Source organism: Alteribacillus sp. HJP-4, from assembly GCF_042139015.1.
GTDB lineage: Bacteria > Bacillota > Bacilli > Bacillales > Marinococcaceae > JBHIKY01.
Genome location: NZ_JBHIKY010000002.1, coordinates 57,672 through 173,014 on the forward strand (window position 1 = coordinate 57,672; position 115,343 = coordinate 173,014).

Annotated in this window: 119 protein-coding genes and 1 other annotated feature (1 of these 120 only partly in view); of the genes, 3 read left to right on the top strand and 116 right to left on the bottom strand. The window is 44.4% G+C overall.

Features of this window, described 5'->3' with window-relative positions; genetic code table 11:
* The 68 genes from ACE4RR_RS01720 to smc all read right to left on the bottom strand — a co-directional run.
* On the bottom strand, positions 1–95 hold the beginning of the coding sequence (locus ACE4RR_RS01720) for a PolC-type DNA polymerase III (protein ID WP_375533665.1). It extends 4,207 nt beyond the left edge of the window; 95 of the gene's 4,302 nt are visible here — the first part of the coding sequence; the start codon lies at positions 93–95; its stop codon lies off the left edge, out of view.
* Between the two features lie 78 nt (positions 96–173).
* Positions 174–1,886, bottom strand: a complete 1,713-nt coding sequence (locus tag ACE4RR_RS01725; RefSeq protein ID WP_375533666.1) for a proline--tRNA ligase — start codon at positions 1,884–1,886, stop codon at positions 174–176.
* Between the two features lie 64 nt (positions 1,887–1,950).
* A complete protein-coding gene (gene rseP, locus ACE4RR_RS01730) occupies positions 1,951–3,213 on the bottom strand; it encodes an RIP metalloprotease RseP (protein WP_375533667.1) in 1,263 nt (420 codons plus the stop codon).
* A gap of 12 nt (positions 3,214–3,225) precedes the next feature.
* Positions 3,226–4,374, bottom strand: coding sequence for a 1-deoxy-D-xylulose-5-phosphate reductoisomerase (locus tag ACE4RR_RS01735; protein WP_375533668.1), 1,149 nt, complete (start codon positions 4,372–4,374; stop codon positions 3,226–3,228).
* A 36-nt stretch (positions 4,375–4,410) separates the two neighbouring features.
* Positions 4,411–5,211: a phosphatidate cytidylyltransferase gene (locus ACE4RR_RS01740; RefSeq protein WP_375533669.1), complete on the bottom strand. Its 801-nt coding sequence runs from the start codon at positions 5,209–5,211 to the stop codon at positions 4,411–4,413.
* A gap of 13 nt (positions 5,212–5,224) precedes the next feature.
* Positions 5,225–5,989, bottom strand: coding sequence for an undecaprenyl pyrophosphate synthase (locus tag ACE4RR_RS01745; RefSeq protein WP_375533670.1), 765 nt, complete (start codon positions 5,987–5,989; stop codon positions 5,225–5,227).
* A gap of 155 nt (positions 5,990–6,144) precedes the next feature.
* On the bottom strand, positions 6,145–6,702 hold the full coding sequence (gene frr / locus ACE4RR_RS01750; RefSeq protein WP_375533671.1) for a ribosome recycling factor: 558 nt from the start codon (positions 6,700–6,702) through the stop codon (positions 6,145–6,147).
* The gene (pyrH, locus tag ACE4RR_RS01755; RefSeq protein WP_375533672.1) at positions 6,702–7,421 is read right to left on the bottom strand and encodes a UMP kinase; all 720 of its coding nucleotides are present in this window, start codon (positions 7,419–7,421) and stop codon (positions 6,702–6,704) included. The genes frr and pyrH overlap by 1 nt, the downstream gene beginning before the upstream one ends.
* A gap of 117 nt (positions 7,422–7,538) precedes the next feature.
* On the bottom strand, positions 7,539–8,420 hold the full coding sequence (gene tsf, locus ACE4RR_RS01760; protein ID WP_375533673.1) for a translation elongation factor Ts: 882 nt from the start codon (positions 8,418–8,420) through the stop codon (positions 7,539–7,541).
* Between the two features lie 142 nt (positions 8,421–8,562).
* Positions 8,563–9,312, bottom strand: coding sequence for a 30S ribosomal protein S2 (gene rpsB, locus ACE4RR_RS01765; protein ID WP_375533674.1), 750 nt, complete (start codon positions 9,310–9,312; stop codon positions 8,563–8,565).
* Positions 9,313–9,453: 141 nt separating this feature from the next.
* Positions 9,454–9,927 (bottom strand): DUF6115 domain-containing protein, encoded by a 474-nt coding sequence (locus tag ACE4RR_RS01770; protein WP_375533675.1) that lies wholly within the window; start codon positions 9,925–9,927, stop codon positions 9,454–9,456.
* Positions 9,928–9,936: 9 nt separating this feature from the next.
* Positions 9,937–10,245 carry a hypothetical protein gene (locus ACE4RR_RS01775; protein ID WP_375533676.1) on the bottom strand — a complete coding sequence of 103 codons (309 nt, stop codon included), beginning with the start codon at positions 10,243–10,245 and terminating at the stop codon, positions 9,937–9,939.
* Positions 10,246–10,284: 39 nt separating this feature from the next.
* Complete coding sequence (locus ACE4RR_RS01780) at positions 10,285–11,658, bottom strand: flagellar assembly protein A (protein ID WP_375533677.1); 1,374 nt, start codon at positions 11,656–11,658, stop codon at positions 10,285–10,287.
* Between the two features lie 58 nt (positions 11,659–11,716).
* On the bottom strand, positions 11,717–12,484 hold the full coding sequence (locus ACE4RR_RS01785) for a FliA/WhiG family RNA polymerase sigma factor (protein WP_375533678.1): 768 nt from the start codon (positions 12,482–12,484) through the stop codon (positions 11,717–11,719).
* Positions 12,485–12,530: 46 nt separating this feature from the next.
* Entirely contained in the window at positions 12,531–13,040 is a 510-nt protein-coding gene (locus tag ACE4RR_RS01790) for a chemotaxis protein CheD (RefSeq protein ID WP_375533679.1), read from the bottom strand.
* Positions 13,033–13,671, bottom strand: coding sequence for a chemotaxis protein CheC (locus ACE4RR_RS01795; protein ID WP_375533680.1), 639 nt, complete (start codon positions 13,669–13,671; stop codon positions 13,033–13,035). Before ACE4RR_RS01795 ends, ACE4RR_RS01790 begins: the two co-directional genes overlap by 8 nt.
* Positions 13,672–13,687: 16 nt before the next feature.
* Positions 13,688–14,731 (bottom strand): protein-glutamate methylesterase/protein-glutamine glutaminase, encoded by a 1,044-nt coding sequence (locus ACE4RR_RS01800; protein WP_375533681.1) that lies wholly within the window; start codon positions 14,729–14,731, stop codon positions 13,688–13,690.
* On the bottom strand, positions 14,728–15,600 hold the full coding sequence (locus ACE4RR_RS01805; RefSeq protein WP_375533682.1) for a MinD/ParA family protein: 873 nt from the start codon (positions 15,598–15,600) through the stop codon (positions 14,728–14,730). Before ACE4RR_RS01805 ends, ACE4RR_RS01800 begins: the two co-directional genes overlap by 4 nt.
* Positions 15,593–16,741 carry a flagellar biosynthesis GTPase FlhF gene (gene flhF, locus ACE4RR_RS01810; protein ID WP_375533683.1) on the bottom strand — a complete coding sequence of 383 codons (1,149 nt, stop codon included), beginning with the start codon at positions 16,739–16,741 and terminating at the stop codon, positions 15,593–15,595. Before flhF ends, ACE4RR_RS01805 begins: the two co-directional genes overlap by 8 nt.
* Positions 16,738–18,777, bottom strand: a complete 2,040-nt coding sequence (gene flhA, locus ACE4RR_RS01815; protein ID WP_375533684.1) for a flagellar biosynthesis protein FlhA — start codon at positions 18,775–18,777, stop codon at positions 16,738–16,740. The genes flhF and flhA overlap by 4 nt, the downstream gene beginning before the upstream one ends.
* Positions 18,778–18,809: 32 nt before the next feature.
* Positions 18,810–19,892 (bottom strand): flagellar biosynthesis protein FlhB, encoded by a 1,083-nt coding sequence (gene flhB, locus ACE4RR_RS01820; protein ID WP_375533685.1) that lies wholly within the window; start codon positions 19,890–19,892, stop codon positions 18,810–18,812.
* Positions 19,893–19,898: 6 nt separating this feature from the next.
* Positions 19,899–20,678, bottom strand: coding sequence for a flagellar biosynthetic protein FliR (gene fliR / locus ACE4RR_RS01825; protein WP_375533686.1), 780 nt, complete (start codon positions 20,676–20,678; stop codon positions 19,899–19,901).
* Positions 20,679–20,683: 5 nt separating this feature from the next.
* Positions 20,684–20,953 carry a flagellar biosynthesis protein FliQ gene (fliQ, locus tag ACE4RR_RS01830; protein ID WP_375533687.1) on the bottom strand — a complete coding sequence of 90 codons (270 nt, stop codon included), beginning with the start codon at positions 20,951–20,953 and terminating at the stop codon, positions 20,684–20,686.
* 11 nt (positions 20,954–20,964) lie between these two features.
* A complete protein-coding gene (gene fliP / locus ACE4RR_RS01835; protein WP_375533688.1) occupies positions 20,965–21,645 on the bottom strand; it encodes a flagellar type III secretion system pore protein FliP in 681 nt (226 codons plus the stop codon).
* Complete coding sequence (gene fliO / locus ACE4RR_RS01840) at positions 21,642–22,319, bottom strand: flagellar biosynthetic protein FliO (RefSeq protein ID WP_375533689.1); 678 nt, start codon at positions 22,317–22,319, stop codon at positions 21,642–21,644. Before fliO ends, fliP begins: the two co-directional genes overlap by 4 nt.
* Positions 22,320–22,335: 16 nt before the next feature.
* On the bottom strand, positions 22,336–22,698 hold the full coding sequence (locus ACE4RR_RS01845; RefSeq protein WP_375533690.1) for a response regulator: 363 nt from the start codon (positions 22,696–22,698) through the stop codon (positions 22,336–22,338).
* 18 nt (positions 22,699–22,716) lie between these two features.
* Entirely contained in the window at positions 22,717–23,931 is a 1,215-nt protein-coding gene (fliY, locus tag ACE4RR_RS01850; RefSeq protein ID WP_375533691.1) for a flagellar motor switch phosphatase FliY, read from the bottom strand.
* A complete protein-coding gene (gene fliM / locus ACE4RR_RS01855; protein WP_375533692.1) occupies positions 23,924–24,916 on the bottom strand; it encodes a flagellar motor switch protein FliM in 993 nt (330 codons plus the stop codon). The genes fliY and fliM overlap by 8 nt, the downstream gene beginning before the upstream one ends.
* A 31-nt stretch (positions 24,917–24,947) precedes the next feature.
* Complete coding sequence (gene fliL / locus ACE4RR_RS01860; protein WP_375533693.1) at positions 24,948–25,376, bottom strand: flagellar basal body-associated protein FliL; 429 nt, start codon at positions 25,374–25,376, stop codon at positions 24,948–24,950.
* 1 nt (position 25,377) lies between these two features.
* A complete protein-coding gene (locus ACE4RR_RS01865) occupies positions 25,378–25,623 on the bottom strand; it encodes a flagellar FlbD family protein (RefSeq protein WP_375533694.1) in 246 nt (81 codons plus the stop codon).
* A gap of 32 nt (positions 25,624–25,655) precedes the next feature.
* A complete protein-coding gene (flgG, locus tag ACE4RR_RS01870; protein WP_375533695.1) occupies positions 25,656–26,447 on the bottom strand; it encodes a flagellar basal body rod protein FlgG in 792 nt (263 codons plus the stop codon).
* 38 nt (positions 26,448–26,485) lie between these two features.
* On the bottom strand, positions 26,486–26,914 hold the full coding sequence (locus ACE4RR_RS01875; protein WP_375533696.1) for a TIGR02530 family flagellar biosynthesis protein: 429 nt from the start codon (positions 26,912–26,914) through the stop codon (positions 26,486–26,488).
* A 40-nt stretch (positions 26,915–26,954) separates the two neighbouring features.
* Complete coding sequence (flgD, locus tag ACE4RR_RS01880; RefSeq protein ID WP_375533697.1) at positions 26,955–27,449, bottom strand: flagellar hook assembly protein FlgD; 495 nt, start codon at positions 27,447–27,449, stop codon at positions 26,955–26,957.
* A 9-nt stretch (positions 27,450–27,458) separates the two neighbouring features.
* Positions 27,459–28,781, bottom strand: a complete 1,323-nt coding sequence (locus ACE4RR_RS01885) for a flagellar hook-length control protein FliK (protein WP_375533918.1) — start codon at positions 28,779–28,781, stop codon at positions 27,459–27,461.
* Positions 28,782–28,934: 153 nt separating this feature from the next.
* On the bottom strand, positions 28,935–29,510 hold the full coding sequence (locus ACE4RR_RS01890; RefSeq protein WP_375533698.1) for a MotE family protein: 576 nt from the start codon (positions 29,508–29,510) through the stop codon (positions 28,935–28,937).
* Between the two features lie 14 nt (positions 29,511–29,524).
* Positions 29,525–29,962 carry a flagellar export protein FliJ gene (fliJ, locus tag ACE4RR_RS01895; RefSeq protein WP_375533699.1) on the bottom strand — a complete coding sequence of 146 codons (438 nt, stop codon included), beginning with the start codon at positions 29,960–29,962 and terminating at the stop codon, positions 29,525–29,527.
* Positions 29,959–31,278: a flagellar protein export ATPase FliI gene (fliI, locus tag ACE4RR_RS01900; RefSeq protein WP_375533700.1), complete on the bottom strand. Its 1,320-nt coding sequence runs from the start codon at positions 31,276–31,278 to the stop codon at positions 29,959–29,961. Before fliI ends, fliJ begins: the two co-directional genes overlap by 4 nt.
* On the bottom strand, positions 31,278–32,060 hold the full coding sequence (gene fliH / locus ACE4RR_RS01905) for a flagellar assembly protein FliH (protein ID WP_375533701.1): 783 nt from the start codon (positions 32,058–32,060) through the stop codon (positions 31,278–31,280). Before fliH ends, fliI begins: the two co-directional genes overlap by 1 nt.
* Positions 32,053–33,066: a flagellar motor switch protein FliG gene (fliG, locus tag ACE4RR_RS01910; protein WP_375533702.1), complete on the bottom strand. Its 1,014-nt coding sequence runs from the start codon at positions 33,064–33,066 to the stop codon at positions 32,053–32,055. The genes fliH and fliG overlap by 8 nt, the downstream gene beginning before the upstream one ends.
* A 12-nt stretch (positions 33,067–33,078) precedes the next feature.
* Positions 33,079–34,665 (bottom strand): flagellar basal-body MS-ring/collar protein FliF, encoded by a 1,587-nt coding sequence (gene fliF, locus ACE4RR_RS01915; protein ID WP_375533703.1) that lies wholly within the window; start codon positions 34,663–34,665, stop codon positions 33,079–33,081.
* A gap of 35 nt (positions 34,666–34,700) precedes the next feature.
* The gene (gene fliE, locus ACE4RR_RS01920) at positions 34,701–34,994 is read right to left on the bottom strand and encodes a flagellar hook-basal body complex protein FliE (protein WP_375533919.1); all 294 of its coding nucleotides are present in this window, start codon (positions 34,992–34,994) and stop codon (positions 34,701–34,703) included.
* 47 nt (positions 34,995–35,041) lie between these two features.
* Positions 35,042–35,491: a flagellar basal body rod protein FlgC gene (gene flgC, locus ACE4RR_RS01925; RefSeq protein ID WP_375533920.1), complete on the bottom strand. Its 450-nt coding sequence runs from the start codon at positions 35,489–35,491 to the stop codon at positions 35,042–35,044.
* Between the two features lie 8 nt (positions 35,492–35,499).
* Positions 35,500–35,901, bottom strand: coding sequence for a flagellar basal body rod protein FlgB (gene flgB, locus ACE4RR_RS01930; RefSeq protein WP_375533704.1), 402 nt, complete (start codon positions 35,899–35,901; stop codon positions 35,500–35,502).
* Positions 35,902–37,147: 1,246 nt separating this feature from the next.
* Positions 37,148–37,354 carry a hypothetical protein gene (locus ACE4RR_RS01935; protein WP_375533705.1) on the bottom strand — a complete coding sequence of 69 codons (207 nt, stop codon included), beginning with the start codon at positions 37,352–37,354 and terminating at the stop codon, positions 37,148–37,150.
* A 21-nt stretch (positions 37,355–37,375) separates the two neighbouring features.
* Entirely contained in the window at positions 37,376–38,158 is a 783-nt protein-coding gene (gene codY, locus ACE4RR_RS01940) for a GTP-sensing pleiotropic transcriptional regulator CodY (protein ID WP_375533706.1), read from the bottom strand.
* 24 nt (positions 38,159–38,182) lie between these two features.
* Complete coding sequence (gene hslU / locus ACE4RR_RS01945) at positions 38,183–39,574, bottom strand: ATP-dependent protease ATPase subunit HslU (protein WP_375533707.1); 1,392 nt, start codon at positions 39,572–39,574, stop codon at positions 38,183–38,185.
* A gap of 31 nt (positions 39,575–39,605) precedes the next feature.
* Positions 39,606–40,157 carry an ATP-dependent protease subunit HslV gene (hslV, locus tag ACE4RR_RS01950; RefSeq protein WP_375533708.1) on the bottom strand — a complete coding sequence of 184 codons (552 nt, stop codon included), beginning with the start codon at positions 40,155–40,157 and terminating at the stop codon, positions 39,606–39,608.
* Positions 40,158–40,159: 2 nt separating this feature from the next.
* Positions 40,160–41,092, bottom strand: coding sequence for a tyrosine recombinase XerC (xerC, locus tag ACE4RR_RS01955; RefSeq protein ID WP_375533709.1), 933 nt, complete (start codon positions 41,090–41,092; stop codon positions 40,160–40,162).
* Positions 41,093–41,182: 90 nt separating this feature from the next.
* Positions 41,183–42,487 carry an FADH(2)-oxidizing methylenetetrahydrofolate--tRNA-(uracil(54)-C(5))-methyltransferase TrmFO gene (trmFO, locus tag ACE4RR_RS01960; RefSeq protein WP_375533710.1) on the bottom strand — a complete coding sequence of 435 codons (1,305 nt, stop codon included), beginning with the start codon at positions 42,485–42,487 and terminating at the stop codon, positions 41,183–41,185.
* 521 nt (positions 42,488–43,008) lie between these two features.
* Positions 43,009–45,081 (bottom strand): type I DNA topoisomerase, encoded by a 2,073-nt coding sequence (gene topA, locus ACE4RR_RS01965; protein ID WP_375533711.1) that lies wholly within the window; start codon positions 45,079–45,081, stop codon positions 43,009–43,011.
* 229 nt (positions 45,082–45,310) lie between these two features.
* Complete coding sequence (dprA, locus tag ACE4RR_RS01970; RefSeq protein WP_375533712.1) at positions 45,311–46,351, bottom strand: DNA-processing protein DprA; 1,041 nt, start codon at positions 46,349–46,351, stop codon at positions 45,311–45,313.
* On the bottom strand, positions 46,327–47,238 hold the full coding sequence (gene sucD, locus ACE4RR_RS01975) for a succinate--CoA ligase subunit alpha (protein ID WP_375533713.1): 912 nt from the start codon (positions 47,236–47,238) through the stop codon (positions 46,327–46,329). The genes dprA and sucD overlap by 25 nt, the downstream gene beginning before the upstream one ends.
* A gap of 20 nt (positions 47,239–47,258) precedes the next feature.
* Positions 47,259–48,419, bottom strand: coding sequence for an ADP-forming succinate--CoA ligase subunit beta (gene sucC / locus ACE4RR_RS01980; RefSeq protein ID WP_375533714.1), 1,161 nt, complete (start codon positions 48,417–48,419; stop codon positions 47,259–47,261).
* Positions 48,420–48,644: 225 nt separating this feature from the next.
* The gene (locus tag ACE4RR_RS01985) at positions 48,645–48,806 is read right to left on the bottom strand and encodes a hypothetical protein (protein ID WP_375533715.1); all 162 of its coding nucleotides are present in this window, start codon (positions 48,804–48,806) and stop codon (positions 48,645–48,647) included.
* Positions 48,807–48,850: 44 nt separating this feature from the next.
* Positions 48,851–49,129: an EscU/YscU/HrcU family type III secretion system export apparatus switch protein gene (locus tag ACE4RR_RS01990; protein WP_375533716.1), complete on the bottom strand. Its 279-nt coding sequence runs from the start codon at positions 49,127–49,129 to the stop codon at positions 48,851–48,853.
* Complete coding sequence (locus tag ACE4RR_RS01995) at positions 49,126–50,934, bottom strand: hypothetical protein (RefSeq protein ID WP_375533717.1); 1,809 nt, start codon at positions 50,932–50,934, stop codon at positions 49,126–49,128. Before ACE4RR_RS01995 ends, ACE4RR_RS01990 begins: the two co-directional genes overlap by 4 nt.
* A gap of 26 nt (positions 50,935–50,960) precedes the next feature.
* Positions 50,961–51,734, bottom strand: a complete 774-nt coding sequence (locus ACE4RR_RS02000; protein ID WP_375533718.1) for a ribonuclease HII — start codon at positions 51,732–51,734, stop codon at positions 50,961–50,963.
* Positions 51,735–51,846: 112 nt separating this feature from the next.
* Positions 51,847–52,704, bottom strand: a complete 858-nt coding sequence (gene ylqF / locus ACE4RR_RS02005; protein WP_375533719.1) for a ribosome biogenesis GTPase YlqF — start codon at positions 52,702–52,704, stop codon at positions 51,847–51,849.
* 151 nt (positions 52,705–52,855) lie between these two features.
* Positions 52,856–53,200, bottom strand: a complete 345-nt coding sequence (rplS, locus tag ACE4RR_RS02010) for a 50S ribosomal protein L19 (RefSeq protein WP_375533720.1) — start codon at positions 53,198–53,200, stop codon at positions 52,856–52,858.
* A 138-nt stretch (positions 53,201–53,338) separates the two neighbouring features.
* The gene (trmD, locus tag ACE4RR_RS02015) at positions 53,339–54,043 is read right to left on the bottom strand and encodes a tRNA (guanosine(37)-N1)-methyltransferase TrmD (protein WP_375533721.1); all 705 of its coding nucleotides are present in this window, start codon (positions 54,041–54,043) and stop codon (positions 53,339–53,341) included.
* Positions 54,040–54,561, bottom strand: coding sequence for a ribosome maturation factor RimM (rimM, locus tag ACE4RR_RS02020; protein WP_375533722.1), 522 nt, complete (start codon positions 54,559–54,561; stop codon positions 54,040–54,042). Before rimM ends, trmD begins: the two co-directional genes overlap by 4 nt.
* Positions 54,548–54,967 carry a YlqD family protein gene (locus ACE4RR_RS02025; protein WP_375533723.1) on the bottom strand — a complete coding sequence of 140 codons (420 nt, stop codon included), beginning with the start codon at positions 54,965–54,967 and terminating at the stop codon, positions 54,548–54,550. Before ACE4RR_RS02025 ends, rimM begins: the two co-directional genes overlap by 14 nt.
* A 106-nt stretch (positions 54,968–55,073) precedes the next feature.
* Positions 55,074–55,304 (bottom strand): KH domain-containing protein, encoded by a 231-nt coding sequence (locus ACE4RR_RS02030; protein ID WP_375533724.1) that lies wholly within the window; start codon positions 55,302–55,304, stop codon positions 55,074–55,076.
* A gap of 41 nt (positions 55,305–55,345) precedes the next feature.
* The gene (gene rpsP, locus ACE4RR_RS02035; RefSeq protein ID WP_375533725.1) at positions 55,346–55,618 is read right to left on the bottom strand and encodes a 30S ribosomal protein S16; all 273 of its coding nucleotides are present in this window, start codon (positions 55,616–55,618) and stop codon (positions 55,346–55,348) included.
* Between the two features lie 81 nt (positions 55,619–55,699).
* The gene (gene ffh, locus ACE4RR_RS02040) at positions 55,700–57,046 is read right to left on the bottom strand and encodes a signal recognition particle protein (protein ID WP_375533726.1); all 1,347 of its coding nucleotides are present in this window, start codon (positions 57,044–57,046) and stop codon (positions 55,700–55,702) included.
* Positions 57,028–57,396 (bottom strand): putative DNA-binding protein, encoded by a 369-nt coding sequence (locus ACE4RR_RS02045; protein ID WP_375533727.1) that lies wholly within the window; start codon positions 57,394–57,396, stop codon positions 57,028–57,030. Before ACE4RR_RS02045 ends, ffh begins: the two co-directional genes overlap by 19 nt.
* A 106-nt stretch (positions 57,397–57,502) precedes the next feature.
* Positions 57,503–58,534, bottom strand: a complete 1,032-nt coding sequence (ftsY, locus tag ACE4RR_RS02050) for a signal recognition particle-docking protein FtsY (protein ID WP_375533728.1) — start codon at positions 58,532–58,534, stop codon at positions 57,503–57,505.
* 29 nt (positions 58,535–58,563) lie between these two features.
* Complete coding sequence (gene smc, locus ACE4RR_RS02055; protein WP_375533729.1) at positions 58,564–62,127, bottom strand: chromosome segregation protein SMC; 3,564 nt, start codon at positions 62,125–62,127, stop codon at positions 58,564–58,566.
* Between the two features lie 181 nt (positions 62,128–62,308).
* On the opposite strand from smc, the gene ACE4RR_RS02060 reads away from it, so the two are divergent.
* Positions 62,309–62,530 (top strand): DUF1128 domain-containing protein, encoded by a 222-nt coding sequence (locus ACE4RR_RS02060; protein ID WP_375533730.1) that lies wholly within the window; start codon positions 62,309–62,311, stop codon positions 62,528–62,530.
* 123 nt (positions 62,531–62,653) lie between these two features.
* On the opposite strand, the gene rnc is transcribed toward ACE4RR_RS02060, so the two are convergent.
* The 10 genes from rnc to ACE4RR_RS02110 form a co-directional block, all read right to left on the bottom strand.
* Positions 62,654–63,460, bottom strand: a complete 807-nt coding sequence (rnc, locus tag ACE4RR_RS02065) for a ribonuclease III (RefSeq protein WP_375533731.1) — start codon at positions 63,458–63,460, stop codon at positions 62,654–62,656.
* Positions 63,461–63,552: 92 nt separating this feature from the next.
* Entirely contained in the window at positions 63,553–63,789 is a 237-nt protein-coding gene (acpP, locus tag ACE4RR_RS02070; RefSeq protein WP_375533732.1) for an acyl carrier protein, read from the bottom strand.
* A 125-nt stretch (positions 63,790–63,914) separates the two neighbouring features.
* A complete protein-coding gene (fabG, locus tag ACE4RR_RS02075; protein WP_375533733.1) occupies positions 63,915–64,658 on the bottom strand; it encodes a 3-oxoacyl-[acyl-carrier-protein] reductase in 744 nt (247 codons plus the stop codon).
* A complete protein-coding gene (gene fabD / locus ACE4RR_RS02080) occupies positions 64,659–65,600 on the bottom strand; it encodes an ACP S-malonyltransferase (RefSeq protein WP_375533734.1) in 942 nt (313 codons plus the stop codon).
* Complete coding sequence (gene plsX / locus ACE4RR_RS02085) at positions 65,593–66,594, bottom strand: phosphate acyltransferase PlsX (protein ID WP_375533735.1); 1,002 nt, start codon at positions 66,592–66,594, stop codon at positions 65,593–65,595. The genes fabD and plsX overlap by 8 nt, the downstream gene beginning before the upstream one ends.
* Positions 66,595–66,622: 28 nt before the next feature.
* Positions 66,623–67,192 (bottom strand): transcription factor FapR, encoded by a 570-nt coding sequence (gene fapR / locus ACE4RR_RS02090; RefSeq protein ID WP_375533736.1) that lies wholly within the window; start codon positions 67,190–67,192, stop codon positions 66,623–66,625.
* Positions 67,193–67,267: 75 nt separating this feature from the next.
* Positions 67,268–69,313: an ATP-dependent DNA helicase RecG gene (gene recG / locus ACE4RR_RS02095; protein WP_375533737.1), complete on the bottom strand. Its 2,046-nt coding sequence runs from the start codon at positions 69,311–69,313 to the stop codon at positions 67,268–67,270.
* 105 nt (positions 69,314–69,418) lie between these two features.
* Complete coding sequence (locus ACE4RR_RS02100) at positions 69,419–70,285, bottom strand: DegV family protein (protein WP_375533738.1); 867 nt, start codon at positions 70,283–70,285, stop codon at positions 69,419–69,421.
* Positions 70,286–70,311: 26 nt separating this feature from the next.
* The gene (locus ACE4RR_RS02105; RefSeq protein ID WP_375533739.1) at positions 70,312–71,991 is read right to left on the bottom strand and encodes a DAK2 domain-containing protein; all 1,680 of its coding nucleotides are present in this window, start codon (positions 71,989–71,991) and stop codon (positions 70,312–70,314) included.
* A gap of 24 nt (positions 71,992–72,015) precedes the next feature.
* Positions 72,016–72,378, bottom strand: a complete 363-nt coding sequence (locus ACE4RR_RS02110) for an Asp23/Gls24 family envelope stress response protein (protein ID WP_375533740.1) — start codon at positions 72,376–72,378, stop codon at positions 72,016–72,018.
* A 239-nt stretch (positions 72,379–72,617) separates the two neighbouring features.
* Here ACE4RR_RS02110 and rpmB point away from each other — a divergent pair, with 239 nt between their 5' ends.
* Positions 72,618–72,806 carry a 50S ribosomal protein L28 gene (gene rpmB, locus ACE4RR_RS02115; RefSeq protein ID WP_375533741.1) on the top strand — a complete coding sequence of 63 codons (189 nt, stop codon included), beginning with the start codon at positions 72,618–72,620 and terminating at the stop codon, positions 72,804–72,806.
* A gap of 83 nt (positions 72,807–72,889) precedes the next feature.
* On the opposite strand, the gene spoVM is transcribed toward rpmB, so the two are convergent.
* The 14 genes from spoVM to ACE4RR_RS02185 form a co-directional block, all read right to left on the bottom strand.
* Positions 72,890–72,970, bottom strand: coding sequence for a stage V sporulation protein SpoVM (gene spoVM, locus ACE4RR_RS02120; protein WP_091270301.1), 81 nt, complete (start codon positions 72,968–72,970; stop codon positions 72,890–72,892).
* A gap of 190 nt (positions 72,971–73,160) precedes the next feature.
* Positions 73,161–73,808 (bottom strand): ribulose-phosphate 3-epimerase, encoded by a 648-nt coding sequence (rpe, locus tag ACE4RR_RS02125; protein WP_375533742.1) that lies wholly within the window; start codon positions 73,806–73,808, stop codon positions 73,161–73,163.
* A gap of 2 nt (positions 73,809–73,810) precedes the next feature.
* A complete protein-coding gene (gene rsgA, locus ACE4RR_RS02130; protein WP_375533743.1) occupies positions 73,811–74,689 on the bottom strand; it encodes a ribosome small subunit-dependent GTPase A in 879 nt (292 codons plus the stop codon).
* 8 nt (positions 74,690–74,697) lie between these two features.
* Complete coding sequence (gene pknB, locus ACE4RR_RS02135) at positions 74,698–76,740, bottom strand: Stk1 family PASTA domain-containing Ser/Thr kinase (RefSeq protein WP_375533744.1); 2,043 nt, start codon at positions 76,738–76,740, stop codon at positions 74,698–74,700.
* Entirely contained in the window at positions 76,728–77,492 is a 765-nt protein-coding gene (locus tag ACE4RR_RS02140) for a Stp1/IreP family PP2C-type Ser/Thr phosphatase (RefSeq protein ID WP_375533745.1), read from the bottom strand. Before ACE4RR_RS02140 ends, pknB begins: the two co-directional genes overlap by 13 nt.
* Positions 77,493–77,608: 116 nt before the next feature.
* Positions 77,609–78,967: a 16S rRNA (cytosine(967)-C(5))-methyltransferase RsmB gene (gene rsmB / locus ACE4RR_RS02145; protein WP_375533746.1), complete on the bottom strand. Its 1,359-nt coding sequence runs from the start codon at positions 78,965–78,967 to the stop codon at positions 77,609–77,611.
* The gene (gene fmt / locus ACE4RR_RS02150; RefSeq protein WP_375533747.1) at positions 78,957–79,901 is read right to left on the bottom strand and encodes a methionyl-tRNA formyltransferase; all 945 of its coding nucleotides are present in this window, start codon (positions 79,899–79,901) and stop codon (positions 78,957–78,959) included. Before fmt ends, rsmB begins: the two co-directional genes overlap by 11 nt.
* An 85-nt stretch (positions 79,902–79,986) precedes the next feature.
* Entirely contained in the window at positions 79,987–82,398 is a 2,412-nt protein-coding gene (gene priA / locus ACE4RR_RS02155; RefSeq protein WP_375533748.1) for a primosomal protein N', read from the bottom strand.
* Position 82,399: 1 nt separating this feature from the next.
* The gene (gene coaBC / locus ACE4RR_RS02160; RefSeq protein WP_375533749.1) at positions 82,400–83,602 is read right to left on the bottom strand and encodes a bifunctional phosphopantothenoylcysteine decarboxylase/phosphopantothenate--cysteine ligase CoaBC; all 1,203 of its coding nucleotides are present in this window, start codon (positions 83,600–83,602) and stop codon (positions 82,400–82,402) included.
* A gap of 59 nt (positions 83,603–83,661) precedes the next feature.
* The gene (gene rpoZ / locus ACE4RR_RS02165) at positions 83,662–83,877 is read right to left on the bottom strand and encodes a DNA-directed RNA polymerase subunit omega (RefSeq protein ID WP_375533750.1); all 216 of its coding nucleotides are present in this window, start codon (positions 83,875–83,877) and stop codon (positions 83,662–83,664) included.
* Position 83,878: 1 nt separating this feature from the next.
* Positions 83,879–84,493 (bottom strand): guanylate kinase, encoded by a 615-nt coding sequence (gmk, locus tag ACE4RR_RS02170; protein ID WP_375533751.1) that lies wholly within the window; start codon positions 84,491–84,493, stop codon positions 83,879–83,881.
* A gap of 33 nt (positions 84,494–84,526) precedes the next feature.
* Positions 84,527–84,787: an extracellular matrix/biofilm regulator RemA gene (gene remA, locus ACE4RR_RS02175; protein ID WP_375533752.1), complete on the bottom strand. Its 261-nt coding sequence runs from the start codon at positions 84,785–84,787 to the stop codon at positions 84,527–84,529.
* Between the two features lie 86 nt (positions 84,788–84,873).
* Positions 84,874–85,755 (bottom strand): YicC/YloC family endoribonuclease, encoded by an 882-nt coding sequence (locus ACE4RR_RS02180; protein ID WP_375533753.1) that lies wholly within the window; start codon positions 85,753–85,755, stop codon positions 84,874–84,876.
* Positions 85,756–85,850: 95 nt separating this feature from the next.
* A complete protein-coding gene (locus tag ACE4RR_RS02185; protein ID WP_375533754.1) occupies positions 85,851–88,535 on the bottom strand; it encodes a calcium-translocating P-type ATPase, PMCA-type in 2,685 nt (894 codons plus the stop codon).
* Positions 88,536–88,568: 33 nt separating this feature from the next.
* Here ACE4RR_RS02185 and ACE4RR_RS02190 point away from each other — a divergent pair, with 33 nt between their 5' ends.
* Entirely contained in the window at positions 88,569–90,287 is a 1,719-nt protein-coding gene (locus ACE4RR_RS02190; protein WP_375533755.1) for an Rqc2 family fibronectin-binding protein, read from the top strand.
* A gap of 295 nt (positions 90,288–90,582) precedes the next feature.
* On the opposite strand, the gene ACE4RR_RS02195 is transcribed toward ACE4RR_RS02190, so the two are convergent.
* The 24 genes from ACE4RR_RS02195 to ACE4RR_RS02310 all read right to left on the bottom strand — a co-directional run bounded on the left by ACE4RR_RS02195 (position 90,583) and on the right by ACE4RR_RS02310 (position 115,234).
* Positions 90,583–91,239 (bottom strand): class I SAM-dependent methyltransferase, encoded by a 657-nt coding sequence (locus ACE4RR_RS02195; RefSeq protein ID WP_375533756.1) that lies wholly within the window; start codon positions 91,237–91,239, stop codon positions 90,583–90,585.
* A 24-nt stretch (positions 91,240–91,263) separates the two neighbouring features.
* Positions 91,264–91,908 carry an orotate phosphoribosyltransferase gene (gene pyrE, locus ACE4RR_RS02200; RefSeq protein ID WP_375533757.1) on the bottom strand — a complete coding sequence of 215 codons (645 nt, stop codon included), beginning with the start codon at positions 91,906–91,908 and terminating at the stop codon, positions 91,264–91,266.
* Entirely contained in the window at positions 91,905–92,612 is a 708-nt protein-coding gene (gene pyrF / locus ACE4RR_RS02205) for an orotidine-5'-phosphate decarboxylase (protein ID WP_375533758.1), read from the bottom strand. The genes pyrE and pyrF overlap by 4 nt, the downstream gene beginning before the upstream one ends.
* Positions 92,612–93,526, bottom strand: a complete 915-nt coding sequence (locus tag ACE4RR_RS02210; protein ID WP_375533759.1) for a dihydroorotate dehydrogenase — start codon at positions 93,524–93,526, stop codon at positions 92,612–92,614. The genes pyrF and ACE4RR_RS02210 overlap by 1 nt, the downstream gene beginning before the upstream one ends.
* Positions 93,523–94,284 carry a dihydroorotate dehydrogenase electron transfer subunit gene (locus tag ACE4RR_RS02215; protein WP_375533921.1) on the bottom strand — a complete coding sequence of 254 codons (762 nt, stop codon included), beginning with the start codon at positions 94,282–94,284 and terminating at the stop codon, positions 93,523–93,525. The genes ACE4RR_RS02210 and ACE4RR_RS02215 overlap by 4 nt, the downstream gene beginning before the upstream one ends.
* Before the next feature lie 11 nt (positions 94,285–94,295).
* The gene (gene carB / locus ACE4RR_RS02220; protein ID WP_375533760.1) at positions 94,296–97,523 is read right to left on the bottom strand and encodes a carbamoyl-phosphate synthase large subunit; all 3,228 of its coding nucleotides are present in this window, start codon (positions 97,521–97,523) and stop codon (positions 94,296–94,298) included.
* A 15-nt stretch (positions 97,524–97,538) separates the two neighbouring features.
* The gene (locus ACE4RR_RS02225) at positions 97,539–98,627 is read right to left on the bottom strand and encodes a carbamoyl phosphate synthase small subunit (RefSeq protein ID WP_375533761.1); all 1,089 of its coding nucleotides are present in this window, start codon (positions 98,625–98,627) and stop codon (positions 97,539–97,541) included.
* On the bottom strand, positions 98,624–99,907 hold the full coding sequence (locus tag ACE4RR_RS02230; protein WP_375533762.1) for a dihydroorotase: 1,284 nt from the start codon (positions 99,905–99,907) through the stop codon (positions 98,624–98,626). Before ACE4RR_RS02230 ends, ACE4RR_RS02225 begins: the two co-directional genes overlap by 4 nt.
* Positions 99,904–100,848 (bottom strand): aspartate carbamoyltransferase catalytic subunit, encoded by a 945-nt coding sequence (locus ACE4RR_RS02235; RefSeq protein WP_375533922.1) that lies wholly within the window; start codon positions 100,846–100,848, stop codon positions 99,904–99,906. Before ACE4RR_RS02235 ends, ACE4RR_RS02230 begins: the two co-directional genes overlap by 4 nt.
* Positions 100,849–100,962: 114 nt before the next feature.
* Complete coding sequence (locus tag ACE4RR_RS02240) at positions 100,963–102,294, bottom strand: uracil-xanthine permease family protein (protein WP_375533763.1); 1,332 nt, start codon at positions 102,292–102,294, stop codon at positions 100,963–100,965.
* Positions 102,295–102,440: 146 nt separating this feature from the next.
* Positions 102,441–102,992 (bottom strand): bifunctional pyr operon transcriptional regulator/uracil phosphoribosyltransferase PyrR, encoded by a 552-nt coding sequence (gene pyrR, locus ACE4RR_RS02245; RefSeq protein WP_375533764.1) that lies wholly within the window; start codon positions 102,990–102,992, stop codon positions 102,441–102,443.
* A 238-nt stretch (positions 102,993–103,230) separates the two neighbouring features.
* Entirely contained in the window at positions 103,231–104,145 is a 915-nt protein-coding gene (locus ACE4RR_RS02250; protein WP_375533765.1) for an RluA family pseudouridine synthase, read from the bottom strand.
* Positions 104,142–104,621, bottom strand: a complete 480-nt coding sequence (lspA, locus tag ACE4RR_RS02255) for a signal peptidase II (RefSeq protein ID WP_375533766.1) — start codon at positions 104,619–104,621, stop codon at positions 104,142–104,144. The genes ACE4RR_RS02250 and lspA overlap by 4 nt, the downstream gene beginning before the upstream one ends.
* 147 nt (positions 104,622–104,768) lie before the next feature.
* Positions 104,769–107,537: an isoleucine--tRNA ligase gene (gene ileS, locus ACE4RR_RS02260; protein WP_375533767.1), complete on the bottom strand. Its 2,769-nt coding sequence runs from the start codon at positions 107,535–107,537 to the stop codon at positions 104,769–104,771.
* Between the two features lie 134 nt (positions 107,538–107,671).
* Positions 107,672–107,889, bottom strand: a binding site (T-box leader).
* 42 nt (positions 107,890–107,931) lie between these two features.
* On the bottom strand, positions 107,932–108,456 hold the full coding sequence (locus ACE4RR_RS02265) for a DivIVA domain-containing protein (RefSeq protein WP_375533768.1): 525 nt from the start codon (positions 108,454–108,456) through the stop codon (positions 107,932–107,934).
* Between the two features lie 72 nt (positions 108,457–108,528).
* On the bottom strand, positions 108,529–109,305 hold the full coding sequence (locus tag ACE4RR_RS02270) for a YlmH family RNA-binding protein (RefSeq protein ID WP_375533769.1): 777 nt from the start codon (positions 109,303–109,305) through the stop codon (positions 108,529–108,531).
* Positions 109,306–109,308: 3 nt separating this feature from the next.
* Entirely contained in the window at positions 109,309–109,563 is a 255-nt protein-coding gene (locus ACE4RR_RS02275) for a YggT family protein (RefSeq protein WP_375533770.1), read from the bottom strand.
* 23 nt (positions 109,564–109,586) lie between these two features.
* Positions 109,587–110,003, bottom strand: coding sequence for a cell division protein SepF (locus tag ACE4RR_RS02280; RefSeq protein WP_375533771.1), 417 nt, complete (start codon positions 110,001–110,003; stop codon positions 109,587–109,589).
* Positions 110,004–110,039: 36 nt separating this feature from the next.
* Positions 110,040–110,732: a YggS family pyridoxal phosphate-dependent enzyme gene (locus ACE4RR_RS02285; protein ID WP_375533772.1), complete on the bottom strand. Its 693-nt coding sequence runs from the start codon at positions 110,730–110,732 to the stop codon at positions 110,040–110,042.
* A 25-nt stretch (positions 110,733–110,757) separates the two neighbouring features.
* Complete coding sequence (gene pgeF, locus ACE4RR_RS02290) at positions 110,758–111,582, bottom strand: peptidoglycan editing factor PgeF (protein ID WP_375533773.1); 825 nt, start codon at positions 111,580–111,582, stop codon at positions 110,758–110,760.
* 79 nt (positions 111,583–111,661) lie between these two features.
* Entirely contained in the window at positions 111,662–111,901 is a 240-nt protein-coding gene (locus tag ACE4RR_RS02295) for a YlmC/YmxH family sporulation protein (protein ID WP_375533774.1), read from the bottom strand.
* 482 nt (positions 111,902–112,383) lie between these two features.
* Positions 112,384–113,169, bottom strand: a complete 786-nt coding sequence (gene sigG / locus ACE4RR_RS02300; protein ID WP_375533775.1) for an RNA polymerase sporulation sigma factor SigG — start codon at positions 113,167–113,169, stop codon at positions 112,384–112,386.
* A 373-nt stretch (positions 113,170–113,542) separates the two neighbouring features.
* Positions 113,543–114,256: an RNA polymerase sporulation sigma factor SigE gene (gene sigE / locus ACE4RR_RS02305; protein ID WP_375533776.1), complete on the bottom strand. Its 714-nt coding sequence runs from the start codon at positions 114,254–114,256 to the stop codon at positions 113,543–113,545.
* A 27-nt stretch (positions 114,257–114,283) separates the two neighbouring features.
* The gene (locus ACE4RR_RS02310) at positions 114,284–115,234 is read right to left on the bottom strand and encodes a sigma-E processing peptidase SpoIIGA (RefSeq protein WP_375533777.1); all 951 of its coding nucleotides are present in this window, start codon (positions 115,232–115,234) and stop codon (positions 114,284–114,286) included.
* Between the last annotated feature and the right edge of the window lie 109 nt (positions 115,235–115,343).

Sequence of the window (115,343 nt, forward strand, 5' to 3'; positions counted from 1 at the left end):
CCCTTTAAGTATTGGTGAACTGTATCCTCTGGTATCATTAATTGTTCTAAAAGAAGTTGAAACCTTTCTTCTCTCGTTTGCTTCTCTGCATTCACAGCAGCCCCTCCTAACGTGCAAGGAAATAAGAATGAGGCTTATCAACATTCGCATGGAGACAGCCTCATTTATATTAACTATACTAATTTCTCAAACGTTTTCTGTAAATACTCGATCAGTGAGTCCACTTGGATTTCCTCTACTTCGCCGCCCCGCCGTATTTTCACTTCCACGACACCTTGAGCTGCCTTTTTTCCACAAGCAATGCGTACCGGAAGTCCGATTAAATCGGAATCCTTAAATTTTACTCCTGCGCGCTCTTTCCGGTCATCAAATAACACGTCATATCCTTTTGTGCGTAATAATTCATACAGCTCTTCGCCGAGCTTTACTTGTTCCTCTTGTTTTGTGTTTAAAATTAACAGGTGCAGGTCAAAAGGAGCAACAGATTTCGGCCATATTAAGCCGTTTTCATCATGATTCTGCTCAATGACTGCTGCGATGGTCCTGCTGACACCAATTCCATAGCAGCCCATAATAATCGGATTTGAACGCCCATTCTCATCAAGAAAGGAGGCGCCGAGCGCTTCGCTGTATTTCGTCCCAAGCTTAAAGACATGTCCTACTTCAATACCTTTTGCAAATCGGTAAGTGCCTTTCCCATCAGGGGCAGCATCACCCTCCTGTACTATGCGCAGGTCCATAAACCGGTTCACTTGAAAGTCGCGGCCTGGATGTACATTCTGAAAATGCTTGTCTGCTTCATTTGCACCGCAGACCGCCGCATTTAAACTCTTGACTGCAAAATCGGCAATAATCTCTACATGCTCCGGTGCATTTACCGGACCTATAAATCCAGGCTCAGTCCCCATTACCTGCTGGACCGTCTCTTGATCCGCAAGCTCAGCATGCATCTCTCCGAAGGCGTTCGCAACTTTAATTTCGTTAATCTCATGATCTCCCCGGCAAATAACAAGCACTGGTTGTTCATTTACGATAAAAAGAAGTGATTTAAGAAGTTTTGAAGGATCCTGCCCCAGATAATTACTAACTTCTTTTATTGTTTTCATTGCTGGCGTCTCTGTCGTGGAGAGCAGCTTTTCGGCAGGATCGGCTTTTTTGTAATTGTCAGGCACTGCAGCAATTTCAAGGTTGGCCGCATAATCAGATGCGTCAGAATAGGCAATCGTATCTTCGCCAATAGCGGACAGCACCATGAATTCATGCGTTCCTCCATTCCCGCCAATTGCACCGGCATCAGCTTCTACTGCACGATAATCAAGACCGCACCTGGTAAAGATGGCAGAGTACGCTTGATACATTGCCTGATAGTTTTTATCCAGACCTTCTTCATCTGCATCAAAAGAATAAGCATCTTTCATTATAAACTCGCGAGATCGAAGCACCCCGAACCGTGGTCGTCTCTCATCACGGTATTTTGTTTGGATCTGATATAAATTCATTGGCAGTTTTTTGTAGGAAGTAACTTCATCCCGCACCAGGCTCGTAATAACCTCCTCGTGGGTGGCGCCTAATACGAAATCACGCTCATGCCTGTCTTTTAATCTCATGAGTTCTGGTCCCATATCAGTATATCGCCCGGATTCCTGCCATAGTTCTGCCGGCTGGATTGCAGGCATAAGCATTTCCTGCCCGCCGGCTGCATCCATCTCATCTCTTACAATTTCTTCCACCTTACGCAGCACTCGTTTTCCGAGCGGGAGGTAGGAATAGACCCCGGAAGCTGTCTGCCGGATCAGGCCGGCGCGCAGCATAAGCTGGTGGCTGGCAATGTCCGCCCCCTGCGGAACATCCCGCATCGTCGGACTGAAAAACAATTGCTGTCTCATAAATATTTGAACCCTCTTTCTATAAGAAAAAGCGCAAACGCTCTGCGCTTTTTTGCTTCGTTGATTATAAGAAAAATTGGTTAATATCGTTCCAGGTAACTACGAGCATTAATAAAAACAGTAAAGCAAATCCGACAAAATGCACGAGTCCTTCTTTCTGAGGATCAATCGGCTTTCCGCGCACTGCCTCTAAACCGATAAAGATGAGTCTTCCCCCGTCAAGTGCCGGCAATGGAAGCAGATTTACAATTCCAAGGTTGACACTCAGCATCGCTGCCCATTGAAGCAGCAGTATCATTCCAAGAGACTGAACCTCCCCGGTCGCGCTGTATATTCCAACCGGACCCGATAAATAATCCAGCGAAAATTCACCAGTAATGATCATGCCAAGTACATCAAAAATGAGCACTGTCACCTCATAGACCTGCACAGCCCCAAATTCCACCGCTTCTAACGGTGAATGGGTTGTCGTAACATTGGCACCGATGAATCCGAATTCACGATCCGCGTTTTCATCATAATTTCTTTCCGGCGTGACTGGGATCGTCATTGATTCTCCGTCGCGCACTATTTGAAAATCGATTTCTTCCTCCGGATATTCCTGAATCGCCCGCGTCATTTCTTCCCAGTCAGAGACCTCCTGACCGGCAATTGAACGGACTTCATCGCCTTCTCTAAGTCCGGCCTCTTCAGCAGCTCCGCCGTCAGTCAGCTCCCCAAGTGATGCGTCAGGCTGCGGCACCCCGTTAATCATGCCAAAAGCAAATAATAATACAAATGCAAGCAGAAAATTCATCAGCGGTCCTGCAAAAATGGCAAGTGCCTTCTGCCCCGGCTTTTTAGATCCAAACTGCCGGTCGAGCGGCGCAATCTGCTCTGGTTTTTCATCCAGAACAAGCTCGCATTTCTCATGAACCTGGTAGGTTTTCAGCCCTGCTTCATCATCTGAATAGGCCTGTACATATAAATCTTTTTCCAGGTCGATTCTTTCCACAGAAACTACTTTCGCTTCTGGGTGTTTTGATTTATTGTTTACGATAATTCTACTGACCTGATCCATTTGATCAAACACAAGCCCGACTTCATAGCCGGGCTTGATCTGCACGGCTTCCGGTTCTTCTCCTGCCATTCTTACAAAACCGCCGAGCGGTAAAAGACGCAGGGTATATACTGTTTCATTTTTCTTAGTCGAAAATATTTTCGGTCCGAACCCTATCGCAAATTCTCGGCACAAAATACCTGCTTTTTTCGCAAAATATAAATGTCCCCATTCGTGGACAGCCACGAGTACTCCAAATATTATAATAATCGCTATAAATGTATCCAACGTTTTTCACCTTCACTTTATCCGGGAATGAACAAACGCTCTTGTTTCCCTGTCTACCTCTAAAATAGTTTCAAGGTCCGGGGTACTTAGGATGCTGTGGCGTTCAAGAGCTTCCTCAATATAATGTTCAATTTCCAAAAATGTGATACTTCCTTCCAGAAATTTCTGTACCGCCACTTCGTTTGCAGCATTTAATACCGTTGTCATCGTACCGGCAGTTTTCCCTGCCTCATAAGCATAGCTTAAACAACGGTACCGGTCAAAATCCGGCTCCTCAAAATGCAAAGTTCCTGTTTCCCATAAATTTAATCTTTCAGCCCCAGTCAGTTCAAGACGGCGTGGATACGACATAGCATATTGTATTGGGACCCGCATATCAGGCGTTCCAAGCTGAGCCATCACGCTCTTATCACGATATTCAACAAGAGAGTGAATAATACTTTCTTTATGAAGGAGAACTTCAATCTGCTCATATGGCATATCAAACAACCAATGTGCTTCAATAATTTCAAAGCCTTTATTCATCATCGTCGCAGAATCAATCGTAATCTTGGCTCCCATGGACCAATTCGGATGATTCAGCGCTTCCTTTACTGTCACTCCTTCCAGCTCGCTTCGGCTTTTTTCCCGGAAACTTCCTCCTGAAGCCGTCACAATTAAACGTTCCACTTCCTTAAGTTTATTTCCTTCCAGACACTGAAAGATAGCTGAGTGTTCACTATCAACGGGCAGCAGAGAAACGTTATATTTTTTTGCGTGCTCCGTCACAAGATGACCGGCAGTCACTAATGTTTCTTTGTTCGCTATTCCGATAGTCTTTCCAGCTTCAATCGCTTTCATGGTCGGTTTCAATCCAAGACTGCCCACCACAGCGTTCATTAAAAACTCAGCCTTCTCATAAATGGCAGCTTCTATAAGGCCTTCGTCTCCGAAAAGTACTTTTGTAGCTGGATCTACTTCCGTTCTAAGTTTTTCTGCGTCTTTTTTTTCCGCTACTACAGCTAGCTCCGGCTTGAATTCCTTTACTTGTTCAATTACCTTTTGAAGGTTTCTGCCTGCTGCTAAAGCTACGAGCCGAAACTGTTCTGGGTGACAGCGGATTACATCGAGCGTCTGCGTACCTATAGACCCTGTCGAGCCCAATAATGAAATATTTTTCATGATTTCTCCCCTGACTGTCTTAAATCTATCATATAATTAACCGAAAAAGTGTAAAAATTGGAGTAAAGGCATAACAAAAATTAAGCTGTCAAAACGGTCCAGTACTCCGCCATGCCCCGGAAGCATCGTCCCTGAATCTTTAACTGCATAATGCCTCTTCAGCGCGGATTCCACTAAATCGCCAAGCTGTCCGAAGACAGATGTAACAATAATGAAAAAACTGAGTGTCAGGAGGCTGTCGAACACCGGGAAATAGTAATGAAAGACGAGACCGATGACAATAGCAGCCGCTGTACCTCCGATAAATCCTTCAAGTGTTTTTTTGGGACTGATATCCGGCCATAGTTTATGTCTGCCAAATTTTCTTCCAATAAAATACGCTCCTGAATCCGTCGCCCAAATGATGAATAATATCAGAAAGACGAAAACAAGGCCGTTTTCTTCAAGGTTACGCGTCATTAGTAAATTGTGAAAACCATATCCTATGTAAACTGATGACAATATAACAAAGCCTGCTTCATCAAAGGTAAAGGAGTTTTTCGTTACTACAGTAAGTGCCAGAAGCAGTAAAATCATCACGAGAAATACTTCCACTTTAGTCACATGTTCCAGGAACGGGGCTTCCATCCATGGAATTGGCACAAGCAGAACCCACATAAAGACCATACTGATAAACCCCATCAAAGATGCAGGAGCAATGTGCTTCATCCGTAATAATTCATACATGGCAATGGAGGCAAGAGCCGTAATCACGACAGTAAACAACGGGCCGCCTATGATTACAACGCTAAGCAGGGCAATGGCTCCGATGACTCCAGTTATCATACGCTGCTTCATCTCTTATCCTCCATTATACTCCACCGTAGCGGCGTTTCCGTGTTTGGTAGATGTGAACGGCTTCCATTAAATCATCCTCGCCAAAATCCGGCCAAAGTACATCTGTAAACCAAAATTCGCTGTAAGCAAGCTGCCACAGCATAAAGTTGCTCAGTCGTATTTCTCCGCTGGTTCGGATGAGCAGATCCGGATCAGGCAGACCACTGCTTAGAAGTCTTTCAGATAAAACATTTTCATCGATATCAAGCGCTGAGCGTTTTCCTGCTTCTACTTCTTCGCAGAGTGTTCGTACTGCCTGCATAAGTTCATGCCGGCTTCCATAATTCAATGCAAAGTTAAGCACAATTCCGGTATTGTGCTTTGTTTCTTCGACAGCTTTATCGACTGCTCGGCTAGTATGGGACGGCAGCAGATTTTTATCCCCCATGACACGGACCTTGACATTATTTTTTTGAAGCTTGGGAAGTTCATTCCCGAGAAACCGTTCTGGAAGCTTCATTAAAAAATCAACTTCCGTTTTAGGACGCTTCCAATTTTCAGTTGAAAAAGCATAAAGTGTTAAGTATTTAACTCCAATTTCATCAGCTTTTTCAACGACACGGTTGATCACTTTCATTCCTTCTCTGTGACCCGCTACTCTCGGGAGACCTTTCTTCTTCGCCCAGCGTCCGTTCCCATCCATTATAATTGCTATATGAGAAGGGATGCGGCCGAGTTTAATCGTCTCAGCATCTTCCCCTTGTTTCGGCCGAGTCTGGCTAAAAAATCGATCTATCATGGTAAGGACACCAGCCTTCTGTAAATATATCACGTATTCTCATTACCTTATATATGTACGAAACGTTGAAGGTAAAAAGAAGGAATCCTACAAAAAAACCCTCTTTAAATAAGAAGAGGGTTTATAAGTCTGCCTTCATTGTAACGTGATTTGCATTAAACTTCCATAATTTCTTGTTCTTTATCCTCTGCCGCTTTGTCGATAGAAGCGACGTATTTATTTGTGGCTTTTTGGACGGCTTCCTGTTCACGACGTAAATCATCTTCTGTCATTTCTCCGTCTTTCTGCTGCTTTTTCAAGTCTTCGTTCGCGTCTCTGCGCACATTGCGGACAGCAACCCGGGCTTCTTCCGCATATTTTTTCACAAGACGGGTTAAATCTTTGCGCCGCTCTTCTGTAAGAGCTGGCACGGAAATACGGATTACATCTCCGTCATTGTTTGGTGATAGACCGATATCTGCTTTTTGAATGCCCTTTTCAATATCTCCAATAGAGGATTTATCGAACGGAGATATAATCATAAGACGTGCTTCCGGGACAGAAATGGTGGCCAGCTGATTTAGAGGAGTATCCGCCCCATAATAATTCACGAACACTTTATCAAGCATGGAAGGGTTCGCTCGTCCTGCCCGGAGTGTGGCCAGTTCCCTGTGAAGTGAATCAACCGATCTGCTCATTTTCGTTTCTGCTTCTTGAATTGTATCCTTTGCCATTATCCATTCCCCCTGACAACGGTTCCGATTTCCTGGCCGAGAACCGCTTTTTTAATGTTTCCTTCTTCCATGATAGAAAATACCAACAGCGGAATATTGTTGTCCATACATAAAGTTGAAGCGGTCGAATCCATAACGCCCAGGCCGCCATTTAATAAATCCAGATAAGTCAGCTCACGATATTTCTTTGCGTTGGTGTTAATTGAAGGATCTGCATCATACACACCATCCACTTTATTTTTTGCCATCAAAATAACTTCCGCTTCGATTTCCGCCGCTCTCAAAGCAGCTGTCGTATCTGTTGAAAAGTAAGGATTACCTGTACCTGCCGCAAAAATAACGACACGTTTTTTTTCAAGGTGGCGGATGGCTTTGCGGCGTATGTATGGTTCTGCAACTTGCCTCATTTCAATGGATGTTTGCACACGGGTCTGAACTCCATTGTCTTCGAGACTGTCCTGCAAAGCCAGTGAATTCATCACAGTTGCAAGCATCCCCATATAATCTGCCGTCGCCCGGTCCATCCCGCGGGAACTGCCGGCGAGTCCTCTCCAAATATTGCCGCCGCCAACTACAACAGCAACTTCTACATCCAATTCTACTATTTCTTTAATTTGAGATGCAATAGATTGTATTACTATTGGATCAATGCCATAGCCTTGCTGTCCTGCCAGTGCTTCTCCGCTTAATTTCAGAACCACACGATTATATTTTCCCATGTCCAGCCCCCAATTTCCGTATATCTCCTGCTGAAAGAAATTCCATTCGTAAATCTTTAAAAAGAAGGGGCTGCTGCAACGGCGCAATGCCCTGCAAAACGCAAGCCCCCTGTTTTATTATTTTTTCACTTGTGACATAACTTCTTCTGCAAAGTTATCTTCACGCTTCTCCATGCCTTCGCCAACTTCAAAGCGTACGAAGGATTTCACTGTTCCGCCTTTGGCAGAAACATATTTTCCAACCTTCTGCTCGCTGTCTTTTACGAATTCCTGATCATTCAGACAGATTTGTTCGAAATATTTATTGATCCGGCCGGCTACCATTTTTTCTACGATTTTTTCCGGTTTGCCTTCGTTCAATGCCTGCTGCTTCAGGATTTCTTTTTCGCGTTCTGTTTCTTCTGCAGGAACTTCATCGCGGGAAACGTAGCTGGGGTTGATAGCTGCGACGTGCATCGCTACATCTTTGGCGAGTTGTGCATCGTCCGTACCTTCGATTACGGTGAGAACCCCAATTCTTCCTCCCATGTGCAGATATTCGCCGAACACGCTATTTTCAGGCTTCTGTACAACGTTGAAACGACGGAGGGAAATTTTCTCGCCGATTTTTACGATTTGATCATTGATATAAGACTCAAGTGACGTTCCACTTGAATATTCAGCTTTCAGAGCAGCCTCTACATCTGCCGGTTCTTCTTTAAGCAGAAATTGAGAAATATCTTTGACAAGCTGCTGAAAATTTTCATTCTTAGCCACAAAATCTGTTTCTGAATTAATTTCAGCAATAACTGCTTTATTTCCTTCAGAAGTCACAAACGCAAGACCCTCTGCTGCTACACGGTCTGCTTTTTTGGCAGCTTTGGAGATTCCTTTTTCACGAAGATAATCAATTGCTTTATCCATGTCTCCGCCAGTTTCAGTTAATGCTTTTTTGCAGTCCATCATACCTGCGCCCGTTTTCTCGCGCAGTTCTTTTACCATACTTGCTGTAATTGCCATGTGTTTCTGCCTCCTTTAGTGAGTAAAACCATTATAAGGTAATAATCGTCCAGCGCTTCATAAAAAAGAGTGATAAAGGGCCATCCCCTTTTATCACCCTTATGGTTCAAGCTGCCGCTGCATAATATAGAGCGGACTCTTTTTAGTTATTCGTTACAGTTTCTTCTTCATCCTGTCCTTCAGCTTCTACCGGCTCTTCTTCCTGCTGTTCGCTTTGAATAGCTTCAATGACAGCATCTGCCATTTTAGAAGTAAGAAGACGCACCGCGCGGATAGCATCGTCATTACCAGGAATTACTTTGTCAATTTCATCAGGATCGCAGTTTGTATCCACGACAGAAATAATCGGGATATTTAACTTATGAGCTTCTGCTACCGTGATTCTCTCTTTACGAGGATCGATGATGAATATTGCGTCAGGTACTGCTTCCATATCTTTAATGCCGCCAAGAAACTTCTCGAGACGATCCATTTCTTTTTTCAGAAGCATAACTTCTTTTTTAGGAAGAACATCAAAGGTTCCGTCTTCCTGCATTTTTTCAAGGCTTTTCAGACGGTTAATCCGCTTGCGGATGGTTGCGAAGTTAGTAAGCGTTCCACCAAGCCACCGCTGATTAATATAATACATGCCGCAGCGAATTGCTTCTTCGCGGATTGAATCCTGAGCCTGCTTTTTTGTGCCGACAAATAGGATTTTCCCTCCGTCAGCAGCGATATCCCGCACATAGTTATATGCTTCTTCAACTTTCTTCACCGTTTTCTGCAAATCGATGATGTAGATACCGTTTCTCTCTGTAAAGATGTAACGGCCCATTTTCGGGTTCCAGCGGCGGGTCTGGTGTCCGAAGTGTACTCCTGCTTCTAGCAGTTGTTTCATAGAAATAACAGCCATACTAAATTTCCTCCTTTGGTTTTTCCTCCGCAGCCATCGTTTTCACTCAAGACCTTACGGCACCTTTGATTGAATCAGACTGCGTGTGTAATGAACACCGTGGATTAATATACCATATGATGACCTTCAACGCAAGACAAATCAGCGATTTGTGTCCGCTTGATAAAATTTCATGAAAAGCTCGACTTCTCCTTGGCCAAGCTGCAGCAGTTTTGCGATTTCCCCTGGTTGTTTCCCCTGGGCAGCAAGAGCAAGTACCTTTGATTGATCTGATGCTTCGGCTGTATCGCCAGTTTTTGGAACCGGAGGGGCAAAGCCGGATTCTTCTTCATGAAAATCAACAGAATCCGCCGCAGGAACAGGACTCTGCTGGATTCCTCCCAGGCCTGCAGGCTGCTCAGGCGATGCCTGTCTTTTCATATTATATATAAACATTTCATTATCTTTTTTCATTTCAGCCGTGTACTTTGCCAGGAGCTCTTCAATGTCATCTTTTGCTTCAGCTACAGAAGCTGCCTCAGACTGGATCCTCTGCTGGCGCTGATATAAAAGAATGATAAGCCAAAAGCTGAGGCAGTGAAGGGCAAGACTGAAAATCAGCAGTATGATTAGCATCGAATCTTCCTAACCTGTTATGTCAATTGTTTTTCCTTTGTATGGATGTTCCATTTCTTCTGGTTTTTTCAACTGTTCTCGTCTTTGCTGCTGAGGTTGCTCCTGCTGGTCCGACCCGCCTGTATCATTACCCAGGCGGTTTTTTTCGGTCTTTTCTTTACCCTGCACCTGGGACCGCTGTTTATGCTCCGATTTCAGCTGTTCATTATTCAGCCTGTCCTGCATTGTCTGGCCGCGCTGCTGTAATTGTTCCTGCAGTTTGCCTGCATCCTGGCTCCTCGGTAATGCAACCTGCAGTTCCACACCTTTCCAGCTCAAGAATACAACCCCCTCTGAAGTTATTGAAAATTGTAAGGATCAGCGAATATTTAGAGCCACCTCCCCATTTTCAAAATACAAAGATACATTTTTATACGCCGTATTCAATTTACGAGTATATTTTCCAAAATGGAAATCAACGTTAGAATGCACTGTATGATCTATCCATACAATTCCTTTTTCTTCATTTTCAGAAACCTCTTTCCATTCGTCAACCTCTTCCATTGCTTCTTTTGCCCGCTTTTTCCACATTTCTATCGTATTTCTTGCTCGGAGCTTCATAATTCTTTCTTTTGAAGACAGGGGCTTCTGATCAGCTTTTTTCGCAAGTGCCTGCACGAGGGCATCCAATTTTTTCAGTTCCTCATTTGCTTTCCGTAAGATATTTGTAAGATGTTTCTGCTGGTCCAAATAATGCTTTGAAAGACCGATATAAAATGACGTCGGTGTATTCATGATGTTCCCGGCTTCTTTTACATGAATTTTATGCACAGCTGAAATACTCCCTCCAACGACCTGGCCTTTTCCTGCATTGCATATTATACTGTCGCCCGATTCACAATAACTGTGCATTATCATCTGTTTAACTTGAATCAATCCACCAGCCTTTACATAAGCTTCGTTAATAAAAGTGGTGACCACATCTTTTCCGGCTGTCACGGAGCCTTTATGCTGAGCCGTCACCCCAGCTCCAATATGTATGGATCCGCCTGCTTCCAAAAATGCTCCTTCCACTGTCCCAGAAATGCGTATATCCCCCTCTGCTTTTACCGAAAATCCAGAAAGGACATTGCCTTTTACAGTGACATTCCCGGTGAAGGTTATATTGCCTGTTTTCATTCCTACATCGCCATTTATCTCATAGAGTGGATACACGTGAATAGTTCTTTTATGAACACTAATCTGGCCGGAGGCGACAGCAAATAATTTTCTGCCCTCCACTCGTGTATTTTCCCCTGGATAAAGCGAAAAATCCTTTCCCGGTGCTGCGTCTACGGTTTTTCCATCAATTGTTTTCCCTTTTGTGCCGGGAGTAGCTTCAACTTTCTCCCCGGCTAAATCACCCTGTGAGACCATCGGAATGTCTATTACCGCTTTTAAATCCACGTCACCTTCAGACGTCTGATTGCTGCTTTTGCTAAAGCTCGAACGCATGTAGGCATCTCTTCCCCTGATCGGTTCTACGCCGCGGGCAATAATAATAGGAAATGCTGTCTCGTGTGGTGACGGAACAATTTTTTCTAATACCGCCTCCACGATTCCAAACCGGACTCCATATTCCTCGAGAAATAAAATCCAATCTTCCCTCGTCCACGCTGTATTACTTTCTAAAGATGCCACAGTGGTCAGCACGGCTTTTTGAAAATCAGGTGTTATTTCAATTTCAAAATAATCTTGTATTTTTTCTGACATCCTACCCGCCTCTTTTTCTCCATTGTTCCAAAAGTACCTGTGCCTGACCTGAATTTCTTTAATTCCAGCGCTTTTCAAGTACCTGTTTTAATCGAAACAATGCTTTGGAATGAATCTGGGAAATACGAGAAGTGGACAGTCCCATAATTTCTCCAATTTCAGTTAGTGTCATATCCTCTTCATAAAATAAACCGACAACAGTTTGCTCTTTTTTCGATAAATCCTTCATTACAAGAATAAGTTCAGCTACTGCTGCCTTTTTCATTACCTCCTCTTCCGGTGATGCAGCTGAACGGTCTTCTATTGCTGCGCTGTAGGTTTCCTCCCGCTCCCCTTCGGATGTTTCCTCGTCAATCGATAACGTATTCGCATAAAAGCTCTCTGCAGACACTTTCCGGACTTCATCTACTGTCATGTCTATTTCTGTTCCAACTTCCTCTTCAGTTACGTGACGCCCATAACGCTGTTCAAGCTGCTCCATCGTTTCTTCGATTTTTTTTGCTTTATCCCTCAATGAACGAGGCATCCAGTCTTCATGCCGCAGGCCATCTAGAATCGCTCCGCGGATCCGGAAAGAAGCATACGTATCAAACTTTAATTCGCGGCTGAAATCAAATTTATTCATCGCATCATATAACCCAGATAAACCATGGCTGATCAGGTCCTGTCGCGATACATTCTGCGGGAGCCCGGCTCCTATCCGCTGAACGTGGTAGTGAACGAGGGGCTGGTAGACCTCCACAAGCTCATTAGCTGCTTCCCTATTTCTTTCCTTCAACCATTTATTCCAGAGTTCATGGTGGGCATGCGGTGTTGTCCGAGGCATAAACGCACTCCTTTCACTGAGGTTTTATTCTTTGAATCTACTGTTCTTATAAAACTTTTTCCCCTCTATGGACGATTCTAATAGACAGAGTCGAATCCTCCGGGTCAAATTCTATTGTTCTGCCTTTGCTGCCTCCTGTATCCTCTCCCTCCAGCCGGACGCGGTGCAGGGCCAGGATTTTTTTCACCGCCTCCGCATTTCTCGGACCGATCCGCATCATTTCTGAAGTATGCGAAGAAGCCGCAAACATCTGGGCGCCCCCTGCCATTTTTGCTGTAAGCTGGTAAGAACGGAGCCCCAGATGTTGAAAATAAGTAAACATGTCTTCAAGTGCCGAATCTGCGAATTTAGCACGATTCCATTCTTTTTGTCTCGCCATCGAAGAATCAGGGAGCATTATATGTGCCAGTGCTGCAATTTTTCTTCGTTTTTCGTACACTACTACTCCAATACATGAACCGAGTCCGGAGGTCCGCAGTGTATCTGGTGCAGCTGTCGATTTCCAGTCCGCCATCCCTACTTTTACGATCTGGCCTTTCTGCATTTGTTTATTCATCAATCTGGACTCCTAAAGCAGCAAATATTTTGTGAAAAGAATCTGGATCGGGCAGGAGAAAAAATTGACCAAAGACCGATCCTCTCTGCCTGCCTTCTTCTCTAACCTCCGTATCAATAATAATGGCGTAATCTGCAAAAGCAGACAGTTCAGCCAACCCTGCCCCTACGAGAGCACCTGCCATATCGACTGCCATAGCGGGGACTGAAGGCTGCATGTTAATATTTGTGAAATCTGACAAGGCGGATAAATAAGATCCAGCTAAAATGTTACCAAGCTCCTGCAGTGCGGACACGGCCAGATCATCCTCATAAATTTCCCACTGCTTTCCTGCGGCCTGTCCTATCATAGCTGCTGCAAGCCGGACTGCTTCCTGTTCCGGGATAATCAAAAACATTGTGCCTGGAGCCTCTCCGTAAATTCGCAGAAATGTAGCAGCAACAATTTTTTCTTCTCCTCCCGCCAGTTTTGTTATTTCCTCAAATTCCACTATCCTCACTGAAGGAACTGACATATCAATTTTTCTATTAAGCAGACTTGATAATGCTGTGGCTGCATTTCCGGCTCCTATATTTCCTGCTTCCTTCAGCACATCAAGATAAAAGGGGGAGAAATTTTTCAAATTTGTCATCATTGTCCACACCTTTCTAATCCTTTTTGAAATAATGATTTATAAAAGGAGCTATTTCATGAAGACGCAGACTGATATCGGCTCCTGCTTCTTCTCTGGCAGCTTTTGGCATCCCATACACTACTGCGGTTTCTCTTGATTCAGAAATACTTATGCTTGTCCTCTCTGCTTTGATACGTATCAGTCCTTCTTTCCCATCACTTCCCATACCGGTTAAAACAACTGCCACCACACCCCAGTTTTTGAGTGAAGAGAGCGAGGAGAAAAGTACATCAACAGAAGGACGGTGACCGTTTACCGGCATATCTTCTGTCACCTTCGTTACCAGCGCTGAGCCCATGTTTATGATACGAAGATGTTTCCCCCCGGGAGCTATATATGCCGTACCTTTTTGAATAATTTCCGCATCGGAAGCTTCTTTCACAATGATGCTGCTCAGTTGATTAAGTCGTTCTGCCAGCGAGCGTGTAAAAGTCGACGGCATGTGCTGTACGATAACGATCGGGGCATCAACATGGGTATCCAATAATGGAAGGATGTGCTGTAACGCTTTTGGTCCGCCTGTTGAAGTGCCGATCGCAATTATTCTGTTCGCAGGCAGAACCACTTCCTCAAATACAATAGGCTCAATATTTTGACGATGTATGATATTTGCAGAGGATAGGTTCGCCCCTGAAGCGGCACGCAGCTTCGCGGTCAGTTCTTTTTTTATTTTGTAAAGATCCGGTGAGAACGACCCAGATGGCTTTGCAATAACATCCACCGCTCCAATTTCCAACGCCCGGAGAGTGTGCCGGGCTCCTTCACTGGTAAGAGAGCTGACCATCACGACCGGAATTCTAAATGTATTCATGATTGCCTGTAACGTTTCAATTCCATTTAACTTCGGCATTTCAACATCAAGAGTGATGACATCCACAGTAATAATTTCAAGCTTCAGCAGTGCATCTCTGCCGTTACGGGCAGTGGCGGCAACTGTCATATCAGGTTGTTCTTCAATGAAATCCGTCAGCAGTTTTCTCATGAATGCAGAGTCATCAACAACCAGTACCCGGATCATCCTCCCCGCCTCCGTTGAAAAATAGATTTTATTTGATTTATAAATTGTGGAAACCCGGATGGCTGAACCGGACGTTCCTGGCCAAGATACCGGGCTGTAAAACTGCGGACTGCAAGAGAAGCTTCACTGCCCGGTGCATCCAGATAAAATGGCTTCTGTTTTTTTACGGAAAGAAGCACTGCCTTGTCAGACAGAACAGATCCAAGTATCGTAATTTTTTTCATTAGAAATTTTTCTGAAACTCTCTGGAAGTTTTCCGCTGTGCTGTTGCCTTCCAGTTTTGTTTCTGCTTTATTTACAATGAGCGAACAGGGAAGGGAGACATCCTTTTTATGAATGTGCTTTAGCATCGCATAAGCATCCATCATCGCCGGTGGTTCCGGCGTGGTGATCATGATTGTTTCATTCGCTGAGAGAATAAAACGAAGACTCTCTTCCGATACTCCAGCCCCCATATCAAATAAAATAAAATCATAATGGCCGTACAATCTTGCCAGCTGCCCGCTGAATCGCTCTTGGTTATCCTCTGTCATCGCAAAAAGCTCAGCCAGCCCCGATCCTCCAGGAACGAGGTCGACACCGCCGGGTCCTTCCGCTAAAATATCCCAGATAGACACTTCTTCTTCCACCATATCAAGCAGAGTTCTATCGGGGCTTATCCCCATTAAAATATCAAGATTTGCCATCCCAATATCCAAATCAAAAATCATTACTTTTTTTCCTTGTTCACTTAATGCGAGCGCAAAATTTAAAGTGATATTGGATTTTCCCACTCCCCCTTTTCCGCTGATTACTGCAATGATTCGCGCGGAGCGCCGAGAATAATGAAGCGCTTTTTCTTTTCTAAGGTTTTCTGCCTGATCATTCATCTGCATACTCCTTCATTACCCATCCGGTAATTGTCTTTGGAGCCGGACTGATCATGTCATCAGGCACATTTTGACCATTTGTTACGTAAGCAATTCCGGTATTCCCCTCGCTGATCATGTTAATCATCGCTCCGTAATAAGATGTTTCATCTTTTTTTGTAAAGATAAATCGATCAATCGGCATCATGGAAAATTGTTCGAAAATTTTCTTCATGTCCTGGTATTTTGAAGTTAATGATAATACGAGATATGTTTCCATATCATCATCAAAATCGATGACTTTACGAAGCTCTTCGACATAAAGCCTGTTTAAAAAATTTCTTCCTGCAGAATCGACTAGAATTAAATCGACATTGATGAATTTTTCTTTTGCCTGTTTAAAATCTTCGATGGAGTAGGCTACTTCAAGCGGAATATCCAAAATCCTGGCGTATGTTTTTAGTTGTTCAACTGCAGCAATTCGATACGTATCTGTCGTAATAAATGCTACAGTTTTTTTCAGTTCCAGGTGATAGTAAGCGGCTATTTTGGCCAATGTGGTCGTCTTGCCCACCCCTGTCGGACCTATTAAATTAATAATTTTTTTTGGGTCAGTGGACGGACCGTGTTCCACGCTGGAAATTTCTTTATTTATATAGTCTTCGGCCCATTGAAATACTTCCTGCTCCGCTTCTTTCTCCTCATGCTGGTACCATTGCCTGATTAAATAGCCTGCCAGCTTCTGCCGGATCGGTGCGGCCACCTCCTGATTTTTCAACTTTTGATCAATCAGCTGTAAAGCCTGAGGATATTCGGGCTGATTCGTACTGCTGCTTTCGACAAGAGTCTTGATTTGATTTTTAATGTCTTGAAGCTCTTTCGCCTCAGGTGCAGGGGTCTGTGAAACCTGATTGTTCCGGGCATCAGCCCCATAAACGGCTTCCTGTTTTTGTTCTGGGGACGAATGGCCGGCAGACAGACGACGCTGCTGGGTTTCATCAACGGCAGCTATTACTTCCATGCTTTTTTTTGTGAACCATCCGAACATACCGCCAGTATTAACAGATCTGGAATTTAAAATTACTGCCTGTTCTCCAAGTTCATCTCTAATTTTTTTCATTGCTTCAGGCATATCTTTCGCCGTGAATTTTTTCACCTTCATTCTGCATTCACCACTCCTACGCTTTGTACTTCAACATCAGGTTCTAATTCGTTGTAGGATATAACAGACACCTGCGGAAAAAATTTCTCGATCAGCTGGCGGAGATACATCCGGACAGCCGGAGAACAGAGAAGAATCGGAGACTGCCCCATTTCGGAAATGCGTTCTGCTTCTCTTCCAATTTTATCGATCAATGACTGCGAGTCCTTTGGATTCATCGCCAGATAATTACCGTGTTCGGTCTGCTGCACTGCATCCGCCACTTGTTTTTCAGCTGATCCGCTTACTGTGACAACATACAGCGGCTCTCCAGGAGCAGATACCTGTTTTGTTATTTGCCTTGCCAGGGCCTGCCTGACATACTCTGTCACAAGATTCATATCTTTCGTCATTGGGCCAAATTCAGCCAGAGTTTCAAATATAGTCGGCAGGTTTCTGATAGATACTTTCTCTTTCAAAAGATTGGAGAGCACCTTCTGTATTTCTCCCAGACTCAATGGATTCGGGGTGACTTCCTCGACGAGTGTCGGGTAAGTTTCCTTTAAATGTTCGACAAGCTGCTTCGTTTCCTCTCGGCCAAGAAGTTCGTGGGCGTGAGCTTTGATCACCTCCGTCAGGTGAGTGGAAACAACAGAAGGCGGGTCCACAACGGTGTAACCGGCAAGCTCAGCATGCTCTTTCGTTTCCTCACCGATCCAGATTGCCGGGAGTCCAAATGCAGGCTCTGTGGTTTCGATACCACTTATCGAATCGTCATCGACACCTGGGCTCATTGCCATATAGTGATCAAGCAGGAGCTCGCCATGGGAAACCTCATTTCCCTTCAGTTTGATTACATATTCATTCGGCTGAAGCTGAATATTATCGCGTATCCGGATTACAGGTACTATCATGCCCATTTCCAAAGCGAGCTGCCTGCGGATCATCACTACTCTGTCAAGCAGATCGCCGCCCTGGTTCGCATCAGCCAGCGGGATAAGACCATAGCCGAATTCAAATTCGACAGGATCTATTGTTAACAGACTCACTACGTTCTCAGGGGATTTCATATCCTCTCCGCTGTCTTCAGATTCTGTTACTTCCTTTTCAATATCGCGTGTCTGCTGCTCGGTACGCCTGATCATTAATCCGACAAGTGTGATAAGCGCAGCAATGATTGCAGTCAGAATAATAGTGATCGGAGTAAAAACACCAAGGAAGAATATCGCCCCGGCAGCAACAAACAGCATCGTTGGAAACGCAAACAGCTGCTTTGTAATATCATGTCCGAGATTTCCTTCAGAAGCCGCTCTCGTTACGATTATCCCTGTGGCCGTCGATACGAGAAGCGCAGGAATCTGACTGACGAGACCATCTCCGACAGTGAGCAGAGTGTAAGTGTTTGCAGCCGTTCCAACATCCATGGCATGTTCGGTCATGCCAATTACTATTCCAAAAATCATATTGATGATAACAATAACAATCCCGGCAATAGCATCTCCTTTTACAAATTTGCTCGCTCCGTCCATGGAACCATAAAAGTCAGCTTCCCTCTCAATTTTTTCCCGGCGGTCTTTTGCCTCCTGCTCTGAGATCATCCCGGCGTTTAAATCTGCATCGATACTCATTTGTTTACCCGGCATCGCATCGAGGGTAAATCGTGCTCCTACTTCTGACACACGCTCCGCCCCTTTTACAATGACGACGAATTGAATAATGATTAAAATAAGAAAAACCACAAACCCGACGAGCGCGCTCCCCTGGATAACAAAATTTCCAAACGTTTCGATAACATTTCCTGCCTCAGCATTTCCGAGAATCGAACGGGTAGTAGAAACGTTCAGTCCGAGACGAAACAAGGTCACAAGCAGCAGAAGTGTTGGAAAAATGGAAAATTCGAGCGGTTCCTTCGTGTTCATAGATACGAGAATAATGATGAGGGCAAGAGAAATATTAACAATAATAAGAATATCGAGAATAACCGTCGGCAACGGAATAATAAGCATAATAACTATCAAAATAACACCAAATAATACTGAAAACTCTCTTGCACCCATATACCTGCTCCTTTTTCGGTCTGAAAGTTACTTTACATTAGTTCATTTTTCAAACGGTACACATACGCGAGAACCTCCGCCACCGCCTTAAATAATTCCTCAGGAACTTCATCCCCGATCTCCGCCTGTGCATACAAAGCCCGGGCGAGCGCCTTGTTTTCCACTAGGATGACTTCGTGCTGTTTGGCAAGCGTTCGAATACGAAAGGCTACAAAATCAGCACCTTTAGCAGTAATTACAGGAGCTGCCATTTCACTGTCCTCGTAACGGAGGGCAATCGCAAAATGAGTTGGGTTGGTGATGACGACATCTGCTTTCGGCACCTCCTGCATCATCCTCTGCATAGCCATATCCATTTGCTTTTGACGTCTTTTTGACTTAATGAGCGGATCGCCTTCCATTTTTTTATGTTCATCTTTCACATCCTGTTTCGACATCCTAATCTGTTTTTCATGATCATATTTTTGATAGATATAATCAGGAATAGCCAGAAAAAGAAGCAGCATTGCCACCGAAACCCCAATAATGCCAGTTAATCGCGCCACCTCGGCAAAGCCGGTTTCGACACTTTTCTGTGATAAAAATAACAGGGAATCAAGACTGATCCATAGAATCGAAAAAACGAGTATTCCGACGAGTGTTATTTTTAACAGCGACTTCATTAATTCCACAAGTGCCCGGATTGAAAAAATCCGCTTAAAGCCGCTGATCGGATTAATTTTTTCCAGCTTCATTGCAATTGATTCCGGCGTATACTTAAACCCGACCTGCACGGCGGAAGCTCCAAAACCGATAACCATTGCTACGAGCATAATTGGAATGAGAACAAACGTTGATTCAAGTGCGATTTCTTCAAAAATCGGGATGATAGAAGCTTCATTTACGTCCCATAAAATGTATTCACTGTACACATGCTGAAGCATATCGTGTAAATATTCACCGAGCACCCTCCCGTAAAAAAACATAAAAAGAAATACAGCCAGCATTACAAGAGCAGTGTTAACATCAGAGCTTTTTGCTACCTGGCCTTTTTGTCTCGCATCCTGTCTTTTTTTTGGACTTGCTTTTTCCGTTTTTTCCTGGGAAAAATATTGCAGATCCAGACGATATCTCATGATTTGTTATGCTCCTCCCAGCAATGCCATTAATGTCCTCATGGCAGAGAACGTTTCATCAAATAAATTATCCACAGCCATAAAAAATGCCGGCATACTGATCATCAAAAGCGGGAGCCCGACGAATATTTTCAATGGCAGACCTACGACAAACACATTCATCTGCGGTACTGCTCTTGACATCATTCCAAGGGCAATATCCACAAGAAATAAACTGCCTACAATAGGAAAGCTCATTTGAAAAGCAATCATAAACATTGTGCTGAAGGATTCCAATATATGAACAGCAACAGCCTCGTTGCCAAAGGGCAGGAATACCTGATCCACTGGAATATATTCATAGCTGTAATAAATTCCGTCCAGAATGAGGTGATGTCCGTCAATGACAATGAGAAATAATAAAGCAAACGTGTAAAGATACCCTCCGAGCAGCGGGCTTTGTGCCCCGGTCTGCGGATCAATTACATTTGCCACAAGAAACCCAAACACAATGTCTAAAAACATACCGGCAACCTGGACTGCATAGATGAGAATTGCTGCAAGAAGCCCAATGCTTAACCCGACAAGCAGTTCCTTAAAAATAAGCAAAAAATATGTACTGTTCATTTCAAGTTCGAGAGGTTCGATAGTAAAAACAATAATAAATGCAAAAAACACGCCGAGTCCTACTTTAAACGTTGCCGGAATTGTCCGATATGTAAATAAAGGCATCGTCGTGAAAAAAGCAAGCACGCGGACAACCACTAATAAAAATAACGGAAATTGATTGAGCCACTGTAGATCCATCACAACTAACCTATAAACTCATGCAGATTACTGAAAATCTGATAAGTGAAATTCACGAGCTGTGACAGCATCCACGGCCCGAATAATACAAGGCAGCCCAGCACGCCGAGAATTTTTGGGATGAACGCCAGAGTCTGCTCCTGAATCTGGGTGGTGGCTTGAAAAATAGCAACACCAAAGCCCAGCACGAGCGCTACTACCAGAAGTGGACCTGCCACCAAAAAAACTACCCATACACCATTTTCAGCGAGGCTTATTACTGTTTCCGCAGTCATTTCATCACCTTCTAAAAGCTTATTAGCAAAGACTCAACGATTAAATACCAGCCATCAACAAGAACAAACAGTAAAATCTTAAAGGGCAGGGAGATCATGACCGGCGGAAGCATCATCATTCCCATCGACATCAATACACTTGCTACTATCATATCGATAACTAGAAATGGTACAAAAATTAAAAATCCGATTTGAAATGCTGTTTTTAATTCACTGATCGCAAAGGCTGGAATTAATGCTGTAAGTGGTATATCATTCAGTGTTTCCGGCTGATCCATACCGGCGTAGCCCATAAATAGGCTCAAATCCTTTTCTCTCGTATGATCGGCCATAAATTCCTTCATCGGGGCCGCCCCCTGCTCAAATGCCTCTTCCTGATTCAGTTCTCCATCCAGCAATGGAGTAAGTGCCTGCTCATTCACTTCTGAAAAGACCGGAGCCATGATAAAGAAAGTCATGAATAATGCAAGACTGATCAATACCTGATTGGGCGGCATCTGCTGGGTAGCCAGTCCCATTCTTACGAAGGAAAGTACAATTACAATTCTCGTAAAACTCGTCATTAATATTAAAATCGCTGGAGCAAGCGATAGTATCGTAATTAAAAAAATTAACTGAAGCGTCGTGGACAGAGCTTCCGGATCATCACTTGTCAGCGCTCCCAAATCGAGTCCAGGTATGAAAAAGATCATTTGTCATGCTCCTTTGTCCGGCTCCCTGCCTTCGCCCGCGCTTTTTTCATATCGTTCAGTTGATTCTCAAGCATCTCTTGAAAGGAACGGTCATCTGACCGTCTGGTGGTGCTCTCTCCAAAAGAAGCTATTTTCAATTTCTCAAAAAATGAAGATTTCCCCGATGAGCTACGTGGTTCATTCTGCTGAAGCAGCAGTTCTCTTTCCTTTTTATCTTCAATTTCTGTAAGCATCTGTATGGACTCACCAACACCTACAACGAGCAGTCTGTCTCCTACCCTGACAAGCTGTACTGACTTGTTTTGTCCAAGGGGAACTCCGCCGATGTTCTGAAGCGTCTGATGAGATTGATAATTCTGCGATTTTCTTCCTAAAAATTTTAACAGAAAATACATAATTGCGATGACGACAGCCAGAGCTGAAAATAATTGAAGCAGGACTGCAAAAATACTGCGGTCTTCCATCAGTAATTCATCCTCCGAATTCTGAGGGGCATGATTCTCCTGCTCTGCTCCCTCCGCAGGATCACTATTCACTTCTTCACCGGGCTGGTCACCGTCCTCAAGAATCTCACTGATAGTACGGTTCTCATTTGAAGCATTGCCCGGTTGCGGTGCGGAGGCAAAGACTGTCATAATGAAAAATAAAATCATGGTGATCTTCCATATCTTCACGTTAGTCCTCCCACCTTTAACCAAGCGTTTTTTTTATTGCCTCTAACACCCTGTCCGCCTGAAAAGGTTTTACAATAAAATCTTTTGCTCCCGCCTGTATCGCATCAATAACCATAGCCTGCTGTCCCATCGCTGAACACATGATCACTTTCGCATTTGGATCAAATGCTTTTATTTCTTTTAGAGCAGTTATCCCGTCCAATTCCGGCATCGTAATATCCATCGTCACCAGATCAGGTGAAAGCTCCTTATACTGGCTGATCGCCTCCTGACCATCCTTCGCCTCTCCTGCTATATCGAAACCATTTTTTTCGAGAATATCTTTTACCATCATCCTCATAAAAGATGCATCATCAACAATTAATACAGAATGTGCCACCTATGTTTCCTCCTCTGATTATTTCAACCGTTTAATCCGCTCGGCCTGACTGACAATATCGGTTACCCGGACGCCAAAGTTTTCATCAATAACAACGACCTCTCCTTTTGCGACCAGCTTTTGATTAACTAGAATATCCACTGGTTCCCCTGCCAGCTTATCGAGTTCAATGATAGAGCCCTGTGAAAATTCAAGAATATCCTTGATGGATCGTTTCGTGCGTCCTAATTCCACGGTGACCTCAAGCGGAATATCAAGAAGCATGTTTAAATTTTTTGCTTCTGTCTGACCAAGTGGAGGTGATTCAAAAGAAGAGAAAGCTGCGGACTGCACCTCTCTTTCGGGTGCTGATTCACTAGAACCGATAAATTGCTGCTCGCGTGTCTCTGATGAAACACCTCTGCCGGTTTGATCTTTTGCTTCTGTCGATGTAAGGATCTCCTTTTTAGGGGGTTTCTGGTTTGGTTCAGGAGCGATTTCAGCTTCCTGAAAAGAAGCATTGTCCTCTTCTGGCGGATTCATCAGATCCTCAATCATCCTTTTTGCAAATTCCACCGTTATAAGCTGCATAATAGATGAATCAATCAAACTGCCTACTTTTAAATGAAAAGATATTTTTACGAGCATATCCTCTTCTGGTATATTGGAAGTCCCTTTTTCCTTTTTTACGTCCATGAGATCAATTCCAGGCGGGGAGATATCCACGCGCTTATTGAAAATCGTTGACATGGAAGTGGAGGCGGATCCCATCATTTGGTTCATCGCCTCCTGCACGGCACTAATATGCATATCGTCCAGCTTATTGGTTTCCGGCGCTCCTTCCCCGCCAAGCATTAAGTCTGCAATGATAGCTGCATCCTCCGTATTAATGACAAGCAGATTTGTGCCCTCAAAGCCATCGGTATATTCGACATGAATGGCGACATGAGGTTTGGGAAATTCCTTATCAAGTTCATTCTGCTTTAACACGGAAACGACTGGTGTCGTAATATCTACTTTTTGATTCAACAGCTGCGACAGCGCAGTTGCAGCACTGCCAAACGAAATATTCCCTATTTCCCCCAGCGCATCCTGCTCTACTGATGTTACGTAATCCTCTATCTTGTAGGGACTGTCTTTCGGGGAATCGGAACCGGCCTGTGTGCTATTGTTTTTATCATCAGATTCGTCTTCTCCTGAAACGCTTTTCAGCAGTTCATTAATTTCTTCCTGCGAGAGCATATCATCATTCATACGAATCTCTCCTCTCTATTTCATCTGTAATCTGCAGCGCCATCTGATTTCTCCATTTCCCAGGCTGACCGAAATATTTTGGTTCTCCTCCTGCTTTTAATACGAGTGGCTTATGGATGTTTTGATCAAGTTCAATGACATCTCCTGGATTTAGCTGTAAAAATTCTTCAATAGTTATTTCTGATTGGCCGAGTAGAGCCTGCAGGGAGACCGGAGCCGACTTTACAGTATGCTCAATCGCTGCTATTTCTGTATTATCACGCTGTCTTTTCTTCGTCTGCATCCAATAATGTACCGAGAGCTTTGGCAGAATTTCTTCAAGTACCACATGCGGGAGGCAAATATTAATCATTCCGGTCGTCTCACCGATGGTTGTGGAAAGTGAGATGACGACTACTGTTTCATTCGGTGATGCCATTTGCAGAAATTGCGGGTTAACTTCAAGATCCTCCATCACCGGCTCAAGATCAATAACGGATTCCCATGCGCTTTCAAAGGTTTCAAGCATACCCTGGAATAACTGGCTCATTATTTTCGTTTCAATTTCCGTTAGATTATCAATTTTATTTATACTGCTTCCTTTTCCGCCGAGAAGACGGTCAATCATCGCGTAGCCAATATTGGGATTGACTTCCATAAGCAAACGTCCTTCGAGCGGATTAGCTTCAAATATGTTTAACATCGTCATTTTTGGAATCGAGCGGATGAATTCGTCGTACGGAAGCTGATCGACAGAGGCAACCGAAATTTGAACGAACGTTCGGAGCTGAGCGGAAAACATCGTTGTTAATAATCTTGCAAAGTTTTCATGAATTCTCGACAGACTCCGGACCTGATCCTTTGAAAAACGAAGGGCACGCTTAAAATCATAGGTGCGGATCTTTTTTTCCGATTCCTCTTTTTTTAATTCATCCGCATCCATTTCTCCGGTGGAGAGCGCAGACAACAGTGCATCTATTTCCCCCTGGGAAAGAACATCTGCCATTTTTTCACCTCTTTTCTTTACAACATCGGCATTACTGAATCATCCGCTGTGTCGTGTACACACGCACAATTTTTCCTTCATCCATCATTTCATTCATTTTATTGCGCAGCTCTGATTCCATTTCATCGATCCCTTTCTGAGACTGCAGTTCAGCTGCTGACAAACCAGCAAGATGGCGGATAATTAAATTATTCATCTGAAAATCTCTTTTCTCCAGCTCATTTTTAGCTGATTTCGTATCGGTATGAATTTGGAAGCTTGCCCGCACAATTTCATCGCCATTCAGGTTCGTCGTTATTTCTTCGGTCTGCCAGGAATTTTCGATGATTTTATCTATGGAAGGATCCGCTCCTGCTTCCGGGGTTTCAAAATAATTAAATAAAACAAGTGCCACAACTCCGATTAGTGTAAAAGAAACCAGGATAATAACCATTACATTAACTAAGCGGTTCTGAAACATGCTACGACCCCTCCCTTGGTATTACAGACCCTGTCATTCCTACACTTCGGTAAAATTGATTACAGAGCGACAAGACAACTTCAAGACTTTCACGCACAAACATCTTTTTTCCGTTTACAAGCGTTATAGTGGTGTCCGGTAAGGATTCTACCTTTTCAATCAGTGGAACATTTAATAAAAAACGCTTCCCATTTAATTGGGTTAATTCGATCATATGTATAGGAGAGGAGCCACCTGGACAATTCATTACGGCCCCTCTATCCTCCTCACGTATCTATATTATCTTTTAAGATTCATTAATTCCTGCAGCACTTCATCAGCAGTCGTAATTCCTCTCGTATTTGCCTGGAATCCACGCTGAGCTACGATCATCTCCGTAAATTCTTCAGACAAATCCACATTCGACATTTCGAGAACCCCGGCGACTAGTTCTCCAGTTCCGTCTTCTCCAGCCGTTGTTTCTATCGGATCCCCGGAGTTAGCTGAAGGGATAAATAAATTGTTGCCAGCTTTTTCAAGCCCTTCAGGGTTTGCAAAATTAGCAATACCTATTGTGGCCTCTACTTCGGTATCATTATCGATGACGACATTTACATCTCCATTCGATCCAATACTGAAGCTTTGTGCATCCGCAGGAATTTGAATGCTGTTACCTGCTTCGTCAAGTACGTTGTAGCCATAAGTATTTACTAGTGTTCCGTTCTCATCGAGGTAAAAATTCCCCGCCCGCGAATAAAAAGTATCTTCTCCATCATCGAGCATAAAATAGCCCTCACCGGAAATTCCAAGATCCAACTCTCTGTTCGTATTCTGCAGGCTTCCCTGTGTGTTGATCGTATCTACACTGCCCATCTGTGATCCTAGACCGATCTGACGGGGGTTTGAACCACCTCTTCCTGCCGGGTCTCCGGCTGTGGCACCAGCCATTTGCTGACTTACCATATCTTTAAATGTTGCACGGCCTTTTTTAAAACCAAACGTATTTACATTTGCAATATTGTTTCCTGTAACATCTAGTTTTTGCTGAAAGTTTCTCATTCCGGAGATTCCGGAGTACATTGAACGAAGCATATAGCTCCCCCTTTAATTTATTAGAAAGACAGCGTCTGTCAGTCGGCTGTCCGGCGGCTTCCTTCCTCAGGTCGGGCCGCATCACTGCTTACTACAATCGTGCCGTTAATGTTAGTAAAAATATGATCCGCTGCTTCATCCTTTGTCATGGCTGTAATGACAGTATGGTTCTCTGCGCTTACTACAAGTGCTGCTTTGTCTGTTAAAACAATAGAATCACGAACACCTTTTTCTTTTGCCATCGTCAGCTTTTCATTAATTTTCTTCCATTCTATTTCTGTAACTGCCACATCCCGATTGTGCAATCGTCTTTCGGCATGCCTGCTGACTGTAAGCGGTGGAGATTGCTCAACCTGCTTTTTAAAAATCTCCTGAAAAGATGTTGTTTGAGAAGTTTTAACAGCTTTCGTTTTTTGTCCTGGATGAGGAAGCTGGTGAATTCCATGCGAATCAATACCCGGTGTCACGAGATTTCCTCCAGTCTATTAATCTAGTTACCTTCTCCGCTTACAGTGAGGTCCCGCTGCTGTCCGCTTCTTCAATCGGATCGGCTCCGCTTACTTCTATCAATTGATCACTGTTTATCCAGCGGTCATTGTCAAGCAAAAATCGAATATTTCCATCACTATCAAGGCGGACGGACTTTACAGTGTTCACAACCTCCTCTGTGTCTGTAATATGATCGTCAACTTCAATTTCTCGCTCCCACTTAATCTTCTTATCGATCAGCTCACTGTGCTGTGCGAGGGAACCGCTCTTTTGCGATTCTGCCATCGATTCCATGGCAGCGCTCATATTCGTCATCTGCTCCAGCGAGGAAAAAGTCGCCATCTGCGATACAAATTCTTTGTCGTCCATTGGATTCATCGGATCCTGGTTTTGAAGCTGCGTCATCAATATCTTTAAAAAATCATCCTTTCCAAGCATTGAATCATTCGCGCTTTGGACTTTCGGCTTCGACTGATCCGGCAGTCTGTAAGTTTCTTGAATACTATCCGGCATGTTTAACACCTACACTTGTTCATTAAAAGTCAGCTCTTCAAGAATATCCGCAAAGGAATTGTCATCTTCTGAAACATGGTCCTGCTGCGCATTTTCTGGCGGCTGCTGCTTGTTTTCCTGATTTTCCTCCTGCTCCTGATGTAAGTAAGAAGAAATCTGCTGCTGAATTTCAATCCGCTCCACTTGAATATTTTGCTGCTGAAAGCTTTGTTTCAGGTGGTGAATCTGCTGCTCTACGAGTTCTCTCGCAGCCTTTGTGGTAGTTAAAAGCTGGGCTATTATCTGTCCATTCTGCTGGGTCAGCTTTATATCAACTCTGCCGAGATGCTCTGGATGAAGCTTCAATGTTAGTTCCTTAGCTCCATTTTTTAGAGAAGGAAGATTCGTTTTTCCTAAAAGCTCCTGCAGCTGTCTTGTAAACTCCTGCTGCCGCGCATACTCCGTTTTATTTTCTCCGAGATGCATGACGAGCTGCTGCACCTTCGCTGGCTGCTGGGTTCCTTCCTGGCTTAATGAAGAGGGAAGAGAACCGCCGGCAGGATCTAATGCAGCAAAGGTCCGGTTTAATAAATTTTGAAGGTAATCACTGTTTTTGTTGGCATTGCCGTTACTTTTAATTAAACTGGAAAACTGAGCAAGTGTAAGTTGTCTGCCCTGATTGGTTTCTGTTAATTGGCTTTCACTTCGCTGAAGCAGTGACTCCGTACTCAAGGACCGCCTATTTAGACCGGGAAGAAAATGACTGCTCAATGATGCCAGTGCCTGCAAAAATTCTATGTTCCGAGACTTTGAAAGTGTGTGAGCATTCTCACGTGTGTGACTCTGCTGAGTGAATTGCTTATGAGCACCGAGAACCGCAAACAGTGCCGCAGCTGCGCCAGCTGTCTGCTGCACTTTATCGCCATTCTCGTTTTCATCCAGATCCTCTGTGTCATTTTCTGATTTTCCGGACTGTAAAGCCTGAAGAAGGTTAGATTGGATATCCACTCTGTTTTCCTCGTTCAAAAGCTCCATGTGCATCTGCTGGACTTCATCAGGAAGCATTGAAAAAATCTTTTCCATATTTAGATCCATGCTCCCCGGCCAGTCTTCCAACATGGCCGTTAATTCATCGGAAAACTCCTCTGTAAAAGCCTCGGCTTCCTTGAAAAATTGTTGGACCAGCTTCTGAAGGCTTTCGTCGGTCTCCTGGATTCCCATGATGTCATTAACCTGAGAAGGCATCGCCTCTCCAAGCAGCTGCAGGAACTGACTGCTGTGTCTGCTGGTTTTTTCATAGGTCACAGGCTTGCTGCTATTGGCCTGAACTGGTAACTGAAACGTTGGTAACATCGACTGCAAATTGTTTCACCTCCCTTCAAATGTTTTTGAGATAAGGAATGAATTTCAAAAGATAATTTCACAACAATAAATGCGAATACAGGTTGATTAAAACCGGTCACGTCCTGTGGCAAACTTCTACACTTATGAAATTGATTCAAAAAATTAATTATTTTCCAGCGCAGATAAAATACTCGCAGCATCAGCCGGCTCCATTTTGGCTAATATTTGAGATCGCGTATCTGCTCGCAGTCCATTCATGTGTAGTACCACCCGGGCAGTGTCCATTTCTGAAAATACATCCGCCGCGCTGCCTGGTGCCATATTTTCATAAATATCGGTAAGTTCACTATCGTCTCCGTCCTCATCTTCAGATTGATTTTGGTCTGTTTCTGACTCAATGAGCACTTCCTCCAGCTCAGTCTCAAGATCTCGGATTTCATCATCCTTTGCTTCCAGCTCTGCTTGAAGGGCCGCTATTTCGTCATCCTTCGCTGCTGCCTCTTCTGCTGATTCCAACTGTTCGGTTTCCTCATTTGGGCCCTCTTCTTCTACCATCTCTGCTAAACCGGGAACGTTAGACACAGCCTCTCTGCCAAGCTCAAGGACGTTAATGCCGAGAAAACTTAAAATAACTCCACCTAGAATGACAGCAAACAACAGCGGAACAAAAATAATCAGGAAAAACCATTGTGCTTTTCCGGTTTTTTTCTCTTTCGATTTTGGTTTTTGATTTCCCATAGAATTCCCTTCATTCAGCGGAATGCATATTTGCGTGTCGTGATCTCATCAAGCTGCTGTTCCTCAGCTTTCTTCAGCTGTTTAGCATGTTCTTCCTTTTTCCACTCTTTCAATTTTTCGAACTTTTTCCATTCAACTGAAGCGGCCTGCATTTCTTTCTCTTTATGTAACATCTTTTCTCTCGCAATATCAGCACGATTCTGTTCGGAATAAATCCTTTCCTGAAGCTGTAGGAGTGTTGCTTCGTTATGCTGAATTTCCTGAATTTTTATGCCAGTTTCTATCCGTTCCCGATAGAATGCTTCAATTTCTTCTTTTTGCATCAACAATTGATAGAGCGCTGTAGCCACCTTCTCGAATTGAACGACAGAACGGCTGTATTCTTGCTCTTTAATATCTTTTTCGTCTTTTTTTAAGTCTAGTATTTTTTGAAAGGAGTATTGAAAGCTCATTTCTGGTCTCCTTTTTCAATGAATTTTTGAAGCAGCTGAACCGTTTCTTCAAATAAAGGCCGTTCCTCGGTTTCCTGCTGTAAAAAGGCATTTATTTCAGGAAGCAGATGAAGAGCCTCATCGGTCTGGATTGAGGAACCTTTCTTATATGCTCCTATCGAGATTAAATCCTCCGCTTCATGATGGGCCGCTAAAAGAGAGCGAACTTTCTCAGATGCACGGCGATGTTCATCAGCTGCAATTTCAGTCATTACACGGCTGACACTTTTTAGTACATTAATTGCAGGATAGTGGCCTTTATCAGCTATTTTCCGATCCAATACAAGATGACCATCAAGAATACCTCGAACTGCATCTGCGATTGGTTCGTTCATATCGTCCCCGTCCACCAGCACTGTGTAGAATGCAGTAATCGTCCCTTGTTCACTCGTACCGGATCGTTCAAGCAGGCGTGGAAGCATGGCAAAAACAGAGGGGGGATATCCTTTCGTTGTTGGGGGCTCTCCCACGGCAAGGCCGATTTCACGTTGCGCCATCGCAAATCTGGTCACAGAATCCATCATTAAATTTACGTTTTTCCCTTGATCACGAAAATATTCTGCAATGGCTGTGGCAGTCATGGCTCCTTTTATTCTCATTAATGCCGGTTGGTCCGAGGTAGCAACGACAACGACTGACTTTTTCATCCCTTCTGTGCCAAGGTCTCTTTCCACAAAATCCTTTACTTCGCGTCCGCGCTCCCCAATAAGAGCAATAACGTTCACATCAGCATCTGAGTGTCTGGTAATCATCGAGAGGAGCGTACTTTTTCCAACTCCACTGCCTGCGAAAATTCCAATTCTCTGCCCTTTTCCAACAGTAAGTAAACCATCGATTGCCCGGACCCCGAGCGGAAGCGGTTCTTCTATGCGTGGGCGGAGCAGCGGGTTGGGCGGAGACGCATCGGTTCCTACCCTGGCCAGGCCATCTGGAAGGGAGCTTCCGTCGAGTGGCTGCCCGATACCGTCTACTACTTTTCCAATCAGGCCGTTGCCTGTTTTAATCTGCAGCGGCTTTCTCGTAGCTTCAACCAGACTGCCCGCTCCAATATCAGCCTCCTGCTGCAGAGGCATCAGTAAAACGTTCTGATTTTTAAATCCAACAACTTCCGCTAACACAGCTGTTTGTTTTGCAAACGGGTAGATATAGCATAAATCACCAACCGAAGCTTTTGGTCCTTTTGCTTCAATGGTCAGTCCAACAACTCTTGTTACCTTTCCATATTGCTTATAAGGATTTAGTGCTGGAATTTCCTGAATTAATTCAGCTGCTTTCATCAGCGGCTCCCTTCCTTCAGACGTTCCATCAGCTGTATTTTCATTTCCTCTAGTTGACTGTCCAGTGAGGCATCAATTTTTCCATAAGGCGTTTCTATAATGCAGGCATTCTCTGTTAAGGCTGCATCCGGCAGAATCACTAATTCCTGGGCGCGGCCGAGCAGACTTTCGATCTCCTGGCGCTGAGTTTTCGTTTCTTCGTAGCGGGCCGGAGGTACGTAAATGGTAACTGAATCATGGTCACGCACCTCTTGAACAGCATTTTTAACTATATCCATCCATATGTCGTTCTCTTGCAGGGAGCGGTACATAATGCGATTTGCAACCGTTAAAGCGAGTTGAAGAATAATTGGTTCTGCCTCTACTAAATAGCGGTGGTATTCTTTTTTTGCATGGTTCACCGTTTCTTCTGCCTGCTGAATCAGGCTGCTGTATTCTGTCATCGCACTGCGCTTCCCTTGTTCAAATCCTTCTTCAAATCCAGCATTTTTCGATTCCTCATACGCCTGCCTCATCCGCACCCTTGATTCTTGTTCTTCTTCACTGATAGCTTCCCTTGCACGTTGCAGTTCTCGCTCAACCTTGGCCACTAAATTCTGAGCTTCTTGCTTTTTAGTTTGTAAAAACAACTGATCTTTATTTACCGCCATGGGGCCTATTTCATTATTTCGGTTATTCAGCTGCGATTCAGGTTTTCCAGTTTTGACTGGAGGGACTGGTTTAAGGTGAATGGAACGGGCTTTAAGTTCTTCTTTATTTCCAGCCTTGATAAGTCTAGACAATAATATCATCCCCTCCTCCCCGTGCGATCACGATTTCTCCGGCTTCTTCAAGACGTCTGATAATAGCTACAATTCTTGTCTGAGCTTCCTCGACATCACGCAGACGAACCGGCCCCATAAATTCCATCTCTTCTTTAAATGTATCCGCCATGCGCTGCGACATATTGTTGAAGACGATCTCTTTTACTTCTTCGCTAGCTACTTTTAAAGCAAGCTGCAGATCATCGTTTTCCACATCTCTTATTACTCGCTGAATGGATCGATTATCGAGAGTAACAATATCCTCGAATACAAACATGCGCTTTTTGATTTCTTCTGCCAGTTCAGGATCCTGTATTTCGAGAGCGTCTAGTATAGTACGTTCTGTGCTGCGGTCCACGCCGTTTAAAACCTCTACAAGAGATTCGATGCCTCCGGCTTCTGTATAATCCTGAGTTACTGTCGCTGACAGCTTCTGTTCAAGAATTGTTTCCACCTCGTTTACTATCTCTGGTGAAGTACTGTCCATAACGGCAATACGTTTTGCAACATCTGCCTGCACCTCCTGCGGGAGTTCAGATAATATTTGTCCTGCCTGCACTGATTCCAGATAAGAAAGAATTAACGCAATTGTCTGCGGGTGTTCGTTTTGTATGAAGTTTAAAATCTGCGAAGGATCTGCTTTCCTGGCAAAATCAAACGGCTTCACCTGCAGTGTGGAAGTTAACCGATTAATAATCTGCATCGCATTATCTTCTCCGAGCGCTTTCTCGAGAATACTCTTGGCATAGCCAATCCCACCTTGAGAGATATAGTCCTGAGCGACCGCAATTTGATGGAATTCCTCTAGTACATTTTCCTTCATTCCACTGTCTACCTTCCGCACCCCTGCTATTTCAAGTGTCAGCTTCTCTATCTCTTCTTCTGATAAATATTTATATACCTGCGCTGAAACATCCGGCCCAAGTGAAATTAAGAGCATCGCAGCCTTTTGTTTTCCAGTCAATGCTTCTTTTGCCTTTGGCATTACGATTCCTCCTTAATCATCGGAAAGCCACGTCCGCAGCAGCTTTGAAAATTCTTCCGGTCTTTCTTTCGCCATCTTTTCTAATTGTTTTCTCCGTGTGGCTTGTTCTGAATCCTGATCATCCGGCAAATCAGGAACTTCCATAGTTGTCATTTCCTCAGTAATGAAGTCTTCCTCTTCCGTTTCACGGCTCTTTCGCAGCAGGGCGATGACAAGGACAATGACTGCCAGAAGAAGAATCCCCCCAACAATGTACATCCAAACAGGAATTGTATTTGCTGGCTCTTCATCGAGCTCTGCCTTTCCGTTAAAAGTCTGTGTGCTGACGAAAACCTTTTCTTCGATGTCAGCATCGGTAAGTTCCTCTTGGAATTCATCATCAATGCTTGTCCTTACGATTGTACTGAGGACCTGTTCAATATCTCCGATGCTTTCTGGAGGCAGTGAATCGGGCTCTTCCGGGTCCGGAGGTTCGACCATTACTTGAATTCCTAAATCTCTAAGTTTATAAGGGCTTTCTACAATTTCCCGGTGAATACGGTTGACTTCATTATTTACACGCTCTTCCGTCCGTTCAAAGTCGCCTTCTCCACCGACAGCTCCATCATTATAACCCACGATGTCATCTTCATCTGCACCTGGAATACCGCCTGGATCTACGGCTTCTCCCTCATAGGTTTCAGTTATTCTCTCAGCACTGAGCTCAATGCCTTCCATATTTTCTTCATCAACAGGCTCAATTAAAGCTTCTTCACGATTCTCCTGCGTAAAATCGATATCGGTGGTCACTGATACAACGACTTTATCCCTGCCCATCATCGTTCCGAGCATTTGTTGAAGCTGGCTCTGGATATCCTTTTCGATATCATCCTGCACACCGCGCTGCTCCTGATATGCATTCATGGTGGAATCCGAAGAATTTTCATTATCGTAATCAAAATCCTCAAACATTTCATTCATGATGACGATATTATCTACAGGAAGATCCGGCACACTTTTCGAAACAAGGTGATATAGTGCTCTTACCTTCTGCTGGTCCATGTTTGAGCTACCGCCGGTATCGATTACCACTGAAGCCGATGCAGTACCTGCTTCTTCGTTTACCCAGGTGGTCTCCTCCGGCAGAGTAATCATGACATTAGCTGCCTGCACGCCATCGATATTTTGTATCAGTTCCTCAAGTTCAGTCTGTATGGCAGCTCTTTCCATGACATTGAACTCGTTATCTGTCATCCCAAAACCCATTTGATCTTCAATAAAGGAATAATCAATCGATCCGCTCTGAGGGATACCTTCTGCAGCAAGTTCCACCTTCAGTGCATCCACTGACTCTTCCGGTACACTGATGGTAGACCCATCATTCGAAAGCTTGGAAGGGACCCCCTGTGAATCTAAAGTTTCCTTTATCTGACCAGTTTCCTCCGAAGATAAATCCGAATACAGAGGTGCATAATTTGTTCTGGCGGCGAATACGATGACAAGCACGATTAATAACAGAATAAAAGCTGCTGTCCCGAATCCAAGCCCTTTTTGAAGATTTGACCGGCTGCTCCAATACGTTGCAGCACGTTCTTTCAATTCTATGTACTTCTCTTTCATGGCTCCTCCCGACTAGTCCAGCACTCTTAGGCTGCTCATACTTGCATTCTCATTATTTCTTGGTAAGCCTCAATGGCTTTGTTTCGAACTTCAACCGTCGTTTGGAGCGTAACACTTGCCTTTTCTGCCGCTACCATCACTTCATGAAGATCTTCCACTTCTCCGTTTACAAGCTTGTTTGTCATGTCATCGGAATGAAGCTGCGCATTATTTACATTCGTAATTGCCTCATTCAATGACTCTTTAAAAGAAATCTGTGCTTGCGTAGGAGTCTTTTGAACTGAACCTGGAGCACGCGCAGCTTCATCTGCTCTTCCCAGAGCTTCCATTCCATTCATTCCTTGTATCATTCCACCACTCCTTAAAAAATCCTCAATCAGCCTCTGCCTATTTCGAGTGCCTTTAACATCATGTTTTTCGACGCATTCATCGTAGTTATGTTAGCTTCGTACGATCTAGTGGCGCTCATCATGTTAGTCATTTCTTTTAATGGATCTACATTAGGCAGTTCCACATAGCCTTCTCCGTCAGCATCAGGATGCTCTGGTTGATACACCCGGCGGAAAGGGGATTCATCTTCAACTATAGAATCTACTTTTACCCCTTCTGCTTCATAGCCGCTGCTTTCCATCGCCCTATTTAGATGACTTGAAAAACCTGTTTCATTTGGAGAAATGGATACCATTTTCCTTCGGTACGGCTCCCATTCTCCATCTACCAGACGGCCACGGGTGGAGTCAGCATTCGACATATTTGCAGAGGTAACATCCATCCGCAATCTCTGGGCTGTCAGAGCTGATGCAGAAGAATTAATTCCGCTGAACATACTCATTGTTACGAACCTCCCCCTCGTACAGCTGTTTTTATACTGCTGAACTTACTGCTTAATCGGTCTGTCACTGCGTTATAGTAAATTTGATTTTTTGCCAGATCTGACATTTCCTTATCAATATCTACATTATTGCCGTTGTGATTATATTGTGTGGAAGAATCTTCCGTGTAGTGCAACCTAGTGGTACTGTTACCGAATTCTATATGTTTCGCATTCGTCCGGACTGCTTTTAAATTCTCGTTTTGAATTGCATCATCCAGGGTATGCTTAAACTGTCCCCTTTTTGCTTTATAATTCGGTGTATCAACATTAGCGATATTTTGAGAGATTGCTTTTTGCTCCATGGCTGCACCATTTAAACCTATTTGAAGGTTTCCAATGGTCGAAGAATCAAATAACCCCACATTAACCCCTCCCTATGACCTACATACTTTTCCGACACTATTCGCCAAGCATGAAATTCAGGCATGCTTTTCCTATATCTTCAATTTATTAAGCATTACTACCCAAATTGTATAAAATTATGTTACACATGTCTAACAGTCTTTTTACAATTCCGTAATTCAAGATAAAAGCACCAACATTTTTAATGCATTAGAATTAAGTCTTTTTACCTATTATTTGATAAATACGGCCTTTTATTATATAGAATAATCAAAATTAGTTCCATATTTTTACTATAATTCACTATATAAAATAGTAATGTTCACTTTATATTACCCGCACATATCAAACTCGCATTAAGTGAGCATTATTTACTAGTAGGTATATAGCACCAATTACGAAAATCATGTCAAATTTTGTTTAAATATATAAAATACAGCTAGGCATGGAAGATGTGATTGCCTGTGTTTGACAAAAAGCATCAATTGAAAAAGTCGAAGAGAATAACCTGTAGTGCGCAGTAGTTTTTTTGAGGAGGCTCATTGGCCGCCGTCCCATCGTGACCCAAGCTTTTCGCTCATATTCTAAATAGCTGTGGAGAAGTATTTTTAGCATCCTTAATGTGATGATACTCAGATTGAAGCACGAAAAGAGGCGACTCCCGACGGGTTCAGCGCCGTCTGAAAATCCATTCTGGCGAAGCTTCGCTGAGACAGAATTAGTTGAAGACAAGCCCCGCGGTAAGAGACCGCCTGCAGCGATGAAATCAACTAAATCCATACTTTTTCTGTTTTAAAAAAAGTGGCCGGGACAAAAGTAAATTATTTATTGCAAAGGGGCTGTATCAAAAGGTTATAAACAGTTGATGTCCTTCCAAAAATAATCCCGTATCACCATAAAAGTGGTACGGGATGACTTGTTTTGGTGTGAATGAAACCACCAGAGTAGGGATTAAAATTTTTTGAAAAGTCTTTTGATACAGCCCCTGTATGTTATTTATGAGTTTTCATAAAATGCTCCGTCAAAACGCTTCGCTTTCCTAGGGCACGGCTCAAGCCTCCCCGGAAGAAAGAACACTGCCTGTGGAGTCTTGAGACTCGTGCTGTTCCCTAAGGAGTCTACGCATTTAACTACGCAAATGACCTAATTTCTCATTCAAAGAAAATACTATTCGTCATTCAAGATGCTATTTTTATTTGTCAAAGCTTTTTCGTATGGCCTTCTTTGACTTGTAATAATTTCAACACGTGAAATGCAAAGCCACCCTTAAGGTGTTTGTTCTTCGATTGAAGAACGGAAGGCGGCGACTCCCAAGAGATCAGCGCCGTCTGAAAATCCATTCTGGCGAAGCTTCGCTGAGACAGGATTAGTTGAAGACAAGCCCCGCGGAAAAGGGCTGCCTGCAGGGATGATATCAACAAATTCTATTCTTTCTTCTTCTTTTAAAAAAACCTGCTGTGATCTGACGATCACAGCAGGTTCTGCCTTCAGCAGCTATGCGTTGGACTTAATTTTTTCGAGTTCAAACAAAAATTTATCATTTAATACTTTAATGTACGTACCTTTCATACCGAGCGAACGTGATTCAATGACGCCGGCACTCTCAAGTTTACGGAGAGCATTAACGATCACTGATCTTGTGATTCCTACGCGGTCGGCGATTTTACTGGCAACAAGCAGACCTTCATTGCCATCAAGCTCTTCAAAAATATGCTCAACTGCTTCGAGCTCACTATACGAGAGGGAGCTGATCGCCATTTGAACCACTGCTTTGCTTCTGGCTTCCTCTTCAATCTCCTGTGTTTTTTCGTGCAGGATTTCCATGCCGACTACTGTAGCACCATATTCAGCTAAGATTAAATCGTCATCATCAAACGTATCATTCAGCCGGGCAAGTACGAGCGTGCCTAACCTCTGACCACCGCCGTTGATAGGAACAACGGTTGTCAATCCTGAACGGAACAGATCCTTGTTCTCTACAGGAAACGCAGTATACTCACTGTCCACATCAAGATTTGGAGAGGTTTCATCAATTTTAAAGAGGCCGGATGTATACTCCTCTGGAAATTGCCGCTCCTCCAGCATTTTTTTCATTCGGTCATTTTCAATCTCCTGTTTAATGCCATAGCCCAGCAGTTTACCTCTTCTACTTACCACAAAGACATTCGCACTAATCACATCGCGTAATGTTTCAGCCATGTCTTTAAAATTGACATGATCACCAGCTGTCTTTTGCAGCATGTCGTTAATTTTTCTACTTTTTGATAATAAATCCATTTTATTCGTCTCCTCCTGACGTCCTTATAAAATATATCGGCTCATATCTCGATTTTTTGCTATATTTGCGAGTTTTTCCTCTACATATTCAGGGGTAATCGTAATTTTCTCCATTGTAATATCTGACGCCTCAAAAGATAGATCCTCGAGGAGGCGTTCGAGCAGTGTATGAAGCCTTCTCGCTCCGATGTTTTCCGTATTTTGGTTAACGCTTTCTGCGAGTTCAGCGATTTTATGAACAGCATCGTCAGAAAATTCAACATTTATACCTTCGGTCTGTAAAAGTGCAGCATATTGCTTTAACAGTGCATGATTCGGTTCTTTCATGATTCGTACAAAATCCTCCGGGCCAAGACTGTCAAGCTCAACTCGGATCGGGAAACGCCCCTGCAGCTCAGGAATTAAATCTGAAGGCTTTGACATATGAAATGCCCCTGCTGCTATAAAAAGAATATGGTCTGTTTTCACTGAGCCATGCTTTGTTGTGACCGCGGACCCTTCCACGATCGGTAGAATATCACGCTGAACCCCTTCCCTTGAAACATCTGCACTGTTTTGCTGCTTTCCCGCAACTTTATCGATTTCATCTATAAAAATGATACCCAACTGCTCTGTTTTTGAAACGGCTTCCTGACTTACCTCGTCCATATCGACAAGTTTTTGGGCTTCCTGATCCGTCAATACTCTGCGCGCATCGCTTACCGGCAGCCTCCGTTTCTTTTTCTTTTTTGGCATCATATTTCCAAGCATATCCTGCATATTCATTCCCATCTGTTCCATGCCGGAGCCTTGAAACATATCGGTAAACTGTTTAGGCTGCTCTTCTGTTTCTATTGTGACTATTCGGTCTTCAAGCTCTCCAAGAGCAAGCTGGTGCGCTATCTGCCGGCGTTTTTGGGCGATGTCAGGTTCTTCTGTTTCCTGCTGGTCTTCCTGGTTATTCTGCTGCTGTTGAAAAATCATCTCAAAAGGATTCTTCATATTCTGCTGTTTCTTTTTTTCAGGAACGAGCAGCTTTACAAGCTTCTTATTTGCGAGCTCTTCTGCTTCCTTCTTAACTTTATCTATTTTTTCTTCTTTGACAATCCTGACTGCGGTATCTGTTAAATCACGTACCATGGATTCGACATCTCTGCCAACATAGCCGACTTCCGTAAATTTCGTTGCTTCCACTTTCACAAATGGGGCTCCAACAAGTTTAGCAAGCCGTCGTGCTATTTCTGTTTTACCGACACCGGTCGGTCCGATCATCAGAATATTTTTAGGAGTTATTTCTTCACGGAGACCTGCTTCAAGCTTGCTGCGCCGATAACGATTGCGTAAAGCAACGGCTACTGATCGTTTTGCTTTTGTTTGTCCAACAATAAATTGATCCAGTTTTTCCACAATGCGTTTTGGCGTAAGCGGTTGATCCATACCGTCCCATCACCTTTCGTAGTGCTTTATTTTAGTCCGCAGTGATTTCTTCTACGATGATTTCTTCATTTGTGTAAACACAAATATCAGCGGCTGTCTGCAGAGCAGCTTCTGCAATAGAGCGGGCATCCATAGCTTCTGCATGTTTCTTCAATGCCCGCCCTGCAGCAAGGGCATAATGGCCGCCTGAACCGATTGCAATGACACCATCATCCGGTTCGATAACTTCACCGGTCCCTGCCACCAAAAGAAGAGAATCTTTATCCATTACAATAAGCATAGCTTCTAAGCGGCGCAGGGTTTTATCACTGCGCCAATCTTTTGCGAGTTCTACTGCCGCGCGTTCAAGTTTGCCATTCCACTGCTCGAGCTTTCCTTCAAACAAATCAAACAGTGTAAATGCATCGGCCACGGATCCTGCAAATCCAGCCACTACTTTGCCATTATGAATACGGCGGACTTTTTTGGCTGTATGCTTCATGACAACAGACTGGCCGAATGTTACCTGTCCGTCGCCCGCCATTGCGCTTTTTCCATTGTGGCGTATGGCAAATATCGTCGTTGCATGTAAAGAAGTATCCATTCTCATCCTTCTTTCTTCTCTGCCCGTGGATGGGCATGATCATAAACTTCTTTTAAACGATCTTTTGTGACGTGCGTATAAATCTGCGTTGTCGACAAATGTTCATGACCGAGTAAATCTTGAACTACCCGGAGGTCTGCCCCGTTGTTTAGTAGATGAGTAGCAAAGGTATGCCTCAGATGATGAGGTGAGACCTGCAGAGTCTGAGACACTTGTTTTACCCTTTTATTTACAACGTAGTAAACGCCCCGTGCAGTTAAAGCGGTACCGTTTTTGTTTAGAAATAATGCATTTTCTATTGCTTCTAGTGATTTTCGTTTCCCTAAGAGCAATTTCCTGCCATTTGCTTTATAATATTCGATTGCCTCCACCGCATATCCACCGACGGGCACGTAACGTTCTTTGCTTCCTTTTCCTTTCACAAGCAGTGTACCTAGATCCGGATCGAGATCATCGACATTCATATTACAGCATTCACTCACACGCATTCCGGTAGCATACAGCAGTTCAAATATTGCGTAATCCCGTTGATCAAGAATCTTTTCCTGATCAAAGGAGTCAAACAGCTGCGCTAATTCTTCTTCATAAAGAAACTTTGGAAGCTTCGTCTCTTTTTTTTGGAAGCTTGATGCTGCAAATGGACTGTTTTCAATCAAACCTTCTCTTTTTAGAAACTTGTAAAAGCTGCGCAGAGCTGAGATTTTCCGGGATATGCTGGCACGTTTTAATCTTTTCTCATACAGCCTGCTGAAATAGAGGCGGGCAGTTTGAAAGTCCGCAGACTCAGGTCCGCCAATATTTTCTGCTTTTAGAAATGCTGCATAGTCAGATAAATCTTTTCGGTAGGCTTCTACCGTTAATGATGAGGCGTTTTTTTCCACTTGTAAATATTGAAAAAAAGCAGTCCCTGCTTCCTGAAAAGGTACATTTTTCACTTTTTTCCCTCCGCTGATTCAGCTGATCTGCACGTTAGACAAAAGCCATTAAATCTTAACATAACCCGGTCGTTCCCGCAAGAAAGTTAACTATTTTTTCATAAAATTCTGAATGGACTGCAGCGCTCGTTCTGCTAACGCCTGGTTTCTTTCCTGTTTATTTTTAATGCGCTTCTCTAAAGCTGGTACTAACCCAAAATTTGCATTGATCGGCTGAAAGTTATCCGGGTTTGCGGTGGTAATATATTGAGCCATTGCGCCGAGCATACTTTCCTCCGGAAGCACATAAAGCTCTTTCTCCTGGAGAAGTCTTGCTGCGTTTGTACCTGCAATAAGGCCTGCCGCGGCCGATTCAACATAGCCTTCTACCCCAGTAATCTGGCCGGCAAAGAATAAATCCTCTCTCGTTTTGAACTGATAGGTGGGCTTTAAAAGATTAGGTGAGTTGATAAAAGTATTTCGGTGCATGACTCCGTAACGGACAACTTCCGCTTCTTCGAGACCCGGAATCAGCCTGAGCACTTCTTTCTGCGGCCCCCATTTCATATGAGTCTGAAAGCCGACAATATTATAAAGTGTGCCGGATTGATTATCCTGTCTCAGCTGAACGACTGCAAAAGGGCGTTTTCCCGTTTCAGGGTGCTCAAGTCCAACCGGCTTCATCGGGCCGAATAAAAGTGTTTTGCGGCCTCTTTGCGCCATCACCTCTACAGGCATGCATCCTTCAAAAAAGATTTCTTTTTCGAATTCCTTTAAAGGAACGGTCTCTGCCTCTATAAGTGCTTCGTAAAAACGATCGAATTCATCTTCGCTCATCGGGCAGTTGATGTAAGCTGCTTCTCCTTTATCGTACCGAGATTTTAAGTAAGCCTTACTCATGTTAATGCTGTCTGTTTCAATTATTGGGGCCGCTGCATCGTAAAAATAAAGATATTCCTCTCCACTTAATGCTTTTATAGAGCGGGAGAGCCCTTCTGTAGTGAGCGGCCCGGTGGCAATGATCGTGGGACCACTTGGTATTTCCTGAATTTCTTCTTCAAGTACCTCTACTTTTTCATGGCCTTTCACCAGCTCAGTCACCTTCGCGGCGAATTCGTGCCTGTCCACTGCGAGTGCCCCTCCTGCTGGTACAGAGCAGGCGTCAGCTGCATGAATGATAACAGAATTCAGCAGTCTCATTTCTTCTTTTAATACTCCAACTGCATTTGCAAGACTGTTGCCTCGAAGCGAGTTACTGCAAACCAGCTCAGCAAACTTATCCGTATGATGAGCTGGTGTTTGTTTTTTAGGACGCATTTCATAAAGCTTTACTTTTATTCCTCTTTCAGCAAGCTGCCAGGCGGCTTCACTTCCTGCCAATCCCGCACCGATAACATTTACTGCTTGATAGTCCATACGTGGTACCTCCTTTGACGGTTTCATAATTCTTAGAAGAAGTGAATGAATTTCATAAGTCCATATCACAACAGAAAATACGAATAATAACATATATTTTCTATATATCATTCAATTCGCTTCAGGCGAACGCTTTCCGCGGGCTTGGCCTCATCCTCCTCGGCATCGAGATGCCTGCGGGGTCTTTCTCTCAAGCTTGTCCCGCGACGCACACGAGGTGCTTGTGTCGATGTTGGCCACAGGACGTGGCCGGTTTTAATCGACCTGGAGTCGTCGCCTTACACTATAAGCGAATGTTCGTGTTTTATATTTAGAATAGCATTTATGAAATTGATTCAAGCACTAAAACTTTGCCTGCCGTTCAATTCATTAGGGCCAAGCTTTAGAATTTTTAAAGCGGGAATGTTTCTGCAAAGTTTTAATTTTTTGAACTACAAAGGAAAAGAGCTTGTCTCAAAAGAATCCGCGCTGCCGCTCGTTTCCTTCCTTTGAGAAAGCCCCACAATTGATCAGGAGTTGATTTAATTCGGTTCTTCCTTATAGTCACAATCCTTACATTGAACGTGAACACCTTTCTTCGTTTTCTTTTCTACAAGAAGGCCATCACATTTCGGGCATTTTCTTGCGATCGGTTTATCCCATGAGACAAATTCACATTCAGGATATCGGTCGCACCCAAAAAAAGTACGGCGTTTTTTACTTTTACGTTCTACAATATTTCCTTCGCTGCAGCGTGGGCATTTCACCCCTATATCCTTGACGATTGCTTTTGTATTCCGGCATTCTGGAAAGTTAGAACAGGCCATGAATTTACCATAACGGCCCATTTTATAAACCATTTCATGCCCACATTTCTCACAATCCTCGCCGGCAGGTTCATCCTTAATCTCAACTTCCTTCATTTCATCTTCTGCGACCTTCAGACGTTTTTCAAAGCCTTGATAGAACTCATCGATAATCTCAATCCAGTTCTGGCGGCCCTCTTCAATGTAGTCAAGATCATTTTCCATTTTAGCCGTAAATTCCACATCAAGAATTTCCGGGAAAAATTCCACTACCAGCTCAAGTACAATTTCCCCCAGTTCCGTTGGTACAAAGCGCCGGTCTTCCAGGGCAACATAATTTCTGCGCTGAATTGTATCGAGTGTAGGGGCGTATGTGGATGGTCTGCCAATGCCAAGCTCCTCCATCGTTTTTACGAGCCGTGCTTCTGTATAGCGTGGCGGCGGCTGGGTGAAATGCTGGTTTTCTTCCAGTTCTGCCTTCGTTACCTGTGAACCCTCTACTAAATCGGGAAGGTATTTATCTTCTTCTTTTTTATTATCATCCCGGCCTTCAATATACACCTTCATAAACCCGGGAAATTTAATTTTCGACCCTGTAGCACGGAATAATACGCCGTTATTGTCGAGATCAACAGACATCGTGTCCATGACAGCAGGTGCCATTTCACTGGCTACCAGCCTCTCCCAGACGAGTTTGTAGAGCCGGTACTGGTCTCTGCTCAAATACTGCTTAATTTCTTTAGGAATTTTATCTACCGTTGTCGGCCGAATAGCTTCATGTGCATCCTGAGCATTATTGGATTTGTTGTTTTCTCGTGTCCCCTTGCTAGTGTATTCATTTCCGTACTTGCTTAAAATATAGTTTTTTGTATCATCCTTAGCCGTATTAGAAATACGGGTCGAATCGGTCCTCATATACGTAATCAGACCAATCGTACCTTCTTTTCCGATATCAATCCCCTCATAAAGCTGCTGGGCGATCATCATCGTCTTTTTTGCACGAAAGTTAAGCTTGCGTGCGGCTTCCTGCTGGAGAGACGAGGTTGTAAACGGGGAGACAGGATTTCGTTTTCGTTCTTTTTTTGTTACTTTCTGAATGTCAAACTGCTCGCCGTTTAATTTTGCGAGGACATTCTTTACGTCATCCTCCGACTGCAATTCCTTTTTTTTGCCGTCCACACCGTAAAATTTTGCTTCGAATAATTCATCTCCGCTCTTAAAGGTACCGTCAATGCTCCAATATTCCTCTGGTACGAATCGTTGAATTTCTTTTTCCCGATCGGTAATCATCTTTACGGCGATCGACTGGACTCTCCCGGCGCTTAACCCTTTTTTTACTTTTTTCCAGAGGAGTGGACTGATATTATAGCCTACCAGACGGTCAAGGATTCTTCTTGCCTGCTGAGCATCTACAAGATCCCTGTTTATTTTGCGGGGATGCTTAAATGCATCTTTAATTGCCGTTTTAGTGATTTCATTGAATACGACGCGGCACTCTGAGTCTTCATCCATATCAAGGCTGTGAGCAAGGTGCCATGCAATAGCTTCCCCTTCTCTGTCCGGGTCGGCCGCAAGGTAAATTCTCTTCACTTTCTTTGCGGCTGACTTTAATTCCTTAAGAACGGGGCCTTTCCCCCGTATCGTGATATATTTCGGATCATAATTATGATCGGTGTCTACTCCCATTTGACTTTTCGGTAAATCACGAACATGTCCCATTGATGCCTTTACTGTATATTTTTTTCCCAGATATTTTCCGATTGTTTTTGCTTTAGCGGGAGATTCAACTATTACTAAATAATCTGCCATTTCTTTTGTTTCCTCCCCCTTTTTCTTCAATATAAAATCTTCATCATTATTAACCAGTCTGCCGAGCTTTGTCAAATATCATTTATTTTCTTTCAGAAAAAAGATCTACATTTCCTGTGAATTACGTGTCATCCGCTAAAGGGACAAATACTATCGTTTGTTTGGGAAACAAATCACAATCATTTTTTCACAATTTAATGTCTCTGTCCACCCAAAATGTCCAGGTTTCTTAATTTTGATACTTATTTTGCACGATTCTGCTATCTTTTAATCCTCTCTGCGGCCAACCTTCGTACCATAGGTGATTCGGCTCTGTAACGGGACTTGCGCCTTCCCGGAGCAAGGTGTTTGTTCCTTTCGAAAATTTAGAAAAAATAGAGCCGGGCAAAACTTTCACATCTCTGCCCTGGTCAAGCGCTTGATATGCAGTAATGAGCGAGCCGCTTCGTTCTGCTGCTTCTGTGAGAAACACGACATCAGCTAATGCACTTATGATTCGGTTGCGCAATGGAAACTGCCATTTCCGCGGGGGCGTGCCGGGCGGAAATTCGGAAAGAAGCAGGTGACTGGCAGCGATTTCCTCAGCTAAACGCTTATTATCTGCAGGGTAGATATGTTGAATCCCTGATCCCAGCACCGCGATTGTACTTCCGCCAAATTTGAGTGCTGTTTGATGGGCGAGAGCATCCGTACCTTTTGCCAGGCCGCTCACAATAGTTACGTCGTGCGCGATCATCGGTGGCAGAAGAGACGAGACAGCCTGCCTCCCATAGGATGTCGGTGTTCTTGTGCCCACAACGGCGAGTGCACGCTCCGAGTGCATCAGGCCGGGGTCTCCTTTCATGTAGAGGACCCAGGGCGGATCATACATTTGTGATAGTCGAATCGGATATGGGCTGCAAAATACTGTTATTATTTTTATGCCATGTGATTTGTGGGCATGAATTATTTGTTCCGGGGAGGTATCTGACAGATAGCAATGTAGAGATGCCGCCTGCACGGAAGTGAGTTGCAGAAGCGTTTCTAATTGGGAAATGGAATAATTATAGACATCTGAGAGGGATTTGTCACGGCAGTATAGAATGTTCAGCCGTTTCCACGTCAAAATTGGATTGTGATGCAGATGTATGAGGCGATTTTTCGAGGAGATAGCGGGGGGCTCCTTTCTTTTGAGCAAATTTTGGGGGAAACAAAAATGATAAAAGGAAAGAAGAGGAAACTGAAATCCCCTTCTTTCTTCTTCATTTATTGTGGCTCGTGTGTGAGACATTTCTCATAAATACCGTTGTCTTTTAACGATTTAAGCAGAGTTTCTCCCATGTCGGAAGGGGTCGCTGCAACTTTCACTCCGCAGCTTTCAAGAGTTTTAATCTTCTCATCTGCCGTTCCTTTTCCACCAGAGATGATCGCTCCCGCATGACCCATTCTTTTTCCAGGAGGAGCTGTGCGTCCACCGATAAATCCGACTACCGGTTTCTTCATATTTGCTTTAATCCATTCAGCCGCTTCTTCTTCTGCAGTGCCGCCGATTTCACCAATCATAATCACAGCTTCTGTATCAGGATCATCATTAAACGCTTCAAGAACGTCTATAAAGTTCGTACCGTTTACAGGGTCTCCGCCGATACCTACCGCTGTGGACTGCCCGATGCCTGCCGTTGTGAGCTGATGAACCGCTTCATAAGTAAGCGTGCCTGAACGAGAAACCACTCCCACATGCCCTTTTTTATGGATATAACCTGGCATGATTCCAATCTTGCATTCATCTGGGGTGATAACTCCCGGGCAGTTCGGTCCGACAAGGCGGGTCTTTTTCCCTTCCATAAATCGTCTGACCTTTAACATATCGATGACAGGAATTCCTTCGGTAATGCAGATAGCCAGATCAAGCTCAGCATCCACTGCTTCGAAAATTGCATCTGCAGCAAAAGCCGGCGGTACATAAATTACAGAAGCATTAGCACCTGTTTCTTTTACAGCATCCGTAACCGTATCAAATACCGGGATGCCTTCTACTTCCGTCCCGCCTTTACCTGGTGTTACACCGCCGACAATCTTTGTACCGTATTCGAGTGCCTGCTGCGTATGGAATAAACCAGTTGATCCGGTGATGCCCTGAACAATCACCTTTGTATCTTTATTAATAAAGATGCTCATTTTGACTTCGTCCCGCCTTTCTATTTCACTAGAGATACAATTTTTTGAGCGCCGTCTGCCATAGAATCGGCTGCTGTAATATTTAACCCTGATTCTTCCAGAATTTCTTTTCCTCTTTTTACATTAGTTCCTTCGAGACGTACCACAAGCGGGATTTCAAGACCGACTTGTTTGGTTGCTTCTACCACACCATCGGCAATAACATCACATTTCATGATACCTCCGAAAATATTTACATAAATTCCTTTTACATTTTCATCAGATAGAATGATTTTAAAAGCTTCTGTCACTTTTTCAGCTGTTGCGCCGCCGCCTACATCCAGGAAGTTGGCAGGGTCACCGCTGTAATGCTTGATAATGTCCATTGTTGCCATTGCAAGACCCGCGCCATTTACCATGCAGCCGATGTTGCCATCGAGGGCAATATAGCTCAGGTCAAACTTGGAGGCTTCAATTTCTTTTGGATCTTCTTCATCAAGATCTCTAAAATCTGTAATATCCTTTTGACGATAAAGGGCGTTGGAATCAAAGTTAAGCTTCGCATCCAAAGCCATAACCTTTCCATCGCCGGTTGTCACAAGCGGGTTGATCTCAGCAATAGAGCAGTCTTTTTCCACAAAGACCTTGTAAAGGCCAAGCATAAATTTGACCGCCTGACCGACAAGTTTTTTCGGAATATTAATATTAAAAGCCAGACGACGGGCCTGGTATCCCTGAAGTCCTACAGCCGGGTCAATATATTCTCTGAAAATCTTTTCAGGTGTTGCCTCTGCCACTTCCTCGATTTCTGTCCCGCCTTCCTCCGATGCCATCATCACAATGCGTGATGTTGCGCGGTCAAGAACGAGGCCTACGTAATATTCTTTTTGAATATCGCAGCCTTCTTCGACGAGTAAGCGCTTTACTTCTTTTCCTTCCGGACCTGTCTGATGAGTGACGAGTGTTTTACCGAGAATTTCGTCAGCGTATGTACGCACTTCATCCTGGCTTTTTGCTACTTTTACACCGCCGGCTTTACCACGGCCACCAGCGTGAATCTGTGCTTTAACCACACTCACATCGGAACCAAGCTCTTTTGCAGCTTCCACCGCCTCCTCAACGGTAAAGGCCACCTTTCCATTCGGCACAGAAACACCGTACTTTCTGAGGAGTTCTTTTCCCTGATACTCATGAATATTCATGTTCTCTCCATCCTCCTAACGATTCGATACGAATTCCCTGTCAGGCATTTCCTGCGGGCAAGGACCGGGCGGAATCATTGGCTTATTTGTCTGCCATTGTTTCGCACACTACATTATCGTATAAAAAATCAGCTGTATTTTCAACAATTCGACAGACATTTATGAAAAACATTGTTAATTTCCCCTGAAAAATTAAGAATATTATCCTCCAGGTCCATAATATGGTTATTTTTGTTGCTTTTTGGATTTCTTTGTACTGCTTTCTTTCTTTTTTGATATCCCTGCCAATGCTTTTATTTCAGCAAGCCCACGGAAAAAACCTAGTTCTTCCCCTGCTTCCATCTGCTTCTTTGTGTTTTTGTGGTAATAAGCTTGATATCGACTCATAGAACACCCTGCTTTCTTTTTTTATTAGGGTATCCTATCTTTGTTCATTCATTATAACCCTGGTCAATCCTGTATAGAAAAGCAAAAACCTCTGCTACCACTTCATAAAGCTCAGCAGGCACACTTTCATTTATTTCAAGCTGTGACAGCAGCTCCACAAGGGTGGGATCCTCCTGGATCGGAATGTCTGCTTTTTTCGCTTTAGCAATAATTTCTTCTGCGATCAGACCTTTTCCTTTTGCTTTTAAGAGTGGTGCCTCTTGTTCATGGGGCTGGTAACCAAGCGCAACCGCTGTTCTTCTTGCATTTGGCTTATATTTCATATTCTCACGTCTACTCCCTGACTGCTGCTGTATGATTGATACGCTTGTCTGTTTGAAGGCTGTCTCTCTGTTGCAGCTTTCCAATGCAGGGACTGCAGCTGATAATTCTGATCTTCAAGCCTTTCTTTTAAAAAGGGCTGGAGGAGCTCTATAAATAACGAAGGTTTTTCCAAATCATTAAAAATGTTTACTGTTACAAATCTGTTATGAATTTGCACATCCGCGATAGTCTCACCAATTTTTTCTAGTTCAAGGTAAAATAAAATTCTGCAATGTTCTGGGTCGAGAGAGCCATCACTTTGTTTTTTCCCTTCCCACTGCACAGTTAAATCAGTATGATGTTCACCCAAGACAAGAGGTATTTGGACTGCCAGCTGCTGAAGCTGTCCGTGCTGATCCTGAGAAAGCAGCTGCTGGCCGGTAATTCGGGTGATTATTGCTTCAGCTCCTTCTCTTAAAGAGAACGGAAGCTGAGGGAGAAGCTGTTGTAAAGATTGTTTGAGGGAATTTGTCTGTTCCAATGTGCTTGAAGAATTATCTGTGAAGCTTTTTTGAAGAAGTGCTTCATCGCCCACCCCAAGACTGGTGAGAATAGAACCGAGCTTCGCCGCCGTAACAGAAGACAGTGCTTCCGTCCTGGGATTTGAAAAACTGCCCTGCAGCAGCACGGTAAGTGCCTGCTTCTCTGAAAGGTCCAGGTTCTGGGACGAGGAAAATCTCATAACGATATCGAGAGCAGATTGAGATTGAAAGAAAACGGGTGCTTCTTTTTGGCCGCCTGCTTGCTGAAAAAGTCTGCTGAGGAGCTGGAGCTGGTTCAACACATCCGGGCTGTTTCCGAGCTGGAGGCCTGGTACCAGCTTCTGAAAGAGAGCTTCGGGAGTCAGTGAGCGGAATTTAAGACTGTCTCCCCTCATCAGGTTTGGCCAAAGCTGATGAACCATTTCTTTATTCTCCGTGGAAAATACCGCTTCTTTAAATCCGTTAAGCCAACCTTCTGATCGGAATCCCTCTGAAAGCAGACCAGTACGCTGTAATAAAGATACAGCACCTTCCTGCACCTTAGCCGGGATGCTGTTTCCAGCGGAAAACGCCAGCAGCTGCTCGATTCGATCACCGCCAGTACTCGTTGTAAATCCAGTAAGTTGAAATTGCTGCAATACATGTGCAAGCTGACTTCGCAGCTGCTGCACAGCATTAGAGCCAGCCTTGTTTTCTGAAGAGGCTTGAGCCTGAGCGAGAAGTGCGCTTACTTGTTTTGAGAACGGTTCATTAGATTGTACGGCTGTAACTGCCCGGAGTGTCTGCATTGTCAGAGGAAGTTCCTTTTCGTTCATCAGCACAAGTGCAGAGGCTCCCTGCTGATGTATCATTCCGGCCTGTTTTAAAAGTGGTGCGCCGTCTGCCAGCATTCTCTTCGTAAATGGAAGCTCCTGATCTTGAAACAACTTTAAAACAGAGGATGCTGCCTTAGTATCCCGGAGCCCGAGCGAGGTTAACAGATGCCGGGCGTCTGTGTCGCCTCCTCCATTTTTTTGAAACGTGATATTTCCACTATTCAACACTTGAAGACGCGGGATTCCATCGTTTTTTAAGACCTGAAAAAAATAGCGCTCCCCTGCTGTCAAAGCTGCTTCCAGTCTGGCATTTACGTTCATCGTTCCAAGCCGCAGGGCAGCAATATGGTTTGGAAACAGCTTAATTACTTTTCCTTCAAAAATCTGTCCTTTTTTCAGCATAAGAGTGCGTTCTCTGCCGCTGTCCGTTCCGATCAAAGAATTGGAAATAAAGCCTGTCTTCTCCATTTATCCCCCTCCTTCTCCGGAATAGTTTACAAGCATGCCTGCACAGGAGAAAACGAACGGCGGTGCTCTTTTATCGGACCATGAATCCGGAGCGCCTCCAGATGATTTTTCGTTCCATAGCCCATATTGGTGGCAAAGCCATATTGCGGATGTTTTTCTGCTAATTCATTCATATAACGGTCACGTGCTGTTTTGGCCAGTACTGACGCCGCAGCAATGGAAGCACTGCGTGCATCTCCTTTGATTAAAGATATCTGTTTTGCAGAGAGAGGTAGCGTCATGGCATCCACCAATAGTGCATCCGCATCCACTGATAATCCTTTTATTGCTTCAAGCATAGCTTTTTGGGAAGCCTTGTATATGTTTATTTCATCGATAACATCTGCCGGAATATGTACTATATGAAAGGCTGCAGCCTTTTCTTTAATTATTTTTTCAAAATAGTTTCTTTGGTTTAAATTAAGTTTTTTCGAATCCGTTAAACCAGGAAAAGTAATATTTTCAGGAAGTATGGCAGCTGCTGCAGTAACTGGTCCTGCCAACGGTCCTCGGCCTGCTTCATCCACTCCTGCTATAAATTGAAAGCCCTCTGTCCGGCATTGCTTTTCAAAAGTGAGCAGCCTGTCATACGCTTGGGCAAGCCTCATTTTTTCTTGCTCTTGTTTATCATGACGCTTCAGCAGCTCCTGTACTCCTTTTCTTTTATCGGAGCGGAACTCCTCTAATAAAGCCTGACTGATCTTTCCTGCACCGGTCAGTATTTGTTTTACTTCTGAGATAGTGTACTGTTTCTTCGCCACTTAATTCACCTCTATAGGTTATATCGGATTTTTCATTTTTTTCTCAAGCAAAAATATTGAAAAGAGCTGCCGCCTCGGCAGGGGGCAGTTCTTATTTATGTGAAGCAGCCTATCAATCATTTGGTGTTTCGAGCGTAATCCGTCCAAGCTTTTCATTGCGCAGGTCGCGCAAAACAATTTCTGCAGTTTTATCATAGTCAATCACACCACCATGCAGCAGACAGCCTCTTTTTGTCCCAATCTGATTGAACAAGGAAAGACTGTCTCCATCCGTATACATCGACTCCTCGATATCATAGCGCTTCTGCAGCTCTTGAGGGTACCTTTTCTGCATTTGATGCAGGACATATAAAGCAATTTCCTGAAAGTCTAATAGTTCATCTTTAATAGCGCCAGTGGCAGCCAGTCTGAGTCCGGTGGTCTGGTCTTCAAATTTCGGCCAAAGAATACCAGGAGTATCCAATAGTTCAAGCTCTTTTCCTACCTTCAGCCATTGCTGCGCTTTCGTAACTCCAGGACGATCCCCGGTCTTTGCCGTTTTCTTTCCGACTAGGCGATTGATAACTGTGGATTTCCCCACATTTGGAATTCCAATGATCATGGCACGGATCGCGCGAGGACGAATCCCCTTTCTTTTCATTTTATTAAAGATTGGAGCTGTCTGCTTTTTTGCCAGTTCAATAAGAGGCTTTGCACCATTATTCTGCAGAGCGTTAATTGAAATAGCTTCAATTCCCTCGGCTTTAAAATACATAAGCCATTGTTTCGTGGCATCCGGGTCTGCCATATCACTTTTTGTCAGTACAAGCATTCTCGGTTTGTTCTGAATAATTTCATCGAGCATTGGATTTCTTGAAGACATTGGTATTCTGGCATCAGCAAGCTCAATTACCATATCTACTTTTTTCAGCTGCTCAGTAACTTCTCGTTTGGCTTTTGCCATATGCCCTGGGTACCATTGGATTGTCACGGTCCTGCCCTCCTTTTCCGGAGCGATAAAGAAAAACTTGACTTGTCGCCAGAGTATATGGCGAAAGGCATAGATTTTCACACTCCTTTTATAAAGTTAAACTTTCAATGTATAAAAAGACCGCAGCGGTTGTCGCTGCGGTCTTTTTTCTTTATCGAATTTCTTTAATACGTGCTGCTTTGCCGCGCAGATTACGAAGATAATAAAGCTTCGCTTGACGGACTTTACCACGACGCTTGCGTTCGATTTTATCGATACGCGGGGAATGTACAGGAAATGTACGCTCTACACCAATGCCGTAGGAAACTTTACGCACTGTAAATGTTTCGCTGATACCGCCGCCGCGGCGCTTAATGACAACACCTTCAAATACCTGGATACGCTCGCGTGTTCCTTCCACTACCTTCACGTGAACACGTAACGTGTCACCGGCACGGAAGTCAGGCAGATCTGTCTTAAGCTGTTCCTTGGTTATTTCGCGAATAAGTTCTTGCATGTCTATTCGCCTCCTTCTCTCAAGATGCTCTTACCGGTACCCCCGCAGCGGAACATCGTATTCAGGCAGCTTTCGCCACAACGTTTATCATAGCATAGGCTGTATTATTTTATCAACTCGTTTTCAGTAACTTTCGAATTATTTTTTCTGGGGCTTGCCATCACAGTTCAGCAGTTCCGGTCTCCGTCTTTTTGTACGCTGAAGGGACTGCTCCCTGCGCCATTCTCTAATATTTTCATGGTGGCCGGATAACAAAATATCAGGTACCTTCATGCCTCTGAATTCTGCAGGCCGAGTGTAATGAGGATGCTCAAGCAGCCCGTCAGAAAAAGAGTCTGTTAAAGCCGACTGGTCATTCCCAAGAACCCCCGAAAGCAGCCTGGTTACGCTGTCGGCTATGATCATGGCAGGCAGTTCTCCTCCCGTGAGAACAAAGTCCCCGACAGAGATTTCATCTGTAACAAGGTGCTCACGTATCCTCTCATCATAACCTTCGTAATGGCCGCAGATAAAAATAAGATGTTCTTCTCCAGCCAGTTCTTCCGCCTTTGCTTGATGATACGGGGCGCCCTGTGGGCAGAGCAGAATAATCCTCGGAGAAGTGCCGGGATTTTCAATTTTCACCGCATCAACTGCATCAAAGATAGGCTGTGGGGTTAACACCATCCCAGCACCGCCGCCGTAAGGGTAATCATCAACCTTTTGATGTTTGTTGGCCGAAAATTCACGAAAGTTCAGAGTATGGTAGGAAACTGCATTTCTTTCCTGCGCCTGCTTCAAAATCGAAGCTGAAAACACTCCTTCAAACATTTCTGGAAAAAGCGTCAAAAAGTCCATTCTCATTCCGGCAGCAACCCTTCGAGCACATGAGCGATAATTTTTTTCTCATTAATATTAACCTCTTTGACAACATCCTCAATATAAGGAAGCAGGATATCTCTGCCGCCCGCTGCAGCTTGTACGACCCAGACATCATTTGCTCCCGGTGTAAGAATCTCTTTCACCCGGCCGAGCTTTTCCCCTTCGTCTGTATATACGATACAGTCAATTATTTCATAATGATAGTATTCGCCTTCGTCCAGCTCTCCCAGTTCCGTTTTTTCAATCTGGAGAGTAGCTCCCTTTAATGCTTCTGCTTCGGTCAGCGACGGGATTTCATTAAACGTAAGAAGAATAAATTGTTTGTGCTGGCGGGAAGAACGGACAGTTAAACGGCGGTGTTCATCTGCACCGTTCTTCGATGCGTACAAAATATTTCCTTCCTTAAATCGTTCCTCTGAAAAATCAGTCGTTGCCAGCACACGTACCTCTCCTTTTACTCCATGAGTATTCACGATATTACCGACGTTAAACCATTCCATCCGTTCTACCTCCTTTTTTACGAATTTCTATGACAATGCCTTCTTTAATGATAATTTCCTGTGACTCAAGTGCCTGCCAATCATCACCAACCTGTATATCATGCAGAGCGTCTACCTGCCCGCTGGTAATCTCAGCTCCTTCCGGAAGCTGTTTAAGCTGGGATTCTCTGAAAGAGAGCCGGTCTTTTTTACTGTGGCGTTTATCTATTTCTTTATCGAATCTTGTTTTTACTTCTGCTTTTTGGGCTGCATTTTCTAATTTCCATAGCTGCTTCTGCATTTGAAAACGCAATTGATCTATTTCTTTATCAAGCCGCTCCCTTTCCTTCTGAAAGTCCTCTTTGAATGTTTGGAGGAGTGATTCTGTTAATATGTGCTTAACCGTTACTTTTTTTATCATTCGCATGAGACCCACCGCCCATACTATAATTTATTTGATTATGGCATGATTTTCCACTTCTTTGTTTCTATTTAAAAAGGACAGGGAGTTTTCCCCATCCTTACAGATTCATTTATTCGGCTATATCGAGTCTGACTCTCTTATCCTGATGAGAGGCAGCCGCATAGACAACGGAGCGAAGTGCGTTTGCAATCCGCCCTTGTTTTCCGATTATTTTTCCCATATCACTTTTGTGGACAGTCAGTGTTAAGACGAGGGTGTTTTCGTGTTGTTGTTCTGTCACTTTTACACTGTCAGGATGCTCCACAAGAGCGCGGGCCATCGTTTCTGTTAAAGCTTTCATTTATCCCCCGCCTTTCGTTTAACCTGATCGTTATTCTTAAACTACTTTGCGTTTTTTTCGTTATGAAGACGCTCCATAATTCCTTGAGTGGAAAACAGGTTGCGGACTGTATCGGAAGGCTTTGCCCCGTCAAGCATCCATTTTACTGCTTTTTCGTCGTTAATGCTTACTTCTACCGGATCTCTAAGCGGGTTATACGTCCCGATTTCCTCGATAAAACGTCCATCGCGTGGTGCGCGGGAATCCGCTACAACGATGCGGTAAAAAGGTTTTTTCTTTTGTCCCATTCTCTTAAGTCTAATTTTAACTGCCATTGCTAGACACCTCCAAAATTATTTACACAATTGCTCATTATAATAGGTATTTTTCATACTGTAAAGGATTTTTCCTTTTCACTACATAAAAGGAAGCTGAAAGTTGCCTTTACCTTTCTTCTTTCCACTTTGCATACCTGCCATCTGCTTCATCATTTTTTTCATATCTTCGAATTGCTTTAACAGCCGGTTCACATCCTGAATTGTCGTACCGCTTCCTTTAGCGATCCGGCGTTTACGGCTGGCATTCATGATTGACGGCGTCTGCTTTTCGTGCTTTGTCATAGAGCGCACAATTGCTTCCACTCGTCCGATTTGACTTTCATCTACCTGAACATTCTTTAATGCCTTCTTGTTAGCTCCGGGAATCATGTTGAGCAATTCATCGAGCGGTCCCATGCTGCGAACTTGCGCTAACTGTTCTAAAAAATCGTCAAAGGTGAGATCGGCTGTCCGGATTTTCTTTTCTAGTTCCTTTGCTTTTTCTTCATCCACCGTTGTCTGCGCTTTTTCAATTAAGGAAAGCACATCGCCCATGCCGAGAATCCGCGAAGCCATCCGCTCCGGATGAAAAGGCTCCAGCTGATCAATTTTTTCCCCCATCCCGGCAAACTTAATCGGCGTATCCGTAACCGCACGTACAGAAAGTGCAGCACCGCCCCGGGTATCACCGTCGAGCTTAGTAAGAACGACGCCTGTCAGCCCGAGCTGTTCATTAAAAGTTTCTGCTACATTTACTGCATCCTGACCGGTCATCGCATCCACTACAAGCAATATTTCATCGGGATTAACCGCTTCTTTTATGCGGCTGAGCTCTCCCATTAAATCTTCATCAACATGTAGACGGCCGGCTGTATCAATCAAGACATAGTCCTGATGATCTTCCCTGGCCTGTTTAACAGCCCCTGTGGCGATGTCAACAGGGCTGACCTGGTCACCAAGTGAAAATACCGGCATTTCCAGCTGTCTGCCCAGCGTTTCCAGCTGCTTGATTGCCGCTGGACGGTAGATGTCTGCTGCTGCCATCACCGGCTTACGGTTCTGTTTCTTACGCAGGTGATTAGCCAGCTTCGCGGTAGTAGTCGTTTTCCCAGCACCCTGCAGACCAACCATCATGACGACGGTAGGCGGTTTTTGAGCATGGGCGATTTTGCTTTGTTCTCCACCCATTAAACTGGCAAGCTCTTCATTCACAACCTTAATTACCTGCTGGCCCGGGGTCAGGCTTTTCATCACTTCCTGACCGACTGCACGCTCTTTGACATCATTGACAAACTTTTTTACGACTTTAAAGTTTACATCAGCTTCGAGCAGAGCAAGGCGTACTTCCCGCATCATTTCCTTAACATCTTCTTCAGAAACCTTACCTCTGCCCTTCATCCTGTCAAACGTGGATTGAAGTCGTTCAGCTAATCCTTCAAAGGCCATTCTATTGTTCCCTCCTCCTCAAGTTTTTCGAGTGCTTCAATTGTTTCGATTATGCTGTGGGAAGGAGTAGTCCCGCCGTTTTCGAGATTCTGCCTTAATATTTGGTATAAGGATACCCGCTCTTTATACTTTCGGTAAAGACCTAGTTTTTCCTCGTATTCCTCAAGCATTGCTTCTGTACGTTTTATGTTATCGTAAATCGCCTGTCGGCTCACATGAAATTCTTCAGAAATTTCCCCTAATGAATAGTCATCGAGAAAATAAAGCTCCAGATATTTCTGCTGCTTTTCTGTTAACAAGGGCTGATAAAAATCGAATAAAGCGTTCATGCGAACGGTCTTATCGAGCATGTTTGATCCCCTTTAATGTTAAGTCAAATCCCTTTACAAAGGAAAATAATACAGGAAGACCTCTGCTCTGTCAAGTTTAAATCTTAACGCAGCCCATCTGTTACGATTAAAATCGTTTTTCTGCTTCTTCCGGGTCTTCCATTTCCTTTTGCTCCTCTTCACTTTGTTCAACTATTTCTTTGAATAAACCATACACAAACTGCTCAGCTTCAAACTCCTGGAGATCATCAAGGCTCTCTCCGAGTCCGACCAGCTTCACCGGTATGTCCAGTTCATTGCGGATAGCGAGAACGATTCCGCCTTTAGCAGTGCCGTCAAGCTTTGTAAGGACGATCCCGCTGACATCGGTAGCGTCACCGAAAGTTTTAGCCTGGTTCATTGCATTTTGGCCTGTAGTCGCGTCTAAAACCAGCAGTACTTCGTGCGGTGCTCCGGGAATTTCACGGCTTATTACCCGTTTTACTTTTTCAAGCTCCTGCATAAGATTTACTTTATTTTGGAGTCTGCCTGCGGTGTCGCACAGAAGAATATCCGCCTGCTTTCTGCGTGCGGACTGAATCGCATCAAACATAACAGCGGCTGGATCCGACCCTGCCTGCTGCTTTACAACGTCGGCTCCCACGCGATCTCCCCATACTTCAAGCTGCTCAATCGCCCCTGCTCGAAATGTGTCGCCCGCAGCCATTACCACCTTTTTTCCTTCCAGGATAAACTTATTAGCTACCTTGCCTATTGTCGTAGTTTTTCCGACGCCGTTCACCCCTACAAACAGGATCACGGTCATCGCGTCCTCCTGCATGTTTAAGCTGTTATCCTCTCCGGATTTGTCGAGTTTTTCAGCAAGTTTTTCGCTGATGACCGGTGCGATATCCTTTGAATTCTTAACGTTTCTGAGGCGGGCTTCTTCTTTTAATTCATCGACAAGCTCCATGACAGTCGTAAATCCAACATCTGCGCTGATCAATATTTCTTCTAGTTCTTCAAAGAATTCTTCATCGATAGTACGGTACTGGGCAAATAACTCATTCATGCTGGCAGAAAAAGACGTTCTTGTTTTTGTAAGACCATCTTTAAACTTTTCAGTCACACTATCTGTCTGAGTAGAAATTCTATCTTTCAGTTTTTTAAAAAAGCTCACGTGAGCCACTCCTATTCTCTTATTCTATCCTATACTTCTATCAGTTCTTCTGTTTCTTCGAGACGCACAGAAACCATTTTTGATACACCAGACTCCTCCATCGTGATCCCATAAAGTACATCGGCCTCTTCCATGGTGGCCTTGCGGTGGCTGATGACAATAAACTGCGTGTCTTCGCTGAATGTCCGGAGATAACGTGCAAAACGTGCGACATTTGCTTCATCAAGTGCTGCTTCAACTTCATCAAGGACACAGAATGGGACCGGCTTCACTTTAACGATGGAAAACAAAAGAGCAATCGCAGTCAGTGCTTTTTCTCCACCGGAAAGGAGCGTCAAATGCTGACGTTTCTTTCCTGGAGGTCTTGCATGTATGTCTACACCAGTTTCAAGAAGATTATCCGGAGTAGTTAAATGAAGATCTGCTTCTCCTCCCCCGAATAAATCGGTGAAGGTTTCCTGAAAATGGGAACGTATGTTTGCAAAAGTCTCCGAGAAACGCTTTTCTACTTCGCTGTCCATTTCTTTCATCACAGCATCGAGCGACTGCCGCGCTTCGAGCAGATCTTCACGTTGACCTGATAGAAACGTTACCCTCTCTGAGATCCGGTCAAATTCATCAATTGCTCCAATGTTCACACTGCCCAATTCTTCAATATCCATTTTTAAGAGTTTTATCTTTCTAGCTGCTTCTTCAGGCTCTGCCGCCAGAACATACTCAGTCTGCGCCCGCTCATACGTGAGTTCATAGGTTTCCTGGAGCTTAGCGAGCTTCGTATCCAGCTCAACATCAAGCCGGTTCAAAGTAAGCTGTTGTTCATGAAGCCTGCGGGCAGAATCCTCTTTTCGCTGCTGAAGCTGTCTTATCCAGCCATCCAATCGCTCAGACTCATCCGATTCCTTTCGTCTCTGTTCGCGTAGTTTTTCCATTTTGTTCGTAATTTCAGTCTTTTGATGAGAAAGCTCGGTTAAATCTACCGCTTTCTTTTCAGAAGAATTCATCACATCGAGCTGTTCTTCAAGAATATTGAGCTCCTGCTCCAGTTTTGAGACCGCGTCTTCATATTCATCAAGCTCAAGCCGAAGCCGCTTGCAGCCCGCTTTTTCATGCTGTTCCGTTTCCTTCGCCGCAGCCAGTGCGAGATTGGTTTCGGTGTGTTTCGATTGTAAATCCTCAAGTATCCCGCTGCGGTTTTTTTCTTGTTGTTCTAAGGATTGAATCGACTTATTAATTCGTTCAAGCTTTTCTGCGACTGTTTGTTTATTTTCAGCAAGGACGTTTTTTCTATTAGTTAAACGTTCGAGCTCCTCCTGAAGGGAGACAGCTTCTTTATCATAGAGAGACAAGCGGGAATTAGCCCGGTCAAGCTCTGCGCGGGAGTCCCGCAGCATTTCTTTCAACGAATCGAGTGAACTTCTCGCATTTTCTCCGTCTGCCCGGCACTTCTCAAGCTCTTTTCCACAATTATTCCGTTTTTCTTTCGCGGTGGCAACGTCCTTTTCGAGCTGGCGGGTCTTTTCGTTCATCTTTTCCAGCTTTTGTTTCCATTCTTCTAATTCCCCCTGACGCCCCAGCAGCTGGTTGTTGGATTGGCGTGCAGCTCCTCCACTCATAGAGCCGCCCGGGTTGATCACGTCCCCTTCAATAGTAACAATCCGCACACGGTAACCTGCGGCTCTGGCGATTTTGTTCGCTGCATCAAGGTTTGCTGCAATGACAATCTGGCCAAGCAGATTATCGACAATGTGCTTGAACTCTTCAGCCACTTCAATGGCTTCGGATGCAACTGACACATACCCTTCCGCGTTTTCTACTATTTTTCTGAGCGACGGTGTCAGGGAGCGCTTCTTTATCACTTCCGCAGGAAGAAAGGTGGCTCTGCCTTTGCGGCGGGATTTTAAGTACTGAATGGCCTGCCTCGCATCCTTTTCTGTTTTTGTGATTACGTGCTGCAAAGCACCACCTAAGGCTGTTTCAATCGCCGTCACGTACTTTTTGGGCACATCTATCAGTTCTGCAACAGCACCAACAATTCCTGAAAGTGTATGATCACGGGCTTTCAATACTTCTTTTACTCCGGTATAAAAACCTGAGTAATCTGCTTCCATTTCTTCAAGCATTTGTATGCGGGACTTTGCCTGGTCAAGGTGCCGAAAAGCTTCATACAGCTTCGTTTCCTGTTGATCAGCTGAGCTGGACAACTGCTTATATTCATTTTGCAGCTGCGCATGCTTGTCTAGAAGGCTTTGCAGTTCAGTAGCTGCTCTCTCTTTTTTACTTTCTTTATCGAGAGCGGTTTTTTCAGCGCTCACTCTCGCTTCCAGATAGCCTTCATTTTCACTTTCAAGCTTCGCAGATTTTCGTTTCATATTTTCAATCTGCTCAGTAAGAGACCTTTCTTCATTTCGAATAGCTGCCTGTTCGTTCAAACGTTCAATGTACTCACTTTTTTGCGACTCAATATCGTCATGCCGGCTTTGTTTATTTACTTCTATTTTTTTATCAAGATCTGCCAGCTTATTTTTAAGTTCCTTCACCTGCTTCTGTTTATTCAACAGACGCTTTTCCTGCTGTGCCAATTCTTTTGAAATCTGCTGCTGCTTTTGCTGCTGTTCATAATGCCGTTTTTCCCAGTCAGCTTTTTTCTCTTCGGCATTTTTTCCTTTTTCAGCAAGCAAAAGACGTCTGCCTTCTTCCTTTTCCATTTGCTCACTCGTATGCAGAAGCCTCTCCTGCAGGGCCGCGATGTCTTCATCAGTCGCTTCTGCGTTATTTCGGACCCGTACGAGCTTCTGTTCCTCCGTGTCAATTTCAGCAGTCTGCGCTTCTATTTTCCTTTCAAGCTGTTCTGTTTCCGACTCGAGGGAGGACCATTTCTCATGCCTGTCTGTGATTTCATAAACTGTGAGAGAAATATCTGTTTCAGCTAGTTCTTCTTTTTTGGTTAAAAATTCCTTCGCCATGGAGGCCTGCATACGAAGAGGCTCGACCTGGCTTTCTAGCTCGAATAAAATATCCTCTACGCGATGGAGGTTGTCCTCCGTTTCTGTTAATTTTTTTTCTGCCTGGTGTTTCCGTTGTTTATACTTCAACACACCAGCAGCTTCTTCAAAAATAGCCCTGCGTTCCTCCGGCTTGCTCGATAACACTTCTTCTACACGGCCTTGTCCAATAATAGAGAAAGCTTCCTTGCCCAGTCCTGAATCCATGAACAGCTCCACAATATCTTTTCTCCTGCAGAGCTGGCGGTTCAGCAGATACTCGCTGTCCCCCGACCGGTAGAGACGGCGCGTGACGCAAATTTCGCTGAAACCAAAACGTACGTCATCTTCTTCGTTATCTAATACGAGGGTCACTTCGGCAAGGTTCAGTGCCCTTCGCGTATCACTGCCTGCAAAAATTACATCTTCCATCTTTGCCCCTCTGAGAGAGCGGGCTGACTGTTCACCTAGAACCCAGCGGATGCTGTCCGAAATATTACTTTTTCCACTTCCGTTCGGTCCAACAACCGCAGTCACTCCTGGTACAAATTCTATATTCATTTCATCTGCAAAAGATTTAAATCCTTTTACTTCAATTCGTTTGAGGAACAAGAGTGTTTCCTCCTCTTTTATAATTCCATAGCTAGAGTCTGTAAGGCTCCACTTATTTTATCACAATCAGACTGTCGGAAGAAGGGGAACTGTGCCGCTGCCGGACGGACAATCGAAATTTATTTGTAAAAATTGCTTTCAGCCCCTACAATAGAATTATCAAACGCAGTGGAGGGTCCCCATGAATTTAGAAGAGAAGTCCAGTGAAAATTTAGCTTATATGATAGATGAAATTAAAACAAAGCTGCAGGTAGTTAATGGTGCTGCACTGAAAGCTGAGAATTTTGACATGGATCGATATGATGACGTCAAGGATTTGTATGAGATGGTTGATAGCAAACAACAATTCAGTGTCAGCGAATTGGATGCAATCGTATCTGAACTCGGCGGTTTAATGAAATAAATATGATTTTGCAGCTGTTTTAAGAAAATTTTCATCGTGCTGCCATATCCAGACCGCTGGTACATGACTCCAAATATAAACATATAAAACAACCAAGACCACGCAGAAGAATTCTGCGTGGTCTCATTTACGTCCTTTTTTGGATGCAGTATCAGCCGGTTCAAGCCGCGACAATGCCTGCTGGGCTGCATGCTGCTCTGCCTCTTTTTTCGAACGGCCGCTTCCAGTGCCGATAATTTCCTCATTCAGATACACAACAGCTACAAATATTCTGCTGTGCGCAGGTCCTTTCTCATCCTGGATCTGATAATGAATCTGTCCAAGATTGTCCCGTTGAATATGCTCCTGAAGCTGACTTTTAAAATCCATCATATGCGAAAAAGCACCGTCATCAATCTTAGGGTAGATCGTCTGTGCTAGAAAATGGTATACAGCCTCAAGCCCCTGATCAAGATAAAGGGCTCCGACAAAAGCTTCATATACATCTGCGAGAAGTGCCGGCCGGTTCCGCCCTCCTGTCAGCTCTTCACCTTTCCCCAGCAGAACGAGCGAGCCAAAATGAAGCTCCTCTGCAAGGTTAGCGAGCGATGCTTCACATACAATTGCGGCGCGAAGCTTTGTCATATCGCCTTCACTCATGGTGGAAAATCGCTTAAATAGATGCTGCGAGACAGCAAGCTCTAGAACTGCATCACCTAAGAATTCCAGCCGTTCGTTATCATGTACCGAGCGGATGCGATGCTCATTCACATAGGATGAATGGGTGAAAGCCTGAATCAAAAGCTTTTCATTCGTAAATGAAAGCGATAACTGAGATATTGCCTGCTGGAGCTTTTGGCGTTCAGCTTCCGTAACAATCAGTCTATTCCTTCCTCTTTTTCCGCGCGGAGCCTGATATTTATTTTGATTTCTGCGTGAATCCTGTGACATTGATAAACCCCCGTTTCCCTGTAAAACCAAGCTTTAAGCAAAACCAAGCCCCATTAATTTCAAATGGGACTTGGCAGTTACAAACGGATGTATTATTGCTGGGCCTCTATGTAATTAACAACATCAGCCACAGTAACAATCTTTTCAGCTTCTTCATCTGAAATTTCGAGATCAAATTCATCTTCTAATTCCATGACAAGCTCCACCACGTCTAAAGAATCTGCACCTAGGTCATCTTTAAAAGTAGCTTCAAGCTTTACCTCAGATTCTTCTACACCAAGGCGTTCAACCACAATTTTCTGGACACGCTCAAGTACGTTTTCTGCCATTTCCATTCACCTCCTTAAAAGGATGATTTTCCGAGCTTCCGATTTCCTAATAGCCATTATAGAAGATGTCACAACAAAATGCTATAGGTAAAGCGAATGCGTTCTGAAAATAACCAGGCTGCTTCTTAAGGCATTGCCATGCCGCCGTCGACATGCAGTGTCTGGCCTGTAATATAAGAAGCATCCTCTGACGCAAGAAATCTGACAACCCTTGCAACTTCTTCAGGACTGCCGAGTTTTCCTAATGGAATTTGACCTAAAATACCAGCTCTCGCTTCTTCCCCTAATTCCTCTGTCATGTCAGTGGCAATAAATCCGGGGGCGACTGCATTCACATGAATGTTTCTCGATGCAAATTCCCTGGCAAGTGTCTTTGTCAATCCAATAACGCCTGCTTTTGCAGCTGTATAATTAGCTTGTCCCGCGTTCCCTAACACAGCTACTACAGAAGCAATATTTATAATCTTTCCAGAGCGCTGCTTCATCATTGGACGCGCTGCTGTCTTTGCACACTGGAATACACCTTTTAAATTCGTATCCATCACAGCGTCCCAATCTTCTTCTTTTAAGCGCATTATCAGGTTATCTCTAGTGATGCCGGCATTATTGATGAGGATGTCTATTTGGCCGAACGTCGAGGTTACTTCTTTTATCATTGCTTTTACATCTGCTTCATCTGCTACGTCTGCCTGCACTGCGAACGCTTTAACGCCGTATTTCTTACAGGCTTCAACTACCTCTTCGGCTTTGGCATGGCTGCCAGCATAGTTGACAGCCACATTAGCCCCATGCTTTGCCAATTCAAGGGCGATAGCCCGCCCGATGCCTCTGGATGCTCCTGTAACGAGTGCTGCTTTTTCTTCTAACAATTATGACTCCCCTTTCAATTTGGAAACGGTTTTTTCTAAGGATGCCATATCCTGCACGGAGTGAACCTCAATACCACGGCGCTGCACACGGCGGACCAGCCCGCTCAAAACATTACCGGAACCGACTTCTACAAACTTCGTAACTCCCAGTTCGATCATGCGGCGGACACTGTCTTCCCAGTACACTGGTGAAGTAACCTGTTCAATCAGCTTCTGTTTAAGAATCTCTCCCCGAGTTTCTTCTTTCGCGTTTACATTCGTAATCACCGGAACCGAGGAATGTTCAAATTGAATTGGCTCAAGTACAGCCAGAAGTTTATCACGGGCGGGTTCCATCAGACTGGAATGAAATGGGCCGCTGACCGGAAGTGGAATTACGCGCTTTGCACCTTTTTCCCTTGCGGCCTCACCTGCTGCTTCAACTGCCTCTTTATCGCCTGAAATAACAATTTGACCTGGCGCATTCAAGTTGGCAAGCTGGACAACACCGTCTTTAATCGAACTGGTAATATCCAGCAGTTCTTCTCTTTCCAGTCCCATTACCGCAGACATCGCCCCTTTTCCGGCCGGAACCGCTTCCTCCATAAATAGTCCGCGCTTGCGGACCGTCTGAACAGCGTCAGTGAAAGACATTACCCCTGCTGCCACCAGGGCTGAATATTCCCCCAGGCTGTGGCCGGCAGTAAAATCAGGCGCCGCCCCTTGTTCCTTCAGCATTTCAAACAAAGCGATGCTCGCACTAAGCAGTGCAGGCTGTGCATTTTCTGTTCTTTTCAGGACATCCTCCGGCCCGTTAAACATAAGTCCCGTCAAGCTTTCATTTAGCTTTTCGTCGGCGCTGTCCAGTAGAGCTTTTGCGCCTTCATGGTGATTGTATATATCCTCTGCCATTCCCGGATGCTGAGAACCCTGTCCTGGAAAAATAAACGCTGTTTTAGCCATGCTTTTCACTCTCCTGCTCTTCTGCATCTTTTGCTATGACTGCTGTAACATTCTCATTAACCATCTGCCTTGCCTGACGGATGGCATGATAAATCGCTGTATGATCAGAGGATCCATGTGCTTTGATGACCGGCGCTCTTAAACCGAACAGACCGGCTCCACCGTAATGAGAATAACTCATTTTTTCTTTAATGTTCTTTAAACTCGGTTTCAATACACCTGCAGCCAGTTTATTTGGTAAGCTCGATGTCAGCTCTTCTTTTAATAATTGGAACAATGTAGCTGCGGTGCCTTCAATCGACTTTAATATTAAATTGCCTGAAAAACCGTCACAGACAGCAACATCGCAAACGCCGTCCAACAAATCTCTTGCCTCGACATTACCAATAAATTGAAGCCGAGCCTGAGAGAGCTTATCAAAAGCTAGTTTGGACAGCTCGTTACCTTTTCCATCCTCTGTTCCAATGTTGACAAGGCCGACACGCGGGCTGTTAACCTTTTTGACCATTTCCATGTATGTGCTTCCCATCTGTGCATTTTGAAGAAGATGTTCCGCTTTTGCATCCACATTCGCTCCGACGTCCAGAAGTAAAAAACCTTCACCATCTACCGTAGGAAGCATGGGTGCAAGAGCAGGCCGTTCAATACCGGAAATACGCCCGATATGGAGCAGTCCTGCCGTCATCAAGGCTCCCGTGTTACCAGAAGAGATGCAGGCATCGCCACGACCTTCCTTTACCTCTTTAACGGCAAGAACCATCGAAGAATCTTTTTTTCGGCGCACCGCTTTTGTCGGTGTTTCATCATCTTCAATTTTCTCGTTGGTATGTAAGATAGAGATATTCTTTTTCTTTGTCAAATGCTGTTCTAATAATACTTCATCTCCGACTAAGACAATCTGAATATCTTCAAAAGAACGGACAGCTGCCATTGCTCCCGCCACATGTGCTTTTGGAGCCTGGTCTCCACCCATGGCATCAATAACTATTTTCATAGTTTCACACTCCTCTTCTTAGAGCTGATTATGATTTGCTCTGATTTCCGGTTGTACGGTACATCACAAATTCACCACGAAACACTATTTCGCGGTTAACTCGGCTCGTGACTTCGACAGTGGTTTTCTTTGACCTTGCTTGATTGACCACTGCTTTTGCGATAACACGCTCCCCGGCTTTAACCTGGCGGCTGAAGAATACAGTAGCTTTAGTTGTTAAGGCAAGTTCATCATTAATAATAGCGACCGCCAATGAATTTGCCTGAGCAAACAAATAATGGCCTCTTGCAATACCTGTCCGTTCAAAAACGTGGTCTTCGTTGATGTCAAGAATGGAGATTGCTTCTTCATCAAGTCGCAGATCAATAATTTCACCGATAACTTCTTCAGGGGTCAGTGCTTTTACTTCGTCAAGATGCTCTCTTGCCACATGCTTAATACGTTCGCGCAGTTCAGGTATAGAGAGCTCCAGCCTGTCTAAACGAATAGTTTGTACGCTCACTTGAAACGATTTCGCAAGACTTTCATCTGTAATAAATGGATCTGCTGCAATTGTATCTTTTAATAGCTGCTGACGTTCTTTTTTGTTTCGCTTCAAAGCTTGCAGCCTCCGCTTCTATGACTAGGTACTAATAGTAGTATATATTTGCCTGCTTTTATTTTCAACTCTCATTTAATCGAGCTTTTCCCCAGCCAGAGCCCCGGTATCCTTTAGAAATTGGCGCAGATAAGCATATTCATCGTTCGACCAGAAGGCCTCACTTTTCATTAAGTCGGCCGCATCCTGCCTGGCGGTTTCAAGGGCTCGGTAATCATGGACAACATCGGCAATTTTAAAATCAGGCAGGCCGCTTTGTTTTCTTCCGAAGAAATCGCCGGGACCACGCAGTTCCAGATCGCGTTCAGATATTTTAAAGCCGTCTTCCGTTTCCTGCATTATCCGCATTCTTTCTTTTCCAGTTTCTGATTTCGGATCGGAAAGCAGAATACAGTAGGATTGATGCTCTCCTCTTCCTACACGTCCTCGAAGCTGGTGGAGCTGAGCTAATCCGAATCGGTCCGCATCATATATTACCATAATAGTAGCGTTCGGGACGTTTACACCGACTTCCACAACGGTTGTAGAGACTAGTACCTTTGTGCGTGCTTTTGCAAAATCCTCCATTACTGTTTCTTTTTCTTCTGCAGGCAGTCTTCCGTGCATTAACCCGACCGGCAAAGATGTAAAATAACTCTGAAGCTGCGCATGCACATCGATCGCATTTTGAACGTCCAGTTTATCTGATTCTTCAATCAGAGGACAGATCACATAGGCCTGTCTTCCTTTATTTATTTCTTTCCGGATAAAAGCGAGCACTCTTTCAAACATATCATGCTTTGCCCAATGCGTTTCAATTGGCTTTCTGCCGGCAGGAAGTTCATCTATCATTGAAACGTCCATATCTCCGAAAACAGAAATTGCAAGGGTTCGGGGAATCGGAGTGGCTGTCATAAACAAAACATCCGGCTCATAGCCCTTATCACGAAGAATTCTCCGCTGATTTACTCCAAATCGATGCTGTTCATCCGTGATCACTAATCCAAGCTTATGAAAATGCACATCCTCCTGTATGAGTGCATGGGTGCCGATCACTATATCTGCTTCTCCAGATTGAATCCTCGTGTTTATTTCTCCACGCCGTTTTCCTTTTGTGGACCCAGTAAGAAGCTCTACAGTTACCTCTGTTCCGCTGAATAACTGCCGCAAAGACTGCTGATGCTGTTCGGCAAGAATTTCGGTTGGGACCATTAACGCAGACTGTGAACCTCCTATACAGGCAGCATACATAGCAATGGAGGCAACCACTGTCTTACCCGAACCTACGTCTCCCTGCAGAAGCCGGTTCATTTTAAGAGGATCACGCATGTCGCGGAGCACTTCTTCAATGACACGATTTTGAGCTCCGGTCAATGTAAATGGCAGCTCCTGCATAAATGTTTTCACTTTTTCAGCGGAAAAGTGATGGGATGTTCCACTTGATGCCATCCTCTCCGCTCTCTTAAATGCCTGCATTTTTAACTGAAAAAGAAGGAGTTCCTCATAGACGAGCCTTCTCCGAGCATGCTTGAGCTGCTCTTTGGTTTTAGGCTGATGAATGTAAAAAAAAGCATCAGCACGCGCAGGCAACTTATATTTTGTCAGAATCGATTGTGGCAGCGTTTCTTCAATGTAAGGAGCGTAGTTGTGCAGCGCAGAATTTACATGGCGCTGAAGCTGTTTAACCGTGACACTTCCGCCTGCCGGATAAACTGGTTCAAGTTGTTTCGAAGGGTCAGGAGCGCCCTGCTGAAAGTCCTGAACAGTTATACGGAGTCGATGCTTATCCCATTTTCCGGTAATCGTCACCATTTCTCCATGTTTCAATTTATTTTTTAAAAAAGCACGATTAAAAAATACCGCTGTCACTAAAATGTTTTCCACTGCCATTCTAACAGTCATTCTTGACTTCTTTTTTCCCATGTATCTGACGGATGCTTCTGACTGTATGGTTCCTGCAATCGTAACCCTGTCGTCATGCCGGAGCTCAGCAATCGGAAGCACCTCGTGATTATCATATCTGAATGGAAAATGCTCCAGTAAATCGGCAATTGAATGAATGCGGAGGCCGTGAAGTTCTTTTTCTTTTTCGTCCCCGATTCCATTAAGGACCGATACAGGCTGCTGCAGCATCCCGTTCATAGCAGATTCACAGTCTTTATTTCTTTCATGGATGTCCTCTCCTAATTATTAATAGTGACGAAGAAAAAGACTGCCCCGTAAGATTTCTCTTTTCCGGGCAGCCCCTTATTCTTCAGCTGGCATGACAGCCACGGCAATGGTGCCAGGGCCGGTATGGGAACCGATAACCGCTCCAATTTTCGTTAAAACATCGGATTTAACGTTTAATGTCTCTTTTGCTGACTTCAGCAGTTCTTCGCCTGCTTCCGGAGCCCGGGCATGGGATACACCGATATGGACCGGACGCTCCTTATATTCTTTTTGAAGTGCCTCAGAGATCGCTTGCATGGCTTTTTTCTTTCCACGTGCTTTTTGATATGGATAAACCTCTCCGTCTTTGTTCAGACTCAGTACTGGTTTCATTTTTAACAGAGAGCCAATCAGAGCGGATGCTTTTCCAATCCGGCCGTTTTTTTGTAAGTATTGAAGTGTATCTACTAAAAAATAAACGTTTGTTTCCTCGAGGAGCTGTTCGAGCCTCGCTTCACACTGGGCAAGTCCCGCGCCATCCCTGGCCATTTTTGCTATTTCTACGACTATCACTCCAATAGCGTAGGAAGCTCTTTTTGAATCTATTACCTTTACGTTTATGTTTTCGCCTATCGATGCGGCAGCCACTTCTGCAGACTGTACCGTTCCGCTCATTCTGCTTGAAATATGAATGGAAAGTATATCTGCAGGCTTGCCGTCCGATTTCCTGGCAATCCGCTCATAGACCGTTTCAAATTCATAAGGGGAAGGCTGCGAAGTGGTCGGGAGATCATCGAGCGTTTCCAGCTTATTGTAAAATTCATCCGGAGTAAGGGACACCCCATCCTGATAGGTATCTGACCCCATGGATACTTTCAATGGAATTACCGTAATATCCAGAGCTTTCGTTAATTCAACAGGGATATCAGCAGTACTGTCTGTGACAATTTTTACTTCAGGCACGTAAACTGCCCCTTTCCATCTGACTTTTATTCTACTGAAATGATGAATGAATACAGTGGCTGTCCACCGTCATGATATTCCACTTCAAGATCTGGAAACTGTTTTTCTGCATAGGAAGCCAGCTTCTCTGCAAGCTGCAGGTCTGCTCCTTCTCCATAGATAAAGGTTACAATTTCAGAATCATCGTCCAAAAGGCTGTCAATCAGCTTTTTTGATACTTCCTCGAGGTCACTGGAAGATGCTATTATTTTCTTTTCGGCAAGCCCCATGAAATCTCCTTCTTTTATTTCAAGGCCATCTATTACAGTGTCTCTTACAGCATAAGTAACTTGTCCCGTTTTTACAGACTTTCCTGCCTGCTCCATCGCCTGTTTGTTCTCCTCAGCTGACGTTTCTTCTGAAAAAGCAAACATAGCACCGAGTCCCTGAGGAACAGTTTTTGTATGGATGACCTGCACATGCCCGCCGCTTACTTCCGCAGCCTGCTCGGCAGTCATAATAATATTACTGTTATTCGGAAGTACAAAGATATGGCGTGCTTGTACCTTATTGATGGCACTTATAATGTCCTCCGTACTAGGATTCATTGTCTGACCGCCCGAGATCACCTCGTTGACCCCGAGCCCTTTAAATAAAGCCTCCACCCCGTCTCCCATGGAGATAGTAACAAATCCAAATTCTTTATTGTTACTCTCAGCCGGTTCCTGAACAGGATCCTGTGCTTTTGAGGATTGTTCTTCAGAAAGGAGGGCCTGATGCTGTTCTCTCATATTCTCTATTTTTACATGGACGATGCTGCCAAATTTTTGGGCACTTGTAAGTACTTCTCCTGGATATTCAGCATGAATATGTATTTTCAGGAGGTCTTCATCACTGACTACTAACAAGGAATCCCCACAGGCAGCCAGCTCATTTTTGAATACGCTTTCTTCGTAAGGGCGGCGTTTGATTTTATCTTCTTCAAACTTCACCATCACTTCTGTGCAGTACCCATATGTGATGTCTTCTGTAGCGAGATGAGACTGTGCATTTTGATGATGCTCTACTTTTACTAGATCATTAAGTGATGGGGCAGATTTACTTTTGTCTGATTTTTTTCCTTGTAAAGCAAGCAGCATGCCTTCGTAAATATATACAAGCCCCTGTCCGCCGGAATCAACAACTCCCACCTCTTTTAAGACAGGAAGCAGATCCGGCGTGCGCTGCAGAGATGCTTCTGCTTCGTTCAGGACTTTTTTAAGCCAGTCTGCAGCATTTGATTCCTGTGTGCTGCTGCCCAGCTCTGCTGCATCTTTGGCCACTGTAAGAATAGTGCCCTCAACCGGCTTCATCACTGCTTTATAAGCGGTAGCCACACCTTCTTCAAATGCTCCTGTTAAATCCTCGACACTTAATTCCTCTTTTTTCTCCACTGCTTTGGAAAATCCTCTGAACAACTGAGATAAAATCACACCGGAATTTCCACGCGCTCCCATGAGAAGTCCTTTGGAAAAAGTCTTAGCTGTTTTTCCTGCATGGTCGTCCGGTTTTTCAGTAATCTCTTTAACTCCGGATGTCATCGTAAGATTCATATTTGTCCCGGTGTCTCCATCAGGAACGGGAAATACATTGAGTGCGTCCACTTGTTTTACATTTTGAGCAAGCAGTGCAGCGCCTTCTTCAAACATGGAAGCAAGCTGTCTGCCGTTGATTTTTTGTTCTGTCACGATCGGCTTCCTCCTCATTCTCAACTATGTACCGGTTACACGCACACCCTGCACATATACGTTTACAGAATCTACAGTGAGTCCGAGCATCTGCTGAAGCTGGTATTTTACCTTACTCTGTACGTTATAAGCTACTTCTGATATTTTCACTCCGTAGCTTACAATAATGTACATATCGATGTGGATGCCATCCTCAATTTCGCGGATGACTACGCCCCGTGAAAAATTATCACGTCCGAGCAGCTCGGAAAGACCATCTTTAATTTGTTTTTGGGAGGCCATACCGACAATGCCGTAACAATCCACTGCTGCGCCGCCTGCAATCGTAGCGACAACTTCTTTTGAAATATCTATCGAACCCAGCTGGGAATTCATTTCTATGGTCATCAAATATCCTCCTCTGCAAAATCCCTATTTGTACGGATATTTTACTATAATTACAATCGTTTTAAAAGACTGCGTGTAATTTCGACAATTTTCATATCATTTATACTCTACAAATTCAATTATACGCTGTCAAGAAAATTTCTTTACTGCTGTAAATTTCTTTTATTGCAATGACAGAGACCGTATGCTAAGATGTTCAAGTATGAATGAACTACGGAATGTATAAGGAGGTGCATGTCATGGCACGTAAATGCTATGTGACAGGCAAAGGCCCTAAATCAGGCAATAATCGTTCTCACGCTAATAATTCTTCCAAGCGCCGCTGGGGTGCAAACGTACAAAAAGTACGTATTTTGGTTGACGGAAAGCCGAAGCGCGTATACGTTTCAGCCCGCGCTCTTAAATCTGGTAAAGTCGAACGAGTATAAAACAAAGAACGTAAAAAAGCTTGCCGAGCTGCGCAAGCTTTTTTTACATAGTCATATAGTTTACATAATAATATTATAATACCCTATTCTTTTTTAATTGTACCAATGACGGCGCGTACAAATCCCCCGAGAAATTTTGGCAGCTTAATCGTGTAAAATTTCATAACCATTCCTCCTCATTCTGATAAAACGCGGCACGCGCCGCTGCTGATTTATCCAATCACCCAGTCAATCTCCGGACGCTGCTGGCTTAACCGATTCTTTATTATGTATATTCATCAAAGATAAAAAAGTACATGAAATTTAAGAAAAGCTTTGCCCGGATCTGAAAGATGGGAAGAAGAAATGCTCACTTCAGCTGCCGCGGATGGAACGGATTGCCGAAGCGCGATTTTTTTCTTTAAAAACAGCAGAGCCGGCAACAAGTACATTCGCCCCTGCTTCCCTGCACTGTGCCGCCGTGACCGCATTGATTCCGCCGTCCACCTCGATATCTATGGTTACACCTCTTTCTTCAGACATTTCCTTTACTCTTTTAATTTTATTCAACACTTCCGGGATAAATGCCTGTCCTCCAAATCCAGGATTTACGGTCATGAGAAGCACCATGTCAGCCTCAGAAAGAACATGCTGAATTGTTTCAGCCGGTGTGGCCGGGTTTAACACGACACCCGCTTTTACCCCTTCTTTTTTAATAAGCTGCAATGTTCGGTGCAGATGTACGTCTGCCTCTACATGAACAGAAATAATATCAGCTCCTGCTTTTGCAAAATCGTGGATATATTTTTCTGGAGATTCAATCATGAGGTGAACGTCGAGCGTTTTTTGAGTATGCGGACGGACCGCTTCTACAATAAGAGGTCCAATCGTGATATTCGGAACAAAATGGCCGTCCATAACGTCAATGTGAATATAATCTGCACCGCCTCGGTCCACGTCTTGAATTTCTTCTTTCAGTATAGAAAAATCTGAAGCTAAAATGGATGGGGCTATCTTAATCATCGTTAATACCTCCGCTGCTCTGAAATTTCTTGAAAAAACTGCAAATAATGCTTATATCGATATTCTTTCAGCTCTCCAGTTTTCAGTGCTTGTTTAATGGCACATCCCGGTTCCCTGCGATGAGTGCAGCCCCTGAATTTACATTCAGGCAGCCGGCGCTTCATTTCTGGAAAATAGAGATCGAGATTATCTTCTTGAATTTCTTTGAAATCAAGAGAGCTGAACCCTGGAGTATCTGCTACGAGCCCTCCGTCTATCTTCAACAATTCGACATGGCGCGTGGTGTGTTTTCCCCTGCCCAGATGGCTCGATATCTCTGCTGTTTCCAGGTCAAGATCCGGCTTTAATGCGTTTAAAAGAGTGGATTTCCCCACCCCGGACTGCCCCGCAATAATAGAGAGATTAGCAGCGAAAACTGGACGAAGGGCTTCAACTCCTTCATTCGTCACACTCGAAAGAAGGATTACTTCGTAGCCGGCCTCTTCATAGTCTTTTTTGTATTGGATAATTTCTTCTTTTTTTTCTTCATCTGCAAGGTCCATTTTTGTAATGATAATCCGTATGCGTATCTGTTGAGCTTCCACGTGTACAAGAAAACGGTCGAGCAGGATCGTAGAGAAAGAAGGCTCTTCAGCTGAAAAAACAAGAAGTGCCTGGTCAATATTGGCCACCGGAGGCCGGACAAGCTCATTGCTCCGTTCTTTGATTTCAAGAATGTACCCGTCCGTTACGTTTTCCGCATCAAATTTCACTTTATCGCCTACAAGCGGCTTTATTTTCTGTTTGCGAAACAGTCCTCGTCCGCGGCACTGGAAGTAGCCAGCTTCATTTTCTACATAGTAAAACCCGCTGAGTGCTTTCACAATTATTCCCTCTGCCATTCTTCCTCCTAATCTCCATAAGAAAAACTGTTGGATTGGACTTCTTCATCATCCACATATAAGGTATAGGTGCCGTCGGTCTCCGGAGTCACCTCAAGAGGGACTCTGTATGTCTTTGTTTCTGTAATAGTTTCTTCTGTGAATGTTTCCGGCTCCTCTGTTGTTGCATCTTCATACTCGATGCGGATATTAAATTCCCGTCCTTCTTCTTCATCACTTTCGTCCACCTCTACTGGAATTACTGCTTCCACCTGTTCAGAGGACTGTTCATCTTCATTTTCCTCTCCGCCATCTTCACTTGATTCATCTTCATCATTAGAATTCTCATCCGGTTCATCTTCTATTTCTTCCGGCCCCGATGATACGATAAATTCAACCGTATCTCCTTCCGTTACAGAATGGTAAGGGCCTGGTGAATGCTCGATGACTCTGCCTTCTTCCACAGAATCTGAAGAAGACGATTCGAACGCTCCTTCGAGGTTGTAATTTTCTAAATAGGTTTCTACTGCTTCTCTTGATTCTCCTTCAAGATTATGCATCGTAAATTCACGCTCTACACTATACATCAGGGTAACAGTCGTTTCAGAAGGTACTATTGTGTCGCCTTCAGTAGGGTCCTGACCGGTAACTTCACCTGGAGGAGCATCTCCGCTGTCATCCTCTCTAAATTCTACACCTTCAAACTCTGAAAGCTCTTCCTCGGCTGCTTCCTGATCCATTCCAGTAACATCAGGCATCTCAATAGTTTCCGGCCCTTCGCTGACGCGAAGCATGACAGTTGAATCTACCTTTACACTTCTGCCGGCCTGCGGATTCTGACTAACGATATGGTCTTCTTCCACTTCATTATGAAAGACCATTTCTGTCTCCGTTTCTAAGCCGGCTTCTTCCATTTCTTCCTCTGCTTCCTCTAAGGGCATACCTACAGTTTCAGGCACCTCTGTATCCTGTACTCTCAGTATTCCCGGCATCCATGTGAAGGCCGCCAGAGCTGCGCCGAACATCAGCATCAATATAAGCAGAATAATACCTGCACGTTTCTTCTTTTTCTTTTTTACGGGTTTTGCCGGCACTTGATCTGACAGTGGTTCCGTAACAATCGTTTCGTTTTTAGAAATGCCGTGTTCCATTGTTTGATCTGAAGCCTCATCATCTTTTATTAATGGGATCGCTTTTGTGGCATCATCATCAAACGGTACAATTAAAGGTGCTTCATTTCTTCTCTCCTCGGAGAGAACTGTAGATAAATCCTCTTTCATATCTTCTACAGATTCATAGCGGTCGAAAGGATTTTTAGAGGTAGCTTTTAATATGACATTCTCAAGACTCTGCGGCAGCCCCGGCCGTTTATCAGAAGGGAGTGGAAGAGGTTCCTGCAAATGTTTAAGCGCGATACTTACCGCTGAATCACCATCGTAAGGAAGAGTTCCTGTAACCATTTCATACAGAACTACACCGAGAGAATATACATCAGATTTTGATGTGATCACTCCTCCTCTTGCCTGCTCAGGTGATAAATAATGGACAGATCCCATCACTGAATTCGTATGGGTAATCGTTGCCGCAGAGGCAGCCCGGGCTATTCCAAAATCGGTTACCTTTGCTTCTCCTTTTTCATTAAGGAGGATATTATGAGGCTTAATATCACGGTGAATAATTTCATTTGCATGAGCATGATTTATTGCGCAGAGGATCTGTTTCATCAGGTCCACAGCCTGACTGAGTGGAAGGGGACCTTCCTCCTGAACCTTCTTTTTTAAAGTTTTTCCCTTTACGTATTCCATAACAATGTAGTAAAGGTCTTCTTCCTCTCCGGCATCGTATATATTTACGATGTTGGGATGAGCAAGACTCGTGGCAGCCTGGGCCTCCCTATGGAATCTTCGGATGAATTCCTCATCCTTATTATATTGAGGCTGCAATACCTTTACTGCAACTTCTCTTTCTAGAATTACGTCTCTGCCCAAATACACATGCGCCATTCCACCGCCGCCGATCAGTTCTTCAATCGCATAACGCTGACTGATTCTTTTTCCGATTAAGTCTGCCATTTGCTCAGCTCCTTATCGGAGAAAGTATGAAGAACAATCGCCACCGAAATATTATCTTCCCCGCCTCTTTCGTTAGCAATATGTATAAGTGATTGAGCACACTTCTCCAACGATATTTCATTTTTCAATTGTGCTTTTATATCTTCGCTGGATAATTTATTTGATAGGCCGTCTGAGCATAGAAGAATACCTTCTCCCTCGGACCAATCCAGAACAAATTCATCTGTCTTGATGAAATTCTCTGTACCAAGTGCACGTGTCAGAACATTCTTACGAGGGTGGTTTTCTGCTTCATCCTCGGTCAATTGTCCGCTTTTTTTCAGTTCATTGACAAGTGAATGATCCTCCGATTTTAATTGAACAGTGTCCTCCCCTACGAAATAGGCACGACTGTCCCCCGCGTGAGAAACAGCTACAAAGCCGGAAGTGCAGATGGCAGCGATGATTGTGGTGCCCATTCCATGCAGGGCTGCATCCTTTTGGGCTGCTTCATGTATACCTCGATTAATTCGAAGTATGCTGTTACTAAGCCATGAAGCAGCTTCCTGAGGAGTTAAGCTTTTATGAAGCGGTTCCCAGTATTGACGGAATAAATTCACTGCCATTTGACTTGCTACGTCGCCTGCCTGGTGGCCTCCCATGCCATCTGCCACTACCGCCAGCAGATCTCCGGATTTATTTTCAAAAACGCCTCCCGAATCTTCATTATACTGCCGGACCAGTCCAGTATCAGTTTTAAACACCGATTTCACCTGAAGACTCACCTCACTTCTTTTTTCTTATATGTGTCTGTGGATTTCGGCAGGCTGTGTTATCTGCCGGAATTTGTTCTTCCCATGGTATCATTGAAAATTTTTTCAATATGGCTCTAATTTTTTTGTAATGAAGCAATAAAAAAGCCATCTGTATGAAAGTACTGCGGTAATATCGTAACATATCCACCGTCCGGCCGCAGGTAATCTTTGAGAGCCGGCGGAAGCCTGTCCGCCAAATTCGCTTCTAGGGTAAAGTCAGGATTATTATGAAGAAAAGCAGAAATCACCTGTTCGTTTTCAGCTTTTCGGACAGTACATGTGCTGTAGACCAGCCTTCCACCAGGTTTCAAAAGCCTGGAAGCCTCTTGCAGTATCGCTGATTGTATGGCAGGCAGACGTTCAGCGTCTTCTCGCTTCTTCTGCCATTTTAATTCTGGTTTTCTGCGGATGACACCGTACCCGCTGCACGGAGCGTCCACAAGGATACGATCAGCACTTTCTGGAAGGAGGGTTTCTGTTAACTTTCTGGCATCCACAGCCTGGGCTGTAATCGTGGTTAAACCAAGTCTATCCGCTTGTTCTTTTATGAGTCCGATTTTTTTCTCATGAAGATCAAAAGCATGTATCTTTCCTCGATCCTGCATTCTCTCGGCAAGATGAGTTGTTTTTCCACCTGGCGCAGCACAGGTGTCGACCGTACTCATGCCAGATCGGGGATCAAGCACACGTCCAACCAGCATAGAGCTTTCATCTTGAATCGTAAACAAGCCTTCTTTATAAGATGGGCTTCCCGCAGCCTTACCTTCGGTTATTCGCAGTGCATCCATTGATAAACTGCCCTGTTCGGCAATACACCCTTCACTTTCTAACTTATTCAGTGCCAGGTCAACCGTCGTTTTCAAAGGATTTATCCGCACACTCATCTGGGGGGGCAGTAGATTAGCGGCTGCCATATCCAGGGCTTTCTTTTCACCATAGTCCTCCACCCATTCCTGCAAAAGCCATTCTGGATGACTAAGAAGAACTGCATGTTTTTTCATGCCGGACAACGATTCTTCCGGCTCCTCGGTTCCGCAGCGCTGGACGGAGCGGAGAACGCCGTTAACAAACCCGCTGATTCCCTGGTGTCCCCGTGCTTTTGCAATGTTAACTGCTTCGTGAATGACAGCTCTTTCAGGCACACGATCAAGATATTTCAGCTGGTACATGGACAGGCGTAAAAGCTGCAGCACCCAGTGATCCAGGGAATGCAGTCCTTTCTTCACAAATGGCTGTAGATAAAAGTCAAGGGTGTTTTTACGTTTGATTGTTCCGTAAACAAGCTCCGTGAGCAAGGATTGATCTTTTGGAGCAATTCTTCCTTCGTTAAGTACATAATTTATCAGCAAATGACTATAGGCGCCTTCCTTTTCAATTCTCTCCATAATCCGCAGAGCTTCTGATCGTACATTTTTGAATGTATCAGCCGTCATAGGAGAACCGCTTCCCTTCTTCGAGTCCGTGTTTTCCCCGCAAATAATCGGCTGCGGCCATCCGCTTTTTTCCTGAGGGCTGAACTTCTGTGAGCAGAACAAGTCTTCCGTCTCCGGCAGTGGTCCAGATTCCATTTTCATCAAGTCTTGCAATTGTACCTGGAGCTGCAGCTGCAGTTTCTTCCACCGCTTCCGCCTGCCAGATTTTTATTGGTTTATCCTCATACACTGTATATGCGACCGGCCAAGGATGCATCCCGCGGATATGGTTATAAACTGCTTCTGCCGCGGCACTCCAATTAATCTTTTCACGCCCCCTTTTTATATTCCGGGCAAATGTAGCTTCTTTCTCGTTTTGCGGCTGCGGCGTGATATCTCCGCGGATCAGCTTCGGCAGTGTCTCCAGCAGCAGTTCTCTTCCTGCAATGCTCAGCTTATCGTGCATCGAGCCTGTCGTATCCTCTTTTTGGATATCGATCTTTCGCTGCGTGAGAATATCTCCTGCATCGAGTTTTTTTACCATATACATTATAGTAATACCGGTAGTCGGCTCTCCATCAATAACGGCCTGGTGTATCGGCGCTCCACCACGGTATTTGGGAAGAAGGGAAGCATGGACATTAACCGCTCCATATGTTGGCGCCGTTAGAATTGCTTCAGGCAAAATTTGGCCGAAAGCTGCTGTAATAATTAAATCAGGTTCCAGCTCAAGAATTTCTTTGACACTCTCTTCGTTTTTCAGCGTTTCCGGCTGAAGGACAGGCAGCCCATGCTGCAGCGCTTCTGATTTCACCGGCGGGGGAGTTAATTCCTTTTTTCGTCCCTTCGGTCGATCTGGTTGAGTAACGACAGCTTTGACATTATAGCCTTTTTCGACCAAACCTCTTAATATCGGTACTGAAAAGTCCGGTGTGCCCATAAAAATTACGTTCATTACTCATTCTCCTCTGTGTCAATATAGGATAGAAAATAGAAACACCCCGCTATCGTCCGTCAGGCACGGTCGGCGGGGCACGGATCTACATAAACATTTGTGGATTCATATCTATAGAAATAAATAACTTATCTCCGGCTATTTCCTTCTGGTAACGGTTCAATATTTCGTTAAGTACTTTAACCACATTTGGTTCATTTCTGTATTTTATCATGCATTGATATCGATATCTATCTTTCATACGGGCTATCGGGGAAACAGTCGGTCCGAGAACCTTCGTTTCCTTAGACAGAGACTGCTTTAAAAACCCTGCAATTTTATCCGAAGTCTGGATCACTTTTGTTACATCTTCATGTGCGACATTAATGAGTGCAATATAATAGTAAGGCGGATATCCGCCTCGTTTCCGCTGGCCCATCTCCTCGAGGCAAAAGGAAGGAAAGTCGTGTTCTTTGGCATGCTGGATACTGTAATGATCTGGATTATAGGATTGGACAACGACTTCTCCTTTCAGTGTGTCCCTTCCTGCACGACCGCTTACTTGAGTCAGCAGCTGAAAGGTACGTTCCGGAGCCCGAAAATCCGGAAGATTCAACAGCGTGTCAGCAGCCAGCACTCCTGCCAGTGTAATCCGTGGGAAATCAAGCCCTTTTGCAATCATCTGAGTCCCAAGTAAAATATCTGCCTCGCCCCGTCCAAAGGCACTCAGCATTTTTTCATGAGAGCCTTTTTTGGTCGTCGTGTCCACGTCCATTCGAATAACCCGTGCTTCCGGCAGCAGCTTCGTAATTTCCTCTTCCACTTTTTGAGTACCGGTTCCAAAGAAACGAATCTGCTCACTTTCACATGCCGGGCATTCCGTTATCATATGTTCTTCATGTCCGCAGTAGTGGCATTTGAGCCTGCTCTGGGTGTGATGGTATGTCAGCGTAATTTCGCAGTGCGGACATTCCGCTGTATATCCGCAGCTTCGGCACATTACAAAGGTAGAATATCCTCGCCGGTTTAAAAATAAAACAATTTGTTCTTTTTTCTCCAATCTATCTTTTATCTTTTCCAACAACAGCCCAGAAAAAACAGAGCGGTTCCCATTTTTTAACTCCTGGCGCATATCGATGATTTGTACATCCGGAAGTTGCATATCATTGACCCGATCCGGAAGCTCCAGAAGTGTGTAGACCTCACGCTTCGCCCTGGCATAAGATTCAAGCGACGGCGTAGCACTTCCTAACAAAACCGGGCAGTTATGGTATCTGCCTCTCCAAAGTGCTACCTGTCTCGCATGATATCTTGGGTGGTCTTCCTGTTTATAGCTTCCTTCATGCTCTTCATCAATAATGATAAGTCCAAGATTTTCAAACGGGGCAAAAACTGCTGAGCGTGCCCCGACCACTACTTTGACTTCTTTTCGGTGTATTTTTCTCCATTCATCATATTTTTCTCCCGCAGATAGGGCACTATGCATAACAGCTACATTTGAACCAAATCTTCCTTTGAATCTTTCCACCATCTGCGGAGTCAACGATATTTCCGGAACGAGTACAATCGCTTCTTTTTCAGATTCCATTACTTTTTGTATTGCCTGGAGGTATACTTCCGTTTTTCCACTTCCCGTCACTCCACGCAGCAGAAACGGAACATGTTTCTTTTCATCTATGGACTGATGAACATGCCGCAGTACATAACGCTGCCGCGCTGTTAGTTCTAATGGTGGCATATATGCAAAAGTGCGGCCGGCATAGGGATCACGGTAGGATTCTACTGAAGAACGGATCAACAGGTTCTTATCAGTAAGTGCTTTGATCACCTGAGTTGTCACACTGGCTTTCTCGATTAGTTCCTGCTGTGGTACAGCTTTCTCACAGGCATTATTCTGCATCCATTCAAGTGCGCTCAACTGCTTCTTGGCGCTGCTGCTTACAAGCTCAGACGCCTGCCGGTTCATCGCACGTTCATCCAAATGAATAAGAGCAACTCTTTTTTTATTCGTCTGATTCTTCACCACATAATCAATTTCAAGCGTTCCCTTGTCGGCAGCGAGCTTTATCAGCCTGATCAACTTTTTATCGTCAGTAAGCTTCTCCCATTCCAGCTGGTGCTTTCCATTGAAAAGCTGCTGCAGCGGTTCGGGGAGGTGTGCAGCATCGCCTGTGAGCCTTATTTTCTTTTTCGGTTTTGCCCGGATCGCAGAAGGGATCATAGATTGGTAGGCAGTTATCAAAAAACAAACTGTTTCTTCGGACAGCCAGTGCCCTAATTCCAACAATTCTTTTGTTAATACCGGGTCTGGATCAAGAATATCTGAAATCCCTTTCACCTTGCTGAGATTAGACTCAGGAGACGTCTTCCAAATAAACCCCTGGATTTTTCTAGGACCGAATGGCACAGTCACACGCATTCCCGGTTTTACAAGGTCAATCATTTCTTCTGGTATCTTATAATCGAACGCTTTGTTGATTTGTGCTGCAGCCACATCCACAATGACCTTTGCATACATATTAATCTTCCTTTTTGATAAGGCTGGTCAGTCTTTTCAATACTTCTTGTGCTGTCTCTGATTTTGATAAAAGGGGGAGTGAATCCGGTGACTTTCCGTGCTCAAGAATGATAATTTGATTCGTATCACTGCGGAAGCCTGCATTGTCAGCTGTAATATTATTTGCAATAACCATATCAAGCTTTTTATTCTTCATTTTTTCTTCTGCATATTCGGTAATTTCATGCGACTCTGCCGCAAAACCTACGAGTACTTGATGCTGTTTACGTTCACCTAATGCAGCAAGAATATCTTTTGTACGCTCCATTGGGATAGTGACGTCTTCAGTCTGCTTTTTCATTTTTTTTGTCTGTATTTCAGCAGGACGGTAATCTGAGACTGCCGCCGCTTTAATGACGGCATCCTGGGAATCATAGCGTGACATCACTTCGCGGTACATCTGCTCTGCCGTAGTAACATCCACTCGTGTGACACCCGCTGGAGTCTGAAGCTGAACTGGGCCGGATATCAATGTGACTTCTGCCCCTAGTGCCGCAGCTTCAGCAGCCAAAGCAAATCCCATTTTTCCCGTTGATGGGTTGGTGAAAACCCGGACTGGATCGGCATATTCATAAGTAGGACCTGCAGTGACGAGAATTCTTTGACCGGTAAGTGGAGGTATGCTGCCTAAATCCTGCTCCAATGAAGCAATGATGTCTTCCGGCTCCGCCATTCTGCCTTTTCCAACCCAGCCGCAGGCAAGGTAACCTTCTCCCGCTTCGAGAAAACGCACTCCGTCCTCTTTCAATTTCTTCATATTACGCTGAACCGCTGGATGGTTATACATATTTACGTTCATTGCTGGAGCGGCGTAAATAGGAGCCAGTGTGGCAAGAAGTGTTGTGGAAAGCATATCATCTGCTGATCCACTTGCAAGCTTTTCCAGGCAGTTCGCTGTTGCAGGAGCCACCACTACGATCTCCGCCCAATCAGCAATATCGATATGAGCTACTTTTTCAGGGTCTTTTTCTGCAAAGGTGTCATCATATACCCGGTGCCTTGTAAGTGCCTGAAAAGTCAAAGGTGTCACGAAATTCTTCGCGTGCTCTGTCATAATAACCTTTACTTCGGCTCCCGCCTGTGTCAGCCTGCTGGCCAGTGCCGCCGCTTTAAAAGCTGCGATTCCTCCGCTCACTGCCAGAACGATGTGCTTATTCTCAAGCATTTCTTTCCCGCCTTTTTATGAAAAAAGAGCTCTCTGTTGGGAGAAAGCTCTTTTTACTCTTATTCTTCTTCATCCTTGCCAGAAATGTATCCGAGTTTTCCATTTTCAATTTCTTCCAGAGCTACTCCGACAAGTTTATTAGAATAATAATTATCAATCATCGGTTCCGCTCCCTCGACTTCCAGAAGATCCCGAGCTCTTCGTGCAGAAATTGTGACGAGAGTATACTTGGAGTCAATGTGGTTCATCAGTTTGTCTATTGAAGGATTAAGCATTTTATTCCACCTCCGCTAATTGTTTATATTTATCGATAAGCCGGTCTTTTTTACAATGCTCCGCTGTAACAATAGAACGGATCCGTTCCACAGCCAGGTCAACTTTATCATTTTCTACGACGTAATGATAGTTCTCCATCATGTCAAGTTCAGCGCGGGCAACCGTCATCCGTTTATTAATCAGATCCTCGGTTTCAGTTCCGCGGCCGACGATACGGCTGCGAAGCTCGGCAAGACTTGGAGGCATCAGAAAAATAAATACTCCTTCCGGATATCGCTCTTTCACTTTGAGTGCGCCCTGCACCTCTATCTCAAGAATAATATCCTGTCCGTTCGCGATCGTTTCCTCCACATAATCCAACGGCGTGCCGTAATAATTATCGACGTACTGAGCCCATTCAAGCAGTCGATTATTTTCTATCATTTTCTTGAATTCCTCTTTGCTTTTAAAGAAGTAGTTCACCCCATCGATTTCACCGGCACGGGGCTGTCTTGTGGTTGCGGAAACAGAATATAGAATATTCGAATCTTGTTTGCGAAGGGCCCCGCAGACTGTACCTTTACCGACTCCTGCAGGTCCGGACAAAACAATCAGCAGCCCTTTATCGTCTTTCATAGGTTCATCGCCTTTCTACAAGTAAAAAAATGATTATTCGTCCGCCAGGTCATCCTTAGTATGCAGCCGCTGGGCCACCGTTTCAGGCTGCACTGCTGAAAGCACGACATGGTCGCTGTCTGCAATGATGACAGCGCGCGTACGGCGTCCGTATGTAGCATCAATCAGCATATTTCTGTCCCGCGCTTCCTGAATGATTCTTTTAATTGGAGCGGATTCGGGGCTTACAATAGATATAATACGATTAGCTGATACGATATTTCCAAATCCAATATTAATTAGTTTGATATTCACTGGAATCCCTCATCTTTCATGAGAGCGACGGTTACGCTCTATTTTTACCGCTTACGTATAAATATATACGAAAATGCGTTCGCTGGCTACTCTATATTCTGTACTTGTTCTTTGATTTTTTCAAGTTCACTTTTTAAATCAACTACCAGATGACTGATTTCTGCATTATTTGCTTTGGACCCTATGGTATTCATTTCCCGGTTCATTTCCTGTACGAGAAAGTCCAGTTTCCTGCCTTTCTGCCCGCGGTCCTGGAGAATGGACCGAAATTGGGTGCAATGAGATGTGAGCCGTGTCGTTTCTTCTTCGATATTTGTTTTATCAGCAAAAACAGCCACTTCTGTTAAAATTCTAGCTTCATCTGCCTCGTAATTGCCGTGCAGAAAGTCCTTTACTCTTTCTTCTAATCGCTGCTGGTATGCGCTGATTACCTCAGGAGCTTTATGCTGGAGGAATGCCGTCCACTTCTCAACTCGTTCTATTCGTGAGAGCATGTCCTCTTCAAGCAGGACTCCCTCCTGCACTCTCATCGCATAGAGCTGGCGTGCAGCGTCGCGAACTGTATTTACAATTAAAGGATGCCACTTTTCATTCACATCTGCTTTCTCTTCAATTGTGACAATGTCAGGGTGAAGAAGAAATGCTTCCAAAGACAGCCTTGCATCAAAAGCGTCCAATTTCTCCATTTCTTCAGCCTCACGCAGCAGATCAGAAAGCAGATTCCAGTTCGTCTGCGGCCGCTTTACTGATATTGCCGATCCTTCCATCGTAATAAACACATCCACTTTTCCTCTTTCAATTACGCCGTTAATTTCCTTTCTCAGTGACTCCTCTAAAGAAAGGAGCTGATGGGGCATTCTGAATTGTATATCACAAAAGCGATGGTTTACGGTCTTAATTTCTACAGTCACACTGCCTTCTTCCCACCTGTCAGAAGAGCGACCGTAGCCTGTCATACTTACTGTCATTTTTATCACATCCGCTTCTCTCATTCTAAACAATTTTATCAGTCACGACAAGAATTGAAAATAGAAAACGCCCTGAATCAGGGCGGATAGGTGCTTTACAATTGATTTTCATGAGATTTTTTTAAAAATACTCCTCCTGCCATCGCAAATGTAGGGATGGCGGCCAATCCGCAAATGAGTAACCATTCCTTCATGGTGAGTGCTGTCGTATGAAAAATTGGCTGCAGAGCAGGAACATACACAACGATAAGAAGTAAAATCAATGACGAAAGCACTGCAACAGCTAAATATTTATTTTCGAATGGCCGTCTGTCAAAAATACTCCGCTCTGCCCGGCAATCGAAAACGTGAATCAACTGGGCCATCACGAGTGTGGCAAAAGCAATGGTCTGAGCCCGGATTAAATCATCCGGCTGTTCGTGAAGAGCGGTCATAAACCCGACGAGCGTGACAATACCGATGACGAACCCGCGGCTGATAATTTTCCAGCCAAGCCCTCTTGCAAATACACTTTCTGCAGGGGGCCGGGGCGGCCGCTTCATTACATCGCGCTCCGGCTGGTCCAAGCCGAGAGCAAGGGCTGGGAGGCCGTCGGTAATTAAGTTGATCCAAAGAATCTGAATAGCAACAAGCGGCAGAGGAAGCCCAAGAATAACAGCAAAAAGCATGACTAGTATTTCTCCAACGTTTGAAGCGAGCATATAGCGGATAAATTTTCGAATATTTTCATAGATATTGCGGCCTTCTTTAATTGCTGAACGGATCGTTGAAAAGTTGTCATCCCCCAGGATTAGCGATGATGCTTCTTTAGCTACATCTGTGCCGGATCGTCCCATTGCAATGCCAATATCAGCCGCTTTCAGTGCAGGAGCATCATTCACTCCGTCACCAGTCATCGCAACTATGTGGCCCTGGCTTTTCAGCACATTTACAATCTCGAGCTTATCCTCCGGACTGACTCTCGCAAAAACGTAGGCACGTTTCATCAGCTCCTGCTTTTCACGCTGGGAAGCCTGTTTCCATTGTAGTCCGGTAATAGTCAGTCCATGCTTTGGAAGAATACCAGTTTCTTTCGCAATCGCTGCCGCCGTATCCTTATGATCTCCAGTAATCATAATCGTTTTTATGCCTGCTTTCCGGCACTCTTTCACGGCTTCCATCGCTTCCGCACGCGGTGGATCGATCATTCCCTGGACACCTGCGAGAATCAATCCACGCTCAAGCTTGGTAAGTTCCGCCGAGAGCTCTTTTTCCGAAACTGGGCGGTATGCCACCGCTATCGTACGCAGAGCCTTACCAGCCATCGACTGCACTTTCTTTTCCCAATCTCTTTTTTTATTTACCGTCAACTGTTCTGCAATACCTTTTGCATCTATTCTGTCTGCAAGCTGAAGCAGCACATCTGGAGCACCTTTGGTTATCAGCTGGAGCTCGCCGTTTTCTAAGCGGACAAGCACTGACATTCTTTTCCGGACAGAATCAAATGGGAATTGCTTAATAACCTTGTAATTTTTAAATACTTTTTCTGCTGAAATATCGCTGGCTGCAGCTGCTTCAATTAACGCCATTTCAGTGGGGTCCCCGCTCACATAATGGTTTTCTGCCGCCGCTGTAATTGCGGCCTCATTGCAGATAAGTCCGTACGTAAGAAGCCTTGAATGATTTACTTTTTGATTCGGTTTATTCCAGCTCCATAAGGATGTTACTTTCATTTTATTCTGGGTAAGAGTTCCGGTTTTGTCGGAACAAATAACAGTCGCGCAGCCAAGCGTTTCTACTGCAGGAAGCTCGCGGACAATTGCTTTACGTTTTATCATCCTTTGCACTCCAAGTGCCAGAACGACAGTTACTATAGCGGGGAGCCCTTCTGGTATTGCTGCAACAGCCAGTGAAACACCAGCAAGCACCATCTTATACATTGGTTCTCCCTGCAGTATGCCGAGAACCACGACAAGTGCCGTTAACAAAAGAGCTGCCGTAATTAATGTATTCCCAAGTCTTGACAGCCTGCGCTGCAATGGAGTTTCAGATTTTGAAGCCGTGCCGAGAAGATGAGCGATCTTGCCCATTTCTGTTTTCATACCGGTAGCCACTATCAATCCAATGGCATTGCCTTTCACTACAAGCGTTCCGGCAAACGCCATATTTTGTTTATCCGCAATCGCCAGTTCTTCGTCACGTATTGGGGCTGGTGATTTTGTGACAGGATATGATTCCCCTGTTAAAGAAGACTCTTCTACTACGAGCCCCTGTACTTCTATTAACCTCATGTCGGCGCTGATTTTGTCCCCGCCGCTGAGTCGGACTACGTCACCAGGGACTGCCTCTGAAGAAGCGATTGTTTTCCAATGTCCGCTTCGTTTGACCGTCATGGAGGGGGCAGCCAGCTCCTTTAACGCATCTAAAGACTTCTCTGCTTTCTGTTCTTGAACAAAGCCGAGAATACCGTTTAGCATTACAATGACAATAATAGTAACAGCGTCGGCATATTCACCCAGAGCAGCCGAAACAATCGTGGCCCCCAGTAATATTAAAATCATGGTATCCCGAAACTGGTGAAGAAATAACAGCCACGCCGGTATTTTCTTATTTTCTTCCAGGACATTTCTTCCTGTTTTACGAAGGCGCATTGCAGCTTGTTTTTCATCAAGCCCATGCTCTGTGCGGACATCCAGCAGGCGCTCAAGCTCCTCTATTGATTGGTTATGCCATTTCATCGTTTTCGCCCTCCCCAAGCTTGTACGTGTCCTCACATCATATTCAGACAAGCCGGGTTTCATGCTATACTTGGGTGGAAAGGATGGATGCAACCCATGTCATTTGATGGTATAGTTACCCGATCCGTTGTACATGAATTATCGAACAATTTAATCAACGGTAGAATTACAAAAATAAAACAGCCTTATAAGAGTGATCTATTCATCACTGTTCGGGCAAACCGTAAAAATTTTCAATTGCTGATCTCCGTGAATCCGAGCTTCTCACGGATGCATCTTACTGATAAAAAAACTGAAAACCCAGCGGATCCTCCAATGTTTTGTATGATGCTTCGAAAGCATCTGGAAGGTGGATTTATCCGGGCAATTAATCAGCAGGGAATGGAACGCGTTGTCACTTTTGAAATTGAAGGAAGAAATGAGCTCGGCGACCGTTCGGAAAAGCAATTGATCTTTGAAATCATGGGAAAACACAGCAATGTTCTCTTGGTTGAAAAGCAAAGTGGATTAATACTCGATGCAATTAAGCACCTGCCGCCGTCGGTCAACCGGCATCGTACAGTCCTGCCCGGCAGGGAGTACACGGCGCCGCCTGCCCAGCATAAGGCTGATCCATTAACCTCAGACGAAGACGAGGTTCTGCGAAAATTAGATTTTAATCAAGGCAAGCTTGCAAAACAGATGGTCGATGCCTTTACTGGAATCTCCCCTCTGATTGCTTCTGAAATTGTCCACCGGGCCGGATTGGGTGACAGCAGGAAAGCCGCGTCTTCTTTCACAGATGTCATGGAGGACATCCGCTCTCATCATTACCGTCCGCAGATGATAGATGTGAATGGTAAAGAATATTATTCCGTCGTAGAGCTTACATATCTTCAAGGTAAACCACGCTATTTTGATACTATAAGTGAGCTCCTCGAAAGGTTTCATTCTGGCAAGGCAGAGCGCGACCGCGTAAAACAACAGGCCCATGACCTGGAACGTATGCTTCGCAACGAGTGGCAGAAAAATAAAAAAAAGCTCAAAAAACTCGACCAGACTATCAAGAAGTCTGAAAAAGCACTCCAATCTCAAAAGTTCGGCGAGCTGCTGACGGCTAACATGCACCTGCTCCGGGGAGGGGAAAAGCATATAGAAGTGCTGGATTACTATGAGGAGAACGGAGCGCAGCTGACAATACCGCTGAATCCCGAAAAATCTCCTTCCGAGAACGCTCAAAATTATTTTCGTAAATATAACAAAGCAAAGACGTCGCTGCAGATGACAGCTAAGCAAATTCGAGAAACGAATAAAGAAATGGACTATCTGGATCAGCTGATTCAGCAGATTGAATCGGCTGCTCCCTCAGATATTGAAGATATTCGCGAAGAGCTTTCGGAGCAGGGGTATATCAAAAAGCGGATTCAGAAAAATAATAAAAAGAAGAAAAAATCTTCCCGGCCTCAGCCCGAGAAGTTTACCTCAAGCGAAGGGATTGAGGTACTGGTCGGAAAAAACAATAAGCAAAACGAGTATGTGACCAATCGAATCGCCCACCAAGGAGATACTTGGCTGCATACAAAAGATATTCCGGGGTCTCACGTTGTCATAAGGAGCGATAATTTTGGAGAACAAACACTGCTTGAGGCAGCAAACATTGCTGCGTTTTACTCAAAAGCAAAATATTCAGCATCTGTTCCGGTTGATTACACGATAATCAAGCATGTGCACAAGCCAAGCGGTGCAAAACCAGGCTTCGTTACGTATGACCACCAGTCTACTGTGTTTGTTACACCGGATGAAGATCTCGTACTCCGTCTAAGAAAGACTGATTAAGATGAGGCTTTGACAAAACACAATGTAAGAAAATTCGGCTTGTCACCAGGGGCAAAATGGGGACAAGCCGAATTTTTACTTTTGTTTTTTCCAATGATTCGATTGATCGTTCTAAAATATAAGTGAGACTGCGCAGGATGAACCACCAAGCTTTGCCGGACATGAGTTCCGTTAATAGCCAAAATGAGAGCCAATTTCTCCATCATTTACGCAAATAGCGTACTTGATGGATCTCCTGTCCGCGCCAGGTCCGCGGTCCGATTTTTCCAGAGAGATTTTGGGGACAACTTCATTTCTATTGCCATATAATTGTTGTCAATAAAGCGAGCCCATCAAGCGCTCGTTCCTGCTCTACTTCTTCTGCTCCTATATCGAAGAGCAGCCTGCTAAAGGCAGCTTCCTCAAATCGATGACGACGCGGAGAAACGTCTGCCCACGCTTCCAGAAAACTTTTCTCTTCATCATTAAAATGCTGACGGGAAGCATAGTGAGCTGCCGCAGCCGGATCCATCGCAATCCCTGGATTAAGCAGACAGCTTTTCCCGCCTTCTTTAGTCACACGGGCCATTTCCAATAACGCCTTCCTCGGATCAGGAAGTAAAAAAATTACACACGTGGATAATGAGAGATCAAATTCATTCTCTTTATATGGGAGTTCATAGGCGTCTGCGACTTTAAACGAATATTGATTTTTTCGAGCAGCCGGGGTAAGCATTTCGGCCTTAGTGATCATGGCAGGCGATAAATCGATTCCAGCTAGCAGCACTGCATCTCTGCTGCCCCGAAACAGAAGCCTCCCCGTCCCGCAGCCAATATCAAGAACTTTTTTCCCTCTCCAGTCTCCTGATTTATCCATCAGCTTTTCATGAAGTTCCGAAAGCCAGCAAGTACGTACCATCCTATCAAAAAACTCAGTTTTAGAGGAGAATTCTTCTCCAGTCATTTTGCGCATCGTATGCCCTCGTTTCTGGAGAAATTACCGCACCTGCTTCTGCCAGCCACTGCTTTCCGGATTTTCCTTCCACTGTTTCAGCCGCTCTGCCTGCTCCGGGAGAATACTGCTTTGTTCCACTGCCACAGTAAGAAGATTATCATAATCTGTCAGAGTGTAAGCTGAAAGATTGGCTTTCTGGAGCTGCTCCGTTCCTTTTTTTAAGCCGTATGTAAAAATGGCAGCAACACCGAGCACCTCAGCGTGTGCTTTTTCGAGGGCATCTTTCACTTGCAGGACGCTTTTACCAGTAGATATAAGATCTTCAATAATGACAACCTTTGCTCCTGGTGCAAGCTCTCCTTCAATCTGATTTCCTTTCCCGTGAGATTTCGAAGAACCACGCACATAAAGCATGGGAAGTTCCAGACGGTCAGCAGTGAGAGCGGCATGCGGGATGCCTGCTGTAGCAGTGCCGGCAAGCACCTCAGCTTCAGGGAACTCCCTTTTTACAAGTGCTGTCAATCCGTCGGCAATTTTACTCCGAAGTGCTGGATAGGATAGAGTAAGCCTGTTGTCACAATAAATAGGTGATTTTATACCAGAGGACCATGTAAAAGGATCATCAGGACGCAGGCTTACCGCATTAATTTCTAGAAGCTTTTCTGCAAACTCTTTTTCAGCACTCATTTTTTCCACTCTCCGTTCATTGATTGATAGGCTTGGGCCGGGTCAGCGGCTGCTGTAATGCTGCGTCCGACAACAATCGCATCACTGCCAAGCTGCCGCGCCAGTGACGGGGTTGCCACTCTCTTTTGATCACCTGCGGCGTCGCCTTTTGCCCGGATTCCCGGCGTGACAGCCAAAAAAGATTCCCCACATTCCTCTTTTAATCGCGGCACCTCAAAAGCAGAGCAGATAACGCCGTCAAGCCCTGCCTGCTTCGCATTTTTTGCATAATGCAATACTGTCTCTTCCATGCTCGAATAAAGGAGAAGTTCATCGCGGAGCATGGCATCGTCTGTGCTTGTAAGCTGGGTCACAGCCGCAATTAATGGCCGCTTTCTCCCTTCAGGTGTGCCTTCTTCCGCCCCGCGGCAGGCTTGCTCCATCATTTCCCTGCCTCCGGCGGCATGGACTGTCAAAAGGTCTATTTCTAACTCGGCAAGCTGCCGGGCAGCCCGATAAACAGTATGCGGAATGTCATGCAGCTTAAGATCGAGAAAAATTTTCATGCCTGCTAGTTTCATTTCTTTTACGAACGACGGTCCTTCTTTGTAAAATAACTCCATACCAACCTTAATAAACAATGGAGAGTCTTGAAAATGCTTTAGGAAATCACTTGCTTTCTCCCTGGTGGAAAAATCAAGCGCAATGATGAGCGGCTGCTTCATTACGTATTCACCGTCCGTTTTTGAAGTTCTGAGATTGATTCGAGCCCTTGTTGTTCCATCCATTTTTCAAGCCCTTCAATCAGTTCCGGGCAGATATAAGGATTGGCAAAATTGGCGGTCCCAACTGCTACAGCGTCTGCCCCAGCTAATAAAAATTCAATAATGTCATCTACCGTCATGATTCCCCCCATGCCAATAATCGGCAGAGCTGTCTGCTGACGGACCTGGTGAATCATTCGAATCGCGACCGGTTTTACAGCGGGTCCGGACAAACCACCCATTTCATTTGCAAGTACGGGACGGCCGGTTTTCGTGTCAATCCGCATACCAGATAGAGTATTGATCATTGAGAGACCGTCGGCGCCGGCTTCTTCCACAGCAGCTGCGATTTCGGTGATATCTGTAACATTAGGGGAAAGTTTTACATAAACAGGCACAGATGATTTTTGCTTGACTCTGCTCGTTAATTCAGCAGCAAGCACCGGATCTGTTCCAAAAGCAATCCCGCCCACTTTTACATTTGGACAAGAAATATTGAGCTCAAGTGCTCCGACTATGCCTGTGTTCGACAGCTGCTCTGCAACCTCTTCGTAATCTTCCATCGTCGAACCTGCAATATTCGCTAACAATGGGACTCCAAAAGGCTGTAAAAAAGGCAGCTCGCTCTGAATTACTCTGCCAAGACCCGGATTCTGAAGGCCAATCGCATTCAGCATCCCTGCTGCTGTTTCCGCGACCCTCGGCGTTGCATTTCCAAACCGGGGCTCTCTTGTAGTAGCTTTTACAGCTATCGCACCGAGCTGGCTTAAATCATACACCTCTGCAAATTCTCGTCCAAAGCCGAAGCAGCCGGAAGCCGGCATAATTGGATTCTTCATTGAAAGACCGGGAAGTTTAATTTCTAGTCTGCTCATACGACAACCTCCCCCCAAGGAAATACCGGGCCATCACAGCACACTTTTCGATACTCGCTGCCTTCCGGGTCTGCCTGTGTATGACAGACACACGCAAAACAAGCGCCGATGCCGCAGCCCATTCGTTCCTCGAGCGATACGCTGCCTTTGGCGTTTGGATAAGCTCCTTCTAAAGCACGCAGCATCGGCGTTGGACCGCAGGCATATAAGCGGTCAAAGGTCAGCTTTTTTTCTGAAATAATATCTGTTACAAAGCCTTTTGTTCCGACACTGCCATCAACCGTACTCACATAAACTGGACCAAATTCACGAAAGTGGGATTCATAAAATACGGTATCTGCATCTGCAAATCCGAGAACTGTTGTAACTTTGAGTCCCTGCGATCTCAGCTGCTTCGCTAAATCATATAGCGGAGGAACACCGACTCCGCCGCCAACAATAAGTGCCTCTTCTCCTGACAGCGCTTCTTCTGTAGGAAAACCATTACCGAGCGGACCGATGACATCAATCAGTTCTTCTCCTCGGAATTTGGACAAAAGCCTGGTCCCTTCTCCTTCTGCACGATAAACAATCACAAGCTCCTTCTTTTTGTAATCGACGCTGCTGATGCTGATCGGACGCCGCAAAAGCGGGACGAGACTGTAGGAGGGCTTTATATGCAAAAACTGTCCCGGTCGTGAGATTTCTTCTACCAACCCACCCTGCAGAGTCATTTCAAAGATATTTTTCGCGATCGGGCGGTTGGAGATGACGGTCATGTCCTCTTTTCTCACACAATCACTCCTTTTTTACCTTGGACAGCCTGACGCTGTGCCATCTGCGGCATGGAATCTGCTGAGAACGTAATCATTTCCAGAACTTTTAATAAGGCATCCGCGGTATCAATCGATGTTAGACATACAATTTCATTTTCGACTGCCTCGCGGCGGATTCGAAATCCGTCTCGTGCCGGCTGCTTTCCTTTAGTGAGAGTGTTAATAATAAACTGGGCTTTTCCTTCACGGATCACATCAAGCAGATTCGGAGATGTATCACCAATTTTATTAACGGATGTAACTGGAATGCTGTGCTTCCGGAGAAATGCTGCCGTTCCCTCCGTTGCCAGCAGATCATAACCTATCTGATTAAATCTGCGCGCAAGCATAAGTGCTTCTTCTTTAGTCTTATCGGAGAGAGTAAACAGGACGGAGCCATGGTCTGGAATTTTCATTCCAGAAGCAATCAAGCCTTTATATAGTGCTTTTTCCAGAGACACATCTCTTCCCATTACTTCACCTGTAGATTTCATCTCAGGTCCGAGAGTAATATCCACACGGCGCAGTTTCGCAAAAGAGAAGACCGGCACTTTCACTGACACTTCCTGCTTTTCTTCCAGCAGGCCGTCATGATAGTTCTGCTCTTTTAAGCTCGTTCCTGTCATCACTTTTGTCGCAACCGCAGCGATCGGGACCCCTGTAATTTTACTTAAGAAAGGAACGGTCCGGCTGGAGCGCGGATTTACTTCGAGTACGTAAACTTCGTCCTCATGAATGACAAATTGGATATTTAACAACCCTTTTATGCCGAGGCCTTTTCCAATCGCTATTGTCCGTTCGGACAGCTTTTCCTTTATAGCATTTGATAAAGTCTGTGGAGGATACACAGCGATTGAATCTCCGGAATGGACTCCGGCACGTTCAATATGCTCCATAATACCTGGAATGAAAACTGTTTCACCATCTGAGACCGCGTCTACTTCAATTTCTTTTCCGATCATATATCTGTCTATCAGAACGGGATGCTTGCGGTTTATTTTTACTGCCCGTTCCATATATGAAAGCAGTTCGGTTTCGTTATCTACGATTTCCATTGCCCGTCCGCCTAGTACATAAGAAGGCCGGACAAGCACCGGGTAGCCGATATCAGCTGCGATGCCGACTGCGTCCTCCGAAGAAAAGGCTGTTTTACCAAGGGGCTGAGGAATACCGAGCTGCTGCAGAGTCTGTTCAAACTTGTCCCGGTCCTCCGCTCTGTCCATATCCTCAAGAGAAGTGCCGAGAATACGTACTCCCTGCTCAGCAAGGCTGTCAGCCAGGTTGATGGCCGTCTGGCCTCCAAATTGAACAATAACTCCTTCTGGTTTCTCCACCTCAATAACATGCATAACATCTTCTGTGGTAAGCGGTTCAAAGTATAATTTATCTGACACACTAAAGTCCGTTGAGACGGTTTCAGGATTGTTATTTATAATAATGGCTTCATAGCCCTGTTCCTGAAGAGCCCAGACAGTATGCGTGGTCGCGTAGTCGAATTCAACCCCCTGGCCGATACGGATCGGCCCGGATCCAAGCACAAGAACAGAGGCTTTAACCGTTTTTTCACTTTCATTTTCCTCTTCATATGAAGAATAGTAATAAGGAGTAATCGATTCAAATTCTGCAGCGCACGTGTCTACCATTTTATAAACAGGCTGAATGTTTTCCTGCATCCGCAATTTATAAATTTCTTTTTCTTCCCATCCCCAGAGCCTGGCAATGGCTGCATCAGCGATGCCATGGATTTTTGCTTCTGCAAGCACATCCACATTTCCGGCCTGAGCTGCTGTATCCTGGGTTAAACGGATGATGGCGGACATTTTGTTCAGGAAAAAATAATCAATTTTTGTATGCTCATGAATGTCTTCCACAGTCCAGCCGCGCTGAAGTGCTTCACCTACAACGAATAACCGGTCGTCTTCTGCTTTTTCAAGCTTCTCAGAAATTTCCTCCTCCGTCAGTTCAGCTGTGAAGGGTTCGTGAAGGTGAAAAGCGCCGAGCTCCAACGATCTGATCCCTTTCAGCAGTGATTCTTCAAAGGTTCGGCCGATCGCCATTACTTCACCCGTTGCTTTCATCTGTGTACCGAGTCTGCGATTTGCTGCTTCAAATTTATCAAATGGCCAGCGGGGAATTTTTGTGACGACGTAATCGAGTGCCGGCTCAAAGCTTGCATAGGTTGTTCCGGTAATTGGATTTTTTAATTCATCGAGGTGATATCCGGCGGCAATTTTGGCTGCAAGCTTTGCAATTGGATAGCCTGTTGCCTTTGAAGCCAGTGCAGATGAACGGCTGACGCGCGGGTTGACCTCAATAATGTAATATTGGAAGCTGTCTGGAGAGAGCGCAAACTGAACATTACAGCCGCCTTCTATTTCGAGTGCGCGAATGATTTTTAAAGAAGAATGCCTCAGCATTTGATATTCACGGTCAGACAGTGTCTGACTCGGAGCGGTCACGATCGAATCTCCTGTATGAATGCCGACCGGATCAATATTTTCCATGTTACAGACAACGATCGCCTGGCCGGCTGCGTCCCGCATGACTTCATATTCAACTTCTTTGAAGCCGGCGATACTTTTTTCTATCAGACATTGTGTTACCGGGCTGTACTTCAGACCAGAACCGACAATCTCCTCGAGATCCTCATCGTTATATGCAATACCCCCTCCTGTTCCCCCAAGAGTATAGGCGGGACGGATAATAACCGGATACCCAATTCTTTCTACAAAATCCACCGCTTCAGAGAGCGTATGAACAATTTCACTGTCCGGCACCGGTTCTTTTAATTCATGCATTAGTGAACGGAAGGCCTCGCGGTCCTCTGCCTGTTCAATCGCAGAAAGTTCTGTGCCGAGCAGTTCAAGATTATATCGTTCAAGCATTCCTTCGCGGTGAAGCTCCATTGCCATATTCAGCCCCGTCTGCCCCCCGAGCGTCGGCAGTAGTGCGTCTGGTCTTTCCTTACGGATAACCCTCGTGACAAAATCAAAGGTAATCGGCTCCATGTAGACTTTATCTGCAATATTAGTGTCAGTCATAATCGTAGCGGGGTTGGAGTTGACGAGAATAACTTCATAGCCTTCCTCTTTCAAAGCCTGGCAGGCCTGCGTTCCGGCATAATCAAATTCGGCTGCCTGTCCGATTACAATAGGGCCTGAACCGATAACTAGAATCTTATTAATATCCGTACGTTTTGGCATCTTGTCTCTCTCCTTTTATACGTAAGCTTGTTTTTCTGTATGTTTTTTGATCATATCCATAAACGCATCGAACAGATGATTCGAGTCATCCGGTCCAGGACACGCTTCCGGATGATACTGCACACTGAAAGCAGGTTCATTGCGATGAGCTACCCCTTCCACGGTTCCATCATTAACATTCACATGAGTCAGCTGCAGATCAGTTCCCATAAGGGAATCGCGATCAATCGTATAGCCGTGGTTCTGTGAAGTAAGGTCTACTCTGCCGGTTCTTACATCTTTAACGGGATGATTTGCTCCACGATGGCCGAATCTCAACTTGGAAGAGGTGGCTCCACAAGCAAGACTGATGAGCTGATGGCCGAGGCAGATTCCAAATATCGGCACCCTTCCAATAAGCTTTCTGACCGTTGTGACAGCTTCCGGCACATCGGTCGGGTCCCCCGGTCCGTTGCTCAGCATAACGCCGTCCGGCATAAGCCTGAGAACTTCTTGGGCAGTTGCATTGTATGGAAGTACATATACGTCGCAGCCCCGTTCAATTAAATTGCGTACAATTCCATGCTTTGCTCCGTAATCAATCAAAACGACACGGTGACCAGATCCAGGTGCGTGATACGCATTTTTTGTAGAGACAGCAGCGACTTTATCCTTTGATGGAACGAAGGCTCTCAGTTCTTCAAGTACATCCTCGACCACAGCATTTTCACCGCATAATCTGCCATTCAAAGTTCCGGTGCGGCGGATTATCCTCGTAAGTTTTCTAGTGTCTATGCCGGCAAGGCCTGGTATATCATGTTCCTTTAACCATTCATCGAGCGGTCCCTGACTTCTGAAATTACTCGGATTAAGTGCTGCTTCCTTTACAATAAGCCCTCCGGCAGCAGGGGCAAGCGATTCAAAATCATCACGATTCATTCCATAATTGCCGATCAACGGGTAGGTTAGAGTAATAATTTGATCACAGTAGGACGGATCCGTTATCATTTCCTGATAACCTGTCATGCTTGTATTAAATACAACCTCTCCGGTTGCTTCAGCGCGCTTTCCAATTGCCTGTCCTGTGAAGACTGTTCCATCTTCCAATATTAACTTTCTTCTCATGACAATGCCCCTTCCTTTTCAAATACAATCTGTCCATCGACCATTGTCAGGACCGGCCAGCCCTCACAGCTCCAGCCCGTAAATGGAGTATTTTTTCCTTTCGATAGAAAAGTTTCAGGATCAATCTCTTCTGCATGCTGCAGATCAATTAAAGTCAGGTTCGCTGCGTTTCCTTTGCTAATTACCCCTGCGTTTATATTGAACAATTTGGCAGGAGCCGCCGTGAGACGATCTAATAAAAACTCGAGCGAGCAGATGTCATTCTTCACCAGCTGTGAATAAAGAAGCGGAAAGGCTGTATCGGAACCAGTAATACCGAAAGGTGCTTTTTCAAGACCAACCGCTTTTTCCTCTGAAGCATGTGGAGCGTGATCAGTGGCAATCACATCAAGGGTGCCATCGAGGAGCCCTTCTATTAATGCATCCCGGTCTTCTTTGGATCGTAACGGGGGATTCATTTTATAGTCAGGATGAAGTCCAGGCATATCATCCTCACACAGAATTAAATGATGTGGAGTCACCTCTGCTGTAACCCGGATTCCAGCTTTTTTAGCGTCACGAATAACTCGGACCGATTCTTTTGTACTAACGTGACAGACATGGTAATGAACTCCGGCAGCTTCGGCAAGCAATACATCGCGGGCAATCTGTACCGATTCACATACGGACGGGATCCCATTAATGCCATGTATTTTTGAAAATTTGCCCTCATGAACGGAGCCTTTATTAATCAGTGTATTATCCTCGCAATGGGCAACAATTGCCATATCAAGGGAAGCTGCTTTTTTCATTGCATTCAGCATCATGCCTGCGCTCTGGATTCCAACGCCATCATCCGTAAAAGCGAATGCCCCTTCTTTCTTTAAAGCTTCCATATCCACAAGCTCATCCCCGAGTTGGCGGATTGTAATAGAGGCGTAAGGAAGCACCGGTACTACCGCTGTTTCTTGAATACGTTCCTGCAATGATTTCATGTGAGCAGCAGTATCTGGTACCGGGCGGGTGTTTGGCATTGGACAAATCGTTGTAAATCCGCCTTTTGCCGCTGCAGCTGTTCCTGTAGCAATCGTTTCTTTATGCTCTCCTCCAGGTTCACGAAGGTGTACGTGTACATCCACCAGCCCGGGAGAGAGAAGTTTTCCTTCTGCATCTATTACAGCTTCTGCAGATGCTGGAGCTGAGCCCATACCTTCAAAGCACCCGTCTTTCACTTCCACATCCAATTTTTCAAGCTTTCCTTCTTTTGTATAAACTTTTGCATTTTTTATCCACATGCTCATATCGATATCCCTCCATTAGATTGTTGCAGGCATAGATCTAAAACAGCCATTCTTACGAATACTCCATTTTTCATTTGTTTAAAAATTCTGGATCTATCGCATTCTACAAGGTCGCTGTCCATTTCGACCCCGCGGTTAATCGGTGCGGGATGCATTATGATGCTGTTTGGTTTCATCTTTTTTTCACGGGTTTTCGTTAACCCAAACCGCTGGTGGTATTCTTCCGGACCGGCCACCATCTGGACCGTGTGCCTTTCATGCTGAATGCGGAGCATCATCAGGACATCCGCTGATTTTACTGCCTCATCCATAGGCAGGTATCTTTTCATCAGGGTCTCATCCATCCATCCCTCCGGCCCGCTTACTCTTACATCCGCACCGAGCCTTTCGAGCACATCAAGATTCGAACGGGCCACCCTGCTGTGAAAAATGTCGCCTGCAATCACGACCTGAATTCCTTCAAATCCTCCAAATTCCTGTTTTATGGTAAGCAGATCAAGAAGGGATTGCGTGGGATGATGTCCGCAGCCATCACCACCGTTTATAATAGGGATGTCTACTTTCCTGGTTAATTCGTCAAAATAACGCTCCTGGCCGTGACGGATGACCACAATATCCGCCCCGATGCTCTCAATGGTTTTGACTGTATCATAGAGAGTTTCACCTTTTTTGACGCTCGACGTATCTGCTTCAAAATGCAGAACATCGAGACCAAGATTTTTTTCAGCTGCCTCAAAGCTGATTTTTGTCCTTGTACTTGGCTCAAAGAACAAATTCGCCGCATAATACCTATTATTTGGCTGCTGGCGTGGCTGTCCAGTAAAGAACTGCGCCCTTTCGAGTAAATGATTTATATCATTTTTGGACCATTCATCAAGGGTCAAAACATGAAACGGAATCTTTTCCTTCAGCCGTCGGGCCGTCAATTCAGATTGCAGCATCAAACCAATCCCCTCCTGATAATTGAATAATTGTAAAAAAACCTCTGATTACAGAGATATCCAGAGGGGCGGCACCCTTCGGAGTCTCTCTGTACTCTATTAAAGGATGAAACTTTAAGCAGCATCTTTATCTTTTAATTGCTCGTCTAAGGAAGAAAACATCGAACGATTTCCATAGCTTGCTTCTTTGTCAGGCAGAACAGCGTGCAGGATAATACCGATTGCAGTCGCCAGCGCCATTCCTGTTATTTCTAAATTTTCGGTTACAGGGATAAATGCTCCACCTATTCCTGTAACAAGAATGACTGAAGATATGATCAGGTTCCTTTTCACCCCAAAGTCGATTTGATTATCGATCAGCATCCTCATTCCGGAAGAAGCGATAATCCCGAATAAGAGGATGGAAATTCCCCCCATCACCGCCCCGGGGATGCTTGCAATAACTGCTTCTACTTTGCCGATAAATCCAAATGCGACTGCAAGGAATGCAGCTCCTCCGACAACGAACACGCTAAAAACCCGGGTGATGGCAAGCACTCCAATATTTTCACCATACGTCGTATTAGGCGGCCCGCCGATAAAGGATGCAATAATAGTGGCTACGCCGTCTCCTAATATCGAACGGTGCAGGCCTGGTTCCTTCAAGAAATTTTTTCCGGCAACTTTACTGAGCACCATTTGATCACCCATATGCTCTGCGAGCGTGACAATCGCGATAGGTGCCATGATTAAAACGATACTCCAGGACCACTGCGGAGTGAACGTAGCAAAAGGTATAACGAATTCCGGTATATGAAACCATGGCGCTGCAGCAATTTCCCCAAAAGAAATGAGTCCAAGATACGCAGCCGTAATGTAGCCGCCTGCTATTCCAAAAACTATCGGTATCAGGTTAAAGAACCCTTTAAAGAAGATGGAAGCCAGAATCGTAATCGCTAATGTCACCAGGGCAACTGAAAAATGTGTCATAGGTTCGATATACCTGCCGCTGTCAGAATCATAGTTCATCGCCATTTCAATAGCTGTACCCGCCAGCCCGAGTCCGATTACCATAATGACCGGCCCGACCACAATCGGAGGAAGAAGATTCATAATCCAGTTTATGCCCGTCCATTTAATGAGAATGGCAGTGATTCCATAGATAATGCCTGCAGTAAAAGACCCGATCATTACTCCTTCCGGTCCCCCGATCGACATGGCAGCGATCACCGGCATAATAAATGCAAAGGAGGAGCCAAGATACGCCGGGATTTTTCCTTTCGTAATGACAAGGTATGCTAATGTGCCGAGCCCGCTCGAAACAAGAGCTACCGCCGGGCTTAATTCAGTGAGTACAGGTACAAGTATCGTCGCACCAAACATAGCAAATAGATGCTGCATGCTGAGAATGAGCCATTGATTTATTTTTGGAACCTCATGGACATCTAACTTTACATTTCTATCCATCCCTGCCATCCCCCATTGTGATTTATTTACGAAAAAAAACTCTCTGCCGCAGGGCAAAGAGGTACAAAACGCAGGAAAAAGAATTATTATCTCTTTCCCCGCTTATACCTCTTTCCTGTCTCTCCGGACTGGATTAAAGAGGCTTACTATGAGGACGCCGCGAAAATACTGACTTCGTCCTTTTTATCAGATTCCTCAAGCTTTACAGCAATAATTTCATCTTTGGATGTCGGGATATTTTTTCCTACATAGTCAGGACGGATCGGCAGCTCACGATGCCCCCGGTCAATCAAAACGGCCAGTTGAATATGTGCCGGACGGCCAAGATCCATCACCGCATCCATTGCTGCCCTGACTGTACGGCCTGTGTAAAGAACATCGTCAACAAGCACAATCTTTTTATCCTTGACGTCAATCGGAATATCCGTTCCTTTCAGCTCCGGATCTGCTGCTTCATTCTGAGGTGTTAAATCATCTCGATATAACGTTATATCAATTTCTCCAGCCGGGATTTCCGTTCCTTCGATACGGGCAATCTGTTTGACGAGACGTCTCGCTACGTGAACACCACGAGTTTTTATCCCGACGAGCACTATATTTTCGATGCCTTTATTTTTTTCTATAATTTCATGAGAAACTCTTGTCAGCGCTCTTCTGATCGCCTGCTCATCAAGGAGTACTCTTTCATAGGAATCCACAAGCAGCCCTCCATTCCAAAAAAGTGTTTTATATATTAGCCGTAAAAAATCCCCTCGCCCGTATGGGTGAGAGGATGGTCTCGTGTTTTCACAAATCATGACGCCATGCGGAAATTTCCTGCAGGGCAGCCAGAATTAAGCCACGGTTCCTTCTCAGCCTCACGGGACTGTATTAAAGGTACTCTATTAATAATATTGTTTATCGCTTTTCTTATTATGACAAACTTCGCGGAGGCGGTCAAGATTTATTTCGAAGATCTCTCAGTACACCAGCCATATCATCCGGAAGCGGAGCATCAAATTCCATAATCGCTTCATTCGCTGGATGGATGAGGCTCAATTTAAATGCGTGTAAAGCCTGGCCGCTGATTGGAAGGGTATTTTTCCTTCCATATTTAGGGTCTCCTGCTACTGGATGCCCGATGTACTGGAGGTGAACACGAATCTGATGAGTTCTCCCTGTTTCCAGCTCGCATTTTAAATAAGTATAATTCTCGAAACGTTCCAACACTGAAAAATGAGTGACAGCAGGTTTGGCATTTTTATCAGTGACTGTCATTTTCTGACGGTCTTTCGGATCGCGGCCGATCGGAGCATCAATTGTTCCATACTCATGGGGGATATCTCCATGAACGAGCGCATAATACATACGCTGCATCGATTTATCCTGAAGCTGCTCTGATAATTTCTCATGAGCTTTATTGTGCTTAGCTGCCACAATTAACCCTGAAGTATCTTTATCGATACGATGAACAATGCCTGGCCTTTTTTCTCCATTGATGCCGGACAGATCATTGCAGTGATACAGCAATGCGTTGACTAATGTGCCGGAAGCATGGCCTGGTGCAGGATGGACAACCATACCTCTCGACTTATTAACTACAATAATATCTCTATCTTCATATACAACACTTAACGGTATATTCTCCGGTTCTATTTCGGCCTCCTCGGCAGCCTTAGGAATCACGGTTATTGTGTCACCGGTGTTCACTTTATAATTACTTTTTATTTTCGTGCCATTTACCTTTATATACCCTTCATTTATCCAAGCTTGAATAATAGTGCGGGACCATTCATGTGAAAATTCGGTTAGCAGCTTATCCACTCTTGTGCCGTGATGCTCTTCATTAATGCTCCAAATGTACTCATTCATGCTATCTTTTTCCTCTTTTCTTTCCATTCGTCCACGAGCATTTTTAGGATCAATCCAATTACACCGATAGTTAATGCTGAATCAGCGACATTGAAGATCGGAAAATCATACCCGAAAATATACGTGTTCGCAAAGTCTACAACTTCTCCCAGAAAAAGCCGGTCAATAAAATTACCGATCGCTCCACCGAGTATAAGTGCGAGCGGAATACCAATCAGCCTGCTTTCTTTACCATATTTATGCAGGTGATAAAGGATAGCAATGATAACAACCGTGGTTACGATATAAAACAGCCACATCTGCCCCTGCAGAATGCCAAAGGCTGCTCCTTGATTGCGATGAGAGGTTAAAAAGAAAAAACCAGGGATGATTTCAATGCTTTCTCCAAGTTCCATATGGCGGACAACGAGCCATTTTGTAAATTGATCAAGTCCAATAATTATTGCTGCCGCTGCATAGTATAAAATAATGATCATATCCCGCACCCTAATTTCTGCCTCATCATCCGATAAAACGGCTTTTGGCTTTTCTCATACTTTATGCATTTTAGCATATCATACCGGAGCTGGTAAATATAAAGAAAAAGAACAGGATTTCTCCTGTTCTTTCCCTTCCGTCCAGCGTTATACACTGCTGTAGTGGTCATTTACAATTGTGGCACATTTTTGACAAAGTCCCGGATGCTTTTTATCTCTGCCAACAGTAGTTGAAACTGTCCAGCAGCGCTCGCATGTTTCCCCCTCCGCTGCAGCCACTTCAATAGCGACCTGCTGATACTCTTCTGCATCCGCAGGTGCTTCGCTTTTATCTCCACCAATAGCGGCGGAAGAAACGATGAAAAGCTTTGATAAATCACCTGCGTTTTCAAGAAGTTCCTTTAATTCCTTTTCAGGATAAAGGGTAATGGCTGCCGTTAAAGATTTGCCGATAAGTTTTTCATTTCTGGCATTTTCGAGGGATTTCAGTACATCATCTCTTGCTTCCATGATTCTATCCCATTTGCTGCGCAGGGCGTCCGCCTTTTCGAGCGCCTCTTCCTCCGGCATGTCAGAAAGCTGTACACTTTCCTCGTCTCTGCCAGGGATAAACTCCCACACCTCGTCTGCTGTATGGGGAATAATAGGTGCTGAAAGCTGAACGAGCGATACAAGAGTTTCATAAAGCACTGTCTGAATGGATCGACGGCTCTTTGAATCCGGAGCATCGATGTAAAGAGTGTCCTTTGCAATGTCCATGTAAAAAGAGCTTAATTCAATCGTACAAAAATTATGCAGCGCATGGTACACTCCTGCGAATTGAAAATCATCATATCCCTTTTTCGCTTTTTTTATAACATCCTGAAGCTTCACAAGCATATATCGGTCAAGCTCTGAGAGCTCATCAAATGCTACACTGTTCGTGTTTGGTTCAAAATCGTGAAGATTTCCGAGCATGAAACGAAATGTATTTCTGATTTTTCGGTAGGATTCAGCTACCTGTTTTAATATATCATCAGAAATTCGGACATCAGCCTGATAATCTACTGAAGATACCCACAGCCTTAGAATGTCGGCTCCCAGCTGTTTCATTACTTTATTTGGAACAATCACATTGCCAAGGGATTTACTCATTTTCCGGCCGTTGCCGTCAAGTGCAAAGCCATGGCTGACAATCGTTTTAAAAGGCGCTTGGCCCGCCACTGCTACACTTGTAGATAAAGATGAATTAAACCAGCCCCGGTATTGGTCCGAACCTTCGAGATATACATCGGCAGGGCGCTGCAGCTCCTCCCGTTCTTCGAGAACCGACTGGTGGGAAGAACCGCTGTCAAACCAAACGTCCATAATATCCATTTCTCTTGAGAATTCTCCATTGGGACTATGCTCGGATTCGTAACCATCCGGAAGCAGCTGCTTCGTCTCCCACTCAAACCAGATATTAGAGCCGTGTTTCCTAAAAAGGTCCGATACATGGCTGATCGTTTCATCTGTAATAATTTCGGCCCCGTCTTCTCCATAGAAAATTGGAATTGGTACACCCCATGCACGCTGTCGCGAAATACACCAGTCTCCGCGGTCACGCACCATATTATAAAGTCTAGTTTCTCCCCATTCCGGCACCCAATTTACACTGTTAACTGCATCAAGAAGCTCATTTCGAAAGTCTTTGATTGAGGCAAACCATTGAGCTGTCGCGCGGAAAATAACCGGTTTTTTTGTGCGCCAATCGTGCGGATACGAGTGCGTAATAAAGCTGAGTTTTAATAGAGCATCAAGCTCATCCAGCTTTTGTGAAATCGGTTTGTTTGCCTCATCATAGAACAGCCCTTCAAAACCCGGTGCTTCTTCCGTGAAATAACCTTTATCGTCAACAGGGCAGAGAGTCTCCAAACCATATTTCTGACCGACCACATAGTCATCTTCCCCGTGTCCAGGGGCTGTGTGTACACAACCGGTTCCAGCATCAAGTGTTACGTGATCTCCAAGAATAACAAGAGTATCACGCCCGTAAATAGGGTGCATCGTCATTACGTGTTCGAGGTCTCCACCCTTCATGGTGCGCACAACTTCCACATTATCCCATTCGAGTTCCCTGCCAAGCTCCTCAAGCAGTCCTTCTGCAACGATATATTTTCCGCTCTCCGTCTTCACGACGGCATATGTTAACTCAGGGTGGACAGTAATACCTAAATTCGCCGGGATTGTCCAGGGCGTTGTCGTCCAGATAATGAATTTTTCATCCCCGTCGAGAACATTTTTGCCGTCTTTTACATCAAAGGTTACATAAATTGACGGTGAGCGTTTGTCATGATACTCTATTTCAGCTTCTGCAAGAGCCGATTCAGAGGAAGGGGACCAGTAAACCGGCTTTTTCCCTTTATATATATAACCTTTCTTTGCCATATCACCGAACACTTTAATCTGCTCTGCTTCGTATTCATTTGTAAGAGTGATATATGGATTATCCCAATCGCCGCGTACTCCAAGGCGTTTAAACTGATCGCGCTGACGATCAACCTGTTCGAGAGCATAATTTTCACATGCCTGACGAAATTCAGCGATCGTCATTTTCTTTCGGTCAACTTTCTTATTTTTCGTCAGTGCTGTCTCAATAGGCAGACCGTGAGTATCCCAGCCTGGAACATATGGGGCATGATATCCATTCATTGATTTATATCTCACAATAAAATCCTTCAGCACTTTATTCAGAGCATGCCCCATATGAATGTCCCCATTCGCATAAGGCGGTCCGTCATGGAGAATAAAGAGAGGACGTCCTTTTGTCCGTTCCTGAACTTTTTGATAAATATTTTCCTTCTCCCATTGCTGCTGCTTTTCCGGCTCCCGATTCGGAAGATTTCCGCGCATCGGAAATTCGGTTTTTGGCATTAATAATGTTTCTTTGTAGCTCATACTTCTTCCTCCTTCTTTCCTTGGAAAGGTTCTCTATATGTTACGTCTAAATTTCCAGGCTTCTTTGCCCCATCAATTGAAACGTATACGAATCAAATGTTTACGCCAATGCACAAAAAAACTTCTCATCCCCAAAAAGGGACGAGAAGGTCTCGCGGTACCACCCTGGTTGCACGTGCTTTTCCGCACATGCCACTTTCATCTGATAACGGCAGAAACCGCCTGTATCTACTTTTGTTCGATACAAGAACTCCAGGGTGATGAACTCTCTTTCGTTATTACCGTGCTTGCACCATTTCACGGCTCGCTGTAAATAGTGAATAAAGAGACGCGTCCCGTTCTTCGTCAATTAACCATATTTAGTGTGATGAAATTATAGAACAATTCTGCTGGATTAGTCAACTTTTTTCTGGCTGCCCGCATAGAGGCTCTGCTTCTCCTCTTCCTTTTCCGTACCAAGCGCGGCAACTTCATCCCAGTCATCATTATGTAGCATTTCCATCTGAGCTTCTATCAACATCTTAAAACGCATTCTGTAGACGGATGCCTGCTTTTTCAATTCCTCTATTTCAAGTTCAATTTTTCTGGATTTATTCAAGGCATCGTTGATAATTCGGTCAGCATTCTTCTCTGCTTCTTTCACGATCAGCTGAGATTCCTTTTTAGAGCTTCTGCGCACCTCTTCTGCGGATTCCTGGGCAACAAGAATAGATTTATTCAGTGTCTGTTCAATATTAGAAAAATGCTCCAGCCTCTCTTCTAATTCATTTACCTTTGTAAACAATTCATTCTTCTCTTGAATGACATTTTCAAAATCTTTAATAACCTGATCAAGAAATTCGTTTACTTCATCTTCATCATAGCCACGAAAGCCACGGGTAAACTCTTTATTGTGGATATCTAATGGGGTTAAAGGCAAAAAAATGCACCTCCGTATTTTTAATCAATTTTCACTTAACGATACTCTTTCGACAAATTCAGGAAAAGTCCTTCAATTCTCTTTTTTTCCGTAGATGATTTTTAATCGGTCTTTTTTTGTTCTGCCTGCTTCATCTAGCAGTTTCCGGCGTCCTAGTCCACGTACGGATATATAATCCCCGGGCTGTAGCGAGTAGGAGGGCTGCTCGACCGTCCGCCAGTTCACCTTAACTCTGCCTTTATCTATGAATGGCACAGTTTTACTGCGGGAAAGCCGGAACATTTCTGCTAATAGAACATCCAGGCGTAGTGAGGAAACGGTGGCGTGAACCTCCTGCCAGTCCTCCCCCTGTTCGAGCAGGGAGTCCGCATCGATGGGTTCTAGAGTGACTGACGCACTGCCGACTTTTTTCAAGTTCATTTCGATATAAAGGGATACATCCTTACATGCTGCGAATTGAAAAAAACCGTTCCCTTCCACGATATCTCCGTATTTGCCTCGTTTCAGCCCAAGTCCGACCAGCGCTCCGAGAATATCACGGTGGCTGAGTGTTACGAACTTTGAAGGATATTGAAGCTGAAAGTACGATAACTCAAAATCTTGTCTCTCAGGTGTTTCGTAAAACGGATACAGCAACGCTCTTTTTCTTTCACTGTATTTCATACCCCCATCAAAAGCGAAGTGTACTGTTTCATCTTTTCCGATAACAGAAGCAGCAATATCCTGCTGTCTGGGGTCAAGAAAATCTGTTAATTTTCTCTCATATCCGGTCTCCACTGATTCTTTCCAGCCCAAAACCTGTTCTACAAACGTCTGTTCATCTTCGCGGTAATGTTCAAATAGGTTCATATCTTAGAAGAAAAGTGCCATGACGCCGTAACGGGCAAAATGGAGAGTAATTATTGCGACAATCGGTGATATATCAATCATTCCGAGAGGAGGAATGATTTTTCGGAATGGTTCTAGATACGGTTCTACTATTCTTGCAAGCATTTGGCCGAACGAAGATTCTCTGGCGTTCGGGAACCAGGAAAGCAAAATATAAATCAGAATTGCATACGAATATATCTGCATAATCGTAAGCAGCACGTTTCCAATCATGGCCATGCAGCATCTTCTCCTTTAAAATGTCAATCGTACGAATTATATAGGATTTCTGAAATCGTGCCGGAGACGTCAATATTATCAGGGGTACATAGGAAGATATCCACTCCGACTTTTTGAATATCTCCACCGATAGCGTAAACTGTTCCGCTTAAAAAATCAACGATTCGCTTCGCCTGCTCCTTTTGTATCCGCTGCAGGTTAATAATAACTGCTTTACGATTTTTCAAATGGTCGGCAATGTCCTGAGCTTCTTCATAATTTCTTGGTTCTAGCAGTATCACCTTGGAGGACTGCTGCACACTTTGCAGGCTGACAACGTTTTTACCCGACGAAGGTTTGGAATCCTCCTGATAAAAGGTATCATCTCTTACTTCCATTTCCTGTTCCACTACATCATCGTCGAGTTCGAAAAAACGTTTAAATTTAGATTTAATAGTCATTTTCGTTCCCTCCTTTGAAGGTCCAGTAATCTTCGGTTATTTTGCATTACCCTGCTCGTTTCCTACCAATAAAGAGCCGATTCGTATATAGGTAGCACCTTCTTCCACTGCTACAGTGTAATCATTGGACATCCCCATCGATAACTCCCCGCATGGCGCATGCGGATAATTCAAACTCCGAATACGGTCTCTAAGCTCACGAAGTCTGCGAAATATCGGCCTGGTGTCTTCAGGATTTTTTTCGTAAGGAGCCATTGTCATTAAACCGACTACTTCCACAGCTGCAAATTCTTTTAAAGATTCAATAAAATCAACAGCTTCGTCCGGCTGTATACCCGATTTAGAATCTTCACCAGACACATTTACCTGTACAAAGCACCGAATTTTCCGCCCCTCTGGGCAGCGCTTGTCCAATTCTTTTGCAAGAGAGAGACGGTCTAGTGAATGAATATAATCATATTTTTCGATAATATGCTTCGCTTTTTTGGACTGAAGGCTTCCGATAAAGTGCAGCGTCGCTTTATCGTGAAAATGCTCCCATTTTTCAAGAGCTCCTTCCATACGGTTTTCCCCGAGATGTGTTATCCCTGCCCTCAGTGCTTCTTCTGTTTTCTGTAGTGAAACGTATTTTGTTACAGCAATAATATTAATGTTTGAATCACGGCCGGCGAGTTCACAAGCCTGCTTAATAGCTTTTTGAATACGATTATAATTATCTGCTACGGTCACCTGTGAGAAGCTCCTTCCATCTTGTTTACACGAGCGCAATCCAGCTCATCATCCTCCCCGTCCTTGCACCATCACGGCGGTGAGAGAAAAAAAGCCGGCTTTCTTTATATGTACAGTGACGGCTTACATATATCTGCTGCAGCGGTACACCGGCATCGATTAAAAGCAGGCGGTTCATTTCTTTCATATCAAGCTGAAACTTGCCGTTATCTTTTTCGTCCCAGGGAGGGGAGGATTTTGAAGGCAGTACCTGCTTCATCGCCTCGATAACCCGGCTGTCCACCTCGTATGCCGGCTTAGAGATCGCCGGCCCGATCACCACCTGTATATCTTCCGGATCAATCTGTTCAATGTTTTTCCATGTTTGAACAAAGGCACCGGCAATATTCATAGCGGTTCCTTTCCATCCGGCATGCGCAAGGCCGGCACATTGATGGCCCGCCGCATGAAACAGCAGAGGAACACAATCTGCATAAACGCTGGTGAGAAGTACATTTTTCTCTCGTGTATAAATACCGTCAGCATCAGCGCCGGCACTTTCTAAATCCATTGCTCCCCTGCCGCGGTCCGCTGAACCGGCTTTCCAGATCGAGGCACCATGCACCTGTCTGGCAGCTGCCCAGTTCTCTAATGGAAAACCGATACGGTTCGCGGTCAATTGACGATTTTTTAAGACTGCGGCCGAATCGTCCTCGACATGAAACGCTGTATTTAACGTATCATATGGGGCGGATCCGTTTCCGTTTTTTCGAGTTGTAAAGCCCGCAGATACACTGTTATTATACAAGAACTTATTTTCTTTTATCATTAATAAGCAATCCTGATTTTGTTCAAATGGCTCAATATTCATAACATCTCTTCCTTATTCGTCGCATCAAGTCATTTTATTTTAACATATTTTGCACACATGCTGATAATAAATCTTCTGTCTATTCCCCTTCATTTATATCTACTAAGATGACGTCAGATCCAATTTTCACAATTTGTGACCACGGTACAATAAATTCATTTTCTCTATTAAACAACGACATCATCTTCGCACTTCCACCTACTACAATCGCGTCAATATGGCCTGTGTCTACATTTATTTCGACGTCCCCGGCATGACCAAGCCTTTTACCCGAATGCACGTTAACAATATCTTTTGCCTGAAGGTCAGATATTCTCATTTTCTGCTCTCCCTCCAACCCATTTATCATTCTATGTATATGTATATGATAAGTTCGACTCCTAATACCTGAGTTATTAGAAAAGCTACGACTCCCTTTTAATAACTAAATAATCTAAAAGCCGGCTGAATTATGAATAACCGGGCAAAACCTCTAAGCTGCTGAAAAAGTACTCTTGTGAAAAAAAAGACGGTTTATTTATAAGAGAAGTTGTATAAAGAGGTTGATTATCCCTGCGCAAACTCGCTTACACGTTAGAGCGATTTATTCTAATGGAGTAAATAAGAAAAGCTAGGTCTTTCGCCATTTCCTGGCGACAAGCCTAGTTTTTCTTTACCGCGGGCAGCGCGAGCCGAAGATCCACTTGTTCAAGTAATCTTCTTGACCAAGTTAGCTGAGGCAGAATTAGTTGAAGACAAGCCCTACGAAAAGCGTCCGCCTATCTTATATTTAAAAAAGTCCGGGCGTCAGCCGGACAATATTTATTCTTCACTTGTATGTCTATTCATTTGTTTAATCGCAGCTTTTTCCAGTCGTGATACCTGCGCCTGGGATATACCGATCTCATCTGCGACTTCCATTTGCGTCTTTCCCTGAAAAAAACGCATATCGAGGATCAACTTCTCTCTGCCATTTAATTGTCTCATGGCCTCTTTAAGAGCAAGATGTTCGGTCCACTTTTTATCCTGTTCTTTTTCATCTCTGACCTGATCCATGACATAAATTGGATCACCTCCGTCATTGTATATCGGTTCAAAAAGAGAAACCGGATCCTGAATAGCATCCAGGGCAAAAACCACATCCTCCTTTGGAACGTCCAATACTTTCGCTATCTCCTGGATAGTCGGTTCTGTTTCGCGTGATCCTTCCGCCATTAATTGATCTCTTACCTGCAGGGCCTTATACGCTACGTCCCGCAGTGAACGTGATACGCGGATCGGATTGTTGTCTCTTAAATATCGGCGGACTTCACCGATGATCATCGGAACAGCGTAAGTAGAAAAACGAACATTTTGGGAAAGATCAAAGTTATCAATGGATTTCATTAAACCGATGCACCCTACCTGAAATAAATCATCCATGTGTTCACCACGATTATTAAAGCGCTGAATCACACTTAATACGAGCCGAAGGTTGCCATTTACCAATGATTCGCGGGCGAATTCATCACCTGCCTGCATTTTGGTAAACAGCTCCCTCATTTCTTTGTTTTTTAACACCGGAAGCTTAGAAGTATCTACTCCGCATATCTGTACCTTGCTTCGCATACTATGTTTCCCTCCCAGGGCGTGGATGTCTGGAGCTTGACTTGATATTTCGGCATGCCCCGTCATGATCGATATATGTTCTCGTTAAGTATGTCCCTGAGAAAAAACTTTTATGCAAAGATTGGAAGCAGTTAAAATAGCAGCTAAGATAAAACTGGCTTGCTGCCTGGTCTGGCTGGTAAAATTATTTTTTCCTTTCTTAATTGAATGAATTTCATAAGTCAAACTCTGATATAATTAAAATTTTAATTAATTTATAGCAGTTACCTGCCCATAAGTGATAAGAATTGAAATCTGAATTATGTACTGGACGCGGGCAATGAAAAAACTGCCAGATAATCATCCAGCAGTTCCGCAGAGTGAAATTTTTAAATTACACCATTTTATTAAATTCTTTTTTCAGTCTTTTAATAATTCTTTTTTCCAGCCGGGAAATGTAAGACTGTGAAATGCCGAGCATATCCGCGACATCTTTCTGCGTTTTTTCTTTATTTCCTGCAAGCCCGAAACGCATTTCCATAATTTGTTTCTCCCGGTCATTTAACGTACCAAGTGCTCTCCTGAGAAGTCTGCGGTCGACTTTTTCCTCGATTCCCTTGGTAATAATATCTTCTTCTGTGCCAAGCACATCGGATAGAAGCAGTTCATTACCGTCCCAGTCAATATTAAGCGGCTCGTCAAAAGATATTTCAGAACGCAACTTGTTCGTGCGCCGGAGATGCATAAGTATTTCGTTTTCAATACACCTTGACGCGTAAGTCGCGAGCTTTATTTTCTTTTCAGGATTAAAAGTATTTACCGCTTTAATTAAGCCGATGGTTCCGATACTGATTAAATCCTCAATATTTATGCCTGTATTCTCAAATTTACGAGCAATATAAACAACCAGACGCAGATTTCTTTCTATTAAGATGGAGCGTGCGGCTTCGTCATCATTTGGAAGCAGACTAATCAAATGAGCTTCCTCTTCTTTTGAAAGAGGAGGAGGAAGAGCTTCACTTCCTCCAATATAATATAGTTCGTCCGGTTTTAATCCAATTAACTTTAAACATTTATACCAAAACAACCGCAGCTTAAGTTTAATCAAGGCTGTCCCTCCTATTTTACATTTCCATTAAGAAGCTTCCTCCGTATCTGCCTCCTGTATAGGGTCAGAAGGAAAAATAATTGAAAAATCGCTGCTCGATGATAATACCCGGCATTCTAATCCGATAAGAAAGGGATCAAAGGTATACATTTTTTCCGCATAATGAACCTGCACCTTATCTGGCTTGCAGGCAAGCATCATTTTCATTTCATGGCCGGCTGTTCGAAACGGTACGATCCGCCATCGGCCTTTGAAGGCGTGAATATATTCAAGTTCTTCTAGGTTCATCGTTTCGAGCAATCTCCTGATCTTTTCATACTCCTTGTCCGGTAGGATATGTTTAAAAAGCGATAATTCTGCAACCATTAATGGGGTACCCGTAACGGGATCCTTCACTTGATTGCCCGTATCTACAAGCGCCTTGCTTTGCACGGTGGAATCATCCATTGTAATAATGACATCAGCAAGTTTCGTCATTTGAATATTTCTCAGTTTCATAATCCTTTCTGTAAAATGTAGAGATTTCCATATAAAAGGTACAGCAAAAAGGATTAAACTGTAGGAAAAGCTGCTGAACATGGATGCTGAATGTTCTGATAGTAACGAGGAAGACTGAACGGCTGAAAACCGGATTGATTCCATTCCAAGCATGACGCCTGCTGCTAAAAAGCTGACCACATAAAACATGCAGAGTGTCCGTAAAAATAATTGCAGAGACACAAATCCGAAAGCACCTAAAACGCAAAAGACAGATAGCAGACCCTTACCTGCTGGATGAATGAGCCAGTTTTCAAAAGGGGTCATCACGATGAATACCGAGCATGAAGCTGCAGCTGAGATAAATAGTAAACGCCTCAATGAAATCTTCTTTTTAATGAGCCTGGAAGTACCGGAAAAAATAATGACATGTATAATGAGATTTATCACCCACAACACATCTAAGTAATATATATTATCACCTTCCTTCCTTCTTCTCATGAGGAAGTAAAGTAATTATATAAGCTATTGTTTTCGAAGTCTGTCAGTTTATGATACAGCTGCACTGCTAGTTTTTAGTTTTCTTGTCAAAAAACCAAATGGCCACCGT

Bases quoted from the DNA above. Each gene is read 5' to 3' on its own strand.
- ACE4RR_RS01725 (WP_375533666.1), bottom strand. From the start codon at position 1,886: ATGAGACAGCAATTGTTTTTCAGTCCGACGATGCGGGATGTTCCGCAG.
- ACE4RR_RS01735 (WP_375533668.1), bottom strand. From the start codon at position 4,374: ATGAAAAATATTTCATTATTGGGCTCGACAGGGTCTATAGGTACGCAG.
- ACE4RR_RS01740 (WP_375533669.1), bottom strand. From the start codon at position 5,211: ATGAAGCAGCGTATGATAACTGGAGTCATCGGAGCCATTGCCCTGCTT.
- ACE4RR_RS01745 (WP_375533670.1), bottom strand. From the start codon at position 5,989: ATGATAGATCGATTTTTTAGCCAGACTCGGCCGAAACAAGGGGAAGAT.
- frr (WP_375533671.1), bottom strand. From the start codon at position 6,702: ATGGCAAAGGATACAATTCAAGAAGCAGAAACGAAAATGAGCAGATCG.
- pyrH (WP_375533672.1), bottom strand. From the start codon at position 7,421: ATGGGAAAATATAATCGTGTGGTTCTGAAATTAAGCGGAGAAGCACTG.
- tsf (WP_375533673.1), bottom strand. From the start codon at position 8,420: ATGGCAATTACAGCAAGTATGGTAAAAGAACTGCGCGAGAAAACGGGC.
- rpsB (WP_375533674.1), bottom strand. From the start codon at position 9,312: ATGGCTGTTATTTCTATGAAACAACTGCTAGAAGCAGGAGTACACTTC.
- ACE4RR_RS01770 (WP_375533675.1), bottom strand. From the start codon at position 9,927: ATGCTAATCATACTGCTGATTTTCAGTCTTGCCCTTCACTGCCTCAGC.
- ACE4RR_RS01780 (WP_375533677.1), bottom strand. From the start codon at position 11,658: ATGTCAGAAAAAATACAAGATTATTTTGAAATTGAAATAACACCTGAT.
- ACE4RR_RS01785 (WP_375533678.1), bottom strand. From the start codon at position 12,484: ATGCCTCGGACAACACCGCATGCCCACCATGAACTCTGGAATAAATGG.
- ACE4RR_RS01790 (WP_375533679.1), bottom strand. From the start codon at position 13,040: ATGAATAAACAAATGCAGAAAGGCCAGATCGTAAAAGTAGGGATGGCG.
- ACE4RR_RS01795 (WP_375533680.1), bottom strand. From the start codon at position 13,671: ATGACAAATTTGAAAAATTTCTCCCCCTTTTATCTTGATGTGCTGAAG.
- ACE4RR_RS01800 (WP_375533681.1), bottom strand. From the start codon at position 14,731: ATGATCCGGGTACTGGTTGTTGATGACTCTGCATTCATGAGAAAACTG.
- ACE4RR_RS01805 (WP_375533682.1), bottom strand. From the start codon at position 15,600: ATGAATGATCAGGCAGAAAACCTTAGAAAAGAAAAAGCGCTTCATTAT.
- flhF (WP_375533683.1), bottom strand. From the start codon at position 16,741: ATGAAGGTGAAAAAATTCACGGCGAAAGATATGCCTGAAGCAATGAAA.
- flhA (WP_375533684.1), bottom strand. From the start codon at position 18,777: ATGGGTGCAAGAGAGTTTTCAGTATTATTTGGTGTTATTTTGATAGTT.
- flhB (WP_375533685.1), bottom strand. From the start codon at position 19,892: ATGAGATATCGTCTGGATCTGCAATATTTTTCCCAGGAAAAAACGGAA.
- fliR (WP_375533686.1), bottom strand. From the start codon at position 20,678: ATGGATCTACAGTGGCTCAATCAATTTCCGTTATTTTTATTAGTGGTT.
- fliQ (WP_375533687.1), bottom strand. From the start codon at position 20,953: ATGACTGCGGAAACAGTAATAAGCCTCGCTGAAAATGGTGTATGGGTA.
- fliP (WP_375533688.1), bottom strand. From the start codon at position 21,645: ATGATCTTTTTCATACCTGGACTCGATTTGGGAGCGCTGACAAGTGAT.
- fliY (WP_375533691.1), bottom strand. From the start codon at position 23,931: ATGAATGATGATATGCTCTCGCAGGAAGAAATTAATGAACTGCTGAAA.
- fliM (WP_375533692.1), bottom strand. From the start codon at position 24,916: ATGGCAGATGTTCTTTCCCAGGGGGAAATAGATGCACTGTTGTCTGCG.
- fliL (WP_375533693.1), bottom strand. From the start codon at position 25,376: ATGTTTCAGAACCGCTTAGTTAATGTAATGGTTATTATCCTGGTTTCT.
- ACE4RR_RS01865 (WP_375533694.1), bottom strand. From the start codon at position 25,623: ATGAATTGTCCAGGTGGCTCCTCTCCTATACATATGATCGAATTAACC.
- flgG (WP_375533695.1), bottom strand. From the start codon at position 26,447: ATGCTTCGTTCAATGTACTCCGGAATCTCCGGAATGAGAAACTTTCAG.
- flgD (WP_375533697.1), bottom strand. From the start codon at position 27,449: ATGCCGGATAGTATTCAAGAAACTTACAGACTGCCGGATCAGTCGAAG.
- ACE4RR_RS01885 (WP_375533918.1), bottom strand. From the start codon at position 28,781: ATGTTACCAACGTTTCAGTTACCAGTTCAGGCCAATAGCAGCAAGCCT.
- ACE4RR_RS01890 (WP_375533698.1), bottom strand. From the start codon at position 29,510: ATGGGAAATCAAAAACCAAAATCGAAAGAGAAAAAAACCGGAAAAGCA.
- fliJ (WP_375533699.1), bottom strand. From the start codon at position 29,962: ATGAGCTTTCAATACTCCTTTCAAAAAATACTAGACTTAAAAAAAGAC.
- fliI (WP_375533700.1), bottom strand. From the start codon at position 31,278: ATGAAAGCAGCTGAATTAATTCAGGAAATTCCAGCACTAAATCCTTAT.
- fliG (WP_375533702.1), bottom strand. From the start codon at position 33,066: ATGCCAAAGGCAAAAGAAGCATTGACTGGAAAACAAAAGGCTGCGATG.
- fliF (WP_375533703.1), bottom strand. From the start codon at position 34,665: ATGAAAGAGAAGTACATAGAATTGAAAGAACGTGCTGCAACGTATTGG.
- fliE (WP_375533919.1), bottom strand. From the start codon at position 34,994: ATGGAAGCTCTGGGAAGAGCAGATGAAGCTGCGCGTGCTCCAGGTTCA.
- flgC (WP_375533920.1), bottom strand. From the start codon at position 35,491: ATGTTCAGCGGAATTAATTCTTCTGCATCAGCTCTGACAGCCCAGAGA.
- codY (WP_375533706.1), bottom strand. From the start codon at position 38,158: ATGGATTTATTATCAAAAAGTAGAAAAATTAACGACATGCTGCAAAAG.
- hslU (WP_375533707.1), bottom strand. From the start codon at position 39,574: ATGGATCAACCGCTTACGCCAAAACGCATTGTGGAAAAACTGGATCAA.
- hslV (WP_375533708.1), bottom strand. From the start codon at position 40,157: ATGGATACTTCTTTACATGCAACGACGATATTTGCCATACGCCACAAT.
- trmFO (WP_375533710.1), bottom strand. From the start codon at position 42,487: ATGGACTATCAAGCAGTAAATGTTATCGGTGCGGGATTGGCAGGAAGT.
- topA (WP_375533711.1), bottom strand. From the start codon at position 45,081: ATGGCAGATTATTTAGTAATAGTTGAATCTCCCGCTAAAGCAAAAACA.
- dprA (WP_375533712.1), bottom strand. From the start codon at position 46,351: ATGTCTCACACACGAGCCACAATAAATGAAGAAGAAAGAAGGGGATTT.
- sucD (WP_375533713.1), bottom strand. From the start codon at position 47,238: ATGAGCATCTTTATTAATAAAGATACAAAGGTGATTGTTCAGGGCATC.
- sucC (WP_375533714.1), bottom strand. From the start codon at position 48,419: ATGAATATTCATGAGTATCAGGGAAAAGAACTCCTCAGAAAGTACGGT.
- ACE4RR_RS01985 (WP_375533715.1), bottom strand. From the start codon at position 48,806: ATGAGTCGATATCAAGCTTATTACCACAAAAACACAAAGAAGCAGATG.
- ACE4RR_RS01990 (WP_375533716.1), bottom strand. From the start codon at position 49,129: ATGAAATATAAGCCAAATGCAAGAAGAACAGCGGTTGCGCTTGGTTAC.
- ACE4RR_RS01995 (WP_375533717.1), bottom strand. From the start codon at position 50,934: ATGGAGAAGACAGGCTTTATTTCCAATTCTTTGATCGGAACGGACAGC.
- rplS (WP_375533720.1), bottom strand. From the start codon at position 53,200: ATGCAAGAACTTATTCGCGAAATAACCAAGGAACAGCTTAAGACAGAT.
- trmD (WP_375533721.1), bottom strand. From the start codon at position 54,043: ATGAGAATGGACTTTTTGACGCTTTTTCCAGAAATGTTTGAAGGAGTG.
- rimM (WP_375533722.1), bottom strand. From the start codon at position 54,561: ATGGAATGGTTTAACGTCGGTAATATCGTGAATACTCATGGAGTAAAA.
- ACE4RR_RS02025 (WP_375533723.1), bottom strand. From the start codon at position 54,967: ATGCGAATGATAAAAAAAGTAACGGTTAAGCACATATTAACAGAATCA.
- ACE4RR_RS02030 (WP_375533724.1), bottom strand. From the start codon at position 55,304: ATGAAAGCTTTAACAGAAACGATGGCCCGCGCTCTTGTGGAGCATCCT.
- rpsP (WP_375533725.1), bottom strand. From the start codon at position 55,618: ATGGCAGTTAAAATTAGACTTAAGAGAATGGGACAAAAGAAAAAACCT.
- ffh (WP_375533726.1), bottom strand. From the start codon at position 57,046: ATGGCCTTTGAAGGATTAGCTGAACGACTTCAATCCACGTTTGACAGG.
- ACE4RR_RS02045 (WP_375533727.1), bottom strand. From the start codon at position 57,396: ATGCTCGATAAGACCGTTCGCATGAACGCTTTATTCGATTTTTATCAG.
- ACE4RR_RS02060 (WP_375533730.1), top strand. From the start codon at position 62,309: ATGAATTTAGAAGAGAAGTCCAGTGAAAATTTAGCTTATATGATAGAT.
- rnc (WP_375533731.1), bottom strand. From the start codon at position 63,460: ATGTCACAGGATTCACGCAGAAATCAAAATAAATATCAGGCTCCGCGC.
- acpP (WP_375533732.1), bottom strand. From the start codon at position 63,789: ATGGCAGAAAACGTACTTGAGCGTGTCCAGAAAATTGTGGTTGAACGC.
- fabD (WP_375533734.1), bottom strand. From the start codon at position 65,600: ATGGCTAAAACAGCGTTTATTTTTCCAGGACAGGGTTCTCAGCATCCG.
- plsX (WP_375533735.1), bottom strand. From the start codon at position 66,594: ATGAAAATAGTTATTGATGCCATGGGTGGAGACCAGGCTCCAAAAGCA.
- recG (WP_375533737.1), bottom strand. From the start codon at position 69,313: ATGAACGGGATGCTGCAGCAGCCTGTATCGGTCCTTAATGGAATCGGG.
- ACE4RR_RS02110 (WP_375533740.1), bottom strand. From the start codon at position 72,378: ATGACCATAGAAATGAATTCCCAGCTGGGTTCGATAGATATTTCAAAA.
- rpmB (WP_375533741.1), top strand. From the start codon at position 72,618: ATGGCACGTAAATGCTATGTGACAGGCAAAGGCCCTAAATCAGGCAAT.
- spoVM (WP_091270301.1), bottom strand. From the start codon at position 72,970: ATGAAATTTTACACGATTAAGCTGCCAAAATTTCTCGGGGGATTTGTA.
- rpe (WP_375533742.1), bottom strand. From the start codon at position 73,808: ATGATTAAGATAGCCCCATCCATTTTAGCTTCAGATTTTTCTATACTG.
- rsgA (WP_375533743.1), bottom strand. From the start codon at position 74,689: ATGGCAGAGGGAATAATTGTGAAAGCACTCAGCGGGTTTTACTATGTA.
- pknB (WP_375533744.1), bottom strand. From the start codon at position 76,740: ATGGCAGACTTAATCGGAAAAAGAATCAGTCAGCGTTATGCGATTGAA.
- rsmB (WP_375533746.1), bottom strand. From the start codon at position 78,967: ATGACGGCTGATACATTCAAAAATGTACGATCAGAAGCTCTGCGGATT.
- fmt (WP_375533747.1), bottom strand. From the start codon at position 79,901: ATGAACGTAATTTTTATGGGCACACCGGACTTTTCAGTACCGATATTA.
- priA (WP_375533748.1), bottom strand. From the start codon at position 82,398: ATGTATGCAAAGGTCATTGTGGATGTGGCTGCAGCACAAATCAACAAA.
- coaBC (WP_375533749.1), bottom strand. From the start codon at position 83,602: ATGCTTGAGAATAAGCACATCGTTCTGGCAGTGAGCGGAGGAATCGCA.
- rpoZ (WP_375533750.1), bottom strand. From the start codon at position 83,877: ATGCTTAATCCTTCAATAGACAAACTGATGAACCACATTGACTCCAAG.
- gmk (WP_375533751.1), bottom strand. From the start codon at position 84,493: ATGAAAGACGATAAAGGGCTGCTGATTGTTTTGTCCGGACCTGCAGGA.
- ACE4RR_RS02180 (WP_375533753.1), bottom strand. From the start codon at position 85,755: ATGACAGTAAGTATGACAGGCTACGGTCGCTCTTCTGACAGGTGGGAA.
- ACE4RR_RS02185 (WP_375533754.1), bottom strand. From the start codon at position 88,535: ATGAAACCCGGCTTGTCTGAATATGATGTGAGGACACGTACAAGCTTG.
- ACE4RR_RS02190 (WP_375533755.1), top strand. From the start codon at position 88,569: ATGTCATTTGATGGTATAGTTACCCGATCCGTTGTACATGAATTATCG.
- ACE4RR_RS02195 (WP_375533756.1), bottom strand. From the start codon at position 91,239: ATGCGCAAAATGACTGGAGAAGAATTCTCCTCTAAAACTGAGTTTTTT.
- pyrE (WP_375533757.1), bottom strand. From the start codon at position 91,908: ATGAGTGCTGAAAAAGAGTTTGCAGAAAAGCTTCTAGAAATTAATGCG.
- pyrF (WP_375533758.1), bottom strand. From the start codon at position 92,612: ATGAAGCAGCCGCTCATCATTGCGCTTGATTTTTCCACCAGGGAGAAA.
- ACE4RR_RS02210 (WP_375533759.1), bottom strand. From the start codon at position 93,526: ATGAGCAGACTAGAAATTAAACTTCCCGGTCTTTCAATGAAGAATCCA.
- ACE4RR_RS02215 (WP_375533921.1), bottom strand. From the start codon at position 94,284: ATGACCGTCATCTCCAACCGCCCGATCGCGAAAAATATCTTTGAAATG.
- carB (WP_375533760.1), bottom strand. From the start codon at position 97,523: ATGCCAAAACGTACGGATATTAATAAGATTCTAGTTATCGGTTCAGGC.
- ACE4RR_RS02225 (WP_375533761.1), bottom strand. From the start codon at position 98,627: ATGAGAAGAAAGTTAATATTGGAAGATGGAACAGTCTTCACAGGACAG.
- ACE4RR_RS02230 (WP_375533762.1), bottom strand. From the start codon at position 99,907: ATGAGCATGTGGATAAAAAATGCAAAAGTTTATACAAAAGAAGGAAAG.
- ACE4RR_RS02235 (WP_375533922.1), bottom strand. From the start codon at position 100,848: ATGCTGCAATCTGAATTGACGGCCCGACGGCTGAAGGAAAAGATTCCG.
- ACE4RR_RS02240 (WP_375533763.1), bottom strand. From the start codon at position 102,294: ATGGATAGAAATGTAAAGTTAGATGTCCATGAGGTTCCAAAAATAAAT.
- ACE4RR_RS02250 (WP_375533765.1), bottom strand. From the start codon at position 104,145: ATGAATGAGTACATTTGGAGCATTAATGAAGAGCATCACGGCACAAGA.
- lspA (WP_375533766.1), bottom strand. From the start codon at position 104,621: ATGATCATTATTTTATACTATGCAGCGGCAGCAATAATTATTGGACTT.
- ileS (WP_375533767.1), bottom strand. From the start codon at position 107,537: ATGAGCTACAAAGAAACATTATTAATGCCAAAAACCGAATTTCCGATG.
- ACE4RR_RS02270 (WP_375533769.1), bottom strand. From the start codon at position 109,305: ATGAACCTATTTGAACATTACCGCGAAGATGAACAGACGTTTGTAGAA.
- ACE4RR_RS02275 (WP_375533770.1), bottom strand. From the start codon at position 109,563: ATGGCCATGATTGGAAACGTGCTGCTTACGATTATGCAGATATATTCG.
- ACE4RR_RS02280 (WP_375533771.1), bottom strand. From the start codon at position 110,003: ATGACTATTAAATCTAAATTTAAACGTTTTTTCGAACTCGACGATGAT.
- pgeF (WP_375533773.1), bottom strand. From the start codon at position 111,582: ATGAATATTGAGCCATTTGAACAAAATCAGGATTGCTTATTAATGATA.
- ACE4RR_RS02295 (WP_375533774.1), bottom strand. From the start codon at position 111,901: ATGAGAATATCTGACCTTCAGGCAAAAGATATTGTTAACGTGCATTCG.
- sigG (WP_375533775.1), bottom strand. From the start codon at position 113,169: ATGCGAAGCAAGGTACAGATATGCGGAGTAGATACTTCTAAGCTTCCG.
- ACE4RR_RS02310 (WP_375533777.1), bottom strand. From the start codon at position 115,234: ATGAGAAGAAGGAAGGAAGGTGATAATATATATTACTTAGATGTGTTG.